The sequence below is a fragment of the Aeromicrobium terrae genome (assembly GCF_008039565.1).
GTDB lineage: Bacteria > Actinomycetota > Actinomycetes > Propionibacteriales > Nocardioidaceae > Aeromicrobium > Aeromicrobium terrae.
On record NZ_VDUX01000002.1, the window covers coordinates 280,964 to 391,897 of the forward strand.

118 protein-coding genes, 2 tRNA genes and 1 other RNA gene (1 of these 121 running past the window's edge) are annotated in these 110,934 nt (G+C 70.1%); 37 read left to right on the forward strand and 84 right to left on the reverse strand.

Annotation, left to right across the window (positions count from 1 at the left end; genetic code table 11):
• Positions 1-28: 28 nt before the first annotated feature.
• The 8 genes from ssrA to ftsE all read right to left on the reverse strand — a co-directional run bounded on the left by ssrA (position 29) and on the right by ftsE (position 7,128).
• Positions 29-399: a transfer-messenger RNA gene (ssrA, locus tag FHP06_RS04935) on the reverse strand.
• A gap of 20 nt (positions 400-419) precedes the next feature.
• Entirely contained in the window at positions 420-1,793 is a 1,374-nt protein-coding gene (locus FHP06_RS04945; RefSeq protein ID WP_147684375.1) for an MFS transporter, read from the reverse strand.
• On the reverse strand, positions 1,790-2,659 hold the full coding sequence (locus FHP06_RS04950) for an amidohydrolase family protein (protein WP_147684377.1): 870 nt from the start codon (positions 2,657-2,659) through the stop codon (positions 1,790-1,792). Before FHP06_RS04950 ends, FHP06_RS04945 begins: the two co-directional genes overlap by 4 nt.
• 10 nt (positions 2,660-2,669) lie before the next feature.
• Complete coding sequence (gene smpB / locus FHP06_RS04955; RefSeq protein WP_147684379.1) at positions 2,670-3,146, reverse strand: SsrA-binding protein SmpB; 477 nt, start codon at positions 3,144-3,146, stop codon at positions 2,670-2,672.
• A 196-nt stretch (positions 3,147-3,342) separates the two neighbouring features.
• On the reverse strand, positions 3,343-4,593 hold the full coding sequence (locus FHP06_RS04960) for a M23 family metallopeptidase (RefSeq protein WP_147684380.1): 1,251 nt from the start codon (positions 4,591-4,593) through the stop codon (positions 3,343-3,345).
• A 135-nt stretch (positions 4,594-4,728) separates the two neighbouring features.
• Positions 4,729-5,382, reverse strand: a complete 654-nt coding sequence (locus FHP06_RS04965; protein ID WP_147684382.1) for a hypothetical protein — start codon at positions 5,380-5,382, stop codon at positions 4,729-4,731.
• A 134-nt stretch (positions 5,383-5,516) separates the two neighbouring features.
• On the reverse strand, positions 5,517-6,431 hold the full coding sequence (gene ftsX, locus FHP06_RS04970; RefSeq protein WP_147684384.1) for a permease-like cell division protein FtsX: 915 nt from the start codon (positions 6,429-6,431) through the stop codon (positions 5,517-5,519).
• A 7-nt stretch (positions 6,432-6,438) separates the two neighbouring features.
• Positions 6,439-7,128: a cell division ATP-binding protein FtsE gene (gene ftsE / locus FHP06_RS04975; protein ID WP_147684386.1), complete on the reverse strand. Its 690-nt coding sequence runs from the start codon at positions 7,126-7,128 to the stop codon at positions 6,439-6,441.
• A 97-nt stretch (positions 7,129-7,225) separates the two neighbouring features.
• Between ftsE and FHP06_RS04980 the strand changes: the two genes are divergently transcribed.
• The 3 genes from FHP06_RS04980 to FHP06_RS04990 are packed head-to-tail and all read left to right on the forward strand — an operon-like array spanning position 7,226 to position 11,118.
• Complete coding sequence (locus tag FHP06_RS04980; protein ID WP_330999602.1) at positions 7,226-8,023, forward strand: ABC transporter ATP-binding protein; 798 nt, start codon at positions 7,226-7,228, stop codon at positions 8,021-8,023.
• Positions 8,024-8,025: 2 nt separating this feature from the next.
• Positions 8,026-9,012 (forward strand): ABC transporter substrate-binding protein, encoded by a 987-nt coding sequence (locus tag FHP06_RS04985; RefSeq protein ID WP_147684390.1) that lies wholly within the window; start codon positions 8,026-8,028, stop codon positions 9,010-9,012.
• A gap of 6 nt (positions 9,013-9,018) precedes the next feature.
• Positions 9,019-11,118, forward strand: a complete 2,100-nt coding sequence (locus tag FHP06_RS04990; RefSeq protein WP_147684392.1) for an iron ABC transporter permease — start codon at positions 9,019-9,021, stop codon at positions 11,116-11,118.
• Here the strand turns inward: FHP06_RS04990 and FHP06_RS04995 are convergent.
• Positions 11,096-11,659, reverse strand: coding sequence for a protein-L-isoaspartate O-methyltransferase family protein (locus FHP06_RS04995; RefSeq protein WP_147684393.1), 564 nt, complete (start codon positions 11,657-11,659; stop codon positions 11,096-11,098). The genes FHP06_RS04990 and FHP06_RS04995 overlap by 23 nt on opposite strands.
• Positions 11,660-11,722: 63 nt before the next feature.
• On the opposite strand from FHP06_RS04995, the gene FHP06_RS05000 reads away from it, so the two are divergent.
• Both FHP06_RS05000 and bfr read left to right on the forward strand, forming a co-directional pair.
• Positions 11,723-11,929, forward strand: a complete 207-nt coding sequence (locus FHP06_RS05000) for a (2Fe-2S)-binding protein (RefSeq protein WP_147684395.1) — start codon at positions 11,723-11,725, stop codon at positions 11,927-11,929.
• Entirely contained in the window at positions 11,916-12,404 is a 489-nt protein-coding gene (gene bfr, locus FHP06_RS05005; RefSeq protein ID WP_147684397.1) for a bacterioferritin, read from the forward strand. Before FHP06_RS05000 ends, bfr begins: the two co-directional genes overlap by 14 nt.
• Positions 12,405-12,408: 4 nt before the next feature.
• Here bfr and prfB read toward each other — a convergent pair whose 3' ends face one another.
• Positions 12,409-13,515, reverse strand: coding sequence for a peptide chain release factor 2 (gene prfB / locus FHP06_RS05010; RefSeq protein ID WP_147684399.1), 1,107 nt, complete (start codon positions 13,513-13,515; stop codon positions 12,409-12,411).
• Between the two features lie 36 nt (positions 13,516-13,551).
• Here prfB and FHP06_RS05015 point away from each other — a divergent pair, with 36 nt between their 5' ends.
• Positions 13,552-13,956 (forward strand): HIT family protein, encoded by a 405-nt coding sequence (locus tag FHP06_RS05015; protein WP_147685026.1) that lies wholly within the window; start codon positions 13,552-13,554, stop codon positions 13,954-13,956.
• On the opposite strand, the gene FHP06_RS05020 is transcribed toward FHP06_RS05015, so the two are convergent.
• Together FHP06_RS05020 and FHP06_RS15905 are read right to left on the reverse strand one after the other, a co-directional pair.
• Positions 13,936-14,589, reverse strand: a complete 654-nt coding sequence (locus FHP06_RS05020; RefSeq protein ID WP_147684401.1) for a hypothetical protein — start codon at positions 14,587-14,589, stop codon at positions 13,936-13,938. The genes FHP06_RS05015 and FHP06_RS05020 overlap by 21 nt on opposite strands.
• An 87-nt stretch (positions 14,590-14,676) precedes the next feature.
• On the reverse strand, positions 14,677-14,838 hold the full coding sequence (locus FHP06_RS15905) for a DUF5302 domain-containing protein (RefSeq protein ID WP_187271785.1): 162 nt from the start codon (positions 14,836-14,838) through the stop codon (positions 14,677-14,679).
• 68 nt (positions 14,839-14,906) lie between these two features.
• Here FHP06_RS15905 and FHP06_RS05025 point away from each other — a divergent pair, with 68 nt between their 5' ends.
• Positions 14,907-18,407 carry an adenylate/guanylate cyclase domain-containing protein gene (locus tag FHP06_RS05025; protein ID WP_147684402.1) on the forward strand — a complete coding sequence of 1,167 codons (3,501 nt, stop codon included), beginning with the start codon at positions 14,907-14,909 and terminating at the stop codon, positions 18,405-18,407.
• Here the strand turns inward: FHP06_RS05025 and FHP06_RS05030 are convergent.
• Genes FHP06_RS05030 through FHP06_RS05055 form a run of 7 tightly spaced genes read right to left on the reverse strand, consistent with a single transcriptional unit; the run spans position 18,388 to position 22,746 of the window.
• Positions 18,388-18,768 carry a pilus assembly protein TadG-related protein gene (locus FHP06_RS05030; protein ID WP_187271786.1) on the reverse strand — a complete coding sequence of 127 codons (381 nt, stop codon included), beginning with the start codon at positions 18,766-18,768 and terminating at the stop codon, positions 18,388-18,390. The two genes, FHP06_RS05025 and FHP06_RS05030, sit on opposite strands and share 20 nt — an antisense overlap.
• A gap of 17 nt (positions 18,769-18,785) precedes the next feature.
• Entirely contained in the window at positions 18,786-19,181 is a 396-nt protein-coding gene (locus FHP06_RS05035; protein ID WP_230973410.1) for a hypothetical protein, read from the reverse strand.
• 20 nt (positions 19,182-19,201) lie between these two features.
• Positions 19,202-19,576: a TadE/TadG family type IV pilus assembly protein gene (locus FHP06_RS05040; RefSeq protein WP_147684408.1), complete on the reverse strand. Its 375-nt coding sequence runs from the start codon at positions 19,574-19,576 to the stop codon at positions 19,202-19,204.
• Positions 19,577-19,583: 7 nt separating this feature from the next.
• On the reverse strand, positions 19,584-19,745 hold the full coding sequence (locus tag FHP06_RS15910) for a hypothetical protein (RefSeq protein ID WP_187271787.1): 162 nt from the start codon (positions 19,743-19,745) through the stop codon (positions 19,584-19,586).
• A 15-nt stretch (positions 19,746-19,760) separates the two neighbouring features.
• The gene (locus tag FHP06_RS05045; RefSeq protein ID WP_147684410.1) at positions 19,761-20,666 is read right to left on the reverse strand and encodes a type II secretion system F family protein; all 906 of its coding nucleotides are present in this window, start codon (positions 20,664-20,666) and stop codon (positions 19,761-19,763) included.
• Positions 20,663-21,517 (reverse strand): type II secretion system F family protein, encoded by an 855-nt coding sequence (locus FHP06_RS05050; protein WP_147684411.1) that lies wholly within the window; start codon positions 21,515-21,517, stop codon positions 20,663-20,665. The genes FHP06_RS05045 and FHP06_RS05050 overlap by 4 nt, the downstream gene beginning before the upstream one ends.
• Positions 21,505-22,746, reverse strand: a complete 1,242-nt coding sequence (locus FHP06_RS05055; protein WP_147684413.1) for a CpaF family protein — start codon at positions 22,744-22,746, stop codon at positions 21,505-21,507. Before FHP06_RS05055 ends, FHP06_RS05050 begins: the two co-directional genes overlap by 13 nt.
• 108 nt (positions 22,747-22,854) lie before the next feature.
• Between FHP06_RS05055 and FHP06_RS05060 the strand changes: the two genes are divergently transcribed.
• The 4 genes from FHP06_RS05060 to FHP06_RS05075 all read left to right on the forward strand — a co-directional run bounded on the left by FHP06_RS05060 (position 22,855) and on the right by FHP06_RS05075 (position 28,187).
• On the forward strand, positions 22,855-23,220 hold the full coding sequence (locus tag FHP06_RS05060; RefSeq protein WP_147684415.1) for a VOC family protein: 366 nt from the start codon (positions 22,855-22,857) through the stop codon (positions 23,218-23,220).
• 90 nt (positions 23,221-23,310) lie between these two features.
• On the forward strand, positions 23,311-26,049 hold the full coding sequence (locus FHP06_RS05065) for a penicillin acylase family protein (protein ID WP_147684417.1): 2,739 nt from the start codon (positions 23,311-23,313) through the stop codon (positions 26,047-26,049).
• 49 nt (positions 26,050-26,098) lie between these two features.
• On the forward strand, positions 26,099-27,682 hold the full coding sequence (locus FHP06_RS05070) for a TPM domain-containing protein (RefSeq protein WP_187271788.1): 1,584 nt from the start codon (positions 26,099-26,101) through the stop codon (positions 27,680-27,682).
• A gap of 22 nt (positions 27,683-27,704) precedes the next feature.
• Positions 27,705-28,187: a DUF2505 domain-containing protein gene (locus FHP06_RS05075; protein WP_147684421.1), complete on the forward strand. Its 483-nt coding sequence runs from the start codon at positions 27,705-27,707 to the stop codon at positions 28,185-28,187.
• Here FHP06_RS05075 and FHP06_RS05080 read toward each other — a convergent pair.
• The 4 genes from FHP06_RS05080 to FHP06_RS05095 are packed head-to-tail and all read right to left on the reverse strand — an operon-like array spanning position 28,180 to position 31,582.
• Positions 28,180-28,485 (reverse strand): hypothetical protein, encoded by a 306-nt coding sequence (locus FHP06_RS05080; protein ID WP_147684423.1) that lies wholly within the window; start codon positions 28,483-28,485, stop codon positions 28,180-28,182. The genes FHP06_RS05075 and FHP06_RS05080 overlap by 8 nt on opposite strands.
• Positions 28,486-28,492: 7 nt before the next feature.
• Positions 28,493-29,893 carry a wax ester/triacylglycerol synthase family O-acyltransferase gene (locus tag FHP06_RS05085; RefSeq protein ID WP_147684425.1) on the reverse strand — a complete coding sequence of 467 codons (1,401 nt, stop codon included), beginning with the start codon at positions 29,891-29,893 and terminating at the stop codon, positions 28,493-28,495.
• Between the two features lie 10 nt (positions 29,894-29,903).
• A complete protein-coding gene (locus tag FHP06_RS05090) occupies positions 29,904-31,016 on the reverse strand; it encodes an AAA family ATPase (RefSeq protein WP_147684426.1) in 1,113 nt (370 codons plus the stop codon).
• Positions 31,013-31,582, reverse strand: a complete 570-nt coding sequence (locus FHP06_RS05095) for a hypothetical protein (protein ID WP_147684428.1) — start codon at positions 31,580-31,582, stop codon at positions 31,013-31,015. Before FHP06_RS05095 ends, FHP06_RS05090 begins: the two co-directional genes overlap by 4 nt.
• A gap of 197 nt (positions 31,583-31,779) precedes the next feature.
• Here FHP06_RS05095 and FHP06_RS05100 point away from each other — a divergent pair, with 197 nt between their 5' ends.
• Positions 31,780-32,004 (forward strand): helix-turn-helix domain-containing protein, encoded by a 225-nt coding sequence (locus tag FHP06_RS05100; RefSeq protein WP_147684430.1) that lies wholly within the window; start codon positions 31,780-31,782, stop codon positions 32,002-32,004.
• Here FHP06_RS05100 and FHP06_RS05105 read toward each other — a convergent pair.
• The gene (locus FHP06_RS05105) at positions 31,991-32,497 is read right to left on the reverse strand and encodes a hypothetical protein (RefSeq protein WP_147684432.1); all 507 of its coding nucleotides are present in this window, start codon (positions 32,495-32,497) and stop codon (positions 31,991-31,993) included. The genes FHP06_RS05100 and FHP06_RS05105 overlap by 14 nt on opposite strands.
• Before the next feature lie 112 nt (positions 32,498-32,609).
• On the opposite strand from FHP06_RS05105, the gene FHP06_RS05110 reads away from it, so the two are divergent.
• On the forward strand, positions 32,610-33,176 hold the full coding sequence (locus FHP06_RS05110) for a LysM peptidoglycan-binding domain-containing protein (protein WP_147684434.1): 567 nt from the start codon (positions 32,610-32,612) through the stop codon (positions 33,174-33,176).
• Positions 33,173-33,661, forward strand: a complete 489-nt coding sequence (locus FHP06_RS05115; RefSeq protein ID WP_147684436.1) for an Rv3235 family protein — start codon at positions 33,173-33,175, stop codon at positions 33,659-33,661. The genes FHP06_RS05110 and FHP06_RS05115 overlap by 4 nt, the downstream gene beginning before the upstream one ends.
• Here the strand turns inward: FHP06_RS05115 and FHP06_RS05120 are convergent.
• From FHP06_RS05120 to glmU, 3 genes are read right to left on the reverse strand one after another with little or no spacing between them, the layout of a single operon-like run.
• A complete protein-coding gene (locus tag FHP06_RS05120; protein ID WP_147684438.1) occupies positions 33,658-34,218 on the reverse strand; it encodes a hypothetical protein in 561 nt (186 codons plus the stop codon). The two genes, FHP06_RS05115 and FHP06_RS05120, sit on opposite strands and share 4 nt — an antisense overlap.
• Positions 34,219-35,196, reverse strand: coding sequence for a ribose-phosphate diphosphokinase (locus tag FHP06_RS05125; RefSeq protein WP_330999603.1), 978 nt, complete (start codon positions 35,194-35,196; stop codon positions 34,219-34,221).
• On the reverse strand, positions 35,189-36,628 hold the full coding sequence (glmU, locus tag FHP06_RS05130; protein WP_147684440.1) for a bifunctional UDP-N-acetylglucosamine diphosphorylase/glucosamine-1-phosphate N-acetyltransferase GlmU: 1,440 nt from the start codon (positions 36,626-36,628) through the stop codon (positions 35,189-35,191). Before glmU ends, FHP06_RS05125 begins: the two co-directional genes overlap by 8 nt.
• A gap of 43 nt (positions 36,629-36,671) precedes the next feature.
• Between glmU and FHP06_RS05135 the strand changes: the two genes are divergently transcribed.
• The 5 genes from FHP06_RS05135 (at position 36,672) to FHP06_RS05155 (ending at position 41,576) form a co-directional block, all read left to right on the forward strand.
• Positions 36,672-37,055 (forward strand): nuclear transport factor 2 family protein, encoded by a 384-nt coding sequence (locus FHP06_RS05135; RefSeq protein ID WP_147684442.1) that lies wholly within the window; start codon positions 36,672-36,674, stop codon positions 37,053-37,055.
• 40 nt (positions 37,056-37,095) lie between these two features.
• Complete coding sequence (locus tag FHP06_RS05140) at positions 37,096-38,220, forward strand: phosphotransferase family protein (protein WP_147684444.1); 1,125 nt, start codon at positions 37,096-37,098, stop codon at positions 38,218-38,220.
• Positions 38,221-38,292: 72 nt separating this feature from the next.
• Positions 38,293-39,396 (forward strand): hypothetical protein, encoded by a 1,104-nt coding sequence (locus FHP06_RS05145; protein ID WP_147684446.1) that lies wholly within the window; start codon positions 38,293-38,295, stop codon positions 39,394-39,396.
• A gap of 10 nt (positions 39,397-39,406) precedes the next feature.
• The gene (locus tag FHP06_RS05150) at positions 39,407-40,861 is read left to right on the forward strand and encodes an aldehyde dehydrogenase (RefSeq protein ID WP_147684448.1); all 1,455 of its coding nucleotides are present in this window, start codon (positions 39,407-39,409) and stop codon (positions 40,859-40,861) included.
• Positions 40,862-40,865: 4 nt separating this feature from the next.
• Positions 40,866-41,576 (forward strand): EthD domain-containing protein, encoded by a 711-nt coding sequence (locus FHP06_RS05155; RefSeq protein WP_147684450.1) that lies wholly within the window; start codon positions 40,866-40,868, stop codon positions 41,574-41,576.
• On the opposite strand, the gene FHP06_RS05160 is transcribed toward FHP06_RS05155, so the two are convergent.
• Together FHP06_RS05160 and FHP06_RS05165 are read right to left on the reverse strand one after the other, a co-directional pair.
• A complete protein-coding gene (locus FHP06_RS05160) occupies positions 41,557-42,048 on the reverse strand; it encodes a metallophosphoesterase family protein (protein ID WP_147684452.1) in 492 nt (163 codons plus the stop codon). The two genes, FHP06_RS05155 and FHP06_RS05160, sit on opposite strands and share 20 nt — an antisense overlap.
• A 10-nt stretch (positions 42,049-42,058) precedes the next feature.
• Entirely contained in the window at positions 42,059-42,748 is a 690-nt protein-coding gene (locus FHP06_RS05165; RefSeq protein WP_147684454.1) for a GAF and ANTAR domain-containing protein, read from the reverse strand.
• Between the two features lie 238 nt (positions 42,749-42,986).
• Between FHP06_RS05165 and FHP06_RS16260 the strand changes: the two genes are divergently transcribed.
• Together FHP06_RS16260 and FHP06_RS05175 are read left to right on the forward strand one after the other, a co-directional pair.
• Entirely contained in the window at positions 42,987-44,189 is a 1,203-nt protein-coding gene (locus tag FHP06_RS16260) for an HNH endonuclease signature motif containing protein (protein WP_147684456.1), read from the forward strand.
• Between the two features lie 19 nt (positions 44,190-44,208).
• Positions 44,209-44,598, forward strand: coding sequence for a limonene-1,2-epoxide hydrolase family protein (locus FHP06_RS05175; protein ID WP_147684458.1), 390 nt, complete (start codon positions 44,209-44,211; stop codon positions 44,596-44,598).
• Between the two features lie 4 nt (positions 44,599-44,602).
• On the opposite strand, the gene FHP06_RS05180 is transcribed toward FHP06_RS05175, so the two are convergent.
• The 3 genes from FHP06_RS05180 to FHP06_RS05190 all read right to left on the reverse strand — a co-directional run bounded on the left by FHP06_RS05180 (position 44,603) and on the right by FHP06_RS05190 (position 46,893).
• Positions 44,603-44,684 (reverse strand) — tRNA-Gln (locus tag FHP06_RS05180).
• Positions 44,685-44,782: 98 nt separating this feature from the next.
• Complete coding sequence (locus FHP06_RS05185) at positions 44,783-45,547, reverse strand: methyltransferase domain-containing protein (RefSeq protein WP_147684460.1); 765 nt, start codon at positions 45,545-45,547, stop codon at positions 44,783-44,785.
• Entirely contained in the window at positions 45,544-46,893 is a 1,350-nt protein-coding gene (locus FHP06_RS05190; RefSeq protein WP_187271790.1) for an amidase, read from the reverse strand. The genes FHP06_RS05185 and FHP06_RS05190 overlap by 4 nt, the downstream gene beginning before the upstream one ends.
• Positions 46,894-46,967: 74 nt before the next feature.
• Between FHP06_RS05190 and FHP06_RS05195 the strand changes: the two genes are divergently transcribed.
• Complete coding sequence (locus FHP06_RS05195) at positions 46,968-47,462, forward strand: MarR family winged helix-turn-helix transcriptional regulator (protein WP_230973411.1); 495 nt, start codon at positions 46,968-46,970, stop codon at positions 47,460-47,462.
• Here FHP06_RS05195 and FHP06_RS05200 read toward each other — a convergent pair.
• The 7 genes from FHP06_RS05200 to rsmI form a co-directional block, all read right to left on the reverse strand.
• Positions 47,452-49,170: an ABC-F family ATP-binding cassette domain-containing protein gene (locus FHP06_RS05200; protein ID WP_147684464.1), complete on the reverse strand. Its 1,719-nt coding sequence runs from the start codon at positions 49,168-49,170 to the stop codon at positions 47,452-47,454. The two genes, FHP06_RS05195 and FHP06_RS05200, sit on opposite strands and share 11 nt — an antisense overlap.
• Positions 49,170-50,078, reverse strand: a complete 909-nt coding sequence (locus FHP06_RS05205) for a 4-(cytidine 5'-diphospho)-2-C-methyl-D-erythritol kinase (protein WP_147684466.1) — start codon at positions 50,076-50,078, stop codon at positions 49,170-49,172. Before FHP06_RS05205 ends, FHP06_RS05200 begins: the two co-directional genes overlap by 1 nt.
• Positions 50,075-50,917, reverse strand: a complete 843-nt coding sequence (gene rsmA / locus FHP06_RS05210) for a 16S rRNA (adenine(1518)-N(6)/adenine(1519)-N(6))-dimethyltransferase RsmA (protein ID WP_222706366.1) — start codon at positions 50,915-50,917, stop codon at positions 50,075-50,077. Before rsmA ends, FHP06_RS05205 begins: the two co-directional genes overlap by 4 nt.
• Positions 50,914-52,014: a transglycosylase family protein gene (locus tag FHP06_RS05215; protein ID WP_187271791.1), complete on the reverse strand. Its 1,101-nt coding sequence runs from the start codon at positions 52,012-52,014 to the stop codon at positions 50,914-50,916. The genes rsmA and FHP06_RS05215 overlap by 4 nt, the downstream gene beginning before the upstream one ends.
• Positions 52,015-52,079: 65 nt before the next feature.
• Positions 52,080-52,928: a TatD family hydrolase gene (locus tag FHP06_RS05220; protein WP_147684471.1), complete on the reverse strand. Its 849-nt coding sequence runs from the start codon at positions 52,926-52,928 to the stop codon at positions 52,080-52,082.
• Entirely contained in the window at positions 52,925-54,496 is a 1,572-nt protein-coding gene (metG, locus tag FHP06_RS05225) for a methionine--tRNA ligase (protein WP_222706367.1), read from the reverse strand. Before metG ends, FHP06_RS05220 begins: the two co-directional genes overlap by 4 nt.
• 10 nt (positions 54,497-54,506) lie before the next feature.
• Positions 54,507-55,316: a 16S rRNA (cytidine(1402)-2'-O)-methyltransferase gene (gene rsmI / locus FHP06_RS05230; RefSeq protein WP_230973412.1), complete on the reverse strand. Its 810-nt coding sequence runs from the start codon at positions 55,314-55,316 to the stop codon at positions 54,507-54,509.
• Between the two features lie 299 nt (positions 55,317-55,615).
• Here rsmI and FHP06_RS05235 point away from each other — a divergent pair, with 299 nt between their 5' ends.
• Positions 55,616-57,076 (forward strand): dolichyl-phosphate-mannose--protein mannosyltransferase, encoded by a 1,461-nt coding sequence (locus FHP06_RS05235; RefSeq protein WP_187271792.1) that lies wholly within the window; start codon positions 55,616-55,618, stop codon positions 57,074-57,076.
• 77 nt (positions 57,077-57,153) lie between these two features.
• Here FHP06_RS05235 and FHP06_RS05240 read toward each other — a convergent pair whose 3' ends face one another.
• The 25 genes from FHP06_RS05240 to FHP06_RS05355 all read right to left on the reverse strand — a co-directional run bounded on the left by FHP06_RS05240 (position 57,154) and on the right by FHP06_RS05355 (position 77,291).
• A complete protein-coding gene (locus FHP06_RS05240) occupies positions 57,154-57,756 on the reverse strand; it encodes a TetR family transcriptional regulator (protein WP_147684479.1) in 603 nt (200 codons plus the stop codon).
• On the reverse strand, positions 57,753-58,892 hold the full coding sequence (locus FHP06_RS05245; protein WP_147684496.1) for an NAD(P)/FAD-dependent oxidoreductase: 1,140 nt from the start codon (positions 58,890-58,892) through the stop codon (positions 57,753-57,755). The genes FHP06_RS05240 and FHP06_RS05245 overlap by 4 nt, the downstream gene beginning before the upstream one ends.
• The gene (locus FHP06_RS05250; protein WP_147684498.1) at positions 58,885-59,112 is read right to left on the reverse strand and encodes a rubredoxin; all 228 of its coding nucleotides are present in this window, start codon (positions 59,110-59,112) and stop codon (positions 58,885-58,887) included. Before FHP06_RS05250 ends, FHP06_RS05245 begins: the two co-directional genes overlap by 8 nt.
• Positions 59,109-60,302, reverse strand: a complete 1,194-nt coding sequence (locus FHP06_RS05255; protein WP_147684499.1) for an alkane 1-monooxygenase — start codon at positions 60,300-60,302, stop codon at positions 59,109-59,111. Before FHP06_RS05255 ends, FHP06_RS05250 begins: the two co-directional genes overlap by 4 nt.
• 85 nt (positions 60,303-60,387) lie before the next feature.
• Positions 60,388-61,257 carry a type II secretion system F family protein gene (locus FHP06_RS05260; protein ID WP_147684502.1) on the reverse strand — a complete coding sequence of 290 codons (870 nt, stop codon included), beginning with the start codon at positions 61,255-61,257 and terminating at the stop codon, positions 60,388-60,390.
• 9 nt (positions 61,258-61,266) lie between these two features.
• On the reverse strand, positions 61,267-62,208 hold the full coding sequence (locus FHP06_RS05265) for a type II secretion system F family protein (protein WP_187271793.1): 942 nt from the start codon (positions 62,206-62,208) through the stop codon (positions 61,267-61,269).
• 2 nt (positions 62,209-62,210) lie between these two features.
• The gene (locus FHP06_RS05270) at positions 62,211-63,596 is read right to left on the reverse strand and encodes a CpaF family protein (protein WP_147684505.1); all 1,386 of its coding nucleotides are present in this window, start codon (positions 63,594-63,596) and stop codon (positions 62,211-62,213) included.
• The gene (locus tag FHP06_RS05275) at positions 63,596-64,786 is read right to left on the reverse strand and encodes an AAA family ATPase (RefSeq protein ID WP_147684507.1); all 1,191 of its coding nucleotides are present in this window, start codon (positions 64,784-64,786) and stop codon (positions 63,596-63,598) included. Before FHP06_RS05275 ends, FHP06_RS05270 begins: the two co-directional genes overlap by 1 nt.
• On the reverse strand, positions 64,783-65,484 hold the full coding sequence (cpaB, locus tag FHP06_RS05280) for a Flp pilus assembly protein CpaB (RefSeq protein ID WP_147684509.1): 702 nt from the start codon (positions 65,482-65,484) through the stop codon (positions 64,783-64,785). Before cpaB (FHP06_RS05280) ends, FHP06_RS05275 begins: the two co-directional genes overlap by 4 nt.
• A gap of 21 nt (positions 65,485-65,505) precedes the next feature.
• Entirely contained in the window at positions 65,506-66,822 is a 1,317-nt protein-coding gene (locus tag FHP06_RS05285; protein WP_147684511.1) for a TadE/TadG family type IV pilus assembly protein, read from the reverse strand.
• Positions 66,810-67,175 (reverse strand): TadE/TadG family type IV pilus assembly protein, encoded by a 366-nt coding sequence (locus FHP06_RS05290; RefSeq protein ID WP_147684513.1) that lies wholly within the window; start codon positions 67,173-67,175, stop codon positions 66,810-66,812. The genes FHP06_RS05285 and FHP06_RS05290 overlap by 13 nt, the downstream gene beginning before the upstream one ends.
• A 77-nt stretch (positions 67,176-67,252) precedes the next feature.
• Positions 67,253-67,435: a Flp family type IVb pilin gene (locus FHP06_RS05295; protein WP_222706368.1), complete on the reverse strand. Its 183-nt coding sequence runs from the start codon at positions 67,433-67,435 to the stop codon at positions 67,253-67,255.
• A gap of 83 nt (positions 67,436-67,518) precedes the next feature.
• Entirely contained in the window at positions 67,519-68,871 is a 1,353-nt protein-coding gene (locus FHP06_RS05300) for a TadE/TadG family type IV pilus assembly protein (RefSeq protein WP_147684515.1), read from the reverse strand.
• A 94-nt stretch (positions 68,872-68,965) separates the two neighbouring features.
• A complete protein-coding gene (locus FHP06_RS05305) occupies positions 68,966-69,148 on the reverse strand; it encodes a Flp family type IVb pilin (RefSeq protein ID WP_147684517.1) in 183 nt (60 codons plus the stop codon).
• Between the two features lie 86 nt (positions 69,149-69,234).
• Complete coding sequence (locus FHP06_RS05310; protein WP_147684519.1) at positions 69,235-69,387, reverse strand: Flp family type IVb pilin; 153 nt, start codon at positions 69,385-69,387, stop codon at positions 69,235-69,237.
• A 71-nt stretch (positions 69,388-69,458) separates the two neighbouring features.
• Positions 69,459-70,355, reverse strand: a complete 897-nt coding sequence (locus FHP06_RS05315; protein ID WP_147684521.1) for a type II secretion system F family protein — start codon at positions 70,353-70,355, stop codon at positions 69,459-69,461.
• A gap of 1 nt (position 70,356) precedes the next feature.
• Positions 70,357-71,298, reverse strand: a complete 942-nt coding sequence (locus FHP06_RS05320; RefSeq protein WP_147684522.1) for a type II secretion system F family protein — start codon at positions 71,296-71,298, stop codon at positions 70,357-70,359.
• Position 71,299: 1 nt separating this feature from the next.
• Complete coding sequence (locus FHP06_RS05325; protein WP_147684524.1) at positions 71,300-72,736, reverse strand: CpaF family protein; 1,437 nt, start codon at positions 72,734-72,736, stop codon at positions 71,300-71,302.
• Positions 72,733-73,947: an AAA family ATPase gene (locus FHP06_RS05330; RefSeq protein WP_147684526.1), complete on the reverse strand. Its 1,215-nt coding sequence runs from the start codon at positions 73,945-73,947 to the stop codon at positions 72,733-72,735. The genes FHP06_RS05325 and FHP06_RS05330 overlap by 4 nt, the downstream gene beginning before the upstream one ends.
• A complete protein-coding gene (cpaB, locus tag FHP06_RS05335) occupies positions 73,944-74,654 on the reverse strand; it encodes a Flp pilus assembly protein CpaB (protein ID WP_187271794.1) in 711 nt (236 codons plus the stop codon). The genes FHP06_RS05330 and cpaB (FHP06_RS05335) overlap by 4 nt, the downstream gene beginning before the upstream one ends.
• 17 nt (positions 74,655-74,671) lie before the next feature.
• The gene (locus FHP06_RS05340) at positions 74,672-75,760 is read right to left on the reverse strand and encodes a Tad domain-containing protein (protein ID WP_187271795.1); all 1,089 of its coding nucleotides are present in this window, start codon (positions 75,758-75,760) and stop codon (positions 74,672-74,674) included.
• A 35-nt stretch (positions 75,761-75,795) separates the two neighbouring features.
• Positions 75,796-76,161, reverse strand: a complete 366-nt coding sequence (locus FHP06_RS05345; RefSeq protein WP_187271796.1) for a TadE/TadG family type IV pilus assembly protein — start codon at positions 76,159-76,161, stop codon at positions 75,796-75,798.
• Between the two features lie 82 nt (positions 76,162-76,243).
• A complete protein-coding gene (locus FHP06_RS05350) occupies positions 76,244-76,426 on the reverse strand; it encodes a Flp family type IVb pilin (RefSeq protein ID WP_222706369.1) in 183 nt (60 codons plus the stop codon).
• Positions 76,427-76,593: 167 nt separating this feature from the next.
• On the reverse strand, positions 76,594-76,758 hold the full coding sequence (locus FHP06_RS15915) for a Flp family type IVb pilin (protein WP_187271797.1): 165 nt from the start codon (positions 76,756-76,758) through the stop codon (positions 76,594-76,596).
• Positions 76,759-76,799: 41 nt separating this feature from the next.
• Positions 76,800-77,291, reverse strand: a complete 492-nt coding sequence (locus FHP06_RS05355; RefSeq protein WP_147684533.1) for a hypothetical protein — start codon at positions 77,289-77,291, stop codon at positions 76,800-76,802.
• A gap of 71 nt (positions 77,292-77,362) precedes the next feature.
• On the opposite strand from FHP06_RS05355, the gene FHP06_RS05360 reads away from it, so the two are divergent.
• Together FHP06_RS05360 and FHP06_RS05365 are read left to right on the forward strand one after the other, a co-directional pair.
• Positions 77,363-77,899, forward strand: a complete 537-nt coding sequence (locus FHP06_RS05360) for an RNA polymerase sigma factor (protein WP_147684535.1) — start codon at positions 77,363-77,365, stop codon at positions 77,897-77,899.
• Complete coding sequence (locus FHP06_RS05365) at positions 77,896-78,858, forward strand: DUF4349 domain-containing protein (RefSeq protein WP_147684537.1); 963 nt, start codon at positions 77,896-77,898, stop codon at positions 78,856-78,858. Before FHP06_RS05360 ends, FHP06_RS05365 begins: the two co-directional genes overlap by 4 nt.
• On the opposite strand, the gene FHP06_RS05370 is transcribed toward FHP06_RS05365, so the two are convergent.
• From FHP06_RS05370 to FHP06_RS05380, 3 genes are all read right to left on the reverse strand, one after another.
• A complete protein-coding gene (locus FHP06_RS05370; RefSeq protein ID WP_147684539.1) occupies positions 78,845-79,573 on the reverse strand; it encodes an MBL fold metallo-hydrolase in 729 nt (242 codons plus the stop codon). The two genes, FHP06_RS05365 and FHP06_RS05370, sit on opposite strands and share 14 nt — an antisense overlap.
• A gap of 83 nt (positions 79,574-79,656) precedes the next feature.
• The gene (locus tag FHP06_RS05375; RefSeq protein WP_147684541.1) at positions 79,657-80,307 is read right to left on the reverse strand and encodes an SDR family oxidoreductase; all 651 of its coding nucleotides are present in this window, start codon (positions 80,305-80,307) and stop codon (positions 79,657-79,659) included.
• A 19-nt stretch (positions 80,308-80,326) separates the two neighbouring features.
• A complete protein-coding gene (locus FHP06_RS05380) occupies positions 80,327-80,509 on the reverse strand; it encodes a hypothetical protein (RefSeq protein WP_147684543.1) in 183 nt (60 codons plus the stop codon).
• A gap of 181 nt (positions 80,510-80,690) precedes the next feature.
• Between FHP06_RS05380 and FHP06_RS05385 the strand changes: the two genes are divergently transcribed.
• Positions 80,691-80,897, forward strand: coding sequence for a DUF6458 family protein (locus FHP06_RS05385; protein ID WP_147684544.1), 207 nt, complete (start codon positions 80,691-80,693; stop codon positions 80,895-80,897).
• A gap of 52 nt (positions 80,898-80,949) precedes the next feature.
• Here the strand turns inward: FHP06_RS05385 and FHP06_RS05390 are convergent, their stop codons facing one another.
• Together FHP06_RS05390 and FHP06_RS05395 are read right to left on the reverse strand one after the other, a co-directional pair.
• A complete protein-coding gene (locus tag FHP06_RS05390; protein WP_230973413.1) occupies positions 80,950-81,594 on the reverse strand; it encodes a response regulator in 645 nt (214 codons plus the stop codon).
• Positions 81,572-82,567 (reverse strand): sensor histidine kinase, encoded by a 996-nt coding sequence (locus FHP06_RS05395; RefSeq protein ID WP_147684546.1) that lies wholly within the window; start codon positions 82,565-82,567, stop codon positions 81,572-81,574. The genes FHP06_RS05390 and FHP06_RS05395 overlap by 23 nt, the downstream gene beginning before the upstream one ends.
• Positions 82,568-82,652: 85 nt before the next feature.
• Here FHP06_RS05395 and FHP06_RS05400 point away from each other — a divergent pair, with 85 nt between their 5' ends.
• The 3 genes from FHP06_RS05400 to FHP06_RS05410 are packed head-to-tail and all read left to right on the forward strand — an operon-like array spanning position 82,653 to position 84,933.
• Positions 82,653-83,186, forward strand: coding sequence for an SPFH domain-containing protein (locus FHP06_RS05400; RefSeq protein WP_187271798.1), 534 nt, complete (start codon positions 82,653-82,655; stop codon positions 83,184-83,186).
• Positions 83,187-83,194: 8 nt separating this feature from the next.
• Positions 83,195-83,638: a TrkA C-terminal domain-containing protein gene (locus FHP06_RS05405; RefSeq protein WP_147684550.1), complete on the forward strand. Its 444-nt coding sequence runs from the start codon at positions 83,195-83,197 to the stop codon at positions 83,636-83,638.
• On the forward strand, positions 83,635-84,933 hold the full coding sequence (locus FHP06_RS05410) for an ArsB/NhaD family transporter (protein ID WP_330999605.1): 1,299 nt from the start codon (positions 83,635-83,637) through the stop codon (positions 84,931-84,933). The genes FHP06_RS05405 and FHP06_RS05410 overlap by 4 nt, the downstream gene beginning before the upstream one ends.
• A gap of 481 nt (positions 84,934-85,414) precedes the next feature.
• On the opposite strand, the gene FHP06_RS05415 is transcribed toward FHP06_RS05410, so the two are convergent.
• Positions 85,415-86,008: a TetR/AcrR family transcriptional regulator gene (locus FHP06_RS05415; RefSeq protein WP_147684552.1), complete on the reverse strand. Its 594-nt coding sequence runs from the start codon at positions 86,006-86,008 to the stop codon at positions 85,415-85,417.
• Between the two features lie 126 nt (positions 86,009-86,134).
• On the opposite strand from FHP06_RS05415, the gene FHP06_RS05420 reads away from it, so the two are divergent.
• The 4 genes from FHP06_RS05420 (at position 86,135) to FHP06_RS05435 (ending at position 92,313) form a co-directional block, all read left to right on the forward strand.
• Entirely contained in the window at positions 86,135-89,170 is a 3,036-nt protein-coding gene (locus FHP06_RS05420; protein WP_230973414.1) for an MMPL family transporter, read from the forward strand.
• Between the two features lie 463 nt (positions 89,171-89,633).
• On the forward strand, positions 89,634-91,034 hold the full coding sequence (locus tag FHP06_RS05425) for a replication initiator (protein ID WP_330999610.1): 1,401 nt from the start codon (positions 89,634-89,636) through the stop codon (positions 91,032-91,034).
• Between the two features lie 38 nt (positions 91,035-91,072).
• Complete coding sequence (locus tag FHP06_RS05430; RefSeq protein WP_230973431.1) at positions 91,073-91,237, forward strand: helix-turn-helix transcriptional regulator; 165 nt, start codon at positions 91,073-91,075, stop codon at positions 91,235-91,237.
• On the forward strand, positions 91,234-92,313 hold the full coding sequence (locus FHP06_RS05435; RefSeq protein ID WP_147684555.1) for a tyrosine-type recombinase/integrase: 1,080 nt from the start codon (positions 91,234-91,236) through the stop codon (positions 92,311-92,313). The genes FHP06_RS05430 and FHP06_RS05435 overlap by 4 nt, the downstream gene beginning before the upstream one ends.
• A gap of 61 nt (positions 92,314-92,374) precedes the next feature.
• Here the strand turns inward: FHP06_RS05435 and FHP06_RS05440 are convergent.
• The 7 genes from FHP06_RS05440 to FHP06_RS05470 form a co-directional block, all read right to left on the reverse strand.
• Positions 92,375-92,447: transfer RNA gene (locus FHP06_RS05440), tRNA-Ala, on the reverse strand.
• A gap of 30 nt (positions 92,448-92,477) precedes the next feature.
• Positions 92,478-93,275: a divisome protein SepX/GlpR gene (sepX, locus tag FHP06_RS05445; protein ID WP_147684557.1), complete on the reverse strand. Its 798-nt coding sequence runs from the start codon at positions 93,273-93,275 to the stop codon at positions 92,478-92,480.
• 232 nt (positions 93,276-93,507) lie between these two features.
• On the reverse strand, positions 93,508-94,050 hold the full coding sequence (locus FHP06_RS05450) for a GNAT family N-acetyltransferase (RefSeq protein WP_230973415.1): 543 nt from the start codon (positions 94,048-94,050) through the stop codon (positions 93,508-93,510).
• 35 nt (positions 94,051-94,085) lie between these two features.
• Complete coding sequence (locus FHP06_RS05455) at positions 94,086-94,574, reverse strand: MogA/MoaB family molybdenum cofactor biosynthesis protein (protein ID WP_147684560.1); 489 nt, start codon at positions 94,572-94,574, stop codon at positions 94,086-94,088.
• The gene (moaC, locus tag FHP06_RS05460; RefSeq protein WP_147684562.1) at positions 94,567-95,046 is read right to left on the reverse strand and encodes a cyclic pyranopterin monophosphate synthase MoaC; all 480 of its coding nucleotides are present in this window, start codon (positions 95,044-95,046) and stop codon (positions 94,567-94,569) included. The genes FHP06_RS05455 and moaC overlap by 8 nt, the downstream gene beginning before the upstream one ends.
• Entirely contained in the window at positions 95,046-96,305 is a 1,260-nt protein-coding gene (gene glp / locus FHP06_RS05465; RefSeq protein ID WP_147684564.1) for a molybdotransferase-like divisome protein Glp, read from the reverse strand. Before glp ends, moaC begins: the two co-directional genes overlap by 1 nt.
• Positions 96,306-96,310: 5 nt before the next feature.
• On the reverse strand, positions 96,311-97,675 hold the full coding sequence (locus FHP06_RS05470) for a UTP--glucose-1-phosphate uridylyltransferase (RefSeq protein ID WP_222706370.1): 1,365 nt from the start codon (positions 97,673-97,675) through the stop codon (positions 96,311-96,313).
• A gap of 18 nt (positions 97,676-97,693) precedes the next feature.
• On the opposite strand from FHP06_RS05470, the gene FHP06_RS05475 reads away from it, so the two are divergent.
• Positions 97,694-98,287, forward strand: coding sequence for a 5-formyltetrahydrofolate cyclo-ligase (locus FHP06_RS05475; RefSeq protein ID WP_147684568.1), 594 nt, complete (start codon positions 97,694-97,696; stop codon positions 98,285-98,287).
• Here the strand turns inward: FHP06_RS05475 and FHP06_RS05480 are convergent.
• The 5 genes from FHP06_RS05480 to FHP06_RS05500 all read right to left on the reverse strand — a co-directional run bounded on the left by FHP06_RS05480 (position 98,244) and on the right by FHP06_RS05500 (position 108,683).
• On the reverse strand, positions 98,244-99,368 hold the full coding sequence (locus FHP06_RS05480) for a C40 family peptidase (protein ID WP_147684570.1): 1,125 nt from the start codon (positions 99,366-99,368) through the stop codon (positions 98,244-98,246). The two genes, FHP06_RS05475 and FHP06_RS05480, sit on opposite strands and share 44 nt — an antisense overlap.
• 125 nt (positions 99,369-99,493) lie before the next feature.
• Positions 99,494-101,908, reverse strand: a complete 2,415-nt coding sequence (locus FHP06_RS05485; RefSeq protein WP_222706371.1) for a penicillin acylase family protein — start codon at positions 101,906-101,908, stop codon at positions 99,494-99,496.
• Between the two features lie 17 nt (positions 101,909-101,925).
• The gene (locus tag FHP06_RS05490; protein ID WP_147684572.1) at positions 101,926-106,101 is read right to left on the reverse strand and encodes a beta strand repeat-containing protein; all 4,176 of its coding nucleotides are present in this window, start codon (positions 106,099-106,101) and stop codon (positions 101,926-101,928) included.
• Positions 106,102-106,314: 213 nt separating this feature from the next.
• Positions 106,315-107,352: a hemolysin family protein gene (locus tag FHP06_RS05495; RefSeq protein WP_147684573.1), complete on the reverse strand. Its 1,038-nt coding sequence runs from the start codon at positions 107,350-107,352 to the stop codon at positions 106,315-106,317.
• Positions 107,349-108,683, reverse strand: coding sequence for a hemolysin family protein (locus FHP06_RS05500; protein WP_230973416.1), 1,335 nt, complete (start codon positions 108,681-108,683; stop codon positions 107,349-107,351). The genes FHP06_RS05495 and FHP06_RS05500 overlap by 4 nt, the downstream gene beginning before the upstream one ends.
• A 27-nt stretch (positions 108,684-108,710) precedes the next feature.
• Here FHP06_RS05500 and FHP06_RS05505 point away from each other — a divergent pair, with 27 nt between their 5' ends.
• The 3 genes from FHP06_RS05505 (at position 108,711) to mscL (ending at position 110,289) form a co-directional block, all read left to right on the forward strand.
• On the forward strand, positions 108,711-108,971 hold the full coding sequence (locus FHP06_RS05505; protein ID WP_147684575.1) for an FmdB family zinc ribbon protein: 261 nt from the start codon (positions 108,711-108,713) through the stop codon (positions 108,969-108,971).
• A 257-nt stretch (positions 108,972-109,228) separates the two neighbouring features.
• A complete protein-coding gene (locus FHP06_RS05510; protein WP_187271799.1) occupies positions 109,229-109,831 on the forward strand; it encodes an SAF domain-containing protein in 603 nt (200 codons plus the stop codon).
• A gap of 44 nt (positions 109,832-109,875) precedes the next feature.
• Entirely contained in the window at positions 109,876-110,289 is a 414-nt protein-coding gene (mscL, locus tag FHP06_RS05515; protein WP_147684579.1) for a large conductance mechanosensitive channel protein MscL, read from the forward strand.
• On the opposite strand, the gene FHP06_RS15920 is transcribed toward mscL, so the two are convergent.
• On the reverse strand, positions 110,286-110,453 hold the full coding sequence (locus FHP06_RS15920; RefSeq protein ID WP_187271800.1) for a hypothetical protein: 168 nt from the start codon (positions 110,451-110,453) through the stop codon (positions 110,286-110,288). The two genes, mscL and FHP06_RS15920, sit on opposite strands and share 4 nt — an antisense overlap.
• Positions 110,443-110,934, reverse strand: the 3' portion of a protein-coding gene (locus FHP06_RS05520; RefSeq protein ID WP_147684581.1) for an NAD-dependent epimerase/dehydratase family protein. 393 nt of this gene lie beyond the right edge of the window; only the last 492 of its 885 coding nucleotides appear in the window; its start codon lies beyond the right edge, outside the window; its stop codon occupies positions 110,443-110,445. Before FHP06_RS05520 ends, FHP06_RS15920 begins: the two co-directional genes overlap by 11 nt.

The following is a 110,934-nucleotide window of genomic DNA, read 5'->3' on the forward strand; positions in this document are numbered from 1 at the left end:
GGGGACCCCGTGGGGGTCCCCTTCGGATGCGTGGAGCTGCCGGGAATCGAACCCGGGTCCTCTGGCGCAGATTCAGGACTTCTCCGGGTGCAGTTCGTCCAACGCCTTTCTCGGCCCCGGAGCTCGGACGAACACGTCTCCGACAGGCCCAGCCGTCACAAAGTCCCGATCACGCCTGACGGCGAGACGTGATCAGCAAGTCCCCTTGATGAGACAGACGATCCGGGACGGGGACGCTCCCGGGTCTGCCCTTCACCAGTCGCTGTCAGGCAGCGAGGGCGAAGTCAGTGCGATTGGAATCGGCACTTATGGGTTCCAAGGAACGTTTGAGAGATGACCTTGGGTTCTCTACCCGCTTCTCCTGAATCGATACGACCACAGTCGAAACCGATCAGCCCCTCTGTAGTTGTGGTTCCAGTCTACTCGGAGCTGGTGACCTCTTCGAACCGCTCGGGAGTACGGACCAGCCCCGCTGCGAGGACGCCGGCGACGGCGAGCATGCCCGCGCAGATCGCCAGGCCGGTCCGGAACCCCGGGCTGAAGACCTCCGGCGACGCGAAGTTCGCGCCCGCGATGCCGGCGATCGGCGGGATGGCCGCGACGGCCAGCAGGCTCGCGGTCCGCGCAACCGCGTTGTTGATCCCCGACGCGATGCCCGTCTGCTCGGCCGGAGCCGACGCGAGCACGGCCGTGGTCAGCGGCGCGACGAGCAGGGTCAGGCCGATGCCGAAGACGACGTTGCCGCCGACGACCTCGAGCAGGACGTTCGGGTGCTCGTCGACCCGCATCAGGATCAGCATCGCGCCGGCCATGATCAGCGGACCGATCGTCATCGGCAGCCGCGGGCCGACCCGCTCGCTCCACGCCCCGGCGCGGCCGGAGAACAGCAGCATCAGGATCACCGGAGGCAGCGTGGACAGTCCCGCCTGGAGCGGCGAGAACCCGCTGACGTACTGCAGCTGGAGCACGAGCAGGAACATCGAGCCGCTCAGGGCGCCGTAGATCGCGAACGTGCAGAGGTTGGCCGCGGTGAAGACCCGGTCGGCGAACAGCGCGAGCGGGACCAGGGCGTGCGGGGTGCGCCACTGGTGCACGACGAAGCCGACGAGCAGCAGCAGGCCGATGGTGGTCGGCACCCACTGCTCCCTGACCAGTCCGTACGTCAGGAACGCCAGCGTGCCGACGGTGAGCGCCGCGCCCTCGAGGTCGAGCCGCTCCTGGGCACCCTTGGTCTCCGGAACGTGGCGCAGCGAGATGACGACGATCGCGACGGCGAGCGGGACGTTCAGCCAGAACACCGACCGCCAGCCGAGGTGGTCGACCATCCACCCGCCGACGAGCGGGCCGGCTCCGGTGGTGACGCCGGAGAAGCCCGACCAGACGCCGATGGCGCGTCCGCGGTCCGCGGGATCGATCGACGCGGAGATGATCGCCAGGCTGCCGGGCGTCAGGAGGGCGCCGCCGATCCCCTGCAGCGCGCGTGCCGCGACGAGCACCTCGATGGTGGGGGCCGCGGCGCACAGCAGCGACGCGAGCGCGAACCAGGACACGCCGATCACGAAGATGCGGCGCCGTCCGAGCCGGTCGCCCAGGGAGCCGCCGACGAGGATGAGCGATGCGAGGGTCAGCGTGTACGCGTTGACCGTCCACTGCAGGCCGGCGACCCCGCTGTCGAGGTCGCGGTCGATGTCGGGCAGCGCGAGGTTGACGATCGACCCGTCCAGGAACGCCATGCCGGACGCGAGGATCATCGCGGCGACGAGCCAACGCCCCTGGGCGCTGGCGAGTCTCATCCGGCGACCCTGAAGAGGGCGGCGCCGTTGTTCCACAGCACGTCGCGCAGCCAGTCGTCGCCGAGGTCCAGCCGCGCGAGCGCCTCGACCTGGTGCGCGTACTCGTACGGGATGTTCGGGAAGTCGGTGCCGAACAGGATGCGGTCCTGCAGGTCAGGCAGCCGAGCGAGCACGTCGGCGTCGACCGGGTGGTCCATGAAGTCCGTGAACGCCATGGTGGTGTCGAGTCGCACATTCGGGAAACCGTCGGCGAGGTCGAGGAATTCCGCGGTCTCCGGCATGCCCATGTGCGCGATGACGAGGTGCAGGTCAGGGAACCTCTCGAGCACGGCCGCGACGCTCGCCGGACCGGTGTGCTCGCCGGGCACCGGGCCCGAGCCCGCGTGCAGCACGACGGGCACCCCGGCGTCGGCCACTGCGCCCCACACCGGGTCGAGCAGCGGGTCGTCGGCGGCGAACCGGCCGACCTGCTGGTGCGCCTTCAGCACCTGGACTCCGGACTCGATCAGCGCCGGCACGTACGTGGCCGCCTCCGGCTCGGGGTAGAACGTCGCCGACCAGAGCGTGTCCGGCATGCGCTCGGCGAACTCGCGGGTCCATTCGTTCATGAACGTCGCGACGCCCGGCTTGTGCGCGTACGACAGCGAGGAGAACCGCTTGACGCCCATCGCTCGCAGCTGCTCGACGCGCTCCTCGTCGGTGCCGCGGTACCGGACCGGCCACTCGCGGCCGATCAGCGGACCCTGCGCGTCGAAGTACGCCCACACCTTGCGCAGCACGTTCGGGTGCATGAAGTGCACGTGGACGTCGAACAGCCCGGGGATGCCGAGGCCGGCGGTGAACCCGGGGAGGTCGCCATCCTTCATGACGGAGCCTTCACTCCATCCCCTTGAGGCGTCGGCCGATCTCGCGCTGCGCCTCGGCCTTCGCCTCCCGCTCGGCGATGGCATGCCGCTTGTCGAACTGCTTCTTGCCGCGGGCCAGGGCGATCTCGACCTTGGCGCGGCCGTCCTTGAAGTACAACGACAGCGGCACGATGGTCAGGCCCTTGGCCTGCACGCGCTGCTCGATCTTGTCGATCTCGTGCCGGTTGAGCAGCATCTTGCGGCGGCGACGGGTCTCGTGGTTCGTCCACGTGCCCTGCGAGTACTCCGGGATGTGCACCTGGAGCAGCCAGGCCTCGCCGCCCTCGACCTCGCCGAACCCGTCGACGAGCGACGCGCGGCCGGCGCGCAGCGACTTCACCTCCGTGCCGGTGAGGACGAGCCCGGCCTCGAAGGTGTCCTCGATGTGGAAGTCGTGTCGCGCCTTCTTGTTCTGCGCGATCATCTTCCGACCGGTCTCCTTGGGCACCGAGTCAGTATCGCAGCCGCGACAAGGCTCGATGATTCACCGGTGATCGAGTGCCTGCGAGCTCTGCGAGCAGGTGTATCGAGATCACGCCGGGGCGAGCCTCAACGGCTTCCGAGGTCTCGATACGCCGGACGCGCTCCGCGCGTGCTCACTCGACCTGGCCCGACGCTCGCTCGCGGAGCGAGCTCGGCCGGTCTCAGAGCCAGCCCATCGGGTTCACGGTGTGGCCGTTGGTGATCACCATGAAGTGCAGGTGGCAGCCGGTCGAGTAACCCGTGGTGCCCGAGTACGCGATGACCTGACCACGCTTGACGTGCGTGCCCGTGCGGTACTTGAACCGGGACAGGTGGTTGTACGTGGTGACGACGTTGACGCCGCGCTTGATGCCGTTGTTGAGGATCACGCGGTTGCCGTAGCCGCCGTTGTAGTACTGCTCGATGATCTTGCCGCTCGCGGCCGCGCGCACCGGGGTGCCGCAGGGGACGCCGAAGTCGGTGCCGTCGTGCAGCTTGTAGACGTGCGTGATGGGGTGCCAGCGCATGCCGTACGACGAGGTGATCGGCCCGTTGACGGGGCGGGAGAGCGTGCCGCCGCTGTCGCCGCCGGCGCCCTTGCCGCCGCCCTTGGCGGCCAGCGCGGCCAACCGGGCGTTCAGGCTGGCTCGCTCGTTCTCCAGCTGCTTGAGCTTCTTGAGGTCGGCCTTGCGGATCCGGTTCGCCTTGTTGCGAGCGGTGGAGCGGTCGGAGACCAGCTCGTCGACGGCGAGCTTCTGCTTCTCCGCCGCCGCCTCCAGCCGCTGCCGGACGACGAGGTTCGCCGCCGCAGCAGCGCGAGCCGCGGCGACCTGGTCGCGGAGCTTCTGCACCCGGTCGCGATTGAGACGCAGGATGACCTTCGACGCGGCCAGGCGCTGCATCGTCGCGAGCTGGGCGTCGCTGACGGAGTCGTTGAGCGCCATGCGCTCGGAGAACTGGGTCGGGCTCTCGCCGCGCAGCAGGTCGCCGAAGGCCTGCAGGCCGCGGTCGCCCTCCTGGAGCGACTCGACCGTGAACCGCTGGACCTCGAGCTCGGACTTCTTGAGCTTCGCCTCGCCGACCTTCAGCTGGGCGATGGCGGTGTCGAGCTCGGCCTCGCTCTCGTCGAGCTTGGCCTGCATCTGCCGGTCGCGCGCCTCGGCCGTGGCGAGCTCGCCGCGGGTCTTGCCCAGGGTGTTCTTCGCGCGGTCGAGCTTGGCCTGGGCGGCTCGCAGGGCGGCGACGGCGTCGGCGTACGCCTTGCTCGACTCGTCGTACTGCTTCTTGGCCGAGTCGATCTTGCCGTTGACGCCCTTCTTCTGCTGCTCGAGGTCGTGCTTCTTGTCGGCGGCGACGGGGCTCGCGAACATCGCCGTGACGAGCGCGAGCACGACGAACGCAGCCATGCCGGCCTTGCGAACGCTGGAGACCATGACCTCGACCTTGGGGAAGACCTCCCGCGGACGGGAGGGTGTCGAACGAGTGTGACAGATGTTACTCGTGTGACTCTAGGTCATCTTCCCTGTGGATCAAAGCATGTGCAGCGTTCGCAAGGCCGGCGTCGCGGGTCAGGGCTTGACGGTCCCGAACCGCGAGAGGAAGCGGTTCGCGTCGTTGTAGCCCGGCTTGCTGCCGACCACGTACACCGACGTGTGCGTGCCGATCTGGGCCGCCGTGGGCGTGTAGAAGTACCCGAACGCGACCGGGATGCCGTCGGCGAACCAGACGATGTCGAACGTCACGTCGTTCGGCTTCCAGTGCCCCGGCGTCACGGCCTGGGTGTGGCCGACCTTGTTGATGCCCTCGATGTGCATCGTCGCGGTCTTGATGTTGCCCTTGGCGACCGGCTTCGTCGGGGCCGACGTGGCGGTGATCGGTGCCTGCGGAGCCTTCTTCGCCGTCACGGCGACGGTGATCTCCTCACCGAGCTCGTCGGCGGTCAGCGCGAGCGTGGTGCCCTTGGCCTCGGGGATCGCGACGCCGTCGGCGAACCACTGGTACGTGTACTGCGTCGAGACCGGCAGCTCGTACTGGCCGCGCCAGACACCGCGGGTGGCCTTCAGCGTGTTGCCGACCTTGGCCTGCCCGGTGATCCGCGGCGGCGACGAGTTGGACAGTGCCGCGTCGGCGGGCGACGTGGAGACGACGAAGGACGCTGCCGCGAGAGCCCCGGTGGCCAGGGCCAGCGATGCGCCACGCCGGAAGGAGAGTGTTCTACTCATCGGGTGGTGCTCCATTTCAGCTGGGAGTGACCCCCGAGGGCTCCAGCCTAAGTTGAAGGATCACCTTTCCGCGGGACGAACCACCGACCCACGCGCGAATTTCTGTCCCAGCCGTCACCGGCGTCCCGGCAGCCTCAGACGTCGAGGTACTTACGGGTCATGATGAACGTCGGGACCAGCGCCAGGAGCAGCGCGAGCACCGTGGTGATGCCCATGACGACGACCGACTCCTGCCATCGCACCCAGGTGGTGATCTGGCCGAGGTTGTCGCGCAGGTAGCCGTAGACGACGAAGTACATGAACAGGCCGAGCCCGAGCGCCGACAACGCGGCGGAGATCAGCGCCGCGAGCATCGACTCCAGCACGAACGGCAGCTGGATGTGCCAGCTCGACGCACCGACGAGGCGCATGATGCCGATCTCACGCCTGCGCGCGTAGGCCGTCATGCGGATGGTGTTGGAGACCTGCAGGATCGCGGCGACGATCAGCAGCAGGGCGGTGCCGATCGCGGCGTACTGCATCTTCTCCAGGATCTCGAAGAGCGGGCCGAGCAGCTTGCGCAGCGAGTTGACGTTGCCGACGCCGTCCATGCCGGAGACCTGGCTGACCACGCCGTCGAACTTCTGCGGGTCCTTCAGCGTGACGAAGTACGACTCCGGGAACGCGCTCGGGCCGAGGGTCTCGAGCTGCTTGCGCCCGGTCTCCGTCTGGCCGAGCAGCTCGCGTGCCTGCTCGTAGTTGTCGGCCGGGGTGCGCACGTCGAACGACTTCACCTCGGGGTTGGTGTCGAGCGCCTTCTTGACCGCGGCCTTCTGCGCGTCGGTGGCCTCGCCGCCGATGCAGGTGGAGCTCGGCGAGTTCTTGGTGCACAGGTTCACCTGGAGCTGCAGGCGGTCACCGAAGTACTGCTCGGTGCGGTCGGCCTGGCTCTGGATGAGCAGGCCGAGGGCGACGAGCAGCAGTGACACGGTCATCGTGACGACCAGGGAGATCGTCATCGACTTGTTGCGCGACAAGCTCGTGCCGAGCTCGCTCAGCATGGTCCTCATCAAGTCCTCAGCTCTGGTAGCCGTAGATGCCGCGGGCCTCGTCGCGGACGATGTGCCCGTCGTCGAGCTCGATGACGCGCTTGCGCATCTGGTCGACGATCGTGGAGTCGTGCGTGGCCATCACCACGGTGGTGTCCGTGCGGTTGATGCGGTCGAGCAGCTTCATGATGCCGACACTGGTGGCCGGGTCCAGGTTTCCGGTGGGCTCGTCGGCGATGAGGATCATCGGCCGGTTCACGAAGGCGCGGGCGATGGCCACGCGCTGCTGCTCGCCGCCGGACAGCTCGTCGGGCATGCGGTGGCCCTTGCCCTGGAGGTCGACCATCTCGAGCGTCTCGGGCACGAGCTTGTCGATCTCGTGGCGTGACTTCCCGATGACCTGCAGGGCGAACGCGACGTTCTCGGTGACCGTCTTGTTGGGCAGCAGGCGGAAGTCCTGGAACACCGTGCCGACCTGCCGGCGCAGCTTCGGGACCTTCCAGCTGGAGAGCTTGTTGATCTCCTTGCCTGCGACGTAGACGCGGCCGGTGGACGGGCGGGTCTCGCGGAGCACGAGGCGGAGGAACGTCGACTTGCCCGAGCCGGAGGCGCCGACCAGGAAGACGAACTCGCCCTTCTCGATCTCCAGGTCCAGGCCCTGCAGCGCCGGGCGTTTCTGACCGGGATAGGTCTTCGTCACCTTGTCGAAGCGGATCACCCGTCGACTATAGGCAGCCGCCCCGAGGCCGCCGCGCAGGCACGCCCGGGCCGGACCCCCGGTTCCGATCCTGTTAGGTATGCCTTACCTTATCGGCATGATCACCGCCGCAGGAGTTCACGCCGGCTACGGACGCACCGAGGTCGTCACCGACGCCGACCTGATGCTGACCCCGGGCACGGTGACCGCGCTCATCGGGCCGAACGGCAGTGGCAAGTCCACGCTGCTGCGCACCCTCGCCCGCCTGCACCCGGCGACGCGCGGCCGGATCGAGCTCGCGGACGGCCGCGGCGTCGACGAGCTGCCGTCCAAGGAGCTCGCCACCCGCCTGACCCTGCTGTCGCAGACGCGCGTCGCACCGGGCGGCGTGACCGTCCGCGAGGCGGTCGAGTACGGCCGCCACCCGCACCGGGGCCGCTGGGGCGGCGGCGACCCGGACGGACCTGAGGTCGTCGAGCGCGTGCTGGCGATGACCGGTGTGAGCGACCTCGCCGGCCGGCCGGTCGACAGCCTCTCCGGCGGTCAGATGCAGCGCGTCTGGCTGGCCAGCTGCCTCGCCCAGGACACGCCCGTGCTCCTGCTCGACGAGCCGACGACCTACCTCGACCTCCGGTACCAGGTGGAGATGCTCGACATCGTCCGCGACCTCGCCGACCTGCACGGCATCGCCGTCGGCGTCGTGCTCCACGACCTCGACCAGGCCGCCTCGGTGGCCGACCAGGTCGTCCTGCTCGTCGGCGGCCGCGTCATCGCGACCGGCCGGCCGGCCGACGTCCTCACCCCCGCCCTGCTCACCCATGCCTACGGCATCGACGTCGATGTCGACGTCGACCCACAGACCGGGCTGCTCCGCACCCGGGCCCTGGCTCGACACCACCACCAGAAGGAGAACTGACCGTGCGAACCCCCCGAACGTTGATCGCGGCAGCCGTCGCCGTCGCCGCCACCGGCCTCGCCGCCTGCGGCACCACCGAGGACTCCGGCGGCTCGTCGTCCGACGAGAAGGCGATCACGATCACCGATGCCCGCGGCAAGAAGGTCACCCTCGACGGACCGGCGGAGCGCGTCGCCGGCACCGAGTGGAACGTCATCGAGTACCTCGCGAGCCTCGGCGTCCAGCCGGTCGGCGTCTCCGACATCAAGGGCTTCAACCAGTGGGACAGCGCGGTGACCCTGGACAAGGACGCCAAGGACATCGGCACCCGTGGCGAGCCGAGCCTCGACACCCTCGCGACGCTCGACCTCGACGTCCTGTTCGTCACCGACCAGCTCGTGGGCGACTCCCTCAAGCAGATCGAGAAGTCGATCCCGGTCATCGTCGTCCCCGGAGGCGACGCGAAGGACCCGACGGGCCAGATGTTCGAGAACGTCGACCTGGTCGCCAAGGCCACCGGCACCGAGGACGAGGCCGCGCAGCTGAAGAAGAAGTTCGAGGCGAAGCTCACGGAGACGAAGCAGAACGTAGCCGCGTCCGACCTCGCCGGCGCGCCCGTCGCGCTGAACGACGCGTACGCGGAGGGCTCCACCGTCTCGGTCCGCCCGTACATGCCGGGTTCGCAGCTCGGTGACCTGCTGAAGCAGGTCGGGTTCGAGAACGCCTGGTCGTCGATCACGGGGCTGAAGGGTGACCCGGTCTACGGGCTCGCGGCCACCGACGTCGAGGGCCTCACGAAGCTGCCCGACGACACGCAGTTCTGGTACACGGGCAACGAGGAGTCGTCGCCGGACATCTACACCGAGACGCTGAAGGGCAACAAGGTGTGGACGTCGCTGCCGTTCGCGGACGGTGCCGTGGCGCTCCCGCCGAAGATCTGGATGTTCGGTGGCCCGCTGTCGATGATCCAGTTCCTGGAGCAGGTCGACGCGATCGTCGCGAAGGCCTGACCTGAGATGACCCTGGTCGAGGATCGCACCACCACCACCACCGCCGTCCGTCGTGACGTGCCGACGGAGACGCCGGCGGCCACCTGGCGACTCCTGTCGCTGGTGGTGGGGCTCCTCGGCCTCGTGGTCGTGGTGGCCGCCGCCCACGTCGTGCAAGGGACGGCCGACGTGGGCGTGCGCGACCTCGTCTCGTGGCTGCTCGGCCGGTCGGACTCCGGGACGGCCGCAGTCGTGATCGACTCGCGGCTTCCACGCCTGGCGGCCGGCGCGCTCGTCGGCGTCGCGCTCGGCGTCGCCGGCTGCGTGATGCAGTCGATGAGCCGCAACCTGCTCGCGTCGCCCGACACGCTCGCGGTGAACGCGGGCGCCTTCGTCGCCCTCGCCGCCGCCGGCGGGCTCGGCCTCGGCGCGACGCTCTTCGGCGACCTGGGTCTCGCCTTCGCCGGCGGGCTGCTGGGCGCCGCCCTCGTGCTCGGCCTGGCCGGCACGGAGTACGGCACCGTGCGGCTCGTGCTGGCCGGCACCGTCGTGGCTCTCGTCCTGAGGTCCGTCGCGACGACCTTCCTCATCCTCAACCCGCTCGAGACGCGCGGGCTGCACGCGTGGGAAGCAGGCTCGCTGAGCCAGAACAGCTTCGACACCGTGACGGCGATGCTGCCGGTGGTGCTCGTGGCGATCGCCGCGCTGACCCTCATGGTCCGCCGGCTCGACGTCCTGTCCCTCGGCGACGACGAGGCGCGGGCGCTCGGCGTCCCCGTCCGGCAGACGCAGCTGATCGTCCTGATGCTCGCCGTCCTGCTGTCCGCCGCGGCCGTGACCGTCGCCGGCCCGATCGCGTTCGTCGGGCTCGTCGCGCCGGGCCTCACCCGCCTGGTCGTCGGGCGCGTGCCGGGGCTGCACCGGCACCGCGTGCTGCTGCCCGTCACCGCCCTCGTCGGCATCACCATCACGCTCGCGGCCGACGTCGTCGTGCGCGCGATGATCGGCTCCCAACGAGCCGTGATGGTGCCCACCGGGATCATGACATCGCTGCTCGGCGGGTTGCTGATGATCGGCTTCGCGTTCCGGCTCCGGGCCCAGCGGCTGGGCACCCGCAGCGACGACCTCGACGTCCGGGGTCGCGGCACCACCCATCCGTACCTCCTGATCGCCGGCCTCACCCTCGTGCTGGCCGCCCTGATCGCCACCGCTCTGCTCGTCGGTGACGCCACCTTCCTGCTGGGCGACCTGGTGCAGTGGCTGACCGGCCGGTCCGACGGACTGGTCGCCGCCGTCCTCGACGCCCGGGCACCACGGGTCGTCGCGGCGGTGCTCGCCGGTGTCGCCCTGGCCGTCGCGGGCACGATGACGCAGGCCGTCACCCGCAACGCCCTGGCGGACCCGGCCATCATCGGGGTCTCCGGCGGCGCGGCGGTCGGCGCGGTGGTCGTCGTGACGGCCGTGCCGACCGCGTCCTTCTGGGTCCTCGCGGGAGCCGCCGGTGCCGGCGCGCTGCTCGCGGCGGCGCTGGTGTTCGGGCTCGCTGCCCGCGGCGGGTTCGCGACCGACCGGCTCGTGCTCGTCGGCGTCGGCGTCGCGTTCCTCGCCACCGCCCTCGTGACGCTGATGATCGTCACCACCGACCCGTACAACGCGTCGAAGGCGCTGACCTGGCTGTCCGGCTCCACCTACGGGCGCTCGTTCGAGCACCTCGTGCCGCTGGCCGTCGCCTGCGCCGCGCTGATCCCGGCGGCCGTGCTCGGGTACCGCCACCTCGACCTCGTCTCGATCGACGACGACACCCCACGCGTCCTGGGCGTCCGGCTGCCGCTCGCACGGCTCGGGCTGCTCGCGTGCGCCGTCCTGCTCACCGCGACGTCCGTCGCCGCGATCGGCCTGGTGACGTTCGTCGGACTCGTCACCCCGCACGCCGCGCGCACGCTGGTCGGCCGGCGGCACGCCCTGGTGATCCCGGTGGCCGCGCTGCTCGGCGCGTCCCTGATGGTGGTGGCCGACCTGGTCGGGCGCACCGTGATGGCGCCGGCGCAGCTCCCGGTCAGCCTGCTGACCGCCCTGATCGGCGGTCCGTACTTCTTCTACCTGCTCAGACGAGCGGCACGAAGCTGAACGCCCCGTGGGTGCTGACCTCGACGTCGCTCGCCGTGGGCCCGGTTCGCCGCACGCGCGTCATCGTCGCGCCGACGGGGACGAGGAGGATGCCGTCGTCGGTGAGCTGGTCGACGAGCTCCATTGGCAGGCTGCGCGGGGAGGCCGACACCAGGATCCGGTCGAACGACGCCTCGTCGGGCGCGCCGAGCCGGTCCGGGTCGGCGGCCCGGATCGACGCCCACGGCACGTCGTAGCGGGCCAGGTTCTCCGCGCCGAACGTGACGAGGTCCTCCACGCGCTCGAGCCCCAGCACCGATCCCTCCGGACCGACGAGATGGGCGAGCAGCGCGGTGGTCCAGCCCGAGCCGCTGCCGACGTCGAGCACGCGGTGACCGGGCCGGACGTCGAGCAGCACGAGCATCGCCCGCACGGTGCGCGGCTGGGAGTTGGTCTGGCCGTGGCCGATCGGGATCGGGCCGTCGTAGCCGGCGTTGCCGCGGTCGGCCGGGCGCAGGAAGTCACCCCGGTCGACGGTGCGGAACGCGGCGGCTACGTCCATCGATCCATGATGCGCCTCACACACAGTTGCCCGATCTAGTGAGGGCAGGCTAACCTTCACGGCGTGATCGTGTGCCACTGCGGAGTCGTCACCTCCGGCGACATCGCCGAGGCGATGATCGGTGGCGCGCGCACGGTCGGCGAGGTCTGCCGGCGCACCGGGGCCGCCCAGAGCTGCGGCACCTGCTACTTCTCGGTCCGACAGGTCGTGTGCCAGCATGAGCAGCACGCCCAGCCCGTCGCCGAGGAGGCCGTCCGTGCAGCCAGTTGATCCCCGTGTCGTCGCCCTGCTGAACGATGCGCTGACGTTCGAGCTGACCGTCACCAACACGTACTTCCTGCACGCCCGCATGCTCGACAACTGGGGCCTGTCCAAGCTCGGCTCGATCTTCTACGACCTGTCGATCGACGAGATGAAGGACGCCGACGACCTCATCAACCGCATCCTGATGTTCGACGGCCACCCGAACGTGCAGAAGCTCGGCGCCATCCAGATCGGCGAGGACGCCGAGGAGATGCTGAACCTGGCGTTCGCCAGCGAGAAGGCGGCCGTCGCGCAGTTCAACGCGTCGGCCCAGGAGTGCCACGACCTCGGCGACCACGGCACCGCAGCGGTGTTCGAGGAGATGGTGCGCGACGAGGAGAAGCACGCCGACTGGTTCGAGAGCCAGCTCGACGCCATTGCGCGCGTCGGTCTGCAGCAGTACCTGGCTCAGCACGTCGACACGTCCGGGCCCGGCGAGTAGCTGACTAGTTCTCCTGGCCGCGCCGCCAGCGGATGCCGGCCTCGATGAAGTCGTCGATCTCGCCGTCGAGCACGGCCTGGGTGTTGCCGGTCTCGTGATCGGTGCGCAAGTCCTTGACCATCTGGTACGGGTTCAGCACGTAGTTGCGCATCTGGTCGCCCCAGGACGCCTGGACGTCGCCGCGCAGCTCGTCGAGCTGGGCCCGCTCCTCCGCCTTCTTCAGGGCGAGCAGCTTGGCCTTGAGGATGACCATCGCGCTGGCCTTGTTCTGCAGCTGGCTCTTCTCGTTCTGGCAGCTGACCACGACACCGGTCGGGATGTGGGTCAGGCGGACGGCCGAGTCGGTGGTGTTGACGCTCTGCCCGCCGGGCCCGGACGAGCGGTAGACGTCGACGCGGATCTCCTCGTCCGGGATGTCGATCTCGTCGGTCTCCTCCAGCACCGGGACGACCTCGACCGCGGCGAACGACGTCTGCCGGCGGCCCTGGTTGTCGAACGGTGAGATGCGGACGAGTCGGTGCGTGCCGGCCTCGACGGAGAGCGTGCCGTACGCGTAGGGCGCCTTGACCGCGAAGGTCGTGGACTTGATGCCTGCTTCTTCCGCGTAGGAGGTGTCGTAGACCTCGACCGCGTAGTTGTGGCGCTCGGCCCAGCGGGTGTACATCCGCTGCAGCATCTCGGCGAAGTCGGCCGCGTCGACGCCGCCGGCGCCGGAGCGGATGGACACCAGGGCGTCGCGCTCGTCGTACTCGCCGGACAGCAGCGTGCGGACCTCGAGCGACTCGATGGCCGTGGCCAGCTTCGCGATCTCGGCCTCGGCCTCAGCCAGCGAGTCGGCGTCGCCCTCGTCCTGGCCGAGCTCGACGAGGACCTCGACGTCGTCCAGCCGCTGGCGCAGACCAGAGACGCGCTCGAGGTCGGCCTGCAGGGCGGAGAGCCGGCCGGTGACGCGCTGCGCGTTGGCCTGGTCGTCCCACAGGTCGGGGGCCCCGACCTGCTCCTGGAGCTCCGCGATCTCGGCGCGCATGGCGTCGAGGTCGAGGACCTTCTCGATGGAGGTCAGGGTGACTCCGAGCTCCTTGAGCCGCTCGGGAAAATCGGTCGTCGCCACCCGACGAGACTACCCAGCGTGTGGTGGGATGCCGACATGTGCCTGTTCTGCGACATCGTGGCCGGGACCGCCGACGCCGAGGTGGTGCTCGACGAGCCTGACGTCGTCGGGTTCCTCGACGTGCGGCCGGTGTTCAAGGGGCACACCCTGCTGGTGCCGCGCGAGCACGTCGACACGCTCCTCGACCTCCCGGAGCCGCTCGTCGTGCCCCTGTTCACCACCGCCCAGCGCGTCGCCGCGGCGATGACGTCGGCGCTCGGCGCCCAGGGGACGTTCGTGGCGATGAACAACGTGGTCTCGCAGAGCGTCCCGCACCTGCACGTCCACGTCGTCCCGCGCACCAAGGGCGACGGCCTCCGCGGGTTCTTCTGGCCGCGCACGAAGTACGACGACGGCGAGGCCGCCCAGTACGGCGAGAAGCTACGCGCCGCTCTGGCCTGAGCGACGCTCCTCGCGGAGCCGGTCCTGCGTGCGGCGGCGGCGGATCTCGGCTGTTGCGATGGCGATCGCGATGAGGAGCGGCCAGGCGTAGCTCAGGGCGTTGGCGGTGGACGTCAGCCAGTCCGGGGCGTGCCAGTCGGGCAGCGGGATCGACGGCAGGTCGAGGTCGGGCGTGGGGATCGAGACGTCCGGCCAGGGAAGCTTGACCGCGAAGCGCGCCACGACGGCGGCGATGAGCAGCGGCACGGCGATCCTGAGCACGCCACCGCCTCCTTGCTGGAGCGCGTACAGCCGCGGGTGCGCCCGGACGCGGTCCTCGAAACGGGCCGCCGGCGAGCCCGGCTCGGGGTCGAGGTCGATGCCGCCCACCCCGATCAGCTCCTTCGGCCCGGCGCCGTCGGGGTACCAGGTGGCTCGCCGTGGCTTCCCGAGACCGGAGAACCGGACGCCCAGGTCGCCGAGATCCGTGCCCGACGGGACGCGCAGCGAGTCTTCCGAGGACGTCTTCGTCGCCACGAGCTCGCCGTCCACGAACCACCTGACCGTGCGGCGGAACGCGCCGACGACCACCTCGACGTGGTGCGTCGTGCCGTCGACCTCGAGGTCGAACCGCTGCGGCGTCTTCTCGGCCATGCTCCGACGCTAGGCGCGGAGCACCCCGGAATCATCGGCCGATCGGCCACCGATCGGTGCGACTTCGGTCGGGTCGCGCGATCGACCTCAGACGCTCTTGCGCCGGAACTCCTTGACCTCGATCGGCTTGTCGGCGCCGTGCGACTTCTCGCTGCCGTCGTGGTCGGCGCCCTCGGCGCTGGCGTGGTGGCGCTGCTGCTTCTTCTCCAGCGCCTCGCGAAACTTGGCCTTCTGGTCGTCTGTGGTCATCAGCCCTCCTGAGCGCCACAGTAGTCAATCGCGGGACGGGTGAGATCCCGCTACGTCATCCTGAGCAGGTGAACTGCGCGGAGTGCGGTGCCGCGGGCCAGCCCGAGGGCGCCAAGTTCTGCTCCGAGTGCGGAGCGAGCCTGGCCGCTCCGGCGTGCGCGACGTGCGGCGCGACCCTCACGCCGAACGCGAAGTTCTGCTCCGAGTGTGGTGCTGCCCAGGGCGGGGTGCCGGCCCGGGGCGCGCCGCCACCCGCCGCCGCGTCGCGACGGATCACGAGCGTGCTGTTCGGCGATCTCGTCAGCTTCACCAGCCTGTCCGAGGCCCGCGACCAGGAGGACGTGCGTGAGCTCCTGACCCGCTACTTCGACGAGTGCCGCCAGATCATCGACCGCTACGGCGGCACCGTGGAGAAGTTCATCGGCGACGCCGTGATGGCGGTCTGGGGCGTCCCGACCGCGCACGAGGACGACGCCGAACGCTCGGTGCGCGCCGGGCTGGAGCTGGTCAACCGGATCGAGGCGATGGGCGTCGACCTCGGCATCCCGGACCTCGCGATGCGCGTGGGGATCGTCACGGGAGAGGTCGCGGTGACCGTCGGCGCCGAGGCGCAGGGCATGGTCGCCGGCGACGCCGTCAACACCGCGGCGCGGGTCCAGTCGGCCGCAGCGCCCGGCCAGATCTGGGTGGACGAGACCACGCGTCTGCTCACGTCGTCGGCGATCTCGTACGTCGACGTCGGCAGCCACCAGCTGAAGGGCAAGGCCGACCCGGTGCCGTTGTGGGCGGTCCGCGCCGTCGTCGCCGGCGTCGGCGGAGCCCAGCGCGCCGACGGACTCGAGGCGCCCCTGATCGGACGCGAGCGCGAGCTGCGGCTGGTCAAGGAGGTCTTCCACGGGGCCGAGGACAGCCGCCGTCCCGCGCTGCTCGTCGTCGACGGCGAGGCGGGCTCGGGCAAGACCCGCCTGGCGTGGGAGTTCGAGAAGTACGTCGACGGGCTCACCTACGTCGCCCGCTGGCACAACGGCCGCTGCCTGGCCTACGGCGAGGGCGTCGCCTACTACGCGCTGGCCGAGGCGATCCGCGCCCGGTTGCAGTCGCTGCGCCCGGACGACGACCCCGACGACGACCCGGGCACACTGCTCGACCTCGGTCTCGACCGCTACGTGCCGGACGCCGAGGAGCGGCAGTGGATCCGGCCACGGCTCGAGGCGCTGCTCGGCATCAGCGCTGTCGGCAGCTTCGCACGCGAGGACCTGTTCTCGGCGTGGACGACGTTCCTGCAGCGCGTCGGCGAGGACGAGCACACCGTCGTGCTGGTCATCGACGACGCTCAGCACGCCGACGACAGCCTGCTGCAGTTCTTGGAGTACCTGCTGGCCGTCGGGACGTTCCCGTGCCTCGTCCTGATGCTGACCCGCCCGGGCCTGCTCGAGCAGAGCCCTGCGCTCGCGACCAACCGCCGCGCCACGGTTCTGCACCTCGAGGCGCTGCCCGACGCCGACATGGAGCGGCTGCTCGACGGTCTCGTCGCCGGCCTGCCCGACGACGCCCGCTCGTCACTCGTGGCCCGCAGCGAGGGCGTTCCGCTGTTCGCGGTCGAGACGGTCCGGTCGTTGATCGACCGCGATGTCGTCGTGCCGCGCGCCGGCCAGTACGTGCTCGCCGATCCCGACAGCCTCGACCTGGAGTCCCTCGGCGCCCCCGCCTCGCTGCAGGCGCTCATCGCCGCGCGCCTCGACACCCTGGAGCCCGAGCAGCGCCGCGTGGTCGACCGTGCCAGCGTCTTCGGCGGCGCGTTCACCCGCGACGAGATCGCGGGTCTCTCCCCCGACGTCGGCGACGTCGACGCCGTGCTCGACGCGTTGATCCGGCTGGAGATCCTGCGGCAGGAGTCGAGCCGGTTCAGCACCGACCTCGGCCGGTACCAGTTCGTGCAGGGCGCGGTGCGGCAGGTCGCGTACGGCACCCTGTCGCGGCACGACCGCAAAGCCGGTCACCTGGCCCTCGTCGACGTGCTGCAGGCGGAGGAGAACGCCGCCGTCGAGCATGCCGCCGTCGTCGCCAGCCACTTGCTCGAGGCCATCGACGCAGTTCCTGACGCCCCGGACGTCCCGGCCTTGACGGGCCGAGCCATCGAGACCCTCCAGGAGGCGGCGGCCAGGGCCAGTGCGCTGGGCGCGCCGTCGGAAGCGGCCTCGCACCTCGACGCCGCTCTGTCCCGCTGCACGGACGAGGTCCTGGGTGCGGTGATCGAGAAGGAGCTCGCCCGCCAGCTCGACCGCTCGGGCGACGAGGAACGCGCACTCCACCACGCGGCGCACGCGACCGAGACGTTCGACCGGCTCGGCGACGTCGCCTCGGCCGGGTCCGCGGCCGCGGTCTGGGCGACCGCACTCGTGGCCAAGGGCGACTTCGACGAGGCGAGCACCCTGGCGACCGCGCGCTACGACGTCGTCCGTGCTCTCGACGACGCACCCGAGGCGGAGATGGAGCTGTTGCGGGCCCTGACCAACGGGTTCGTCCGCAACGGCGGCAGCGAGCTGCTCCACTACGCCATCGAGTACGCCCGGCTCGCGGAGTACCTCGACGACGGACCGGCCATGGTCGACAGCTACAACGCGTTGTCCGTGCACTTCGTGCGCATCGGGCTCCACGGGGTGAGCCACCAGCTGCTGGGCGCTGCCGTCGACGTCGCGCGCGAGATCCACGAGAACCGGGCACTGGGCCGCGCTCTGCTGAATCTCAACGCCGACCTCAACCCGTCCGACGTCGCGCGCGCCCAGGCCTATGGGCGCGAAGCCACGCGGGTGTCCGCAGCGGTGGGCGACCGCACGTGGGTCAGCAGCGCCACCATCAACGCCCTGCAGGCGGACGTGTTCCGGGGCGACTGGGACGCCGCGCTGGACATGATCGACGACGACCTCGTCCAGCCCCTGGAGGCGCCGTTCCAGGAGCTGGTGCGAGCGCTGATCCTCCGTGCCCGTGGACTGAGGTGGGACGCCGACACGACACCGCCGGAGACCATCGAGCAGGACCCGGCCGTCCGGGCGGTCCACACCCTCGTCACGGGTCTCGCCCAGGCCGAGTCCGACCCTGCAGCCGGTGCGGATCTCGCGGTCTCCGGTGCGGAGCAGATGTACGCGTTCAGCGGGGTGTTCGACGACTTCTGCCTGGTGTTCGCGGTGGCCACCGAGCTGCTCAAGGAGCTCGGCGACCACGACCGCCTCAGGGCGGTCCTCGACATGATCGACCCGACCCGCCGCGAGCGGCCGCCGCACGGCGTGCTGTCGCAACAACTGCGGATGCAGGCCTGGCTGGACGCCCACGACGGCAAGGGCGAGACCGTCGAGGCCACCTTGCGCGAGGCACTCAACCGCGCCGAGGCGTGGGGCTCGGAGCCCTGGGCCGCCCAAGCCCAGGCCGACCTGGCGACCTGGCTGACCCGCCAGGGCCGCGCCGACGACGCCGCTCCCTACGCCGAGAAGGCCCGCGCGACGTTCAGCCGGCTGGGCGCCGACGCCTGGTCACGATCGTTCGAGTCGACCCTCACGGGCTCGCAGGTCTGAGTCGCGCCGTCGCCTCGGAGACGATCGTGGCACTCTCCTCCCAGCCCGGCGGCGTGATGGCGAGATCGAGATCGCGCTCGAGACGGACGCTGACGGAGTCCGCGTCCGCTCGGACCGCGACGAGACGGACGGCCTCACCGGAGAGGTAGTCGCCCACGAGGCGGCGGGCGTCGGACGGGTCCAACCGGATCCGGTGATCGGCGTAGTAGCCGTCCTCGTCGAGCGCATCGGCAGCCGCGAGCGCCGCGCCGTCGGCGAGGTTGTGCAGCTTCTGTCGCTCGAGGAACGCGTCCGACGCGTCGACGACCACGACGGTGAGCAGCCCGACCAGCACCAGGAAGCCGACGGTCATCACCGTCACGGTGCCCCGCTCCCTCATCAACGCGCCGCCCGGTACGAGCCGAAGGGCTCGGTGTGGGTGCTGTCGACGGCGATGCCGCCGATCTGGTCGCCGAGGGCCGACGGCGTGAGCGGCAGTGGCTGCACCGTGTGCACCACCACCCGCACCGACGATCCCGGCTCGAGGCACGACGACGGACTGGGCAGGCACGTGATGTCGACGTCGGCCTCGACGTCCTGGTCGGCGAGCGCGACGCGCGCGGCCACCCGGGCGTGCGCTGCCGCGACAGCCGGGTCGGGTGCCTGCACGTATGCACGAGCGGCCGAACGGCTGGCCGCGGCGACGGCGTACGACGCCCGCTGGGTGTCGAACACGGCCAGCAGGACGTAGACGAACGGGACCAGAAGGAGCAGCGCCATCCAGACGAACTCCACGGTCGCCGTTCCTCGCTCTCTCACGGGGCGACCTCTCGCACGGCGTGCCCGGTGACCGTGAGCCCGACCGACGGGCCGAACAGTCCGAGCGCGGGCACCTTGGCGTGCACGACGACCTCGCTGGCCGGCACGCCGTCGACCGTCGTGAACACGCCGCGCACGTCCGCGGCGTACCGATCGGCGAGCGACTCGCGGATCTCCTGCCGGGTCCGTTCCGTTCCCGCAGCGGGGTCGGCGTCGATCGGCGCAGCGGCACGAGCGCCCTCGGTCGCGGCAGCGGTCAGCGTGTTGCGGACGTGCAGCACCAGTCCGAGCTGCACCATGCCGAGCACCAGCGGGACGAGCACGAGCATGACGAGGACGAAGTCGACGACCGCCGAGCCTCGCTCCTTCATGGGTCGCTCAGCCGCCGACGGCGGACAGCGCGTTCGTGAGCATCGTGCGCAGCTGCGGTGCTGCGGCGGCCGTGAGGATGGCGACCAGTCCGGCCGACATCACGGTGATCATCACCCAGCCGGGCACGTCGCCCCGCTCGTCACGCCGCTTGTGCAGATACGTCCTCATCCTTGTCTCCCTCTCTCATGACGCCAGGTGCAGTCCGATGTAGCCCGGAAAGAACGCGAAGACGACGGTGACCGGGAGGATCAGGAAGACGACGGGCACCATCATCGCGATCTCCTTCCGGCCACCGGTCTCGATCAGGTCGCGGCGGCCGGCCTCCCGGACGTCGGCCGCCTGTGCGTGCAGGACGTCGACGAGCGGGGTGCCGCGGTCGACCGCGACGGCGACGCCCTCGGCGAACCGGGCGATGCTCGGCACCCCGGTGCGCGCGGCGAGCGCGTCGAACGCCGTGGACACCTGCGTGCCGGTGCGGATGTCGGCGAGCAGCCGGGCGAGCTCCTCACTGAGGCTCCCGTGGATCACCCGCAGGATGCGCTCGATGCCGGCGACCGGGCCCTCCCCTGCCGCGACGGCGAGCGCGAGCAGGTCGGCGACGACCGGGAACTCCTCGCGCATCCGGTCCTCCCGGGCCCGGACGGCGGCGGACAAACGGTTGTCGCACCCGAGCACGCCGAGGAGGAAGCCCACCACGCACACGACGAGCAGGGCCGGGACGTTGCCGCCACGGAACGACCAGACGACCGTCGACAGGACGGCAGCGGCCGTGAACCCGGCGCAGCCCCAGACGAGCTGACGGACCCGGAACTCCTCGAGCGTCGTGGTGCCGCCGAGACGGACGAGGCGACGCTGCACGCTCGCGCTGCCACCGACGAGGTTGCCGACCGACCGCGCGGCCGTGGAGAACATCGGTCCGACGAGGGCACCGAGCGCGCCGCGCCGGCGGACGGGGTCGGCCGACGGATGGATGTCGCGCAGGTACGGCACCACGCGGAGGTCGAGCGCCGGGTGACGCGCGCGGTGCCACCCCGACGCGATCAGGACGAGTCCGCTGCCGAGGGCGAGACCGAGGACGGCTCCGATCATGCGAGCACTCTTCGCTCGGTGGGGAGGCGACCGATCCAGAGCATCAGGCGGTAGGCGACGACGCAGGTGACCGCGCCGACGGACAGGACCACGGCTCCGGTCGGCGTGGCGTACCGCTCCACGACGTCGCGCTGGAAGCTCATCGCGAGCAGCACGAGCCACGGTGCGCCGACAGCGAGGCGCGCCCCGTTGACCGTCCAGGACTGGCGCGACTCGAGCTCGTTGCGGGTGCGGAGGTCGTCACGCAGGAAGCCGGAGAGCGACCGGAGCATGCGGCCGAGGTCGCCACCGCCGACGTCGCGAGCGATGCGCAGTGCCTCGACGACCCGGTCACCGACCGGATCGGCGAGGCGGACCTTGAGCAGGTCGAGCGACTCCTCGAACCGCCCCGTGGCCTGGTAGTCGCGACCGAAGCGGATGAACGGCTCCCGCAGGCCGACCGGCCCACGCTCACCGAGCTGCGCCAGCGCCTCTGGCAGCGAGAGGCCGGCCCGGACGGCGGAGGCGAGGTTGTCGACGGCGTCCGGCCAAAGCTCGGCGTACTCGCGCAGCCGACGCGCCGCCCGGCCGCGGAGGATGGCGATCGGCAGCAGGGCCGCCAAGGCTCCGAACACCAGACCGATCGCGGCCACCCCGGAGATGCCGAGCATCACGAACGAGCCGACCACGAACGCGCCGAGGCACAGGCCGAGCAGGCTGCGCGGTGCGACCTCCGTGAGCCCGGCCCGCGCCAGCAGCGCGGCCGGACCGCCGACCCGGCGTCGCGGGGCCGGCTCCCACTCGGGGTCGCCGAACGCCCACACCACCAGCACGAGACCCACGCCCATGACCAGACCGATCAGGGCGCCCACAGGACCTCCTCCAGGTCGATGCCGACCGTCTCGAAGGGCTCGCGGCGGGCGGGGGTGCCGTGGCCGCGCTGCAGGCTGCCGTCGCGCCGGAGGAAGACCGGCTCGGTCTCGATGATCCCGTTCTCGACGCGCCCGGTGACGGCCATGATCTCGCGGACCCGGCGCTTTCCGCCGGGCTCGAGTGCGGTGTGCACCACGAGGTCGACGGACGACGCGACCGTGGGCACGACGAAGTCGGCGCCAATGTTCTGCCCGGCCAGCAGCGGCAGCGTGCACAGCTTCACCAGCGCCTGGCGGGCCGAGCTGGCGTGGATGCTGGCCATGCCCGGCAGCCCGGCGTTGAGGGCGAGCAGCAGGTCGAGTGCCTCGGCCGACCGCACCTCGCCGATGACGAGGCGGCTCGGCCGCATGCGGAGGGCTTCCTTGACCAGCGCGCGCAGGTCGATCTGCCCGGTGCCCTCCAGCCCGGGCTGCCGGGTCTGCAGGGCCACCCAGTCGGGGTGGTGGAAGGTCAGCTCGAAGACCTCCTCCACCGAGACGATGCGCTGCCCGCCCGGGATCGCGCCGGCGAGGCAGTTCAGCAACGTGGTCTTGCCGGCCTGCGTGCCGCCGGAGACGACGACGTTCAGCCCGGCCAGCACGCTCGCGGCGAGGAACGTGGCGGAGTGGTCGTCGAGCGTGCCCAGGTCGACGAGGTCCTCGATGCCGTTCGCCTTGGCGATGAACTTGCGGATGTTCACGGCGGCGAAGTCGCGGCTGATGCCCTCGAGCACGACGTGCAGGCGGTGGCCGCCGGGCAGCATCGCGTCGACGAACGGCTGGCTGATGTCGAGCCGCCGCCCGGAGCTGGAGAGCATCCGCTCGACGAGCTCGCGCACCTGCCCCGTGGTGAGCATCGTGGACGTGAGCTCGTGCTTGCCGTCGCGCGCGACGAACACGCGCTCGGGCTGGTTGATCCAGATCTCCTCGACCGTGGGGTCGTCGAGGTAGGTCTGCAGCGGCCCGAAGCCGGAGAGGTCGGCGACGATCTGGCCGACCACGAGGTCGGGCTCCTCGATGGAGCGGACCGCGCCGGTGAGGCTGCGGCGCTCGTGCTCGGCGACGACGTCGAGCGCGATGCTGCGCACGGCGTCGGCCTCGTGGCGTGGGTCGATGCGGCGTTCCCGCACCAGCGCGCGGACGCGCTCGGACAGGTCGAGCGCGTCAGCGCTCAGAGCAGCTGATTCCATCCCCCGATGGCCTTCCCCGATGTGGCTGTGCGTGATCCTGCCGTATTCGCGGGCTCTGGGGAAGAGTGAGGCCGCCCTTCTGTGGACGCGGCGATGCAGACTGACCCCATGACGACGTCCTTGGTCGGTGTGACGATCGACTGCCGCGACCCCGACGCACTGGCCGAGTTCTGGAGCCGGCTCCTGGACCGGCCGATCACCGACCAGATGGACGGTCCCGGCTGGGCCACGGTCGGGTCGCGTGACGATCTGCTCCCCCGGCTCACGTTCCAGCAGGTCCCGGAGCCGAAGGTCGGCAAGACGCGGCTGCACCTCGACGTCCGGGTCGACGACATCGACGACGGCATCGCCACCGTGGAGCGACTCGGCGGCCGCTGGACCGGCGCCCGGTACGACTACGACGAGGGCGTGGTGGTGACGATGACCGATCCCGAGGACCACGAGTTCTGTCTCGTCCAGTACTTCCAGGAGTAACGTTCGGCGCGGTCGCATCGTTGGACGATGCAACATCGGAGCAAGGAGTCGTCCGTGCGTCGTGCCGCAGCAGTCAGTCTGATCGGGGTCGTGGCACTGGGAGTCTCCGCACTCCCTGCTCAAGGGGCGGACACGGTGCCGGACCCGGCCACCGCCGACTCCTACGGCAGCGTCCGCAACGTCGTGCCCGCCGGCCAGGCCGGCTCCATCAACGCGCTCGAGCTCGTGCGCGTGCTGCTCGGCGACCCGCTCGGCCGCGTCGCCGTGGACGGCAAGAACGCGCCCAAGAACTTCGCCGACCAGCTCGAGATGTACGACGACCTCGCCAAGCACCGGCCGGCCGACATCACCGACGCGGTCATCGACAAGGACTACAAGAAGGCCGGCTTCGTGCCGGAGAAGGTCGTCAGCACGACGCGGCCCAAGGCCGGCGTCACGATCCAGCGCGACCAGTTCGGCGTCCCGTACATCACCGGCAAGACCTACGAGGACACGATGTTCGGTGCCGGGTTCGCCGGCACGCAGGACCGGATGTTCCTCATGGACGCCCTGCGCCACCTCGGCGCGGGCCGCGGCGCCGAGTTCGTCGGCGGCACCGAGGGCAACATCGCGATGGACCGCGAGCAGCTCCGCACGTCGTACTACACGCCGAAGGAGGCGGAGGACCAGCTGCAGGTCATCGCCGACGAGAACGGCGCCGAGGGCCAGCGCCTCCTGCGCGGTGCCGACGCCTACATCGCCGGCATCAACGCCGCCCAGAAGCGGATGTGCCCGCTGCTGCTCCCGGTCGGCGCGGACTGCCCGGCCGAGTACCTGGCGCTGCAGAAGAAGCCGACCCCGTGGACGCGCGCCGACCTCACCTACGTCGCGTCGCTCGTCGGCGGCATCTTCGGCAAGGGCGGCGGCCACGAGTTCGCGAACGGCATCTACTACGACAAGCTCGTCAAGAAGTTCGGCGCCACCAAGGCTCGCGAGATCTTCACCAGCCTCACGCAGAAGGACGACGCCGAGGCACCCACCACCGCGTCCACGTCGTTCCCGTACGACACCGACGCCTTCGACCCGACTAAGCCCGGCGTCGCGATCCCTGACCTCGACGGCCCCACGGCGAGCGGCACCGGCGACGACGCGGGCAGCACCACGTCGCTGGAGACGCTGCTCGACGCCCTGCGTCTCGGGCTCACCGGCATCCCGGCCCCGCCCAAGGAGACCAAGCCGCCGGGCAGCGCCATCGACCTGACGTCGCTCTTCCGGACGAACGGCATGAGCAACGCGCTGCTGGTCGGCGCGTCAAAGACGTCCACCGGCCACCCGCTCGCGGTGTTCGGCCCGCAGACCGGCTACTACAACCCGCAGCTGCTGAACGAGCAGGTGCTGATGGGCCCCGGTGTCATGGCGCGCGGCGTCTCGTTCGCCGGCACGAACCTCGTGGTCGAGCTCGGTCACGGCCTCGACTACGCGTGGTCGGCCACCAGCGCGGGCAGCGACAACGTCGACACCGTCGCCGAGCGGCTCTGCAACGCCGACGGCAGCAAGGCCACGGTGAAGTCGACGTCGTACCTGAAGGACGGCGAGTGCGTCCCGATGACGTACAACCTGCACAAGGAGACGGTGATCCCCAACATCACCGCCCCCACCGCCCCGAAGACCCTGAAGTTCCAGGTCTGGCGCACCCACCACGGCATCGTCCAGACCCGCACCACCGTGGGCGGCGTGCCCGTGGCGATCGTGCTGGAGCGCAGCACCTACGGGCGCGAGGCCGCGTCGATCCTCGGCTTCTCGCGGTTCAACGACCCCGGCTTCACGAAGGACGCGGCGTCGTTCCAGAAGGCCGCCGACGGCATCGACTACACGTTCAACTGGTTCTACGCCGACGACCAGGACATCGCGTACTACTCCTCCGGCCGCCTGCCGGTGCGGTCCGACGAGACCGACACCGACCTCCCCCGCTGGGGCGACGCGAAGTACGACCCGTCCGGCTGGCTGCCGTTCAGCGGGCACGTGAAGCAGATCAACCCGCCGAGCGGGTACCTCGCCAGCTGGAACAACAAGCCCGCCCACGGGTTCGCAGCCGCTGACGACAACTGGTCGGACGGACCGGTGCACCGCTCGCTGGCCCTGAGCCGGCGCGTGGAGACGGCCATCGCGAGCGGCGACGTCTCGCGGGCCGGGCTCGCCGGCATCGTCGAGGACGCGGCCACCGAGGACCTCCGGGCCAAGGAGCTCCTGCCGGAGCTGCTCGACGTCATCGGAGACGACCCGGCCACCGCGGAGGCCCGTGGGCTGCTGCAGGACTGGTACGACGACGGCGCCCACCGCGTCGACTACGACCGCACCGGCTCCTACGCCCACCAGGCGGCCATCCGGATCTTCGACACCTGGTGGCAGGACGGCGACAACGCGCTGGCGTACGACTTCGCGGCCGGCGGCCTCGGTGCCGACCTCGCGAAGGCGCTGCCGCAGTCCCTCGACGACCACCCGCGAGCAGGCCAGGGCTCGTCGTGGCTCGGCTCGCCCTGGTACAGCTACATCGACAAGGACCTGCGCACGCTGCTCGGGAAGCCGGTCGCGTCGCCGTACTCGTTCGGCCTCTGTGGCGACGGCTCCCTCGCGGCCTGCCGCGCGGACCTGCGGGCCTCGCTCGCGGCCGCGGTCGACCGGGCGGAGCAGGCGCAGGGCGTCACCAGCCCGTCGGCTCTGACCTACGACAAGTCGATCGACTACATCCGGCCCACCGTGGGCGGCGTCGTGGGTGTGCGGCCGATCGACTGGCAGAACCGGCCGACGTTCCAGCAGGTCGTCGACTACCGGACGCACCGTACGCGCTGATCCAGCGCGGCGGTTTGTCTGGGTTTGCCGCATCGGTCAGGATCAAGGCGTGAAGATCACGTCCCTGATCGCGATCCTCCTCCTGGTTCCGGGCCTGTCCCTGGCACCGGTCCAGGCCGACGACCCCGTCGACGTCTCCACGTCGCTCACCGACCAGGCCGGTGCCCTCGACAAGAGCGAGGCCGCCGAGGTGCGCCAGGCCGCGTCGGACTTCTACTCCGACACCGGCCAGCGGCTCTACGTCGTCTACGTCCCCACCTTCGGTGACCTGAGCCCGAAGAAGTGGGCGGCCGAGACGGCGCGGGTGTCCGGGCTCGGCAGCGCCGACCTCCTGCTGGCGATCGCCACCGACGACGGCACCGCGGCCAGCCACAGCAAGGCGTTCTCCGACGACGACCTCGACGCCATCGACCGCGACACGGTCGAGCCCGCGCTGGACGAGGGTGACCCCACGAAGGCTGCGGTGAACGCCGCTGCCGCATACACCGACCTGGCCGACGACCACGGCCTGCCGTGGGGCTGGATCGTCCTCGGCATCGTGGTCCTGCTCGCGGCCGGCGCCTTCGTCACCATGCGGCTGCGCCGGCGGTTCGAGCACACCCACCACGTGCTCGACGAGCACGGCAAGCCGGTCGACCCGGCGAAGATCCTGAGTCTCGACGAGCTGCACACGGTGGCCGCCCGCTCCCTCGTCGCCGTCGACGATGCCCTCCACACGTCACGCGCCGAGCTCGCCGACGCCGAGGCCCAGTACGGCCCGCAGGCCGTCACCCGGTTCCAGGCCACGCTCGACCGTGCCCAGGGCACGATGCGCGAGGCGTTCATGCTGCACCGCCGCCTCGGGACGCTCGCGCCCACCGCCGAGGCCGAGCGCCGGCGCACCGCTGCCCGCATCATCGCGATCTGCGAGGAGGTCGACCTCGCCCTCGACGCCCACGTGGAGGCGTTCGACCGGCTGCGCGACCTCGAGGACCGTGTCCCGTCCCTGCTCGACGCCCTCGCCGAGCGGGCCGACGCGCTGCCCACGAACGGCGACGACGACCAGGCCGACCGCCTGCTCACGACGGCGCGGTCGCAGATCGAGCGGTCCCGGTCCGCGTTCGACGACGAGGACGTCCGCGCGGCAGTCTCCCGGCTGCGCGCCGCCGAGGACTCCATCGCCCAGATCGAGATGCTGCTCGACCCGGCCCCGGTGTCCGACCTCGCCGCCACCGCGCGGTTCGTCGAGACGCGTCGCGGCGCGATCGGCGCCGCCGCCCGGACCTGCATCTGGGAGGCGGCCCGGCTGGACGAGCTCGGGTCGGCTCAGGAGGCCGCGGCGCTGGTCGAAGAGGCCCGCAAGCACGCCGAGGCCGACGTCGCCGCGTGGCGCGGTCGCCGCGAGCAGAAGGAGGACCGCGGCTCCTCCGGCTTCGAGGCCATGGTGCTCGGCGGCATCCTCGTCGACCGTCGCCGCCGCGGCGGCATCGGCAACGTCATCGCCCGCGTGCTCGGCGGCTCGTCGCACGGCGGCGGCTCCGGCGAGCGGTTCCCGGGCAGCGACGAGCCGGGCGACAACGACAAGCTGCGCGCTCCCGGCAGCTACGGCGGCACCCGCACCCGCGGGCGCCGTGGCGGCGCGGGCAGGTTCTAGCCACCCCTGCAAGGATGGCGCCATGAAGCTGAAGGAGACGTTCACCTACCCCGGCGCCGACGTCGAGGCCGTCTACGCGGTCACCACCGACCCGGAGTTCCGCCGCGAGGCCGCCGAGGCCGTGGGCAGCAAGGACATCGAGGTCACCATCGAGCCCGACGGCGACGGCCACCTCGTCACGATCGTCCGCTCCCAGCCGGCCGACCTGCCGGACTCGATCAAGAAGTTCACCGGCGACGCGGTCAAGGTGAAGCAGACCGAGCGCTGGAGCGCGCCGGACGCCTCCGGAAACCGGAAGGCCGACCTCAAGGTCACCATGATCGGTCAGCCTGCTGAGGTGGTCGGAACGCTCACCATCACCGGGCCCGAGGCGACGCTGACGATCTCCGGCGACGCCAAGGTGAACGTCCCGTTCTTCGGCAAGAAGATCGAGCCGGTCATCGTGAAGGCCGTCGTCGGCGCGCTCCGCAGCGAGGTCGAGCTCGGCCGCCAGAAGGTCAGCTGAGGATCCGCAGGACCTCGTCGAGCTCCTGCGTGGCGTACCAGGCGAGGTCGCCGCTGCCGTCGACGTCGAGGTGGATGGCGTCGACCTGCTCGAGCGTGACCTCCTGCTCGTCGCCCTCGGCCACGTCGTCGACCTCGACCGCGAGGGCGACCGGGCCGCTCTCCGCGGCCGCCGCGAGGGCGTCGGCCTCGTCCTGCTCGTCCTCGCCGGCAGCCTGGTAGGCGACGAGCGAGACGGCGGCACCGTCGCGCAGTGCCTCGAGCGCTGTGGCGTCCGCCGAGAGGTAGAGCCGGGTCATCCCCGCGTCACCTCTGCGGCCGCTGGCGGCCACGCGGGGCGCGGGAGCCCTTGGCACTGACGGACTCGACGAGCTCGGCGAGGGCGTCGCGGATGCACTGCGCCAGGACGGCGACGTCCGGCACGGCGTCCCGGTCGGCGACGAGACCGAAGAACACCTTGCCGCGGTACGAGGTGACGCCGATGGAGATGGCTCGGTTCCCGCTGAGCGGGATGCACGGGTAGACCTCGGCCACCGCCTCCCCGGCCATGTAGACCGGGTCCTGCGGGCCGGGCACGTTGGTGATGACGATCTGGTGCCCGCGGCCCGACTCCGCGGCGGCCACGCGAGCTCCGACGGCGTGGAACGTCGAGGTGGCGAAGCCCGGCAGGTTGGCGAGCTTGTTGGCCGCGACCGCCGAGCCGGTCTCGCGGTGGTCCTTGAGCGCGTAGGACACCTGGTGCAGCCGGACGACCGGGTTGGACTCCCCCACCGGCAGCGACAGAAGGTGGCCGCGCACCTTGGAGCCGAGCGACGTGGGCAGGCCGTCGTCGGAGACCACTGACATCGGCACCATGGCGCGGAAGCTGGTCTTGGCGCTCACCTGCTCGGCGCGGGTGAGCATCCAGCCGCGGATGCCGCCGGCGATCGTGGCGAGGATGACGTCGTTGACGGTGCCGCCGTGCTCCTCGCGGACGCGCCGGAACTCCTCGAGATCGGTGGCGATGGACGCGAACCGGCGGTGCCGGGACAGCTCGGCGGACAGGATGCCGCGCGGCGGGGCGGACGGGCCGCGGAGGAACGGCAGCGCCCGGGCGACGCGACCGAGGTTGTGCTCGGTGATGCGGAGCGCCTCGCCGGGATGCCGGAGGTTGCGGTCGAGCGTGGCGGCCACGAGGTTGACGCCGTGCAGCCCGGTGCGAGGGCTCCAGTCGGCGTGCGGGATGTCGCGCTCGTGCGCGGTCTCCTCCAGCAGCACCTGGGCCAGGTCGATGGTCTCCGAGCCGTCCACCAGCGCCTGGTGCGCCTTGAACAGCAGCGCGACGGCGCCGTTCTCCAGGCCCTCGATCAGGTACAGCTCCCACAACGGCCGGTCGAGGTCGAGCCGGCGTGCGATCAGCCGGCCGACGAGCTCGTGCAGGGCATCGCGGGTGCCGGGCTTGGGCAAGGCGGAGCGACGGACGTGGTGGGAGATGTCGAAGGCGTCGTCGTCGACCCAGACCGGCGTGCTCAGCCCGCCGGGCACCTTGCGCGGCACCTGGCGGTAGCGCGGGACGATGTCCAGCCGCTCGCTGATGACCTGGATGAGCCGGTCGTGGTCGAGCGGGCGGTCGTCGGGCTCGAGGATCGCCAACGACGCGATCTGACGCGGTGCGGACGCGCTGTCCTGGCTCAGGAACATCGCGTCCAGGGGACTCAACCGCTCCACCGGGCCTCCTCTAGTGCGACACCGCAGAACGTACCAGGGGAATGTCCGCGACCAGACGGTCGATGGCCTGGACGAACGGCGAGCCGGGGTCGACGTCGCGTGGCGCCTCCCCGCGCATCACGGCGAGGTCGAGCGTCGCCACGTCGCTCGGGACGAACTGCGCCGGTTCCCGGCCGGTGAGCCGGGCGATCGTGTCGGCGACGTCGCGCTCCTTCCAGCCGAGCGTCGGGCGCATCTGGTTGACGACCACGATGGGTTCGAGCGTGGTGGTATCTCGCAGGGCGTGCAGCGCGCGGACGAGGCGGGTGAGGCCGACCGGGTCGGCGCGTCCGACCACGACGAGGACGTCGGCCTGTCCCAGGACGAGCTCGGCGACCGGGTCGAGCGTGGCACCGAGGTCGACGACGACCAGGTCCGCGGCGGTCCGCAGGTGCCGCAGCACCAGGTCGAGGGCGCCGGCCCTGATCTGCGTGGCCATGTCGGCGCGCGGGATGCCGCTGAGCAGCCGGAGGCAAGGCTCGACGTCCAGCAGCTGTTCGGCCGTCTCGGCGACGCGGCCCTGGTTCGCCGCCCGGCAGGCGGCCACGAGACCGCTGACCTCGTCGAGCACGGACAGCATCTGGGCGATCGAACCGCCGGTGGTGTCCGCGTCGACGAGGACACAGTCCTGGCCCGCGTGGGCCTGGGCCGCGGCGAGCGAGACCGCGACCGTGCTGCGGCCGGGCGCCCCGGTCGGTCCCCAGACCGCGACGGTGCGGCCGCGCTGCTCCGGCTCCGGCTCGGCGCGCTCGACCGGCGTGCCCATACGGGCGATGGCGCCCGGGATGTCGGTGGGGTCCGCCCGCACGGCGATACCCAGCGCCTGGCAGCGGTCGCCGTCCCCGACGCCGACGACCCGGACGCCGGAGCGCTCGAGCCGGAACACGGCGTCGGCGTCCAGGCCGGGCAGGCCGGCGGCCACGACCGCGGCGTGGGCTCCCGACGACGGGGTGACGGCCAGCAGCTCGGCGACGTCGACGCAGCGCCGGACGAGGCGCAGGTCGGGCGCGGCCTCGATCTCCCGGATCCCGGCGGACTCCCAGGCGGCGCCGCCGGCGGCGACGAGGACCAGCGTGTCGGTCACGAGACGCGCACCATCGTGACGTGCGCGGACGCGATGGTGCTGACGACGTCGCCGTCGAGCTCCACCCCGGACACGTCGACGAGCACGGTGCGCGCCGCCGAGCCCTCGAGCGACGAGGTGCGGCCGCCCGTGGAGACGACTCGCACGTTCCGCAGGACCCGGGCGGACTCGATGCCTGTGTCGTCGCCCGGACCCGGGCCGACCCAGACGTCGACGCGGTCGCCGCGCTGCAGGTCGGCCGGCGCGGCACCGGCGGAGACGCTCAGCGGCAGCTCGGCGACGTGGGCCGTGGCCTCGGACGCCAGGGCGGCCTGGTCGACGAGCGCGCCGCCGCGGAGGTCACGCGCCCACACCAGCGAGCCGAGGCGCTCAGGCAGTGGCTCGTCGACCGCCATGAGCTGGTCGGCGGCCGCTCCGCTGACGTGGGCGTCGGCCCGCACCAGGTCGGCCCGCTCCACGGGATCGCCCTGCTTCACGTCGTCGCGCACCGCCCAGTACCCGGTGGTGGAGCCGCTGGCCGCGACGACGGTGGCGCCGAGCACCGTCGATCCGAGCACCAGCAGCACGCCGAGAATCAGGCGTGGATCACTCCACGTGGGTCGGGTGAGTCGTGTCGTCCGTCCTGACTTCGCAGGCCCCCGCCAGATCGTCATCCCTCGTTTCTACTGGTCATGAGCGGGCGCGTCGAGGGCAGGGTCCGCTTGTCCACAACGAGGCCCGACACGAATGGGCCATGACACTGATACATGGAAAACTGGGGGCCATGCCCGCTTCCCCACGCTTCCTGACGTTGACCGACGTCGCCGAGGTGCTGAACGTGAGCGACAGGCAGGCGTACGCCCTCGTGCGGTCCGGAGACCTCCGTGGCATCCAGGTCGGCGGTCGCGGCCAGTGGCGGGTCGAGGCGGTCGAGCTCGAGGACTACATCAAGCGCCAGTACGAGCGCACCGAGCAGATCGTCGCCGAGGAGCAGCTCAGCGACCGCTGAGCGTCACCGCCGCCACCGCGGCGAACGGCACCATCCGCGTGCGACCGCCGTCGCTGGCGACCCGGACGAAGTCGTGGCCGACCACGTCGACGCGCCCGTCGACGGCCGTCCCGTCCGCCCGGGTGATGCGCAGGGTGGAGTCCTCGGCGCGCGCCGCCCGGAAGACGTGACCCCACCCCAGGCGTGAGGTCACCACCGACTCGTCGAGAGCACGGTGCTCGGACGAGACGATGCTGAGCACGGCCGACGCGGCCACCACGTGCTCGACGGTGCCGGAGTCCAGGTGCACGACGTGGTCGTTGACCAGCTGCACATCGCCCTCGACGCGGCCGAGGCCGATCACCTCCAGCACGGTCCGACCACCGACGAGCTCACGCCAGGAGGTCTCGGCCCACGTGCCGTCGCGCAGCTCGTCGACGAGCACGTCGCGCTCGGCCAGCTCGAGGTCGTCGGCCTGCCCCTCGAGGTCCGCGAACAGTCGGTCCCACCGCACGTCGGCAGGCTAACCGACGCTGTGGAGGGCGCGTTGACATCCGTCCCCATTCGGTCTTGAGTGTCATCAAACGTTGTCAAACGTCATCAAATGATCTCGGGGGAGCTTGCCGATGAGGCCTGTCGTCGTCGTTGCGCTCGCAGCGGGCGCACTGATCGTCACCGCACCGGACGTCGGGACCGACGCCGCCGCACTCGTCGGGCCGGACTTCCCGGCCGCGATGCTCGCGCTGCTGTCGTTGCTGCTGCTCGGTGCGGCCGTGTGGGCGCTGCTGGTCAGCGCGCTCGCGAGCGTGCCGTCGCTGCGCGGCGTCGCGGTCGTCCTCACGCCGCGCCTGCTGCGCGGAGCGCTGTTCGCGGGGGTCACCGCCACGGTCGTCGTCACGCCGGCCCATGCCGACGGTGCCGACCACGTCCTCGACGGGCTGCGCCTCCCGGACCGGCCGGTCGTCTCCGCGGCTCCCGTCGCACGCCCGCTCACCTCGAGCGTCGTGGTCGTCCTCCCCGGCGACACGCTGTGGGGCATCGCCGCGGAGCACCTGGGCGCCCGTGCCGACGCCGCCACGATCGCCGGCGCCACGCGGCGTTGGTACGCCACCAACCGCCACGTCATCGGGCCCGACCCGGACCTCATCCGCCCCGGCCAGCACCTCGTCCCACCGCAGGAGGACCACTCATGAGAACCGCGACCGCCCTGAACGTCATGCCCGTGACGCCGTCGTTCGACGAGGTGATCGACCCGTCGCCAGGGCAGATCCCGCTGCCGTTCCCCGGGATGCGTCCGGTGCTGCCGGTTCCCGTCGAGCGCGACCCGAGCGGCGACCATCCGCTGCGCCGTCGCGCCTCGCACTTCATGCAGGCCCTGGTCGAGGTGCTGTCCGGCGAACGCGCCGCCCGGCAGATGGCGCCGTGGATGGCACCCGACGTCTACGAGCAGCTGCACGCCCGCCTGTCAGCACGGGCCCGAGCCCCGCGACGCTCAGGGACGGGCAGCGCTCCGCGGATCGTGTCGGTGCACGTGGCGATGGTGAACGACGAGACGGCCGAGATCGCCGGACGCATGGTCCACCGCGGGCGCTCCCGCGCCGTCGCCGTGCGCCTCGAGCTCCAGACCTCGCACCGTGGCGACCGCGCCTGGCGCTGCACCGCCCTGGTGTGGGCCTAGTCGACGACGACGGAGCCGATGACGTCGAGCCCGGACAGGATGCCGACCGCGGTCAGCCCCGCGCAGGCCACCGCGGCTGTGACGAGCCACGGCCGACGGCGGGACTCCCGAGTGCTGCCGAGTCCGAGCGCGATCCAAAGCAGGCCCTCGACGAGGAACCACGGCTCGTTCAGGAACAGGTCCTGCAGGTCGGCGGTCCGGCGGTCGAACGAGGCCCAGAAGCTGGCCGGCAGCTCGGTGGGGTGCACGCCGGCCAGGCTCAGGACCCGGAGCGTCGCGTCGACCAAGGCGTGCATCGTGCAGCCCACGCCCGCGACCCAGCCCAGGACGGACGCCACCGAACGCAGTCGCTCCACCGCCACGAGGACCAGCGGGACCAGGGCGCCGAGCAGCACGATGCCGGCGCCGATGGCGTTCACCCGCTGGAACTCGCTGTCCGATCTCGGGACGCCGATCATCCCGGCCTCGCCGCCGAGGGCGTAGTAGCCGCGGTACACCGCGTATCCGAGCGCCCAGACGAACAGGGCGCCGGCGAGGAGCGCTCGCCGTCCGGTCACCTAGTTCTTGAACAGGCTGGTGACGGAGCCGTCCTCGAACACCGCGGCCGTGGCCTGGGCGAGCAGCGGGGCGATCGACAGGACGGTGAGCTTGTCGAACCGCTTCTCGTCGCCGATCGGCAGCGTGTTGGTGACGATGACCTCGCAGGCCGTGGAGTTCTTCAGCCGGTCGATCGCCGGACCGGAGAAGACCGCGTGCGTGGCGACGATGACGACGTCCTCGGCACCGTCGGCCATCAGCGCCTCCGCGGCCTGGACGATCGTGCCGCCGGTGTCGATGAGGTCGTCGACGAGGATGCAGGTGCGGCCCTCGACCTCACCGACGACGCGGTTGGCCTTGGACTCGTTGGGCTTGCGGGGGTCGCGCGTCTTGTGGATGAACGCCAGCGGCGCGTTGGCCAGCGAGTTGGCCCACGACTCGGCCACCTTGATGCGGCCCGCGTCGGGCGAGACGACGGTGAGGTCGCGCTTGCCGTACTTCTTCTTCACGTGCCGCGTGAGGATCGGCATCGCCAGCAGGTGGTCGACCGGGCCGTCGAAGAAGCCCTGGATCTGCGCGGTGTGCAGGTCGACGGTCATCAGGCGGTCGGCGCCGGCGGTGAGGAACAGGTCGGCCATCAGGCGGGCCGAGATGGGCTCGCGGCCCAGGTGCTTCTTGTCCTGCCGGGCGTAGCCGTAGAACGGCAGGATCACGGTGATGCGCTTGGCCGACGCCCGCTTGAGCGCGTCGATCATGATCAGCTGCTCCATGATCGCGTCGTTGATCGGCTCGTTGTGGCTCTGGATGACGAAGGCGTCGCAGCCGCGCACGGACTCGTCGAAGCGGATGTAGATCTCGCCGTTGGCGAAGTCGTACGCCGTGGTGGGGACGATCTCCACCTCGAGGAGGTTCGCGACCTCCTCGGCGAGCGTCGGGTGGGCCCGGCCGGAGAAGAGCATGATCTTCTTCGTCGGGGTCTGCTTGAGCAGGCTACTCACCGTCGTTGCCGTCCTTTGCTGCGTCGCGCGCCGCCTCTGCCGCCGGGGTGTCCGGCCGCTTGGCCTCCACCCACCCCTCCATGGTCCTCTGCGGACCTGAGCTCGTGGCGAGCGCCCCCGGCGGGACGTCCTCGCGGACCACGGTGCCGCCACCCGTGTACGCGCCGTCGCCGATCTCGACCGGCGCGACGAAGACGTTGTTCGACCCGGTGCGGGCCTGCTTGCCGACCTTCGTGCGGTGCTTCTTGACGCCGTCGTAGTTGGCGACGATCGTGCCGGCGCCGATGTTGCTGCCCTCGCCGATCTCGGCGTCGCCGACGTACGACAGGTGCGGCACCTTGGCGCCCGGCCCGATCTGCGCGTTCTTGGTCTCGACGAAGGTGCCGATCTTGCCGTCGGCACCGAGCTCGGTGCCCGGCCGCAGGTAGGAGAACGGTCCGACCATGGCGCCGGCCCCGACGACCGCGTCGGAACCGTGGGTGCGGATGACCGTCGCGCCCTCCCCCACCTCGACGTTGCGGAGCGTGGTGTCGGGGCCGATGGTCGCGCCCGACGCGACGGCCGTGGCGCCGAGCAGCTGCGTGCCGGGCTGCAGGGTGACGTCGGGGGCCAGCGTCACGGCCGAGTCGATCCAGGTGGTGTCCGGATCGATGATCGTGACGCCCTCGCGCATCCAGTGCTCCGTGGTGCGGCGGTTCAGCTCGCGGCCGAGGCGGGCGAGCTGCGCGCGGTCGTTGACGCCCTCGGTCTGCCAGACGTCCTCGAGCACGTGCGCGCCGACCGGACGTCCGTCGGCGACGGCGTGGGCGACGATGTCGGTGAGGTACAGCTCGCCCTGGGCGTTGTCGGTGGTCAGGCGGCCGACGGCGTCGACGAGGAAGTCGGCGTCGACGGCGAGGATGCCGCTGTTGACCTCGCGGATCTCGCGCTCGGTCTCGCCGGCGTCCTTGTCCTCGCGGATGGCGACGACGGCGGACGTCGCGTCGCGGACGATGCGCCCGTAGCCGCTGGGGTCCTCGAGCTCGGCGGACAGGATCGTGACCGCACGGCCCGCGGAGCGGTGGTCGTCGAGGAGCGCGCTCAGGGTGGATGCGGTGAGCAGCGGGACGTCGCCGTACGTGACGAGCACGGTACCGGCGGGCTTGTCGTCCAGCGCCTCGAGCGCGACCTGGACGGCGTGCCCGGTGCCGCGCTGCTCCTCCTGCACGGCCTGGACGACGGAGTCGTCGAGCTCGGCGATGGCCGCGGACACCTGCTCGCGATCGTGGCCGACGACCGCGACGGTGGTGGCGGCGCCGACGTCGCGCACCGCGAGCAGCGCGTGGGCGATCATGCTCCGCCCGCCCAGCTCGTGCAGCACCTTGGCGCGTGCCGACTTCATCCGCGTGCCCGCCCCTGCGGCCAGCACGATGGCCGTGACCTGAGTGTCCACGGATCCAGCGTAGACGGCGCGGGTCAGGTCTAGAGTCCGGCGCATGAGCGACGAAGCGGCCAACCGCCGGATCTTGGAAGCCATGTTCGGGGTCGACGGGACGCTGCTGCTCTCGCCGGAGCAGGAGTACGAGGCGCGGTCGCCGGACTACGTGATGGAGATGCCGCAGTCGGGCGAGCGCATCGTCGGTCGCGACGCCATGCGCGCGATGCAGGAGGCCTTCCCGAACCCTCCCGCCGCGACCGTTCGCCGGATCGTCGGCAGCGGTGACGTGTTCGTCATGGAGGCCACGTCCGAGTACCCGGGCGCCGGCACCTTCCACGTCGCGGACATCGTGGAGTTCGCCGACGGGAAGATCGTCCGCGAGACCCGCTACTACGCCGAGCCGTTCGACCCGCCGGAGTGGCGAGCCGAGTGGGTCGAGTGAGTGCTTGACACTAGAACACGTTCTAAATGATGCTGCTCGGATGACGCAGGCGCCGTCGGCCGACTTCTCGATGCAGCGTTCCAGTCGCGACGCGGCGGACGTCCCCAGCGCGCTGGCCGATTGGCTGGCCACGCAGCTGCCGGACGGGGCCGACCCGTCCGTCACCATGCACTCCGGCATCGACGCCAACGGCATGTCGTCGGAGACGCTCGTGCTCGACGCCGCCTGGACCCAGGACGGTGAGTCGCGAACGGCCGAGCTCGTCGCCCGCGTGGCCCCCTCGCTCAAGGACATGCCGGTCTTCCCGTCGTACCGGCTCCAGGACCAGTTCGACGCCATGCGGCTGGCCGGCGAGCTCAGCGACGTCCCGGTGCCGACCGTGCGCTGGATGGAGCCCACCGGCTCGGTGCTCGGCACCCCGTTCTTCCTGATGGACCGCGTCGACGGCGTCGTGCCGCCGGACGTGCTCCCCTACAACTTCGGCGACAACTGGCTCTTCGACGCGACGCCGGAGCAGCAGCGCCGCCTGCAGGACGCGACCGTCGAGGCGATCGCCGGCCTGCACGGCATCCCCGACGCGGCGACGACGTTCGGCTTCCTCGAGGCCGACACCGACGGCGAGACGTCCCTGCAACGGAACCTCGCCCGCACCCAGGACTGGTACGACTTCGCGGTCATCGACAGCGGGTCGTCACCGCTGGTCGACCGCGGACTCGCCTGGCTGCGCGCCAACGTGCCGACCGGCACCGACACCGTGCTCTGCTGGGGCGACGCGCGCATCGGCAACGTCCTGTACCAGGACTTCGAGCCGGTCGCCGTCCTCGACTGGGAGATGGCGGCCGTCGGACCGCGCGAGATGGACCTCGCCTGGCTGGTGTTCGCCCACCGCGTGTTCGAGACCATCACCGGCGTGATGGAGCTGCCGGGCATGCCCGACTTCCTCCGCGAGGACGACGTCCGGCAGAAGTACGCCGAGCTGACGGGCGTCGAGGTCGGCGACTTCCGGTGGTACCACGTCTACGACGCCGTGCAGTGGGGCATCGTCTTCATGCGCACCGGCGCGCGGCAGGTGCACTTCGGCGAGATCGAGCAGCCCGACGACGTCGAGTCGCTGATGCACCACCGGCCGCTGTTCGAGCAGCTCCTCGACGAGGTCGGCGCCTGAGATGCACACCCCACGCCGTTCTTCGCCTCCCCCGCTTCGCTCCTCCGTCGAACAACGCCGCGGGGACCCCGAATGAGCGTCGGGCCGCTCGACGAGTACCCGATCCACCAGCTGCCGCTGCCGGTCACCTGGGCCGGGCTCAGCGACCGGAACTTCTACGACCGCTGCTACCTCAACGCGCACGACCGCACCGGCGACATCTTCGTCATCAGCGGCCTCGGCTACTACCCCAACCTCGGCGTGAAGGACGCGTTCTTCCTGGTCAGGCGCGGTGACGAGCAGACCGCCGTGCACCTCTCCGACGCCATCGACGACGACCGGCTCCAGCAGCACGTCGGCGGGTACCGGGTCGAGGTCGTCGAGCCGCTGCGGAAGCTCCGCCTCGTGCTCGAGGAGACCGAGGGCATCGCCTGCGACCTGACCTGGGAGGGCTCGTTCGACGTCCTGCAGGAGCAGCCGCACGTCATGCGGGCCGGCAGCCGGGTCACGCTCGACGCGCAGCGGTTCGCCCAGGTCGGCACCTGGAGCGGGTCCATCGCGATCGACGGCGAGGAGATCGCGGTCAGTCCGGACACCTGGGTCGGCACACGCGACCGCTCGTGGGGCATCCGCCCGTCCGGCGAGCCGGCGCCACCGGGCGCCCCAGCGGACCCCGAGTTCGAGGGCATGTGGTGGCTCTACGTGCCGATGCGGTTCGACGACTTCGCCGTCGTGCTGATCGTCCAGGAGGAACCGGACGGGTTCCGCACCCTGAACGACTGCACGCGGATCTGGGCCGACGGACGCGTGGAACAGCTCGGCTGGCCGCGCGTCGAGATCGCGTACACGTCGGGCACGCGCATCCCGACCGGCGCGACGATCCACTGCACCACGCCGGAGGGCAAAGCTCTCGTGCTCGAGGTGGAGTCCAGGCTGGCTGTGCCGCTGCACGTCGGCGGCGGCTACGGCGGCGACTCCGACTGGGGCCACGGGGTCTGGAAGGGCCCGGGCTTCACAGAGCGGGTCACCTACGACATGACCAGCCCCGACGTCGCCGGCCGCGTGATGTTCGGCGTCATCGACCACGTGGGCCGTGCGGTGTGCGACGGTGCGGAGGGATGGGGCCTGTTCGAGCACGGCGCCATCGGCCGGCACGACCCGAGCGGCTTCGCCGACTTCTTCGACCTCGCTCCCTGAGGAGGGAACCATGACTCTCGACCGCGACGCCTTCTTCATCGGCGGCGAGTGGGCCGCGCCCGCGTCGGACCAGCTGCTCCAGGTGGTGTCCCCCCACAGCGAGGAGGTGGTGGCGCGGGTCCCGGAGGGCACGGCCGCCGACATCGACGCCGCCGTCGCCGCCGCCCGGACCGCGTTCGACGAGGGGCCATGGCCGCGGATGACGCCGGCCGAGCGCATCGCCGTCGTCGAGGCGTTCTCCGGCCTGTACGCCGCGAACCTCGAGCAGATGGCCGGCCTGATCACGACCGAGATGGGCTCGCCGACGTCGTTCTCGAACCTCGCCCAGTCGCCCGCCCCGTGGATGCAGATCGAGGCGTTCCTCGCCGTGGCGCGCGAGTTCCCGTGGGAGGAGGCGCGGACCGGAGCGCTCGGCTCCGACGTGATCGTCCGGCACGAGCCGGTCGGCGTCGTGGCCGCGATCCCACCGTGGAACGTCCCGCAGTTCACGATCATGTCCAAGCTCGTGCCGGCGCTGCTGGCGGGCTGCACGGTCGTGGTGAAGCCGGCGCCGGAGTCGCCGCTCGACCCGTACCTGATGGCCGAGCTGCTGCAGGAGGCCGGCGTGCCGCCGGGCGTCGTGAACATCGTCGCGGCCGGGCGCGAGGCCGGTGCCCACCTCGTGGCGCACCCCGGCGTCGACAAGGTCGCGTTCACCGGCTCGACCGCCGCGGGGCGTGCGATCGGCGCGGTCTGCGGGGAGCAGCTGAAGCGGGTCAGCCTCGAGCTGGGCGGCAAGTCCGCCGCCATCGTGCTCGACGACGCGGACCTCGGCCCGACGATGGAGGGCCTGAAGTTCGTCGCGCTGATGAACTCCGGCCAGGCCTGCGTCGCGCAGACGCGGATCCTGGCCAGCCGGAGCAACTACGACGCCGTCGTCGACGCGCTCGCCGAGACGGTGTCCGCGATGACCGTGGGCGACCCGGCCGACCCGGCGACGGAGATCGGACCGATGGTCGCGCAGCGCCAGCAGGAGCGGGTGGAGAAGTACATCGCGCTCGGCCAGGAGGAGGGCGCCCGCGTCGTCACCGGCGGTCTCGGCATGCCGGACGGCCTGGACCGCGGCTGGTACGTGCGGCCCACGGTCTTCGCCGACGTCGACAACGGCATGCGCATCGCGCAGGAGGAGATCTTCGGGCCCGTGCTGTCGGTGATCCCCTACGACGACGTGGACGACGCCGTCCGCATCGCCAACGACTCCGACTACGGCCTGGCCGGCACGGTCTGGACGTCGGACGCCGAGGCCGGGCTCGACGTCGCCCGCCGCGTCCGCACCGGCACCTACGGCGTGAACACCTACACGATGGACTTCGCCGCCCCGTTCGGCGGCTTCAAGGCGTCGGGCGTCGGGCGCGAGTTCGGTCCCGAGGGGCTGGCGCAGTACACCGAGGTGAAGTCGATCTACACGCCGCTGCCGGAGGGCTGAGCGCGTGGAGAAGGTCATCGTCCTGCTGCGGCGGGCGGATGCCGACGACGCGTGGTGCGAGCGCCTGCGCGGACCGGTGGCGGACGAGCTGCTGGAGCTCGGGTTCCCGGGCGTCACCGTCAACGTGCGCGACGCGGAGGTGCGCGACCCCGTCATCACCCTGACGGTGCTGGACCCGCCGGTGATGGCGCTGGTGAACCTCTGGACGCAGCAGTCGTACGGCGAGGACGTGCAGGCGGCCCTCGCGCTGCTGGCCAAGGAGTGCGACGACGTCGCCGCGTACCTGGTGACCGAGTCCGCTCCCCTGCCGCCGCCCCGGACCGAGCCGGGCGAGCGGGCGGACGCGCTGGCCAACGTCGCCCTGCTGCGCCGGCCGGCCGAGCTGGACGAGCAGACCTGGCTGGACCGCTGGCACCTCGACCACACCCCCGTCGCGATCGAGACGCAGTCGACGTTCGGCTACGTGCAGAACGCCGTCGTGCGGGCACTCACGCCGGACGCGCCGGTGGTCGCGGCGGTCGTCGAGGAGCTGTTCCCGATGGCGGCGGTCGGTGACCTCGCGGCGTTCTTCGGCGCGGCCGACGACGCCGACCTGCAGTCCCGGATGGAGCGGATGATGGCGAGTATCGCCCGGTTCGGTGCGGACCGGGACGTCGACACCATCCCGACCAGCCGCTACGTGCTGCGCAGCCCGTTCACAGACGGTGCAGCGTGACGTCGACGAGCTCGCCGCCGGCGATCTCGGCCGTCATGTACGTGCAGTAGGGCTCCCGGCGCCGGTCGGTGGGCGACCCGGGGTTGAGCAGGCGCATGCCGTTCTCGGCCGTCGTGTCCCACGGGATGTGGCTGTGGCCGAAGACGAGGACGTCCAGGTCCGGGTAGGCGGCCGCCATCCGACGTTCTCGGTTCGCCTTCTGGCCGGTCTCGTGCACCACGCCGATTCGGACGCCGTCGAGCGTCACCGTGGCGACCTCGGGCAGCACGGCGCGCAGGTCGTCGCCGTCGTTGTTGCCCCAGCAGGCGACCAGCCGCTTCGACCGTGCGTCGAGCGCCTCGAACAGCGCGAGCGTCATCCAGTCGCCGGCGTGGATCACGACGTCCGCGGCGTCGACCTCGTCCCAGAGCCTCGCGGGCAGGTCACGGGCGCGGGTCGGCACGTGCGTGTCCGACATCAGGAGCAGCCTCACCGGACCACTGTCACAGAGCCGGCTCGTGCCGTCCGAGCTGGTCGGTGTTCTCGATGATCTCCGCCGCGATCTTCACGAGCTTGGTGTTGGTGTCCTGCGACAGCCGCTTCAGGTAGGCGAAGGCCTGGTCGGCGTCGATGCCGAACGAGCTCATCAGCAGGCCCTCGGCCTGCCCGATGACGGTGCGGTGGGACAGCGCCGTCCGCAGACCCTCGCGCTCCGTGACGTTCGCGATGGCGACGGACGCGTGCGTGGCGAGCCAGGAGATGACGGCGGCATCGTCGTCGTCGAAGGCGTCGACCCCGCGGGCGTAGACGTTGAGCGACCCGATGCGACGCGTGCTGGTCTCCAGGGTCGAGCTGATGACGCTGTGGAACCCGATGTCCGCCGCCGCCCGTCCCCACCGCGGCCATCGCTCGTCGGCCCGGGTGTCGCGCACGAGGTAGGTGGCGTCGCCGCCTTCCAGAGCGGCCAGGCACGGCCCCTCTCCGAGCTCGGCCTGGAGCTGGTGGGCCGCCTCGATGTCGTCGCTGGTGTCGGCGATGGTCTCGACCGCGCCGCCGCGGACCACCATCAGACCGGCTCCGTCGGCCGCCACCGACAGCCGCGCATAGCTCGCGATCGTGTCGGCCGTCTCGGCCGGCGTCTCGGCGTCGTGCAGCTCCATCGCCATCGAGGCGATCAGGTCGTTCAGCGTCATGCGGTCGTGCGCTTTCGTCCATGCCGTTCGCGGGGCGCGACGGGACACCAGAATCCCATCTGATCATTCTTCGGTGTCAGCGATTCTGTGGATTGCCGCCGGCGACGACGCCGAGACCGACCGCCCGTCGTCCTTCGAGCCGCCCGCGTAGTGCCGTTCTTCAGCACGCGCTGACCCGCGCGTGGACAACGTGCGGTCGTCGAATCGGGTTGTCGGTGGGGGTGCCTAGGTTGGAGGTATGACCAGGTCAGAGCACGTCTCGGCGGATCGGCTGACCGATCTTGCGCGTGCTCGCGCGGCCGCGGAGGCGACTGAGTGGTCAGGCATGCTGCAGTACGCCGATCAGGCCGAGGCCGCGATCCAGGCGTCGCAGTGGTCGCCGATGGTCAAGCAGATGAACGTCGCGGCGATCGCGTTGGAGATCGGCACCGCGATGGGGCTGTCGGAAGGTCAGGTGCATCGCCGTCTCTCGGTGGCTCGTCGGGTCCGTGACAGCGCGCCGTTGACCTGGCTGGCGTTCCGCGACGGGCGAGTGGACGCGGTCCGGCTGATGATCATCTCCGACGGGATCGACAAGCTGAAGCGCGACGCGTCGATCGTGCGGCTCGATCAGCGGGTCGTGACGTACGCCGAGACCCACACCACCGCCCAGCTGCGGCAGTGGGTGCGCCGCTTCATCGCCCGCGTCGAGCCCGACGAGCACGAGAAGCGCGCCGAGGACGAACGGAAGACGCGCCGGGTCGACGCCCTCCACGGCGAGGACGGCATGGGGTTCCTCGACGCCAAGCTGCCGTCCTACCTGCTGGCCGCGATCGACAAGCGGTTGATCAAGGAAGCCAAGGCCCTCGGCGCCGACGACCCCCGGACCCTCCAGCAACGCCGCGCCGACCTCCTCGCCGCCTGGCTCACCACCAACAAAGCCGGCGAGCCCGCGATCCACGCCGACATCGCCGTCACCATCCCCGCCGCGTCGTTGGCCGGCGTGAACGACGACCCGATCGTCTCCGCCGACGGAGACTGGGTCATCCCGGCCGCCTGGATCTCAGACCTAGTCGCCAACGGCAACACGCTCTGGCACCGGATCATCACCGATGGCGCCGGCCACACCCTCGACCACACCTACCTCGGACGCTTCGCCCCCGAGACCGTCAAGAAGGCCATCGCCTACCGCGACGCCACCTGCCAAGCCCCCGGCTGCACCAGACCCGCCGACCAGTGCGACACCGACCACCGCATCCCGCACCCCACCGGACCGACCTCCGGCACGAACCTCTGGGCGCTGTGCCGACGACATCACCAGCAGAAGGGCCACCAAGTCATCCGCTGGCTCCTGCCCTCCGGACGCGAAGCACCCGCCGAGACCGCAGCCCACTCACCACCCATCGAGGACCTCTCCTGGATGGAGCACCAGCTCGCCGACTTCCTCGTCGACCCGAGCTAGCGTTCAGTAGATTCCCCGTATGACCGAACCGACCAAGCCAGAAGGCAACGCCGCCGTGGTCACCGAGTTCCTGGACGCTCTGGCCGCCCCTGACACGGACCGCGCTCTCTCCTTGCTCGCGCCCGACATCGAGTGGCGCAACACCGGGTTGCCCACCTTCCGGGGTGGACGCGTCTTCGCGATGTTGCGGGACATGGAGAAGCGCGGCGTCGGCTTCGCCGTGGACGTGCACGCCATCGCCGAGCAGGGCGACGTCGTGCTGACCGACCGCACGGACTACCTCTGGAAGGGCCGACTCAAGACCGGGTTCTGGGTTCGGGGCACGTTCACCGTCCGCGACGGGCTCATCACCGTGTGGGACGACGCCTTCAGCCTCGGGAACCTTCTGAAGGGGTTCGTGAAGCACTGACCTGTGGCTCCCCGGGTAGGAGTCGAACCTACGTCGCTAGTCCTGATTCAAAGTCAGGCGGGCCCTGCCGGCAGACCAACCGGGGATCGATATGAAGTTTGGGCCCGCCAGGCGGGGCAGCACCCACATTGGCCGGCAGACCAACCGGGGAATGGTCGCTTCGACATGCTCAACGACCGTGTTCTCAGGCTACCGGTGACGCGACGGCGAACGTGCGAGCGAACGGCAGCACGGTGCCCCAGGGTCGTTGCGGGTAGGCGAGGCGCAGGGCGGCCTTGTAGTCGGCGACGAACTCCTCGCGGAGGCCGTCCGGGAGGGCCTGGAGGATCGGTCGGGCGCCGGTGCCGGAGATCCAGGAGAACACCGGGTCGTCGCCCTCGAGGACGTGCAGGTAGGTGGTCTCCCAGGCGTCGACGGACCAGCCCTTCTCGGTGAACAGCTCCAGGTAGTCGTGCGGGCCGCGGCCGCGGCGGTCGTGCAGGCCCTCGGTGTGCTCGGCGTACGGCGGGCGCGACGAGACCTCGTGCAGCAGCCGGTGGCTCGGGGCGTCGCCGTTGTTGGGCACCTGGACCGCGAAGGCACCGCCCCGCGAGACGTGGTCGGCGAGACGCGAGACGACGCGCAGGTCGTCCGGGACCCACTGGAACAGCGCGTTGGAGATGATCAGGTCCACCGGTCCGTCGGGCGACCACTCCGCGACGTCGGCCAGGACATACTCGGCGTCGCCACGTGCCTGGGCGTCGGCGATCATCTCCGGTGACGAGTCCACGCCGACGATCGAGGCGTCGGGCCAGCGGTCGCGCAGCACGGCGGTCAGGTGGCCGGGTCCGCACCCGAGGTCGACGATCGTGCGCGGCTCGAGCCGGATCCGGGCGAGCAGGTCGAAGTACGGGCGCGACCGGTCGTCCTCGTGGCGGAGGTAGAGAGTGGGATCCCAGGTCGCGGTCACGTGAGACTCCTCTCGAGCTGACCCGCCAGGGAGATCAGCCGGACGTCGTCGCCACGGCGGGCGATCAGCTGGACGGCGAGCGGGAGACCGTCGGGCGTGCGGCCGACCGGCATGGAGACCGCGGGCGTGCCGGCGTGGTTCCACTGGGCCGTGTACGGGTAGAAGGAGTTCATCGCGAGCACGAGGCGGAGGCCGCCCTTGCCGTCGAAGTGCCCGACGGGCAGCGCCGGGCCGCTCATCACCGGCGTGAGCAGCACGTCGACGCCGAGGTCGTCGTGCACGGTGGACCCCCAGCGCTCGCCGGCGCGGATCGCGCGGGTGACGGCGCGCGGACCGAAGACGCGGGCCAACCGCGCCACCTGGCGGGTCCGCCGCTCGAGCTTCTCGGGGTCGTCGACGGTCAGGGTGCTGTCGCGGATGCCGGCGAGGTAGCGGACGGTCAGCTGCTTGGCGTCCAGGCCGTACGGAATGGTCACGTCGGTGACGTCGTGCCCGGCGTCGGAGAGCTTGGCGGCCGCGTGGTCCATCGCCTGCTTGACCGCGGGGTCGAGGGGCAGCGCGCGGGTGGCGGCCGACGCGCTGGTGGAGACGCCGATCCGCAGCGGCTCCGGATCGCGCGCGGCCGCGTCGACGAGCGGCCCGTCGAAGTGCCCGAACGTGTCGAGGAACAGGGCCGAGTCGGCCACCCGCGCCGCGAGGCCGCCCTGGGTGGAGAGCCCGTGCCAGCCGCCGGAGCTCGGCATCGTGCCGTGCGTCGGCTTGAAGCCCACCAGCCCACAGCAGGCGGCAGGGATCCGGATCGAGCCCGCCCCGTCAGACGCCGTGGCGATGCTGACGGCGCCCGACGCGACCAGAGCCGCGGAACCGCCGGACGAGCCGCCGGGCGTGTGGTCGAGGTGGTGCGGGTTGCGGGTGATGCCGAACGCGTCGGACTCGGTGAACCCGTAGATCGCGAGCTCCGGCAGCGTCGTCGTCGCGACGGGCACCATGCCGGCCGCCCTGATCGCCGCGACGAGCTCGGTGTCCGCGCTCGCGACGGTGCTGATCGACCGACTCCCCCGCGCGGTGACGTGCCCCTCGACGTCGAGGTCGTTCTTGATCGCGATGGGCACGCCGAGCAGCGGCCCGTCCTCGCCCTCCGCGCGGCGCCGATCGGCCTCGGCGGCGGCGTCGAAGGCCTCGTCCGCGAGCAGCTCGACGACCGCGTTGAGGCGGGCGTTCTCGCGCTCGACGGCCGCGAGCGTCGCGACGGTCAGGTCGCGGGAGCTGAGCTCCTTCGCCCGGAGCAGCGCCGCCTGCTGGGTGGGGCCGGCGGCGAGGATCTCGCTCATCGAGTCGGCTTCCATGACCGGAACGCTACGCCGGTCGCCGCCGCCAAACAATCTCGACATCAAGATTCTTGACGAACTACCATGAACGGGTGAGCACGCCCGACGAGGTCGATGAGGTCGTCGCCGCCTGGCAGCGGGAACGGCCGGACGTCGACGTCTCCGCGATGCACGTGCTCAGCCGCATCTCCCGCCTCGCCCGACACCTCGACCGCGCCCGCAAGCAGGCGTTCGCCACGCACGGACTCGAGACCTGGGAGTTCGACGTGCTGTCGGCCCTGCGCCGCGCCGGCAAGCCGTACCAGCTCTCCCCGGGCCGACTCGTCGCCGAGACCATGGTGACCAGCGGCACGATGACCAACCGCGTGGACCGGCTCGTCGAGCGCGGGTTCGTGGAGCGCCGGGCCGACCCCGACGACCGTCGCGGCGTGCGCGTCTGCCTCACCGCCTCCGGTCGCCGCACGGTCGACGCCGCGCTCGTCGAGCTGCTCGAGCACGAGCGCGAGATCCTCTCCGCCCTCGACCCAACGCGCGCGGCTCAGGTCGCCGACGCGCTCCGCACGCTCACCCGCTCCGTCAGGTCGTGAGCGACAGCCACTCGTCCTCGGCCGCCTCCCGCTGCCGCGCCACCTTCTGGTGCTCCGCGTGCAGGGCGACCAGGGTGTCGGGCTCCGTCGCGGACTCGACCATCCGCTTCTCCAGCTCCGCCTCCTGCGCGGTCAGCTTCTCGATCTGACGCTCCAGGCGCGCGACAGCCTTCTTGGTCTCTCGCTCGGTCTTCGCGTCGGAGGTCGTTTCGACAAGCTCAACGACCGGTCCTTGAGCTTGTCGAAAGGACTCCCTTCTCAATCGCAGGTACTCGTCGACCCCGCCGGGGAGGTGGCGGAAGCGGCCGTCGAGGACGGCGTACTGATGGTCGGTGACGCGCTCGAGCAGGTAGCGGTCGTGGGAGACGACGAGGAGGGTGCCGGGCCAGGTGTCGAGGAGGTCCTCGATGGCGGCGAGCATGTCGGTGTCGAGGTCGTTGGTGGGCTCGTCGAGCACGAGCACGTTGGGCTCCTCGAGCAGGACGAGCAGCAGCTGCAGACGACGCTTCTGCCCGCCGGACAGGTCGCGGACGCGGGTGCCGAGGTGACTGCTGCCGAAGCCGAGGCGTTCCAGCAGGTCACCCGGGTCCTCGACGACGTCGGCCACGCGGTCGTCCATGACCTTCTCCAGCTCGGTCATCGACTGGGTCAGGACACCGACCTGCACGGTCTTGCCCCGCTTCACCCGGCCAGTCGTGGGACGGACGGTCCCGGTCACCAGGCCGAGCAGCGTGCTCTTGCCGGCGCCGTTGACGCCGAGGATGCCGGTGCGCTCCCCCGGCCCGATGCGCCAGGTGACGTCCTGCAGGACCGGCCGGTCGTAGGAGACCGAGACGTCGAGCAGGTCGACGACGTCCTTGCCGAGCCGGGCGGTGGCCAGCTGGACCAGCTCGACCTGGTCGCGGACCGGTGGCTCACGCTCGATCAGCGCGTTGGCCGCGTCGATGCGGAACTTCGGCTTGGACGTCCGCGCCGGCGCGCCGCGGCGCAGCCAGGCCAGCTCCTTGCGCATCAGGTTCCGGCGTCGCGACTCCGCCGCCGCGGCCTGCCGGTCGCGCTCCACCCGCTGCAGGACGTACGCGGCGTAGCCGCCCTCGAACGGGTCGACGACGCCGTCGTGCACCTCCCACGTGTGCGTGCAGACCTCGTCGAGGAACCAGCGGTCGTGGGTGACGACGGCGAGGCCACCGGTGCCGGCCGGCCAACGACTGCGCACGTGCTCGGCCAACCAGGTGACGCCCTCGAGGTCGAGGTGGTTGGTGGGCTCGTCGAGGAAGACGACGTCGTGCTCCCCCGCCAGCACCTGCGCGAGGGCGACGCGACGACGCTGCCCGCCGCTGAGCGTGCCGACGACCGCCTCGCCGTCGAGGTCGCCGAGCAGGCCGTCGATGACCGCGCGGATCCGCGGCTCCCGCGCCCAGAGGTGCTCGGGCCCGTCACCGACCACCGTGCGGCGCACCGTGAGCCCGGGGTCCAGCACGTCGGCCTGGTCCAGGAAGCCGACGCGCAGGTCGCGACGCCAGGTGACGCGTCCGTCGTCCGGCTCCTGCCGACGGGCCAGGACGCGCATCAGCGTGGACTTGCCGTCGCCGTTGCGGCCGACGACGCCGATGCGCTCGCCGTCGGCCAGGCCGAGGCTGACGCCGTCGAGGATCTGGCGGTCCGGATAGGAGACCTGCAGCGCCTCGCCGCCGAGCAGCGGCGGCATCAGACGAGCCGGGCGCCGGCCACCGGGCCGCGAGCCTGGATCACGTCGGCGCAGACGCCCGCGCCCGCCAGCGCCATCGCGATGTCGAGGCTGTGGTTCTCGTCGGCGGCCAGGAAGACGCAGGTAGGGCCGGAGCCGGAGATCACGGCGCCGAGCGCCTCCGCCTCCAGGCCGATGTCGAGCGTGCCGGCGAGCTCGGGCCGGAGCGAGAGCGCCGCGAGCGTGAGGTCGTTGGAGAGCGAGCGGCCGAGCGCCTCGGCGTCACCAGCGCGCAGGGCGGCCAGGAGGTCGTCGGGCACCTCGGGCTGTGCGACGTTCGAGCCCTCGTTCAGGCGGTCGAACTCGGCGTAGACGGCCTTCGTGGACAACCCGGTGGCCGCGACGGCCGCGACCCAGTAGTACGAGCCGCGCGCCAGCACGGGGCTGACGGTCTCGCCGCGACCGCCGCCCATGGCGTTGCCGCCGTGCAGGAGGAACGGGACGTCGCTGCCCAGCTGGGCGGCGAGCCGCTCGAGCTCGGGCCGGCCGAGCCCGGTGCCCCAGGCCTCGTTGCAGGCGACCAGGGCCGCAGCCGCGTCGGCCGAGCCGCCCGCCATGCCCCCGGCGACCGGGATGACCTTGCGGATGGCCAGCTGGACGCCCGCCTCCGTGCCGGTGGTGTCGCGCAGGAGGTGGGCCGCCTTGACCGCGATGTTGTCACCGTCGGTGGGGACCTCGGCGGACTCGTCGGCCTCCAGGTGGACGGTGACGCTGATCTCGTCGTCCTCAGTGGCGGTGGCCTTGACCTCGTCGTGCACGTCGACGGCCTGGTACACGGTGGCGAGCGGGTGATAGCCGTCGTCGCGGACCGGACCGACGCCGAGGCACAGGTTGATCTTGGCCGGCACCCGCACGGTCGCTGTCGTCACGCGTCAAACCTAGCGGCGACCCGGGCGAAGTCGTCCACGGTGAGCTGCTCACCGCGGGACTGCGGATCGACGCCGGCGGCGCGCAGCACCTCCTCGGCCCTGGCCGGAGATCCGGCGAGGTTCGCGAGGGCGGCGCGCAGGGTCTTCCGGCGCTGGGCGAACGCGGCGTCGACGACGGCGAACGTCGCCTGTCGGAGCGCCTCGTCGCCCGGTTCCTCGTGCCGCCGGAACGCGACGAGCGCCGAGTCGACGTTCGGCGCCGGCCAGAACACCGTGCGGCCGATCGTGCCAGCGAGCTCGAGGTCCGCGTACCAGGCCGCCTTGACGCTCGGCACGCCGTAGACCCGGGACCCGGGTCCGGCAGCGAGCCGGTGCGCCACTTCGGACTGCACCATCACGAGGCCCGACCGGATGGATGGGAACGTCTGCAGGAGGTGCAGGAGGACCGGCACCGAGACGTTGTACGGCAGGTTGGCGACGAGAGCTGTCGGCTCCAGTGGCAGCGACTCGACGCGCATCGCGTCGGCCTCGACGAGATGCAGCTCGCGGCCGGGAGCGAGCTCGGCGACCGTCGCGGGGAGCTGCGCGGCGAGCACGGGGTCGATCTCCACCGCCACGACGTCCTGGGCGATCTCGAGCAGGGCGAGGGTCAGGGAGCCCAGGCCCGGACCGACCTCGACGACGACGTCGCCGGCGCCCACACCGGACGTCCGCACGATGCGGCGCACGGTGTTGGCGTCGACGACGAAGTTCTGCCCACGCTGCTTGGTGGGACGCAGTCCGATCTGCTCGGCGATCCGGCGGACGTCGGTGGCGCCGAGCAGACGGACGTCACTCAATTGTGGCGCGCTCCTGCGCAGCCCCACTGGCCCCAGCCGGAGCGGGCCTGCAGGATCTTCGCGCGCTTGATCTGCTCCTCGCGGCTGGCGTCGGACGGGAGGCCGGTGCCACCCACGCTCTGCCACGTGGCCAGGGTGAACTGCAGGCCGCCGTAGTAGCCGTTGCCGGTGTTGATGGACCAGTTACCGCCGGACTCGCACTGGGCGATCTTGTCCCAGACGCTGTTGCCGGCGACGGCGGGCGCCTCCTGCGTGCCGCGGGCGACGACGCGGACCTTGGGCTTGGTGATGGTCTGCGAGGTGAGCACCTGGCGGTCCTTCACCTTGCCCTTGGCGACGCTGAGCACGACGTGCTCGCGCGCCTTGCCGGCCTTGCCCGGCTCGAGCACCTTGGTGGAGCCCTTCGACATCGAGTCGTCGTCGCGGTACTCGACCGGCGGGGCGAGGTCGACGATCTCGGTGGTGTCGACGGCCTTCGCGCGGATGACCTTGATGGTCTGACCGGGCTTGACGAAGGTGTCGCGGGCGGGCGAGACGACGTCGTCGGAGTCGAACTGCACGTGGCCGGCCTTGAGGACGTCGGCGACGCGAGGCGCGGCGGTCTCCACCTTCTTGGTGGTGCCGTTGTCCTTGACCGTGAGCTTCTTCGGGTGGCTGACGACGATCTCCATGCCGTCGCGCGGCACGCGGGCCGAGCGCTTGGCCGAGAGCTTCGCGTCGTCGCCCGGGCTGACCTTCATGCGGTCGAGCACCTGGCCGACCGTGTTGTCGTGCACGGTGGCGCGACGCACGGTGCCGTCGACGGCGACGGTGACCGGCTTCGCGTAGTCGACGGCGATCTTGTCGCCGTCGGAGATCGGGGCGGACGAGGGCCGGTTCACCTCGTCACCGGGGCGCAGCGAGACCTTCTTGTCGGCGAGGACGTCGCCGACCGAGGAGCTGAACGTCCGGATGGTGTCGGTCTTCCCGTCGATCGCGACGGTGACGGTCTTGCTGAGTGCTCCGTAGGCGACGGTGCCGCCGGCGAGAACGATGAGGACTGCGAGGTTGATGGCGATGAGGGCACGCTTCTTGGTGATGCGATGCGACTGATGCACAGGTAAAGCCTTGTGTTTCGGGGGCAGGGCAACCTGTCCACCATGAGAAACGCGTCGCATCAGAGTCAAATCCGCCGTTCCCAGGAACCGCCGAACGCACGATCCGTGTTTGCGTCGATGGCCTGACACAGTTCATCCACGGAAATGCCTGCAATTCCAGCCATGAAGCGCACCGTCAACGGCACCAGGAAGGACGCGTTGGGGCGTCCCCGGTGAGGCGTGGGTGTGAGAAAGGGCGCATCGGTCTCGACGAGGATACGGTCTCGAGGGGTCACACGGAGCGCTTCTCGGAGGTTTTCGGCGTTCTTGAACGTCACCGTGCCCGCGAAGGACAGGTAGGCGCCGCGGTCGAGACACTCCTGGGCAAACGTGGCGTCGCCGGAGAAGCAGTGCATCACGGTGCGTGGCGGGACGCCCTCGTCGTCGAGAACCCGGAGGACGTCGTCGTGCGCGTCGCGGTCGTGGATGACCAGCGTGCGGTCGTGCCGGTGCGCCATCCTGATGTGCTCGCGGAACGAGCGGTGCTGGGCGTCGCGGCCGTCCTCGCCGGTGCGGAAGTAGTCGAGCCCGGTCTCCCCGACGGCGCGGACCTGCGGGTCCTGGGCGAGCTCCTCGATCTCGGCGAGCGCGGCGGCGAGCGTGCCGTCGGTGTCGAGGCGCGCTGCCTCGTTGGGGTGGATGGCGACGGCGGCGACGATCGCCGGCTGGGTGCGCGCGGTCTCCACGGCCCACCGGGCGCCCTCGAGGTCGCAGCCGACCTGCACGATGCGTGAGACGCCGACCGCCGCGGCCCGGTCGAGGGCCTCGTCGACGTCGAGCCGGTGGCCGCCCTGGATCCGGTGGTCCAGGTGGCAGTGGTTGTCGACGACCGGGAACGGCAGCGGCTCCGGCGCCTCGGGCCAGAGCTCCGTCACGTCTCGATCCGCGGGAACAAGCTGGGCACCTTGGTGATGGTGGTGCCCTCGGGCAGCTGGCCCCAGCGGGCGACGTCGGCGATGCGCTGGTCGGCGAGGTTTCCGAGCGCGGGCTCCGCGCCGAGCGACTCCCACAACGACGCGCAGGCCTTGGGCATCACCGGGTTGAGGAGCACGGCGAGGGCGCGGAGGCCCTCGGCGGCGGTGACGAGGATGGTGGCCAACCGTTCGCGCTGTCCTTCTTCCTTGGCGACCTTCCACGGCGCCTGCTCGGTGAGGTAGCCGTTCAGCTCGTCGACGACGCGCCAGATCGCGGCGAGCGCGTCCTGCGGCGCGACGGCCTCGATGGCCGCGTCGGCGTCGGCGACGGCCGACTCGATGGTGCCGACCACCCTCTGCTCGGCGTCGGTGAGCTCGCCGGCCGCGGGCAGCGACCCGTCGAAGTACGAGCCGATCATCGACGCGACGCGCGACGCGAGGTTGCCGAAGCCGTTGGCGAGCTCGGCGTGGTAGCGCGCGTGGATGTCCTCCCACGAGATGGAGCCGTCGCTGCCGAACGTGATGGCGCGGGCGAAGTAGTAGCGGTAGGCGTCGGAGCCGAACGTGCCGACGATCTCGTCGGGCCGGATGCCGTTGGCCTTGCTCTTGGACATCTTCTGCCCGCCGACGAGCAGCCAGCCGTGCGCGAACACCTGGTGCGGCACCGGCTGGCCGGCGGCCATCAGCATGGCCGGCCAGATGACGGCGTGGAAGCGGGCGATGTCCTTGCCGACGAGGTGGATCGACGCGGGCCAACGCTTCTCGAAGGCGTCCTGGTCCGTGCCGTAGCCGATCGCCGTCACGTAGTTGAGCAGGGCCTCGATCCACACGTACATCACGTGCTTCTCGTCCCACGGCACCTGGATGCCCCAGTCGAAGGTGGACCTGCTCATGGAGAGGTCCTTCAGACCGCGCTGCACGAACGAGATGACCTCGTTGCGGGCCGACGCGGGCTGGATGAAGTCGGGGTTCTGCTCGTAGAGGTCGAGCAGGGCCTGCTGGTACTCGGACAGCTTGAAGAAGTAGTTCTCCTCGGTGACGTGCTCCAGACGGCTGCCGTCGAGTGCCGAGACCTTGAAGCCCTCGTCCTCGCCCTCGCCGTCGAGGACGTCGTCGTCGCCCACGAACTCCTCGGCGCCGACGCTGTACCAGCCGGAGAACTCGCCCTTGTAGACGGCGCCGCGGTCGTAGAGGTCCTGCCAGAACGCCTTGGACCCGACGAGGTGTCGCTCCTCGGTGGTGCGGATGAAGTCGTCGTTGGCGACGTCGATGGTCTCCAGGAGCGGCATCCACTCGGTCTCGATGAGCCGGTCGGCCCACTCCTGCGGGGTCATGCCGTTCTGCTCGGCCTTGCGGAGCACCTTGAGCCCGTGCTCGTCGGTGCCGGTGAGGTACCAGACGTCCTCGCCGCGCTGCCGGTGCCAGCGGGTGATGATGTCGCCCATCACCGTCGTGTAGCCGTGCCCGATGTGCGGGGCGTCGTTGACGTAGTAGATCGGCGTCGTGACGTAGAAGGTCTGGTCGGGCACGGGCTTCATCCTAGTGAGCGGCCGAATACACCTCGGACCGCCTGACCCCGGTGCGGCGCGCGACCTCGGCCACGGCGTCCTTGCGGCTGAGCCCGGTGGCCTCGGCGTCGGCGACGAGGGCGCGGAGGTCGTCGGTGGAGTACGACGCCTGCACCGCTGGGGCGCCCTCCACGACGAGCGTCACCTCGCCCCGCACCTCGTCCGCCGCCCAGGCGGCGAGCTCGGCGAGCGTGCCGCGGACCACCTCCTCATACGTCTTGGTGAGCTCGCGGCAGACGGCGGCGCGACGGTCGGCGCCGAACGCATCGGCCATGGCGGTGAGGGTCGCGTGCGTGCGATGCGGTGACTCGAAGAACACCATGGTGCGCGGCTCGTCGGCGAGGGCGGCGAGCACGCGCGTGCGCTCGCCGGCCTTCCGAGGCGGGAAGCCCTCGAAGCAGAACCGGTCGACCGGCAGGCCGGAGACCGCGAGTGCGGTGAGCACGGCGGACGGGCCGGGGACGGCGGTGACGTCGACACCGGCCTCGATGCACGCGGCGACGAGCCGGTACCCAGGGTCGGAGACGCTCGGCATCCCGGCGTCGGTGACGAGCACGACGGTGCCGTCCGTGGCCGCCTCGACCAGCTCGGGCGTCCGCTCGCGCTCGTTGCCCTCGAAGTAGGAGACGACGCGGCCGGTCTCGACGCCGAGGTCGGAGGCCAGCCGCCGGAACCGCCGGGTGTCCTCGGCCGCGACGACGTCTGCCGATGCCAGCGCTTCCCGCAGCCGCGGCGACGCGTCGTCAGGACGCCCGATCGGCGTGGCGGCGAGGATCAGCACACCTCCATGGTGCCCGCACCCCTCGGGGGCGGCGAGGCTGCTCTGCGCTGGTCGGCGAGGTTTACCAGGTTCAGTGGGCAAATCCGCACTGCTCATGGCAAATCTGCCTAGAGGAGTGTCCATTTGCCATGGAGAGTCGTAGAGCCGACGTCAGCCACCTCGCCGGCGCACGTGAGGCCGACTTCACCAGGCAAGCTGACACATCTCAGGGCAGATCTGCCATGAGATGTGTTGATCTCCCTACTGCACCTGGTAAACCTTCAGCCGGCGCGCGAGGTCAACGGCCTACGATCGGCGGGGTGAGGGTGAGCGAGCGCGCGTGGGGATGGCTCGCGCCGGTCGGGGTGACCCTGTTCGCCTTCGGACTGCGGCTGTACCACCTCGGGCGGCCGGACACGCTGGCGTTCGACGAGACGTACTACGCCAAGCACGCCTGGTCGATGCTGCAGAACGGCTACGTCCAGGACTACGTCGACAACGCGAACGAGCGGATCATCGACGGGCACACGACGCACCTGATGATCGCCGGGCAGCCGACGGAGATCGTGCACCCGGAGGCGGGCAAGTGGTTCATCGCGCTCGGCGAGTGGGCGTTCGGGCTCGACCCGGTCGGGTGGCGCATCGCGTCGGCCGTAGCGGGCGCCCTCATGGTGCTGGTGCTGGCACGGATGGTCCGCCGGCTGACCGGCTCCACCTGGATCGGCTGCCTCGCCGGCTTCCTGCTGGCGATGGACGGAGCGCAGTTCGTCCTCAGCCGCCTCGCGCTGCTCGACATCTTCGTGGCGTTCTGGCTGGTCTGCGCGGTCGCCTGCCTGGTGGCCGACCACGACTGGATCCTCGAGCGCCTCGACCGCTATCGCGTGATCCGGCCCTGGCAGGTCGGCGCCGGGATCTGCTTCGGTCTGGCCTGCGGCACCAAGTGGAGCGGCGTCTACACGCTCGCGGCGTTCGGCCTCCTCGTCGTGCTGTGGGAGGTCGTGGCGCGGCGCCGGGCCGGCCGGCCGGCACTCACCTGGCAGACGCTCGCCGTCGGTGTCCCGGCGTTCGTCACGCTGGTCGGCATCGCGTTCCTCGTCTACCTCGCCACCTGGACCGGTTGGCTGATGCACCACGGCCCGTACGACACCCGGTTCAGCCTCGGCCACGGCTCCGGCTTCTGGGACTCGCTGCGCTCGCTGTGGCGGTACCACGAGCGGATGTACGACTTCCACACCGGCGAGTACCTCAAGTCGCAGCACCACCCCTACGCGTCGCAGGCGTGGGGCTGGCTGGTGCTCGACCGCCCGGTGAGCGTCGACGTCACCAACAACGTCGCGGCCGCGAAGTGCGGCGCCCCCAAGGGCTCCGGCTGCATCCGCGAGGTGCTCATCCTCGGCAACCCGGCTGTGTGGTGGCCGGCCGCGGCGGCCTCCCTCGCCGCCGTCGTCGCCTGGGTCAAGACCCGCGACGGGCGCTGGGCCGTCCCCGTGCTCGGCGTCCTGACGGCCTGGGCCCCGTGGCTGCTGTTCGGCGACCGGCCGATCTTCTCCTACTACGCGATCGCCGCGCTGCCGTTCATGATCGTCGCGCTGTGCCTGGTCATCGACCTGATCCGGCGCCACGTCACGACGCCACGCGGCGTCTACGGCGTCTGGCTCGGCTGCGGCATGCTCGTCACCGCCGTCGTCGCGGCCTTCTGGTACTTCCACCCGATCCTGGTCGGCGACCTCATCACGTACGACGCCTGGCGCGACCGGATGTGGTTCGACCGCTGGATCTGACGGAGCTCTGATGCTGTCAGTCGCTTCGGTCGCAGAGCTCCCTCCCGCGGCTCCGCCGCTAGCGACCGAGGTGGTGGTCAGCTTCGCGCGCCGCGGAGGGCGAGCTCGAGGATCCAGGCGATGTCGTCGGCGGCCTGGGCCGGCGGCTTGGACGGGCGGGTGATGGCCGACAGGACGAGGCGGACGACGGCCTCGACGGCGACGGCGAGCTCGGCCTCGGTGAACGGCAGGTCCGGGTACAGCTCGACGAGGCTCTCGCGCAGGACGAGCGACGCGGTCTCGACGATCTCGCCGGACTCGGTGGTGAGGATGGTCAGGAGGTCGGCGTCCTGCTCCGACGGCACCGACGTGACGATCGTGCGCACCACCAGGCTGGACTCCCCCATCTCCAGCGCGCCGAGGCAGGCCGACCGGACGCTCTCGACGACGTCGGTCTCGGCGGCGAGCCGCTCACGGACGACGTCGAGGAAGCGGCCGAGCTCGCGCAGCGCGAGCGCCTGGGCCAGGCCATGACGGGTGCCGACCTCGGTGTGGATGGTCTGGCGGCTGACGCCGACGGCGGCGGCGAGCTTGGTCATGGTGACCGACGACCAGCCGGACTCCTCGATCAGCTGGGTGGCTGCGTCGAGCACGCGGTCGCGGAGCATCCCCTGCACCTCGGTGCGGAAGCTGACGGTCATGCCACCTCCTCGAAGCGGGCACGCTCGGCGACCCAGATGCGGGCGGCGCGGATCTCGCGCGGGCGCCCGATGCCGACGGCGCCGCGGACGACGCCGTCCTGCAGGAAGTAGGCGGTGAAGTCGTGGTCGTCGAGCGACCCGCGGATCTCCACGTCGTGCTCGGCCGACGGCCAGCCGGTGAGCTGGAGCATGTGGCCGTACTGGTCGGACCAGGCCCACGGCACCTCGTCGAACGGCTCCCCCGCGCCAGCCATCGCCTTGCCCACGGCGGTGCCGTGATTCTGCGCGTGCTGCCAGTGCTCGGGCCGGTGCCGGCCGCCGACCAGCGTGTTCGGCATCGACGCGACGTCGCCGGCGGCGAAGACACCCTCGCGCGACGTGCGGCCGAGCTCGTCGACGACGATCCCACCGGCCGGGTCGAGCTCGAGACCCGCGGCCTCGGCGAGCGTGGTGTCGGGCGCCATGCCGACGGCGAGCACCACCAGCGGCGCGGACCACGACTGGCCGTTGTCGCCGCGCACGACGGTCAGTCCGTCGGACTCCTCGATGCCGGTGACGGCGACGCCGGTGTGCAGCTCCACTCCCGCGGCCTTGTGCAGGTCGACGTACATCTGGCCGAGCTGCGGCGGCAGCACGCGCGCCAGCGGCAGCGGCGCCGTCTCGAGCAACGTGACGTCGCAGCCGAGCTCGCGAGCGCTCGCGGCGATCTCCGAGCCGATCAGCCCGGCCCCGACCACCACGAGGTCGGCACCTGAGGCGATGCCGGCCCGGACGTCGTCGACGTCGGCGAGGGCGCGCAGCGTTCGGACACCGGGCGGCAGCTCGCCGAACGTGCGGGCCCGGCCGCCGGTGGCCAGCAGGACCTGGTCGGCGTCGAGGTCGTCAATGGACTCGACGCGCTCCCCGATCCGGAGCGTCACGTCCTGCTTCTCGTACCAGTCGGCCGACTTGATGCGGACCTCGTCGGGCGTCTTGGCGCCGCGCACGATCTCCTTGGAGACGGTGGTGCGGCGGTAGGGCAGCTCGGGCTCGTCGCCGACCAGCTCGATGACGCCCTCGTAGCCGGCGGCCCGCATGGCCGCGGCGGCCGAGACCCCCGCGATGCCGGTGCCGACGATGACGGTCTTGTCAGTCATCGCGCTGGCGGGTCTCCGCCGAGATGACGTTCCCGTCCTGGTCGTTGTGCTCGAACTCCTCGATGGGGAGGAAGTCGACCTGCTCGCGCACGCCACAGTCCGGGCACGTCCAGTCGGGGTCGATGTCCGCGAACGCGGTGCCGGGCGGCCACCCCTCGTGGGGGTCGCCCTTCTCCTCGTCGTAGACGTACTCGCAGTTCGGGCAGATGAACTGGCTCATGCCGCGGCTCCCTCCAGGGACGCTCCGTACTTGTGCGCCGTCCGCGGGTGGACGTTGGCCAGTGAGACGTCGCCGTCGTAGTGGTCGAGCACCTTCTTGTCCATGACCTTGCGCCACACCTGCGGGATCCAGGTGAGCACCATCATCCCCGCGTACCCGGTGGGCAGCACCGGCGCCTCCTTGAAGTCGCGGAGGGCCTGGTAGCGACGCGTCGGGTTGGCGTGGTGGTCGCTGTGGCGCTGCAGGTGGTACAGCAGGACGTTGGTGCCGATGTTGTTGCTGTTCCAGCTGTGCGCGGGGCTGACCCGCTCGTACCGGCCGGACTCCAGGCGCTGGCGCTTCATGCCGTAGTGCTCGAGGTAGTTGACCGACTCCAGCAGGAAGATGCCGAGCACCGCCTGGATGACCAGGTACGGCAGGATCTCCCAGCCGAAGGCGATCATCAGGCCGCCCCAGAGGACGACGGAGAAGGACCAGGCGTTGAACAGGTCGTTCTTCAGCGTGACCGGGCCCTTGCCGAGCCGGTTGAGGCGCTTCTTCTCCAGGCCCCAGGCGCTCTTGAAGCTGCCGCTGACGGTGCGGGGCAGGAACTCCCAGAGCGTCTCGCCGAGGCGGGAGCTGGCCGGGTCCTCCGGCGTGGCGACGCGCACGTGGTGGCCGCGGTTGTGCTCGATGTAGAAGTGGCCGTAGAAGGTCTGGGCCAGGGCGACGCGGGCGAACCAGCGCTCCATGTGCTCCTTCTTGTGGCCGAGCTCGTGGGCGGTGTTGATGCCGATGCCGGCGACCATGCCCAGGCCGGTGGCGAGACCGATCTTCTGCACGACGGTGAGCGGGTCCTCGATGCCGGGCAGCGTGCCGCCGCCGAGCAGGTAGGCGCCCCAGATCAGGCCGACGAGCTGCAGCGGGAGGAACGCGTACGTGACCCAGCGGTAGTAGCGGTCCTCCTCGATGGCCTCGATGAGCTCCTCGGGCGGGTTGTTCGGGTCGAGCCCCGCCAGCAGGTCGAACGTCGGGATGAGGACGTAGACGAAGAACGGGCCGAAGTACCACGAGAGCGTGGACCCGGTGAGCGCGTACAACCCCCACATCGCCATGGGGATGAGCGGGATGATCGCGCCCATCAGCCACAGGTACCGCTTGCTGTCACGCCACTGGACGAGCTGTCCGTCGATCGTCGCTGAGATGGTCATGCCGTCTACCTCCTGAAGTCCTTGACACGAAGGTAGCAAGTGTCAAGTCGCTTGACAAGAGGTAGCGATGTGTCAAGTCGCCCTTTCAGAACATTCCGAAGGCATTGATGATGCCTGGGGCGAGCACGACGATGAACAGCACGGGAAAGATGCACGCCATTAACGGTCCGAGCAGCTGCACGGACACGCGACCGGCTTTCGCCTCCGCGCGGAGCTTGCGCTTCAGTCGCATCTCCTTGGACTGGATCCGCACCATCTGCGACATCGACGAGCCGTGCTCCTCGGCCTGGATCACGCCGCGGAGGAACTGCGTGATGTCCTCTGAGCTGGTCCGCCGCTGCAAGGCTTCGTACGCCTCGCGGCGCGACATGCCCAGGCGGATGTCCTGGACGGTGCGCACGAGCTCGTCGGCGAGCGGGCCCTCCCCCGCCTCGGCCGTACGGGCCAGCGCAGACTCAAAGCCGAGACCAGCCTCGATCGAGATGATGATCTTGTCGAGCACGTCTGGCAGTGACCGCTGCATCTCGTCCTGGCGCTCGGCGGCGCGACTGTGCACCAGCAGGTCGGGCACGAAATAGCTGACGATGATCGCGACGGCGCCCGCGATCATTAGCACGGGATTGCCGGCGAACAGGAAGAACTTCGACGCGAACATGACCATCGCGACCGGAAGCAGCGCCTTGGCGACCAGGATGTTGCGCATCGACCAACCGGCCGGGTGACCCGCCAGGACGAGGTTCTGTCGCAGGCGAGACAGCATGCCCGTGGATACCACGTAGCGCGCCGGTCCCTCGGGCGCGTCGATCTGCTTCATGCGGCGGCCGGTGGGCGCCTCCTCGACCGGCTCCGGCAGCATACGGGAGCGCGTGGCCGCGTCCGGAAGCGCCACCAAGCCGAGTGAGACGGTCAACGCGGCGAGCGCCGCACCAATGAGCAGAACTGCGAGCAGCACCATGACGATCTCCTAGACCTTGAAGTTGACGATGGCGCGCATCCACACGTACGCAACCCCGTAGAGGACGGCCGAGGCGGCAAGCAGGAGCTGCCCGACCCCGGTCTGCAGCAGGGGGTCCATGTAGCCCGGACGCATGATCGAGTACAGGACGCCGAGGCCCACCGGCAGGAGCATGAGGACCCAGGCCGAGGCCTTGCCCTCCGACGCATTGGCCCGGATCTTCTCCCGGATCTCCGCGCGGTCGCGGATGGTCTCGGCGACGGTGTCGATGACGTCATTGAGGTTGCCGCCGGTGTCGCGCTGCACCTCAACAGCCTCGGCGAACCAGCGGAAGTCCTCGCTCTTCATCCGCTGAGCGGACTCGAGCATGGCTTCGACCAGGTCGCGACCGACGCGGGCCTCGTTCGAGATGCGCTTGAGCTCGTCGGAGATCGGCGGCTCGGCGTCCTGTGCCACTGACGCGATGGCGATGGGCAGGCTCTGCCCGGCGCGCAGAGCCGACGCGACGATCCGCAGGGTGGGGTCGAGCTGCGAGGCGAACGCCTTGCGCCGCTTCGCGACCTTCGTGCGCAGCACCAGCTTGAACCCGATCCACGCTCCGACCGCCAGCACGAGACCCATGAAGGGGTTTCGGAACGCGATGGTGCCGAGGCCGAACGCGCCGGCCGCGCCGATGGCGAGCCAGGCCACCACGACGTTGAGCGGCGTGCGCACGTCAGCGAGCTCGAGCTCACTGGCCCGGACTGGCGCCCATGTGCGGCCGCGGAGACCAGCGTCGACGACCTTGACGACGCTCCCGAAGACCACGCGGTACAGCGGAACGGTGGGCGCGGAGGTCGCCTGACGACGTGAGCGGGCGATGCGCGGCACCGGGTCCGCGAGCAGTGCGTACGCGAGAGCACCGACAGCGCCCATGACGATCAGGACACCTGTCACCAGCATCGGGTTCATGATCATCGCCTCCAGGCCGCGTCGAAGGTGCCCATCTCGAACTGGATGCCCAGCTCTTCGAACCGGTCGGAGAAGCGTGGCCGCACGCCGGTGGGCTCCTGAACCCCTCGGAACCGGCCGTGCTCATCGATACCCGCGGCGAAGTTGAACACGAAGGCGTCCTGCAGGACGACGACCTCGCCCTCCATGCCGATCACCTCGGTCACGTGGGTAATGCGGCGGGTGCCGTCACGCAGGCGCTGGATCTGCACGATGAGGTCGATGGCCGACGCCACTTGCTCGCGGATGGCTCGGAGCGGCAGGTCCATGCCCGCCATGAGGACAAGCGTCTCCAGGCGGGCAATCGCGTCCCGCGGCGAGTTCGCGTGCAACGTGCTCAGTGATCCGTCGTGGCCCGTGTTCATCGCCTGGAGCATGTCGAGGGCCTCTCCGCTGCGGCACTCACCGACGACGATGCGGTCGGGCCGCATGCGGAGCGAGTTGCGGACCAGGTCGCGGATGGTGACCTCGCCCGAGCCCTCGATGTTGCGAGGGCGCGCCTCCATCGGCACGACGTGCTCCTGCTGGAGCTTCAGCTCCATCGCGTCCTCGATCGTGACAATGCGCTCGTCCGACGGGATGAAGCTGGACAGCACGTTGAGCATCGTTGTCTTGCCGGTGCCGGTGCCGCCGCTGACCAGGATGTTGAGTCGTGCTTCGACGGCAGCGCGGAGCAGCTCGGCGATCTGCGGCGTCATCGTGCCGAAGTCGATGAGGTTGTCGACGGTGAGCGGGGTGGCCGCGAACTTGCGAATCGTGAGCGACGACCCCTTGACCACCAACGGAGGCACGACGGCGTTGACGCGCGATCCGTCCGAGAGGCGGGCATCGACCATCGGCGACGACTCATCGATGCGGCGACCGACCCGGCTGACGATGCGCTCGATCGCACGACGCAGGTGGTGCTCCGAAGTGAACTTCAGACCGCTGAGCGTGATCTTGCCGTCGCGCTCGACGTAGATCTGGTCGTGGCAGTTCACCATGATCTCCGTGACGGTCGGGTCATCGAGCACCCGCTGCAGGGGGCCGAGGCCCAGGGCGTCGTCCTCGATGTCCTGAATCAGGCGGGCGCGCTCCTCAGTAGTCAGCAGGAGTTGCTCGTTCTCGATGATGTCGGCCAGCTCCTCGCGAACGAGGTCGTGCAGCTGCTCCTCGGTCACCGTCGAATCGTTGATGCGGGTGCCGATGCGGCTGAACAGCTCCTCGATCGCCCGCGCCTTCACGCCGGACAGCGCGTCGGTGACGGCCAACGACTCCGGCGGCGCCATCGCGCGGGCCGCGGACATCGCCGACGCGGCCTCCAGCTCCTGACGGCTCCGCACGGTCGCCAGTCGATCGCCGAGACTCATCACGCCACCTCCAGTCGCTTGTGCTTGGAGTCGGTCAGCTCGCCCTGCCGGTGCAGCCGGTCGACGAGTGCGCCGATGGCCCGGACGAACGGGCCGCCGCGCTTCTTGCGCAGCATGAGCGGCTGACCGTGGTTGGCGGCGAGCTGCACGTCGAGCGAGCGCGGGATGACGACGTCGACAGGCAGCCCGATGACCGCCTCGACATCCTTGACCTTCATGCCGGTCTGGCGGTCCGCCATGTTCAGCGCCAAGGTGCGCGACGCGGGCAGGAGGCCGATCTCGTTGAGCAGGTCCACCTCCTTGCGGACGCCGCGGACGCAGGACACATCCATCGTCGACACCACGACGACGTCGTCGGTGGCCTCGAGCGCGGCGAGCGTCGACTCGTCGAGTCCGGCAGCGGTGTCGACGATCACGACGGCGAACTGCATCGACAGCTGGTGCAGCAGCCGCTTGATCTGCGGCGCCGCCACCTTCTCGTTCGCGGCAGGCGAGTCCGCGCCGCACAGCACGAAGAACCCGGACGGGTGCACCGTGAGCATCGTCTTGAGGACCAGGTTGTCAGCCGCCGCGTCGGGCTGGAGAGCGTGCTCCATGGTGCTGGTCGGTGTGAGGTCGAGCGTCGACGCGACGTCGCCGAACTGCAGGTCGAGATCCACCAGCACGACACTCGACGGGTGCACCTCGGCCATGCCGATGGCGAGGTTGGTCGAGATGCTCGTCTTTCCGACCCCGCCCTTCGGCGAGATCACGGTGATGACGCGCGACTCCTCCGGGGGCACGGTGATCGGGGTCGGCGCTCCCGCCACTCCGAGGTCCACCGCACGGTTGCCCGCCCGACGCATGACATCCTCGAGGTGATTGTCGGTGGCGTCCGTGCTGATGATGTCGCGGAAGCCCGACCGCATCGCCACGAGCACCGTCTCGGCCGGCAGGTCGCCCACCAGGACGAGGTCCACCAGCGGATACGCCTCGTCGATGGCGGCGGCCAGCTCCAGTGAGAGCTCGATCGGCACCTCCTCGCAGAAGAACACGACGTCCGGCAGCGCCTGAGGGTCCAGACTGCGGAGCAGGTCGAACTGCGGCGACTGGATACGCTCCGCCGACAGTGAGATGACCTGGGTTCCCGGCATCACGTTGATACGCCCGACGAGGTGGCCGTCGTCGCCGAGCACGAGGACGCGGCTCATTCGACGACGTCCTTGGCGGTGATGACCTTCGCGCCGGACCGATCGGTCGCGGAGTTCTGGAGCGTCAGGTACGCCTTGCCCCACTGGACGGTGTGCACGATCCGCTCGGCGTCGAGCGTCTTCACCGCGAGCGTCACCATCGAGCTGGTGACGTTCTCCGAGTCACCGATCCCGGCCTGGACCTTGGTGACCAGCACGTACTGGAGGGCGTAGTCCGTGAACTGCGGCTTGTCGCCATCCTTCGGCTCGAAGGTGGCGATCACGCCGACACGGTCACCGGCCTTGATGGCACCGCCGACGCCGTGCTGGGTGTCCACCTGCACGGCGATCTCCTGGTACCCGGCCGGCACGTCCGAACCGCCGCCCTTGCCCTTGACGCCAGGGGCGGAGAAGCGCGCCTTCAGCAGGACCTCGCCCGGCTGCAGGCTCGTCGTGGTCGCGAGCCCGGCGAGCTTCGACAGATCCGTCACCGCCCCCTTCGGGATGGCGTCTACGGGCAGCTTGGTCTTCTCCACCGAGCCGGTGAGGTCGGCCGCGCTGGTGCCCGACCCGATGGTCTCGGTGACCCGCAGGACGGTCTTGCGCTCCGCGCCGGCGTAGGCGCGGTCCTGGGCTCCATTGGCCCAGACGACCAGGACGAGCACGCCCAGCAGGGCGAGCGCGCCGGCCGCCACTGCGGCGATGACTCTCTTGTTCATGTCGGTTCCCTTCGGGAGTGGTTAGTCGACGAGCGACGCGTAGGTCACGCCGAAGTCCTCGCCGCCGGATTCGTAGGTCGTTCTGGGGTCCTTGACGAGCTGCTTGGTGAAGTAGCCCTGGAGGCCGTTGCAGCTGATGGTCGCGGTGAGATTGCCCGGCACGACGGCGCCCAAGAGGGCGTTCACCAGCAGTTCCGCCACGTTGAGCACATTGGCGATCAGGCTCTTGAGGTTGAGCTTCAAGGGGATCTCGGCGCAGCCGACGGTCCCGTCGACGTTGCTGGGGTTGCCCGGGTACTTCCAGCCCGTCACGGTGAAGGCGGCGAAGCCGACGATCTCGACGCCGATCTTGGGCGGCACCTCGACACAGGTCTTGCTCGAGCTGAACAACCCGACGCAGGCGCGGAGCTTGAGGTCCAGGCGGTCCTGCAGCTGTGAGTGCGGCTTGAAGACAGGCAAGAGGATGGTCTTGCCCTTGTTGACCGGCTTGCCGTTCCCGAACTGCTGCGGGCAGCCCTGCGGCATGAAGGCGTTGTTCTCGAGACCACCGATGAACACCTCGAGGTCGCTGTCGACGTCGAGCTCGCACTTCGACGCGTCCCAGCCGAACAGACCCTTCACGATGCTGGTCACGACGGTCTCGCCCGTCAGCCACGTGGCACCGGTGAGGGTCAAGACCTCATGCCCGTCCTCGTCTGCGCAGTGCTCGACGGCGTCGGTGCCGAGGGCGTCGGTGAGACCACGGGTCTCGACCGTGTTGAGCAGACCCGAGCTGATCGGGTCGAGCAGCTTGATGACTCCCTGCAGGGCGTCAGTGCGCAAGTTGATGCGGTGGCTGGACTCCTCCGGCCCGCCGGCATGGGCACTGTTGTTCTTCCAGGTGCAGTAGTTCACGCCGAGCGGCAGGACGTCGTACACCTCGGTCGGGTGCATCACACCGACCTTCGCGGTGGCGGTGGCGCGCACCAGCTTGTTGGGGATGCCGATGAGGGCGAGAAGGTTCGTGTCGACCGCCTTGGACACCGTCGTCGTGACGGAGTCCCCGCTCCTGGACGCGGTGACCGTGCCGCCGTCGAAGGAGTCGGCGGCGATGGTCGCGGCCGACGACTGGAGCGACGCACATCCCGAGCCGCCGGGTCGTTTCGCGCACTCGTAGGCCAGCTTCCTGGCGGCGGAGTCGGCCGCGTGCTGGGCGCGGGTGCGCTCGTACGCGACGTTGCCGACGTCGACGCTGAGGCCGAGCGCGCCGACGAGGACCGTGAGGGCGAGGCCGAAGAACACGGCGCTCACGCCGCGCTCGTCACGGGGGTGGTTCAGGATGCGCGTCAGTTCTCGCATCGGGCCACGCCCTTGCCCTTGACGGTGTAGCTGCCGAACATGCCGGACGGCGACGTGTGCGATGCGCTGACCGTCACGGTGACGGCCGTCGTGCCGGCGGTCGTGCAGTTGCCTGTGGCGGTGACGGTGTAGCTGGTCGAGTCAGAGCCCTTGAGGGCGTTCACCAGCGTGGTGGCGTTCTTGGTGGGGTCGATGGAGAGGTCCCGCGCCACGAGGAACGCCCAGTGGTTGACCTCGCTCTGCTGCGTGTACCGCGTCCCCCCTTCGATGATCCCGAAGAGGAACAGGACGAGCAGCGGAACGACCAGGGCGAACTCGACGGCGACGGCACCCCGCTCGCGCGAGATCTTCATGCTGGGTCTCCGTCTCGGTCCGGACCTGCCACGGGGTGAGCAAGGGGGGTGCTCACCCCGTGGAGTCCGGGGTCCGATCAGCTGAAGCTGACGCCGTTGACGAAGGTCTCGATCTTCGGACCGAAGAGCGCGACGGCGGCGACGACGACCAGCGACACCAGGCCGATGACGAGCGCGTACTCGACAGCGGTGGCGCCTTCCTCGTCGCGCTTCGGCGCGGCGAGCACGGACATGACGTACGCAATGGCGTGGTTGAACATGGTTACTCCCTCTTGTTTCTACTTATCGCCACCGAGGCCGGTGGCGCTCCCGATGCAGAACATAGGTCACGACGGGGTCACCCTCAGTGGGTCAACGTCGCGTAGGTCGCGCCGAGGTCCGCACCACCGGTCCCGTACTCGGTGTTCGGGTCCTTCGTGAACGACTTGGTGAAGTAGCCCTGCAGCCCGTTGCACGCGATCGAGAACGTCAGCGGCCCGACACCCAGGAGCGCGTTGAGCAGACCGGTCACGACGTTCAACAGCTTCTCGAGGATCGTGAACGTCCCATTGACCAGCGTGTACAACCCGAACGAACCGTTGAGCGCCGAGCACCCAGCGGTCGAGTCTGTGTACCCGGACGGCGTGCTCGGGAACGTCCAGCCGGTGACCTTGAACGGCGCGAAGCCGACGATCTTCACGCCGATCTTCGGCGGTACCTCCAGGCACGTGGCCGGCTTGGCGCTCGCCACGGAGCCGAGCCCGACGCAGGCGCTCAGCAGCTTGAAGCCCATCTTGTTCTGCGCGGTGCTGTTTGGCTTGTACACCGGCAGCAGGATCGTCTTGCCCACGTCGACCTTCTTGCCCGGTCCGAAGCGTGAGGCGCATGCACTCGGGAAGAAGGCGGCCCCCTCGACGCCCCCGAGAAACGTCGAGAGGTCCTGAGCGACCTTGAGCTCGCAACTCGGGCCGTCCCAGCTGAAGAGGCTCGACAGCACGGTGCCGACGACGTTCTCGCCGGTGAGCCACGTGGCGCCCTTGAACGTCAACAGCTGCGTGCCGTCGACGTCGGTGCACGAGTCGGTGGCGGAGGTGCCGAGCGCGTTCAACAGCCAGTCGGTGCCGACGATCGTCGACAACGTCCCGGTGAGCGGCGACAGCAGGGTGCGGACGGACTGGAGCGTGTCCGTGCGCAGGTTGATGCGGTACGCCGCATTGGTCTCGCTCGAGGTGCCGGCGCCGCCACTGTAGTTCTTCCACGTGCAGTAGCCGACGCCCAGCGGCAGGACCGGATAGCTCTCGGTCGGGTGCAGCAGGCCGATGTTGGCCGTGGCCGTCGCGGCGACGTCCTTGCTGGGGACGCCGACGAGGGCGAGCAGGTTCGTGGCGATCGTCTTGGCGACGCTCACCGTGACGGCCGAACCGCTCTTGGTCGCGGTGACGGTGCCGCCGTCGAACGACTCCGAGGCGATGGAGGCTGCACTCGACTGCAGGGCGGCACACGTCGTGCCGGTCGGCCGCTTCGCGCACTCGAAGGCCAGCTGCCGGGCCGCGGTGTCCGCCGCGTGCTGCGCGCGGGTGCGCTCGTACGCGACGTTTCCCACGTCGACGCTCAGGCCGAGAGCACCGACGAGGACCGACAGGGCAAGGCCGAAGAAGACGGCGCTCACCCCGCGCTCGTCACGCGGGTGGTTCAGGATGCGGATCAGCTCGCGCATGGATGACGGGCTCCGTTCACGTCCGTGCCGGAACGAGAACGGGGTGGGACCGAGGAACCCCCGATCCCACCCCGCGCCGTGTCCGGCGTCTAGATCAGCTGAAGCTGACGCCGTTGACGAAGGTCTCGATCTTCGGCCCGAAGAGCGCGACGGCCGCCACGACGACCAGCGACACCAGGCCGACGACGAGCGCGTACTCGACGGCGGTGGCGCCCTCCTCGTCGCGCTTCGGCGCGGCGAGCACGGACAGGACGTACGCAAGTGCGTGACTGAACATGGTTACTCCCTCTGTGATGTGACTTTCGCCGCCACCGAAGCGGCGTCTCCCTGCGCGTGAACCTAGCGGGTGGAGAGGGTCACCCGTCAGGAGAGCAGGTCACCGATGAGGTCGACGAGGTCGTTCGCCCACGTGACGAACCCGCCCCCGAGGCTGACCGCCGCGGCGATGACGACCAGGCTGACAAACCCGATGACGAGCGAGTACTCGACGGCGGTGACGCCTCTTTCGTCCTTCATGATGGAGCTCCCTTCCCTTGCGCGAGCGTAGGTCTCCAGGGGTTCATCCCCCGTGGGTCGGGCAAGCGGATCTAGGCGAGGGATTCGGCGAGGCTCATAATCGCCGGGGTCAGGATCACGGCGAAGAGCACCGGCAGGATGCACACCAGCAGGGGGAAGACGATCTTCACGGGCACCTTGAGGGCCTCGGCCTCCGCTCGCTTCTTGCGAGAGAACCGGATCTCCTCAGCCTGCGTACGGACCACCTTGGCGATCGACACGCCATATTGCTCGGCTTGGACGATGCTGCGGACGAACTGGTTGAGGTCCGGGACGTCGGTCCGATCTGCCATGGCCTGATACGCGTCCTTGCGGCTCATTCCGAGACGCATGTCCTGCACCGCACGGACCACTTCCTCGGCAAGAGGGCCGGTACGCCGATCACCGATATGCGAAAAGGCCGCTTCGAACCCGAGGCCGGACTCGATCGCGATCGTGACCTGGTCGAGCACGTCCGGCAGCTCGCGTTGGATCACCTTCTGGCGTGCCTCTGCCCTATTGGCGACAATCGCGTCCGGAGCGAGATAGCCGAAGAGGATGGCTCCGAATCCAGTCAGGAAGTTGACGAGGGTGGGCTTCGACGACACGAGGCTGAGGAGCAGAAGTCCTCCGATCCCCACACCGACGACCTTGTACGTCACGAACTTCGCGACCGTCCACCCCTCGGGTCGGCCGGCGAGCATGATGTTGCGCTCGAGCTTGACCAGTGATCCGGGCGGCGTGATGTAGCGACCGATACCGGTGGCGCGCTCCTCAATATGGACGACCGGCTTCGCCGCAACCGCGGCGCTGGCCGAGGTGGTGCGGTTCTTGACCCGTCGCCGAACGTCACGGTCGTGCACCCCGATGATCCCAAGCCCGTAGCTCAACGCCAGCAGGGCCCCGATCAGGGCGAGACCGCCCAAGGCGAATGACGTCGATCCACTCATCTCAGTACTCCAGGTCCACGAGCTTCTTGATCCAGAACCCGCCGATGACGTACATGACGAGCGAGCAGGCGATGACGATCTTTCCCGTCGTTGTCGTCACCAGTGGGTCCATGTATCCGGGATTGAGGAGCACGAAGGCTCCGGCACCGATCGGCGGAAGCAGCATGAGGACGATCGCCGAGAATCGACCCTCGGCCGACAGTGCGTACACCTGCTCACGAACCTGGCGCCGTTCCCGCATAGTCGCACCGACGCGATCGATGATCTCGTTCAGGTTTCCGCCTGTCTCGCGGTGCACCGCCACTGCCTCGGCCACCCATCGGAAGTCCTCGCTGTTCATCCGGTCGGCTGTCTGGGTCAGGGCGACGATGAGGTCACGACCGATCCGGTGCTCGTTGATGACGCGGGTGAACTCCTCCGAGGTGGGCGGCTCTGCAGCCTGCGCGACAGCGTCGACCGCGGCCTGGAAGCTGTGTCCGGCCCGGAGCGACGAGGCGATGATCTGCAGCGTCTCGTCGAGCTGGTCGGTGAAGGCCTTCTGCCGACGGTCGATGGCGAGCACCAAGGCGATCTTGGCACCGGCAGGAACCAACAGCGCTAGCAGGACCGCCAGGAACACGGACGCGGTGAACACGTACGTGAGGATGAGCAAAGCCGCGCTGACGGCAACCACGCTGACGACGACTGCACCTGGAGTCATGGCGAGGCCAGCGAGCTCCAGGTCATGTGCACTGACGGGCGCCCAGGACGCCTCCCTGAGAAGACGGTCGGTACGAGCCACCAGGTAGTTGGAGGTCGACGTCAGGACGGTGGTGCCGTCGTCGTGGTTCTCCTTGCTCATCGGTCGACGGCGTTCGACCGCCACCTTCGGCGGGGCGAAGGTCATGAAGAGGAGCACCGCCGCGAGGACGGTGGCGCCGATCCCACCCAACAGGAGCGCCATCTCAGATGCTCGCCACGGCCGGACCGAGACCGTCCAGGTCGTAGGGGATGCCGAGCTCCTCGAACCGCTCGGTGAATCGAGGACGGATGCCGGTCGGGATCTGCGACCCACGGAACCGTCCATGCTGGTCGATACCGGCGGCGTAGTCGAAACTGAACGCGTCCTGCAGCACCACCGTGTCGTTCTCCATGCCCAGGACCTCGGTGATCGCCGTGATGCGCCGCGTTCCGTCTCGCAGGCGAGCGATCTGGATGATGACATCCAAGGCCGACGCAACCTGCTCGCGGATGGCGCGCATCGGGAGGTCCATCCCGGCCATGAGCGACATCGTCTCCAGGCGGGAGATCGCGTCGCGCGGCGAGTTGGCGTGGAGCGTGGACAGCGATCCCTCGTGGCCGGTGTTCATGGCCTGCAGCATGTCGAGCGCCTCGGCGCCTCGGACCTCACCCACGATGATCCGGTCGGGCCGCATGCGGAGCGCATTGCGCACAAGGTCGCGGATCGTCACCTGACCCTCGCCCTCGATGTTCGGCGGTCGGCTCTCGAGCGTCACGACGTGGCGCTGGCGCAACTTCAGCTCGATGGCGTCCTCGATCGTGACGATGCGCTGATTGCTCGGCACGAAGGACGAAAGGACGTTGAGCATCGTCGTCTTGCCGGTACCGGTACCGCCTGACACGAGCACGTTGAGCCGCGCCTCGACGCACGCCCGGAGCAGGTCGGCGACCGCCGGAGTCATGGTGCCGAAACCGATCAGGTCGTCGACCTCGAACGGCGTCTCAGAGAACTTGCGGATGTTCAACGACGACCCGTGCACGGCGAGCGGTGGGATCACGGCATTGACGCGGGAACCGTCGAGCAGGCGGGCGTCCACGAGTGGCGAGCGTTCGTCGATCCGGCGACCGACACGACCAACGATCCGCTCGATCACGCGGCGCAGGTGCTCCTCGTCGCGGAATGCGAGCGGGGTCAGAGAAATCTGGCCGTCCCGCTCGATGTAGATCGCGTCGTGGGTGTTCACCATGATCTCGGTGATGTCCGGGTTGTCGAGCAGACGTTGGAGCGGCCCGAGGCCGAGGGCGTCGTCGACGATGTCGTCGATCAGGCGCTTTCGCTCGGCACTGGTCAGGGTCAACTGTTCTTCGGCGACGATCCGCGTGAGCTCCTCACGGACGAAGCCGTTCAGCTGGTCTTCCGTGAGCCCGGAGTCGTTGATGCGACTTCCGATGCGGTCGAAGAGAGTCTCGACGGCTCGGGACTTGAAGGCTGCGAGCGGGTCGACGACGCGGAGCTCTGCGCCGAACGACTCAGGCGGCCCCTGCTCCGGAACCGGCGGGGCTACGGGTGCCGCGCGATGTGCCGGCGCCTCGGGCGGTGGCTGCGCGCCAGCCTCGGCGTTGCGACGTGCCCTTTCCATCCGGTCACTGAGATCACTCATGCGCGGCCTCCCCCACGAGTCTTCTTCAATCGGGCCTGCTTGCGCCGGCCGGAAGTCGGAGCGGCACCGACGGGGATGAGGCGCCCGGCAAGTGCGATCAATGCCTTGGCCATGGGCCCAGGCTTCTTGTGCAGGACGAGCGGCTGGCCCTGATTGGCGGCCAGCAGCGCCTCCTCGGTCTGGAGCAAAGTCGTCGACACCGACATCCCGACCGATGCCTCAACGTCGCGCGTGCTGAGGCCAGACTTTCGCCCGGTCAGGTTGAGCACCAGATGCCGCGACGACTTGGCCAGACCGAGCTGGTCGAGCACCTCGATCTCCTTGGCGACCGCGCGCAGGCTGGTCACCTCCATGGTGGTCACGAGGACGAGCTCATCGGCCGCTTCGAGAGCTCCGAGAGTCGCGCCAGCCATACCAGCGGCAGTGTCGACCACCACCACCGGGAACAGGGTCGAAAGGAGGCGGATGAGGTCACGGGCGTCGTCCGCTCTGATGCGATCTCCGTCGGCAGGGCTCGGAGCGCCGGCCAGGATGAGCAGGCCCGAAGAGTGCGGAGTCAGGAACGTCTTGAGGAGAACGGAGTCCGAAGCTGCGATCGAGTCGATCGCGTCGGAGACCGAGTTCGACGGCTCGAGGTCGAGCAAGGTGGCGACGTCCCCGAACTGCGCGTCCAGGTCCACGAGAACGACGTCCATGGGCCGTTGCTGCGCCAGGCTGACGGCGAGGTTCGTCGCGATGGTGCTCTTGCCGACCCCACCCTTCGGCGAGCCGACGACGATCACATGGCCGTCGTGCGCCATGGCCGCTGAGGCCTCGGCTGCCGCAGCAGGAGCAACGGTCTGGCTGGCACGGTAGAGCACCGCCGCGAGCTCGTCGTCGCCAACTGACGGCTCGATGATCTCGCGAACTCCTGCCCGCATCGCACGAAGCGCGACATCGGTGTCCGGATGGGCCACGAGAACGAGACCGGTTCCAGGCATGGTGCGGTCGATGGTCTGGGCGACGTTCAGCGCGAAGTCCAGCGCCAGCTCGTCGCCAAGTACGACGAGGTCGGCGCGACCGTCGTCATGACCTAGGACGCGATCGAGGACTTCGGCCGCCCCTTCGACCTCCACTGCATCCGCGGTGATTGACTTGACGTCATGGCCCGGCACAGCGGCCATGCGATCGGCGAGCTTGGCGTTGGCACCGAGCACCGAGAGCCGCGTCATTTCTGGCCCAGCTCGATCTTGGAGGTGAAGCCACCGTTGCCACGCTCGGTGTCGGCGTTCTGCTTCATCAGCCAGACTTTTCCGTACTCTGCCGTGTTGATGATCCGGCCGGCTTCGGAGACCTTGACAGCGAGGGTGACCAGTAGTGCCTTGCCCTGCCCGTCGCCGGCCGTCTGATCCACCCCGGCGGCGACGATTCTGGTCACGAGGACCTGGTTCTTGACCAGTCGTGTGATGGCATCACCGTTGGCAGTCTGCACGCTCGAGACGACACCGACGTGATCCCCAGGTCGAAGCACACCGCCGACCGCTCGAGCCGCGCTCAGGGGCAGCGTGAGCTCCTGATAGCCCTTGGGAATCGTTGCGTCGACGGACCCCGCCACCGCTCCGTTCTGGGCGAAGCGTGACGGGATCAGCTGCTCGCCGGGCTCAAGCTCCGTCGTGGTGCTGAGTCCAGAGAGGTCATCCAGGTCGGACACAGCGCTGGGGACCACGGCAGCCTTGGGCAGCTCGACCGTCTCCACGCTGTCGCCTATCTCTGAGACCTTCGTGCCGGCCTCGATCCGGTCCTTCACTTGCAGCACCTTGACGAGCTTCGCATTGTCGTACGCGCGGTCATTGGCGTCGTTGGCATAGTTCACCAACAGCACGACCGCGACGGCGCCGAGTGCGCCGGCGACCAGCACCGCGATGAGTCTCTTGCTCACGTTGTTCCCCTGGATCTCTAATCGATGAGCTCGACCTTGATGGCCCCGAACTCCGCCCCTTCATTGCCGTACTCGGCATCCGGGAATTCCTTGGCGCTGTCGATGAACGCTCCGAGCAGGCCGATGCGACCGCCCGTGGAGTCCCCACCGCACGCGGCAGGCTTTCCGAGGCACCATCCGGCCACCTTGAAGGGCGCGAAGCCCACGATCTGGGTGGCGAACTTGGTCGGGTTGTCGTCAGGCGTTCCGTTGCCGGTTCCTACTGCACCCTTCGTCTTCGCTCCGCCGTAGCGGTAATTCTGGGTAGGGGCATGGATCGCGAGCAGAAGAATTGTCCCCTTCGGCGCGACGTCGTCAGCCCACTTCTTCGTGCAGGTCTCGTTCGCGCCCTGCACGTCGTCGACCTTTTCGAACACTTCGGGGTCGGTCTTCCCGTTGCAGATGTTGTTGCCATGTACCGAGAACCAGAATCCACCCCGAACGGTGTGCACGGCCCCCGGCAAGCTACCTCCGACGCCCGAGGGCGCGGAACACGACTTCAGCATGTCGTTGTCGTCCAGCCACGACTCCTTGTCGCCGTTGCCGAAGTCCTTCAGGTTGTCGTTCTCGTCGCTGCTCACGAAGGTCGTGGTGTTCAAGCCGGCGGCCCGAGCCTCCACGTACTCACACAAGGAGACGGCGAACGGGATGACGGTCGCCTTCACGACGTGCTTGGACCAGCGAGCCGTGGCGTTGGCCGTCACCGTGCTGGTGGCCCACTCGGGGAAGACGCTGATGAAGCTGTTGTCGACCGTTCGCGCCACGCGGATGGTGACCTGGGTCGAGTCCAGCGAGACGCCACTCGGGACGGAAGTCGCGAGCCCGGAGACCGCGCCGCCGTCGATGCGGAGGTTCGGGATTGCGAGGCTGGTGGCGGTCGCCGTGCCGCCCGCGACAGAGCACTTCGCGGCGTCGCCGGCGATGCAGTCGTATGCCACGGCGAACGCTGCGGCATCAGCTCCGTGCTGCGCACGGGATCGCTGCATCGTGAGGTTCGCGGTGTCGACCCCGAGGCCGGTAGCACCGATGAGCACCACGCCGATGAGCGCAAAGAGGAGTGCGCTCACGCCTCGCTCGGAACGAGGGCGGCGGAACCAGTCAGTCACCCGTCGCATCGCGCCACGCCCTTCGCGTTGATGGTGAACGTGTTGCCGCCGAAGAGACCTGTGGGGGAGCTGAAGGTCCCGGCAATGGTGATGACGGCGTTGGTGCCGGGTGTCCCCGTCGACGGACAGCCTTGGACCACGACTGGTCCACCTGCCCCGGAAGGAAGCTGGCCAGAGACCGCTGCACTGGGACTCTTGTGCACCGCCTCTGCTCGCGCCGCGATGAAGGCGAGGTTGTTCAGCTCAGCACGCTTCGAGTATTGAACGCCGTACTCGATGATGCCCATCACCAGGAGCACGAGGACTGGCGCGATGAGAGCGAACTCCAGCATCGCGGCACCGTGCTCGGATCGACGGCGCATGCCACCTCCTTCGCTCACTGCAACCCTCATTGGAGCTGCAGCCCGCCGGGGCGGGCCGCAGCTCCAGGTCCGGTCTGAAGGATCAGGGAATGATCGAGCCGAACTTGGCCGAGATCCGGCCGCCGAGAGCAGCAGCAGCGACGCCGACGACAACGGCGATGCCGACCACGAGCAGGGCGTACTCGACCATGGCCGCGCCCTTCTCGTTCTTGGCGCGCTCGGGAAGCATGAACAGGTGCAGATAGATGCGCGTGAAGATGGCCATGACGATGGTCCTTCTGTGGGAGTCTCCGGTCCACCCAGCGCGGAACCGGTGGTCAGAAGGTAGAGCCGCGGCAGCGGGCCGCGTGAGGCAAATGCAGAAGAACGTCGTGGTCAGGGCGACAAGATGACCCGCACAGACCAGCCCGACTAGTCCGTCAGGACTATCGCCTACGGCATGAAGCCGTTGTACATGTCAACCAACCGCAATCCGAAGGCATTCGACGCCACGACGACGACCATTGCGATGCCCGTCGCGAGCAGGGCATACTCCGCGAACGCGGCGCCGGTCTCGGCCTTCGAGGCCATCCGGTTCCACCACTGCTTCAGGATCATGGCGCGAGGTTATAAAAAACTTCGGCGCGACGGACGCGAATTCAGAACTTCTCCAGCCCCACCAGCACGAGCTTGGTCTTCGTGACGCAGGTCTGGAGGACGACGTCGGTGCGGGGCATGTCCTTGACCATCGCCTTGCGCCGCAGACCGTAGCGGATCTCCGTAACCTCGTAGACGCCTGCGCGGACGCCGTCGCCGGACAGCTTGACGCCGTCGCCGTTCTTGAGCTTGGGGATCCAGCCCGATCCGCCGCAGTAGTCGTGCTCGGCCACGAGGACGGAGTTGCGCGGGCCCAGGCGGACCGAGATCGGGCCCTGGCACGCGTCGAGCATCACCGGGACGCCGTCGAGCGTGGTGTTCGCGTAGATGTGCCGGGTGAACTTCACGTCGGGCGGCGGGCCCTTCGGGATCGGCAGCAGTGCCAGGCGCACGGACTCGAAGCTCGTGACGTCCGTCTGCGCGGACTGCGCGGGGGCAGCACCGACCAGCACCGCTGCCACCAGCAGCGTCGCCAGTCCGATTCCCCGTCGCACGCCTTCCATCGTACGAGCGAAAAGGGGCCCATGGGCGTGAGACGGTTTCTCCGGAACGGACATGGAGGGGTATGAGCGACGTCGACCTGCTCGCCCGAGCCGCAGCCGGAGACCGCCTGGCCTTCGGTGAGCTCTACGACCGGCACGTGCGGCCGGTCTACTGGCAGGCGTACTCGGTCGTGCACGACGGCGCGGAGGCCGAGGACGTCACGCAGGACGTCTTCGTCATCGCGTGGCGCCGGATCCGGGCGATCACCGTCGTCGACGACTCGGTGCTGCCGTGGCTGCTCGTCACGGCCCGGTACACGGCGCTCAACGCGCAGCGCCGGGCTGCCCGACGTCGGGCCGACGAGCTGGTGGAGACACCCGGCGGCGTCGACGTCGAGCGCGAGGTGGAAGCCGCGCACGTGCGCGCTGAGATCGAGAAGGCCGTCGCGCTGCTGTCGCCCACCGACCGCCGGCTCTACGAGCTGTGCGTCGACGGCGACCGAACCTACGAGCAGGCCGCGGCCGACCTCGGTGTCACGCACGCCGTCGTCCGCAACCGCCTGCACCGGCTCCGCACCCGGCTGCGAGCCGACCTCCGTTCCATGAGGGAGACGTCATGACCACACCCCAGCTCGAGGAGCGCCGCATCGACGCGATGCGCGACTCCGTCATGGCCGCCGTCGACGCCGACGTCGCACGTCGTGGCCGCCGCACGCGTCGTGTGCTGGCCGGAACCGTGGCCGCCTGCGCGGTCGCGGTCATCGGCGGCCTCGGGGTCACGGCGCTGCAGTCGCCGGACACCCGCGCCGAGCACGCCACCGCTGCCGACTCCGCCGCCCGGGACACCGCGGCCCCGAGCGAGGCCGGCGGCGACACGTCGTCGTTCGACGCGCCGCAGAGCTCGAAGGCCGCCCCCGACGCGGACGCGGACCGCGAGGTCATCACCACCGGCACCGTGAACGTGACGGTGAAGGACCCCACCGGCTCCGCGCAGAAGTTCGCGACGTGGGTGGAGGGTCACCGCGGCCGGGTCGACCAGCGCACGCAGAACAGCGACGACGGCGGCACGTCCGCGTTCCTCACCGTCCGGGTGCCGAGCACGCAGGTGTCCCGTGCCGTCGAGCAGCTGCGCGGCTATGGGAAGGTCGGCTCCGTCGAGCTGCAGCACCAGGACGTCACGACCCAGGGCCGCGACCTCGACGCCCGCATCAAGGCGCTGAGGATCTCGATCGACCGACTCGAGCGGATCCTCGCCGACGCGAGGTCCACCGGCCAGGTGATCAGTGCCGAGAACGCGCTGACCCAGCGGCAGGAGCAGCTCGAGAGCCTCGTCGCGCAGCGCTCGGCACTGACCGGCCAGGTCGAGCTCGCCACGCTGTCCGTCGACTTCCTCCAGAAGGAGTCGACGTCCTCGGTCGACCCGGGCGGGTTCCGCGGCGGTCTCGAGGACGGCTGGAACGCCCTCGTCGACGTGGTCAACGGCGTCGTCGAGCTGGCCGGCGTGCTGCTCCCCTGGCTCGGTGTCCTGCTCGTCGCCGTCCTGGGGTGGCTCGGGCTCCGCCGGTTCAGGCGGACCTGAGCTCGGCGACCGCCTCGGCCGGTGACCCGCGGTAGACCGGCCCGTGACCAGGCACGATGACGTCCGCGTCCACCGCCGCGATCGCGTCGTGCGCGCGCTCGACGTTCGCCGGGTCGTGGTCGAAGAACCCGGGCAGGCGCTGCGGGCCGGTGCGCCGGAGCAGCGGGTGGCCGTTGACCAGCGCGTCGCCGGTGACCAGCACGCGCGCGTCCGGGAGCAGGTAGGCGGTGTGCCCCGTGGTGTGGCCGGCCGTGTCGACCGGCACCGGCCGGCCGGGCAGGTCGAGCGGCGGCTCGAAGGCGGTGGCGCTCGGCACCGACACGTCCTTCATCGCGCCGAGACGCATCAGCTTCATCGACCACCGCACCGCGCCGGGGCGCCACAGGTTCTTGGTGACGTCGAGCGGCGTGGCCTGCTCGAGGTGCTCGCGCCGCACGTGCGCCGCCTCGCGCTCCGACGTGAGCACGGGCACCGGGTGCTCGGCGAGCAGCTGCGGGAGCGAGCCGATGTGATCGACGTGGGCATGGGTGATCAGCACCGCCTGCAGGTCCGACGGCTGGTGCCCGATCTGCCGGATCGAGGCGATGACGTTGTCGTGGTCGCCCGGATATCCGGCGTCGATCAGTGTCAGCGCCTCCCCGTCCTCGACGAGCGTCCAGTTGACCGCGTCGCTCTCGACGGCGTGGACGCCCGGCGCGACCTCCGTGATCCTCACGTGTCCCCTTCTTCGCCAAATGTGACGCCCACAGCGTCATTCAGTCTCTATGACGCTCCGGGCGTCACATATTGCGTTCGAGGTCAGCCGTCGTACATGACGTGAGGGGTCCAGTCGTCGTCGGACCGGGTGACGGCGTCGAACATCGCCTCGGCGATCAGGTCCGGCGTGAAGGCGCCCTCGCGCGAGAGGACGCCGTTGACCTGCACCGCGACCGCGCGGATCCCGTCGGGTGCGAGCGTCTTGTCGATGCTGGTCACGAGGTTGCGAAGGGCCGCCTTCTGCATGCCGAGCGACGGCGCCTCGTTCCACGGCTTGTCGGCCGCGGCGCTGCCCGTGACCAGGAGCCGAGCGCCGGTGGGCATCTTCGGCCGGGCTCCCTGGAGTGCCGGGAGCACCGGCGCGACGCCGACGCGCAGGTCGGCGAACAGCTCGTCGACGGTGAGGTGGAGCGGGTCCTTCTGCCGGAACGCGCTCGGGTTGAAGTGCAGGACGTCGATGCGCTCGAGCTCGCCCATCGCGCGGCGGACGGCCTCCTCGTCGGTGAGGTCGAGCACCAGCGTGCTGACGTCGATGCCGTCGGCCCGCAGGCTGTCGGCGACCTCCTCGAGCTGCGGCGGCTCGTTGGAGACGAGGACGACACGATAGCCGTCGCGGGTGAACCGGCGGGCGACCGAGGCACCGAGACCGGGCCCGGCACCGAGCACCACGAGAACAGGGCTGTCAGCACTCACGGTCCGACCCTACGGTCTCCTAGCCGCGGAGGGCAGCGGCGATGGCCGACCACCGGGCACCGGCGGCCTGGGCGAGCTCGATGGCGCGGACGACCTGCTCGTCGACGAGGTCGTGCTGGGGATCGCGGGCGCTGACCAGCGCGCACAGCTGCGCGACGGGGCCGGCGTCGAGGAAGTCGATCTCGACCGTGCTGGGGATCATCGTCGCCACCTCTCCCCCGGGCTCGCGCGGCGCCGGTGAGGCGAACCTAGAGCCAAATCCCTACGAGCGCACCCCGGGGGTCGTGTGGCCATCACCACCCTGCGATCGCCGGGTTCTCGACATGCGGCCGTCCTGCACCCGCCCTACGGTCGGGGGTGCTTCCCGACGAAAGGAAAGTGTCATGCGAATCGGTTCCTCGCTCTTCCTGATGGCCCTGGGCGCGATCCTCGCGTTCGCCGTCACGGACCGCATCAACGACGTCGACCTCACGCAGGTCGGCTACATCCTGCTGGGCGTGGGCGCCCTCGGGCTGGTCGTCTCCCTGATCATGTCCTCGCAGGCCCGCGACGACCGTCCGGTGCGTGACGACCGGCCGGCACGCTACTAGCCCGACCAACGACGAGACCCCGCTTCCCGAGAGGGAGGCGGGGTCTTCTCGTTCAGGGCTCGATCAGCCCGGCCCGGATGGCGTAGCGGGTGAGCTCGGTGCGGTCACGCATGCCGAGCTTGGCCAGCACGTTGGCTCGGTGCCGCTCGACCGTCTTGTGGCTGATGACCAGGATCTTCGCGATCTCCCGCGACGAGTAACCCTCGGCGATGAGCTTGACCACCTCGTCCTCGCGCGGCGTGAGCACGGAGCTGGGGGTGCGCTCACCGCGCTTCATCCGGTCGAGGAAGTCGCGAACCAGCGTGCTGGCCACGCCGGCGTAGAGGAACGAGTCGCCCCGCACCGCGGCTCGGCACGCGGAGACGAGGTCCTCGTCGGCCACCGACTTCAGCACATAGCCGGCTGCACCGGCCTTCAGCGCGGTGAAGAAGTACTGCTCGTTGTCGTGCATCGAGAGCATCAGCGCCTGGGTGGACGGCGAGCGCCGCTTGATCTCCTGGACGGCCTGCAGCCCGGTCATGCGCGGCATCGAGATGTCGAGGACGGCGAGATCCGGCCGGTGCTCGCGGGCGAGCTCGATGGCCTCGGCGCCGTTCGACGCCTCGGCGACGACCTCCATGTCCGGCTCGGCGTCGAGGATCCTCCTGACCCCCGCACGCACCAGGGCGTGGTCGTCAGCCAGCAGGATCCGGATCACCGTTCTCCCCCTTCGGATCGATCGGGACCTCCAGGAGCACCTCGGTGCCGCCGCCCTCGCGGTCCCGCAGCTCGAGACGTCCGCCCACCATCTGGGCGCGCTCCTGCATGCCCTGGATCCCGGCGCCGGGAGTCGCTCCGCGGCGGCCGAGCCCGTCGTCGACGACGCGCAGCACGACCATCCCGCCGCGACGGGTCAGCCCGAGGTGCACCTCCCGCGCCTCGGCGTGGCGAGCGACGTTGGTCAGCGCTTCCTGTGCGACGCGGTAGACCACCAGCTCGCACTCGGCCGTCAGGTTCGGCAGGCCAGGCAGGAACCCGCGGACCACCCGCAGGTCGGTCCGCGCGGTGAGCTCGCTCGCCAGGCTGGACAACGAGTCGAGCAGCCCGAGCTCGGCCAGGACGCCGGGCCGGAGGCGCTGGGAGATCCGGCGCACCTCCTCGAGCGAGCCCCGAGCGGTCTCGCGGACCTCCTCGAGCCCCTCGAGCATCTCCGGCGGGGCCTGGCCGACGGCCTGCTTCAGTCCGAGCAGCACGGCGGTGAGACTCTGACCCACCTCGTCATGGAGCTCTTGGGCGATCCGCTGGCGCTCGGCCTCCTGCGCGTGCAGCGCCACCGCCGCGCTGGCGCTGCGCTCGGCCTCCAGGCGCTCGAGCATCGCGTTGAAGCCCTGCACCAGCGGCCGGGCCGGGCTCGAGCCCTCCTCGTCCAGCCGGAGCCCAGGGCTGCGCAGGTCGATCGACGCCATCAGCCCCGTCAGCCGGTCGAGCGGGCGCAGCACGGACCGCAGCAGGAGGCCGTTGAGCACGACGATCACGAGGAGTCCGATCGACACCGCGACGACCTCCGACCACAGCGGCTGGGCCGAGATCGTGGCCGGCGACAGCACCAGGACTAGCGTGCCCAGCACGAACACCGCGCCGTTGAGCAGGCACACCCGCCAGAACAGCGAGACGGAGACGTTGCGGGCCATGCCTCCAGCGTCGCAGATCCGGAGAGGGGCGAAATGGGGTCCGGACCCCATGGTCCGGCCTCTCCTGGCGGGAGACGGTGGAGACATGGAGTCCCCAGTGCTCGTCGTCGTCGTGGTCCTCGCGGTCATCGTCGCCTGCGGGTACGCGTCGGTGCGCATGGTGCCGGCGGGCTCCGTCGGGGTGGTGCTCCGAGCTGGTCGCGTGACACGCCGGCGACGACCTGGCCCGGTGGTCGTCGTCCCGGGGCTGGAGCGGATCGAGATGGTCTCCCTCCGCCCGGCGCCGATCGAGCCGCTCGGAGTCACCGCCTTGACCCGTGACGCCGTGGAGGTCGACCTCGCGATCAGCGTCCTGTGGCGCGTGACCGACCCCGTCCTGGCGATCACTGCTGAGCCGTGCGCACGGGCCGTCACGGCAGCGGCGGTCGAGCGAGGTGTCCGGCACCTCGTCGCGACCGTCGACCTGGCCGACCTCCTGCGTGACCGGGCCGACCTCCTGGCTCCGTTGCCGACCGTCACCTGGCCGCTCGTGGAGCCGTTCGGCGTCGACGTCGTCGACGTCGACCTCCTCGACACCGAGGTCCGCGTCGGACCGGAGCTCCTCCACCTGCTCGCCTGAAGAAACGGATGCCTTTGACCATGTTCGAGCTCGCGATCTCCGTCGGCATGCTGTCCGCAGCAGTGGGATTCACCGTGGGCCTGGTCGTCGGCCAGGGCCGCCCGCCCCGCTGGGTCGAGAAGGGCAGCTTCGTCCACAAGGTGTCCATCGGGTTCGCGACGCTCGACCGGCTGGACGCCGTGCTGCTCCGGTTCGAGGTGGAGCCCGGGTCCCGGCTGGCCGGGGTCGACGTGGGTGAGCTGCGCCTGCCCGACGGGTCGTCCGTCGCGATCGTCACGCGCGGGAAGAAGGTCATCGTCCCCGACGAGGACACCGTCCTGCGCGAGGGCGACCAGGTGCTGGTCGTCGCGGCCATGGGTGAGGTGAGCCAGGTCGAGGAGCGACTGCGCTCGGTGAGCCGCGACGGCCGCCTGGCCGGCTGGCTCGTGGAGGCGGGGAGCACCGCCGCGTGATCCTCACGTCGGCCGTCCTGTCCATCTTCATCGTCAGCTATGCGCTGATCGCCACGGAACGAGTGCACCGGGTCGCGGCCGCGCTCGGTGGTGTGGCCGCGATGGTCGTGGTGGGCGTGGTGGACGCGGAGACCGCGTTCTTCAACTACGAGTCCGGCATCGACTGGAACGTCATCTTCCTGCTGTTCGGGATGATGGTGATCGTCGGCGTCCTCAAGCAGACCGGGATCTTCGAGTTCCTCGCGCTCTGGGCGGCCCGCACCTCCAAAGGGCGTCCGTACCGGCTGCTGGTGCTCCTCGTGCTGGTCAGCGCGACCGTCGCGCCGATCCTCGACAACGTCACGTGCGTCCTGCTCGTCGCGCCAGTGACGCTGTCGGTCTGCCGCCAGCTCGGCCTCGACCCCGCCCCGTACCTCATCTCGATGATCCTGGCGTCGAACATCGGCGGCACCGCGACGCTCATCGGCGACCCGCCGAACATCATCGTCGGCAGCCGCGCCGGGCTGAGCTTCGTCGACTTCCTGGTGCACTCACTGCCGCTGACCGTCGTGCTGCTGGTCGGGTTCACCGTGATGGCCCGCTGGCTGTTCCGCAGCTACCTGTCGTCCACGGTCGACGTGAGCGACCGCATCGCCGACATCCACCCGCGCGACGCCATCACCAACATGCGGCTACTCGTCCGGTGCCTGGTCGTGCTGGGGCTCGTCATGGTCGCGTTCAGCCTGCACACCGTGCTGCACCTCGACGCGTCGATCGTCGCGATGATGGGCGCCGGCCTGACCGTCCTGGTCTCACGCACCGAGCCCGAGGAGTTCCTCGAGGAGGTGGAGTGGGGCACGCTCGCCTTCTTCATGGCGCTGTTCGTGCTCGTCGGCTCGCTGGTGAGTGTCGGCATCATCGGCGACCTCGGCGAGGCCGCCGTCCGGGCGATGGGCGACGACGAGCTGCTGGGCGCGACGGCGCTGCTGTTCGGGTCGGGCGTGTTCGGCGCGTTCGTCGACAACATCCCCTACACGACGGCGATGGTGCCGATCGTCGACGACATGGTCGCGTCCACCGCGACGTCGGGCGCCGACAGCCCGTTGTGGTGGGCGTTCGTGTTCGGCGCGGACCTCGGCGGAAGCGCCACGGCCGTCGCTGCCGGCGCCAACGTGGTGGTGCTCGGCATCGCCGCGAAGGCCGGCGAGCCGATCAGCTTCTGGAAGTTCACGCGCTACGGCCTCGTGGTGACCGTGGCGACGCTCGCCGTGGCGTGGTCGTACGTGTACCTGCGGTACTTCGTGTGGTGGAGCTAGGGGGATTCGAACCCCCGACCTTCTCATTGCGAAGGCATTTCGGGGGTCTGAACCCCTGTGATGGCAGCGTGCATGATGTGAACTTCCCTCCGGCCCTACGGTCCGGGGGTGCGTCGGGGGTGCGCGATTTCGAAACTGACCACGGGAGGGTCGCCGGGCCGACCATCAGCCCTCTTGTGCGTCGGTGCCCGGGGTCAGGGGTGGCCGGAGGCCATCGCGGAGCGACGCGCAGCGCCCTTGACGTCGGGCGGCGGCGTGCAAACCCTTTGGGATCGGGCCGGTGACTCGGTCGCAGGTGAATGCGGTGCGCGAGGACGGCGCGCCAGCGCCGCCCGCAGCGCGCCACGCGCCGGAGGCGCGTCTTGAGACAGAGAGGAAAGTCGTAACCGGTCCGTCGATGCGCGGGCGTCATTCGTCACGACGTGCGGCGAGCGCCTGGATCTGAATCGGCTGCTGAGCGATGCGTTTGGTCGTGCGTACATCACTCGCGCGGACGGAGACCTTCAAGGAGTAGGTCGCAGACAGCCTGGACCGTTTCCTGCGCGTAGGAAGCTGCGTGTTCGGGTTGCGCGACCGTACCTGTGAGACCAGCGATGGTGATGGTGCCGAAGACGCTCAGCGCGGCCTTTCCGGGGTCCTGGACGGCTCTCAGCGTTCCGTCTTCGACTCCTTCGCGGAGCAGCTGCTCCAACGGCTGGTGGAACGCCGACTCGAGAGCGGTAGCCAGCTCAGGGAGCCGAGTTGCTCGGCCCAAGTCACCGACGAGCGCACGGCATGCCGCGGGATTTTCCAGCATCACGCGCATCTGGGCTTCGACCGCCCACTTGAGGCGATCGATGGCGGTTCCAGGCTTGCTCATCGCCGCGCCGACCTCGCCGGCTATGGACTCGAGAAGGTCGCCCAAGAGGAACGCGAGGATCTCCTCTTTGCCGCGAAAGTAGTAGTAGAGAGTTGCAATGGGAACGCCAGAGGCGTCCGCAATCTCCTCGATCTTGGCGTCGGCGATTCCTTTGTCCGCGATGAGATCAGCCGCTCCGTAGAGCTTGGCCGCGAGCTTGGCAGGGACGTTCCTCATCGGAGGGGGATGTCCGGCGACTGATCTACGAGCTGTGAATTGACGCGAAACACCTTCATGGCGCAACCTTACTTTGTAATTTGATTACAAAGTAGAGATTCAGAACTGCGATACGAATCATGAAGGGTGTCAACGGTGCTGGACGGGATTCGAAGAGGCTTTTCGGCTGCCGGCCGTCGACTCGGCGGGCTGGTGGAGTCGATGGTCTCCGTCGGCCACCGGTACCCCCGGCGGATCATCGCGGGATGGTTGATTCTCGCTGCGGCCTTGACCGTGTTCGTGACGCCATTGAGCGCCGTCGTGGAGCGCAGTGCGACCGCGTTTCTTCCTGACGATGCGCCCACCCTGAAGGGCTTGCGTGCGATGGACTCGGCCTTCGGCACAGGTCGGACGTCGTCATACGTGATCGTGGTGGTTGTCGCCCGGGACAAGCTCGATGACGATGACCAGGCGCTCTATGAACGACTGGTGTCCACGTTGCGCTCTGAACCGGAGCGGGTCTCGGAGGTGCAGAGCTACGTCGGGGACGAGCAGGCTCGCAAGGCTCTGACGAGCAAGGACGGAAAGGCGACGTACATCTCGGTCGGGCTGCCCGCTGCTGTGGGCTCGCCACAGGCCGACGAGGATGTTGATTGGCTGCGACGGACGATCGCGGACCTGGATCCACCGGCCGGGACCAAGCTCTACGTCACGGGCGATCCGGCGATGATCAGCGACCTGACGACCGCGGTCAACGAAGCCTCCAACAAGGTGACCGGGGTGACGGTCGCGCTGCTGCTGGTGATCCTGTGGCTGGTCTATCGCAGGTGGGCGGCCGTGCTCGTTCCGTTGGCGACCATCGGCGTGGCACTTGTCTGTGCCAGAGGAATCCTCGCGTTGGCAGGCGAGCACGGTGTTTCCTTGTCGAGCTACACAGATGCCTTCGTCATCGCGATCACGCTTGGCGCTGGCACCGACTACTGCGTCTTCCTGATCAGCAGGTTCCGCGAAGAGTTTGCGGTCGGTCGGGCACCGAGCGATGCGGTGGCTGTCGCCTGTCGTCGCGTCGGACCGGCGCTGGTGGCCTCTGCGGCCACGGTGATTCTTGGCGCGATCTCACTGTCCTTCGCCGATCTTGCGATCTTCTCGACCACCGGGCCGGCCATGGCCATCAGCGTTGCCGTCACGGTCGCCATCAGCCTGACGTTGGCGCCTGCCCTGCTGTCGCTGTTCGGCCACTTCGTCGGTCCTGGCGCCGCAGAGCCTGGGCGTCGCTGGGCATGGGTCGGTGGTGTGATCGAGCGTCGACCTGCCCGCGTGTTGCTGGCATCGACATCGGGGCTCTTGCTCCTGGCCGCCTTCGCTCCGACCATGACTCTGACCTTCGACGAGCGCAGCGCTCAACCTGCAGACACGCCGAGCAACCTGGGCCTCGCTGCCTTGGCAGACCACTTTCCGCGCAACGAGGCGCTGCCGGACTATCTCCTCATCACGTCCGACCACGACATGCGCACGAGTCGAGACCTCGCGGTGCTCAACGCCGTGAGCGTAGCGGTCTCGAAGGTGCCATCAGTCGACCTCGTGCGAAGCATCACCCAGCCAGCCGGAACGCCCCTGAAGTCGGCAGTCATCGCAGATCAGCTGGGCGACATCGCCTCCGGATTGCAGAAGGCAGACGACAAGCTGAAGGCGGGGCGGCCCGACCTCGAACGCCTGGCATCAGGAACGAATGACCTCGATTCAGCCCTGGCGCAGATCACCGAAGGCGCAGAACGTGCCGCTGACGGCTCGGGAAAGCTCAGTTCTGGCACTGGAAAGCTGGCATCCGGCTTGTCGAAAGCGGCAGACGGCACCTCCAAGTCGGCGGACGGAGCGCAAGAACTCCGATCGGGCGCTGCTCGACTGGCCGGGGGGCTGGAGCAGAGTCATGCAAAGGTCACGGCTGTCGTCGACGGCATGGACGTGATGGTCCGAGCGCTCAACCGCGACCTGATCTGCACGGCCGACCCGGTGTGCGCTCGCGTCCGCAAGGGGTTGCGTCAGATTGCCGACGGACAGCGACGCGAGCTCCTGCCGGGGCTCGCTGAAGCCGCCCAGGGAGCCCGAAAGCTGGAGGGTGGCTCGAGCGATCTCGCCGGCGGCCTCTCACAGATCGCCGACGGACTCCAGCAGGCCGACGACGCGAGCCGCAAGATCGCCGCCGGCCAGGAAGAGCTCGCCGAGAAGCTGGGCCAGCTTGCGGCTGGCAGTGGGAAGATCTCGACCGGTACCGCCGACCTCGCGCGGGGCGTCAACAAGCTGGTGGACCAGACCGGGCAGCTCCAGCGCGGGGTGGGAAAGTCAGCGGACTATCTCGACAAGGTCAACAAGAACGCCAACACGCCTACGGCGGGAGGCTTCTACCTGCCGGCCGAAGCGCTCGACAATGCCGACTTCGCGCGCGCCCGAGGCATCTACCTCTCCGAGAGCGGTCGAGTCGCGCGCATACAGATCATCGGCACCAGCGATCCGCTCACACGACAGGGCCAAGAGCGTTACGAAGCTGTCCGCACCTCCGCCGACCAGGCGATTCGGCACACTGCACTCGAGACGTCCAGCGTCGAGGCGACGGGAGCAGGCGGCCTCGGCGCCGACCTCAAGCAATACCTGTTCACGGACGCGAAGATGGTGGTTGGTCTAGTCCTCCTCGTGGTGCTCCTCGTTCTCATCCTCTCGTTGCGGGCCCTGGTGGCGCCTCTGTATCTGCTCGTCTCGGTGGTGCTGTCGACCGCCGCCGCCCTCGGCCTGACCACTCTGGTGTTTCAACACCTCGGCGGCACCGAGATCGGCTTCACCGTTCCCGTCATGGTGTTCGTCCTCCTGGTTGCGGTTGGTGCCGACTACAACATCCTGCTGATGAGCCGCATGCGTGAGAACGGCCTCAGGCTGACTCGTGGGGATGTGGCACGGGCCGTGATCCACACCGGGCCGGTGATCACCGCCGCAGGCGTCATCTTCGCTGCGACATTCGTTGCGCTGCTGTTCTCGCCACTGACCAACCTCGCCCAGATCGGGTTCGCTGTCGCATCAGGGCTTCTGCTCGACACATTCGTCGTCCGCAGTCTCGTCGTGCCAGCGTGCGCGGCGCTCCTGGAGGATCGCAACTGGTGGCCGAGCGTCGGCACGGAAAAGCAAAGCGAGTGATCCCGCGTCGCGTGTCGTCGCGAAACTGTCGGCGCTCGGTGGCATGGTCGTGGGTGCGGAAAACTTCATATGACATGACCTGAAATTGATGGGGTAGTTATCCCCGGGGGTCGGCTCCCCTTTCGGCTTGAATGCCGCACACACGGATCGCCGCAGACACGAACAGACATCGCTCTCTTCCGCAATCTTCTTGTTTGTCGTCTCGGCGCTGCACGACCCGAACGCTGAGGCTTGATTGCTCGCTTTGGTGATCGTGGTTCTCCGAGTCCGGGTGTGCCGCGTGGTCGGGTCGTAGTAGCCGCGCGGCACACCCTGCGGGGCGGTGGAGCCGGTGAGCAGCAGGTCCCGTCGTGTCGTGCACGAGACCATCCCGGCCCTTTTCCCGGACACGTTCGGTCCTGAGCACGCGATCGAGGGTGTGCCGGTCCTGTCGGAGACGGCGGGCGAGCAGGTCAAGAGCTTCATGGCCTCACCAGGGTTCGACTCGTGGACCGAGGCGCTGGCTCGGGTTGGGAACTGTGCGCATCCGATCCGGCTACGTGGTCGTTCGGAGACCGTCGACACGGCGACGGGTGAGATCGTCTCGGCCTACTCCAGTGAGGACGAGCCTCTCGGTGTCACCCATGTGCGGTGTGGGAACCGACGAGCGTCGGTGTGCCCGTCCTGCTCCCGGCTCTACGCGGGCGACATGTTCCACCTGATCCGCGCCGGCATCAGTGGCGGCAAGACCGTGCCCGAGCAGGTGGCGGAGAACCCGCTGGTGTTCGCCACCGTCACCGCGCCGTCGTTCGGGACCGTGCACACCCGCCGGAATGGACGCCGCTGTCACCCCACCAGCAGAGGTCGATGTGAGCATGGTGAGCCCCGTTCCTGCCACGCCATGCATGCGGAGGACGATCCGCAGCTGGGTCAACCGCTGTGTGGTGACTGCTACGACTACGCCTCCCACGTGGTCTGGCAGTGGTGGGCACCGGACCTGTGGCGCAGATTCACCATCGCCCTGCGTCGTCTGTTCGCCCATGCCCTCGGGGTTCCGGCGACAAGGTTGGGTGAGGTGGCGACGGTGCAGTACGCGAAGGTCGCCGAGTACCAGCTACGAGGTGCGATCCACTTCCACGCCCTCGTCCGTCTCGACGGACCGAAGACCGCCGGCGGCTTCGAACCCGCACCCGACGGGCTCGACGCCGACCAGCTCGCACTGCTGATTCGCGAGGCCGCCGCATCAGTGCGGCTGACCGTGCCCGGCGTCGACGTTGATGACCCGGCCCGGGTGCTGGCGTTCGGCCGCCAGCTCGACGCCCGCGCTGTGCGCACCGATCGCCGCACCGACGACCCGGATCGGACCCTGTCGCCGGAGCAGGTCGCCGCTTACCTGGCGAAATACGCCACCAAGTCCGCCGACGACACCGGAGCCACCGACACCGCCCACCACGCCCGAATCCGCGCCACCGTCCGCGCCCTCGACGACCGCGCCAAGCGTGCCGGCCACGATGGCTATGAGCTGCTGAGCAAGTGGTCCCACATGCTCGGCTTCCGTGGCCACTTCGCCACGAAGTCCCGCCGCTACTCAATCACCCTCGGAACGATCCGTCGCTCACGCCGCCGAGCCCAAGCACTCCTCGCCCAGGCCAAGGAAGACGGCACGCCTGTGGATCTCGCAGCCCTCGAAGCCGACCTTCTGGCCGACGATGACGACGAGACCACCCTCGTCCTCGGCCGCTGGGAGTTCGTCGGTGCCGGCTGGCACACCGACGGCGAACGGACCCTCGCCCTCGCAGCCGCCGCCCGAGCCCGCGAGTACGCCCGAGAGAAGGCACAGCAGAACAAGGCGAAGACACAGCACAACTCGGGAGGAAGATCATGAAGCAACACGACGCGGAGCCCATGGAGCGGCTCCCAAAGATGCTCAGCACGACGCAGGTCGCAAAGGCCCTGAATGTCAACCCGTCGACCATCAGCCGATGGCGCTCCTTGGGCACTGGCCCACGCGTCTACTGGCTCGGACCGTCCTGCCCTCGCTACCGCGAGGAGGACGTCCTGGAGTGGCTCGAACGGAACGCAGCATGACTGTCCGCAAGACGCCCGGTGGCCGCTGGCGTGGCGTCGTCAAGTCCGGTCGTCAGCAGGTGGCCAGCAAGACGTTCGACACTCGCAAGCAGGCGATCGGCTGGGTGGCTCGGGAGCGAGCAGCGATGGCCGGGGGCGTCGATCCCCGAGCCGGCCGACGAACCGTTCGGACTCTGTTGCCCGAGTGGCTGGAAGAGCGGCAGCACGCCGTCTCTCGCAAGACCTTTGTCTCGGACTCGTCGCTTCCCCGCCTCGTGCCGCCGGCACTCGCTGCGCTGCAGATCGGCGTCGTCACGGACCGTGAGGTCACCCGGGCCTTGATCGCGCTGAATCAGTCCGGTCTGGCCGAGTCGTCGGTCAGGCGCTTCCGCGCTTCACTGTCCTCGTTCTTCGCCTGGGCCGTGCGCGAGCGCATGATCGCCTCGAACCCCGTCATGACGACGCGAGTGCCGAAGGGTCGAGGCACACGAACGGAGATCCGTCCGTTCGCTGAGGACGAGCTCGAGTCGTTCTACATGGCGGTCTCGGCTCGCGATCAGCGCTTGGCCGACATCCTGCTGATCGCGTCATGGACCGGCTTGCGGTGGTCGGAGCTTCGCGAGCTGCGGGTCCGTGATTTCGTCCAGATTCCGATGCCTGTGCTGCTCGTCAGCCGGGCGGCGCCGGAGGGCGTCAATGCCAAGCTCACCAAGTCGGGCAAGAGCCGGCGCGTACCGGTCGCCGATCGCGTCCTTCCGCTCGTGCTGTCATGCGCCGCCGACAAGGGCGCTGACGACCTCCTCCTGACGACGAGGTCGGGTCACCGGCTCCATGCGTCGTCGGTCAAGCGTGCAGTCGTGTGGTCGAACGTCGCTCCCGGCCGTCGGATCCACGATCTGCGACACACCGCGGCATGCCTGTGGTTGGCCCGAGGCGTCGATCCGGTGACCGTCCAGGCGTGGCTCGGGCACGCGTCGATCGCGACGACGAACATCTACCTGCACCACCTCGGATCATCGGCCGACCGCACCGGGTTGGACCGCTTGAACCGGTCGGGGGGCGCCGGGGGTGCGCATCAGGCCGGTCTCGGCGAATGACGCAGACGAAACCCCGCCTCCGCTGCGGTGAATCTGCAGGTGAGACGGGGTATCCGATCGGTGGAGCTAGGGGGATTCGAACCCCCGACCTTCTCATTGCGAACGAGACGCGCTACCAACTGCGCCATAGCCCCAGGGACGACGTCGAGGATATCAGCCCAGGATCACTCGCCGGCGGCGCGGCGGGGAGCTTGCTCGTCGTTCGCGGAGGCGCCCGGCAGCTCGACGTCCTCGCCCTCGACGTGGCCCGAGGTCCAGGCACCCGGCTGGGCGAAGTCGATGGTGCGGACGGTCCGGCCGGCGCGCGGCTTGGTGACGTAGGTGGGCAGCGTGACCGGGAGCGGGTCCCAGACGGCTTCGCCCGTGGTGGCCACCGACGGGACCGCGATGACGAGCTGCTCGTCGAGCGCGTCGGCCTCGAGCTCGACTTCCAGCATGACGTTCTTGCGGCCCGGGTCGACGTCCTCGATCTGGCCGGAGACGATGACCGTCTCCTCGTCGGCGAAGTCGACCTTGCGCTCCTTCTCGGCCTGCGTCGGACGCTCCGAGCGCACCTGGACGCGGCAGGCGACCAGCCACGCGACGACCAGTCCGACCGGGGCGGCGACGGAGTACACCGGCACCACCTTCGCGAAGGCCAGCGCGCCGACGACGGCGGTGAGGAACAGCAGGGTCAGCAGCGTCCGGCGACGGCGCTGCGCGGCGATCCGGGCGGATCGGGTCTGGGGGCGCTTCTCGACCGCAGGCTCAGTCGTTTCGACAGGCTCAACGACCGTGGACTTCGGCTCACCGATCTCGGCCTCGGGCTCCTCGGTCGTGCGGCGGTGGATGACGCGGCTGAGCGGGCTGAGGTGCTCCAGGGACGACGTCTTGGTGACCTCGTCGTAGCGGCGCAGCACGAGCGGGACGAAGTACGCCGCCCACACGGCGACGACGAACGCGACGATCAGCCCGGTACCCACGTGCAAAACCGTAGGCCCCCGCGCGGGCGATTCCCGGCACCCGACACCGTGTGTCGGATGAAACCTGTGGTGCTGGTGTGATTGATCGACGCTTCCACGGAGAAGTGGGCACGCGGTCGCTAGGGCGGAGCCCGGGAGCGAAGCGAAGCGACCTACGCACGTGTCTACCGTGACGTCGCTTCGGTCGCAGAGCTCCCTCCCGCGTCTCCGCCGCTAGCGACCGTGGCCTGTACTAGAGCCGGTTGACGACGCCGTGGCGGGCGTCCTCGGCGAGGAGCTGGAAGATGCGGTGGTCGCGCCAGTCGCCGGCGATGTGCAGGAACTTCGGGGCGAGGCCGATCTCGGTGAAGCCGAGCTTCTGCGGGACGCGGAGGCTGGCGACGTTCTCCGGGCGGATCGCGATCTCGATGCGGTGCAGCTGCACGACGCTGAACAGGTGGTCGCAGATCAGCGCCACCCCGGTGGGCGTGATGCCCTTGCCGGCGTGCTTCTCGGCCACCCAGTAGCCGAGGCTGGCCCACCGCGCGCTCCCCCAGGTGATGCCGTTGACGGTGAGCTGGCCGACCATCTCGTCGTCCCAGGTGAGCGCGAACGGCATCGACTGGCCGGCGCGGGCGCGGCGGCGCATCGACCCGATCATCGCCCGGTACGTCATCGTCGGCCGGCCCGCCTCGGGCGGCAGCGTGGCCTCCCACGGGCTCAGCCAGGCGGAGTTCTGGCGACGCAGCCGCTCCCACGTGCGCGCGTCCCGGCGACGCAGGGGCCGGACGCCCACGTCGCCGCGCTGCAACGTGACCGGCCACCCGCGGGTCAGGGCTCGGTCCTCTCGTGGTCGCCGCCGCGCAGCTGGTCGACGGCGTGCGGCACGACGTCGGCGAGCACCTCGATGGCGTCCTTCACCCCGCCGCGCGAGCCGGGCAGGTTCAGGACGATCGCGCGGCCGGAGACGCCCGCGAGCCCGCGCGACAGCATCGCCGTCGGGACGCCCTTGGCGACGCCGGCGGCCCGCAGCGCCTCGGCGACGCCGGGCAGCTCGCGGTCGAGCAGCGGCCGGGTGACCTCCGGCGTACGGTCGGTGGGGTTGATGCCGGTGCCCCCCGTGGTCAGGACGACGTCGGCACCGGCGTCGAGCGCCGCGCGGATCGCATCGCCGACGGGCTCACCGTCCGGCACGACGACGGGGTCGGCGGTCTCGAAGCCCCAGCGCGTGAGCGCCTCGACGAGCAACGGACCGGTGGTGTCCTCGTAGACGCCGGACGACGCGCGACCGGACGCGACGACGACGGCCCCCTTACCCATCCCGGCTCCAGTCGCCGCTTCGCCCCCCGGACTTGGCGACCACCTCGACGTCGGTGATCCGGGCGTGCTTGTCCACCGCCTTGACCATGTCGACGAGCGCGAGCGCGGCGACGGTGACCGAGGTCAGCGCCTCCATCTCGACGCCGGTGCGGTCGGTGGTGCGGACGGTCGCGGAGATCTCGACGGCGTCGTCCCCCAGCTCGAGGTCGACCTCGACGCCGCTGATCGCCAGCGGGTGGCACAGAGGAATGAGGTCGGGCGTGCGCTTGGCCGCCATGATCCCGGCGATGCGCGCGACCCCGAGGGCGTCGCCCTTCGGCACTCCCTCGCCGCGCAGCAGCTTCAGCACCCGGTCCGACACCTCGACCCGGCCCCTGGCCGTGGCCTCGCGGGCGGTGACGTCCTTGCCCGACACGTCGACCATGCGGGCCGCGCCGGTCTCGTCGACGTGGGTCAGGCGCTCGTCACCCATCAGAACGGCCTGTCGAGCACCAGGGTGCGGACGGTGTCGCCGAGGTTCAGCGCCGTCTCGTCCTCCCCCACCACGATCAGCGCGTTGGCCTTGGAGAGGGCACCGACGAGGTGCGAGCCGTCGCCGGAGATGGGCGTGACCTTGGCGCCTCGGTGCGTCACCTCGAACACCGCGCGGACGTACTGACGCACGCCCGAGCGGGACTCGAGGTCGGACGCGAGCACGGCGTGCACCATCGGACGGCGGTACGGCGTGCGGCCCATCATCCGGCGGATGGCCGGCAGCACGAACACCTCGAACGAGACGTACGCGGAGACCGGGTTGCCGGGCAACGTGATGATCGGCGTCTGCTCGTCGAGCACCTTGCCGAAGCCTTGCGGCTTGCCCGGCTGCATCGCGACCTTGTCGAAGCTGACGGTGCCCAGCGCGGAGAGCGTCTCCTTGACGACGTCGCGCTCGCCCATGCTGACGCCGCCGCTGGTGACCACGAGGTCGGCGCGCACCAGCTGCTCGGACAGCACCTGCCGGAACGCCCGCGGGGTGTCCTCGACCGCGCCGACGCGGTAGGCGATGGCACCGGCGGCTCGGACCGCGGCGGCCAGCATGTAGCTGTTGCCGTCGAAGATGGAGTCGTAGTCGAGCTGCGAACCGGGGTCGCGGAGCTCGCTGCCCGTGGAGATGATCACGACGCGGGGGCGCGGGCGCGCCTTGACCCGGCCGGCACCCAGCGACGCCAGCAGCCCGATCTCGCGGGCGCCCAGCACGGTGCCCGCCTCGAGCACCACCTCGCCCTCCCGCACGTCGGCGCCCTGCGGCCGGACGTGGGCGCCCTCGGCCGGACCGTGGTGGATGGCCACCCGAGAGTTGCCGTGGTCGGTGCGCTCGAACGGGACGACGGTGTCGGCACCCTTGGGGATCGGCGCACCGGTCATGATCTTGACCGCCGTGCCGGCGCTGATGGCGAACGGCTTGGCCGAGCCGGCGTGGATCTCGCCCACCACCGGCAGCACGACCGGGTCGCTCTCGCTGGCGCCCTTCACGTCCTCGGCGCGCAGCGCGTACCCGTCCATCGCCGAGTTGGCGAACCGCGGGAGGTCGATGGGCGCCGTGTAGTCCTCGTGCAGCGGCAGGCCCAGCGACTCGACGATCGGCTGGTCGTACGGCTCGAGGGGTCCGACGCCTCGGAGGATCCGTTCCAGGTGGTCCTCGACGGTGATCAGATCGTCGGGGATGCTCGCCGGACGGGGGCGGTCGGACATGCGCCTCACCCTAACCGGGTGTTCGCTGCAATGGCGCGCGCAGTGCCGTCATCCTCCAGCTCGACGTCGCCCCGCACCACGACGGCCCGGCCGAACCTCCAGTCGCCGCGCACGGTGAGCGACCTGGCGTCGACCAGCGACGGCGGGTCCGGGATGCGGGCGTCGAAGTCGCCGATGGTCGTGTAGAACCGCCGGTCGAGGTCGACGAGCGGCGGATCGACCTGTGCTCGGACCCGGAAGTCGGGGCCGACGCCGTACACGTCGGAGCGGAGCAGGAGCAGGTCGTTGGTGGTCTTGACCGGCAGGAACCGGGACCGGTCGACCTCGATGGCCGTGGCGCCGTCGAACACCTCGACGCCGGCGCCCATCGCCGACTCGATCTGCACGACCTTCGGCGATGACGGGTCCGTGGGGTCGACGGTCTTCTCGTTGCGGATGAGCGGCAGGCCGAGCACGCCCTCGCGCTCCGCCAGCGTGCGGGCCACCTGCTCGAGGTCGAACCACAGGTTGTTGGTGTGGAAGTAGCGGTGCCGCGTCATGTCCGCCGCCGCCTCGGCGTCCTCGTCGGCGGTCTGCGCGGTCTCGCGGAGGACGAGCCGACCATCGCTGCGACGGACCACCAGGTGGCCGCCCTTCACGTCGGCCGGCGTGCGGCGGCAGACCTCTGCGGCGTACGGGGCGCCGGACGCGGCGAACCAGCCCATCATCGCCGGGTCGGGGGCGGCGCCGAGGTTGTCGGCGTTGGAGACCGTGGCGTACCTGAACCCGGCGTCGAGCAGGGTGGCGAGCACGCCGGACGTCTCGAGCGCGGTGTAGAGGTCGCCGTGGCCCGGTGGGCACCACTCCAGCGACGGGTCGGCCGGCCACTCCACCGGGGTGAGGTCGTCGGCGCGCAGCTTGGGCTCCCGGTTCTGCAGGAAGTCCTGGGGCAGCTCGCCGTTCAGGTCGTCGGGGAGGGCGGCCAGCGTGTCGTCGCGGGTGCGGAAGCTGTTCATGAACAGCAGCGGCAGACGGACGCCGTTCTCCTCGCGCACGTGCTTCACCTGGCCGACGATGACGTCGAGGAACGTGAGGTCGGCGCGCACCGGGAGCAGCGTCTTGGCGCGATCCATGCCCATGGACGTGCCAAGGCCGCCGTTGAGCTTGATGACCGCGGTGACGGCCGCGGCCTCACGGGCCGTCGCGTCGTCGACGCGCAGGTCGGCTGCGTGCGCGACGTCGGTGAGCGGCTCGACGTCGTCCTCGCGGATCATCCCGCGGCTGCCCTGCTCCAGCTCGCGGTAGAACGCGCTGAAGACGTCGATGGCCCGGGAGGGCACTCCCGCGTCGGCCATCTTGCGTCGTGCCATCTCCAACCCGCTCATCGCCACCTAGGCTAGCGTCGGGCCGTGACCAAGGACGCACTGCGGGAACAGGTGCTCCGTGACCGTGCGGCGAGGTCGCCGCAGCTCCGGGCCGTGGTCGCCGACGCTCTCGCGTCGCACCTGCTCGCCAGCGCCGTCAGCCGCGCCGACCGCGTGGCCTGCTACCTCTCCATGGGCACCGAGCCGGGCACCGGACCCCTGATCACCGGGCTGCTCCAGCGCGGCGCCGAGATCATCGTCCCGGTCGGCGCGCCGGGGAACCTGCTCGACTGGGTGCGCTTCGAGCCGACGTCCGTCCTGCGTCGCTCCCCCATCGGCATCCCCGAGCCGGACGGCCCGCGGCTCGGCACCGACGCCCTCTCCACCGTCGGGCTCGTGATCATCCCGGCCCTGGCCGTCGACCACGCGGGCTACCGCATCGGCCGCGGCGCCGGGTACTACGACCGCGCGCTCGTCGGCGTCACGGCTCCGGTGTGCGCCGTCGTGCACGCGGCCGAGCTGATGGAGTCCGTCCCGCACGAGGACCACGACGTGCCGGTGCAGCTCGCCGTCACCGAGGCGGGTCTGTTCCGCGTCAGCCCGGACGCGACGCGAGGTCCGGCTGGATCCAGTAGCTGAGCGGCACGACCTCGACGTCCCGCCCGGTCCGCGGGGCCTGGATCATCTTGCCGCCGCCCAGGTAGATCGCCACGTGGTAGATCGAGCCGGGTCCGCCGTTGCTCCAGTAGATGAGGTCGCCACGACGGATCTTCGAGACGGACACGTGCTTGGTCTGCGCGTACTGCGCGCCGGCGTAGTGCGGCAGGTTGACCCCGGCCGCCTGCCAAGCCCGCATCACCAGGCCGGAGCAGTCCCACGAGCTCGGGCCGGCACCGCCGTACTTGTAGGGCTCGCCGAGCTGGGCCATCGCAAACGCGATCGCCGTCTCGATCTTGCTGCTCGACGCCGGCGGCGGGTCCGCGGGCGGCGGAGTGGTCGGCTTGGGCTTCGTCGGCGTCGGACTCGGCTTCGGGTCGGGCTTCGGGTCCGTGGCCGGCGGGGGCGGCTCGCCCGGCCCGGAGGCGTCGAGCCGCTCGTCGATCCGGTCCTGCTTCTCGGTGACCTGCTCGACCGGGACGTGCTGGACGCGGGCGAGCTGGCCGAGCAGCCGCTTCCGCTCCTTCTCCTGCGTGGCGACGGCGGACTCCGCGGCCTTGATGGCGCGGTCGATCTCCGCCGCGGCGGCCTGCCGACGACGCGTCGCCTCCCGCTGCGCCGCGAGCGCCTTCTCGGCGCGGTCGACGGCGGAGTCGTGCACGACGCGGCCGGCGTCCAGGGCGTCGACGCGGGCGTTCATCGCCTCGTTGGTGCTGGCGTAGGCGCCGGCGCGCTCGAGCAGCTGCTCGGGCCCGTCGCTGTCGAACAGCGCGGACAGCCGGGCGGGGCCGGAGTCGGTCTGCAGCTGCTGCACCGTGAGCGCCGCGACCGCCTTGCGCTGCTCGGCGAGCAGCTTCTTCGAGCGCTGCACCGCCAGCCGCTGGCGACGCACGTCGGCCTTCGCCTGCTCCAGCTCGTACGTGGCGCCGTTCAGGCGCTCCGACGCGGCCGCGGCCCGTGCGTAGAGGTCGTTCAGGTGCATGCGGGACTCGACGAGCTGCACCTGGATGGCCCCCGCGGACGGGTCGTCGGCCCGCGCGAACGGCGTGCTCGCGATCGTCACCGTTGCCGCCACGGCGGCAGCACGGATTGCGAGAGGGAAGACACGCACCGACCCATAGCATCACGCGCATGCACATCTGTGCACTGAAATCACTCAGAAATCATCCGTCACACGCGTGTCGCAGCTCAGCCGGACGCCGATCGTAGGGTAAGGACGTCCTCCGTGCCGCGGTCGACGGCCTTCGCGCCGAACGCCCAGGGCAGGGTCCGCCCGTCCGCCCACAACGGCAGCTGGTCGTCATAGTGCTCGTGGTACGCGTGCCCGGACGCGCCGGTCAGGTTGATCCAGCGCGACCGGTCGAACCGTCCGACGTCGACGACCATCCGCATCGACGGCACGGCCGTGACCGCGTACGGGTCGGTCGTGTCGGACGCGTCCCAGGCGGTGGCGTCGACGAGGCCACCGCCACCGCCCACCTCGACGGGGCCGCGGTTGAAGATCCGGTTCACCAGCCCGACGCCGGAGTCGCCGAGCGTCGGGTTCACGAGGGTGAGCCGGTGCAGGCGACCCCAGGACCAGGCGTCCGTGTCGCGCGACATCCGACGGGTCAGCTCGTCGCGAGCCTGCACCAGCGCCTCGGTGAGGATGTCGTCGCGGGTCTCGACGACGGCCGGCGTCGCCAGGTTGTCCCACCAGTGGCTGTTCGGCCGGTCGAGGATCGAGCGGACGACGTCGAACCAGCGCTCACCGCCACCCGGCCACTGGTCCTTCGGGAGCTCGTCGTGGAAGGTCAGCTCGAGCAGGTTGCGCCACACCGCGTTGAAGTACGCGGCCGCGGCCGAGCCCGGCCGCTGCTGGTAGTCCCAGCCGCGGAGGATGTCGCGGCCCTCCCGGGCGAACCGGTCCCCGAGCGGGATCCGCAGCAGCCGCGGCACGAGGAGGGCGGCGTTCGCGCTGTAGGCGTCCATCTGGATGCGGGTCATGTCCGCGACCGAGAGCTGCTTCTTCTCCTTCAGCAGCTGCCGGATGCGGGTGGAGCGGTAGCCGGGCGCGAAGTCGGCGCCGATCAGGTACGGGTACTCGTCGTCGACGACCTCGTTGTTCGCGGTGACGACGAAGCCCTCGTCGGGGTTGAGCTCGTGCGGCAGCTCGTCGAACGGGATGTACCCGGTCCACTCGTGCTTGCCGTCCCACCCCGCGACCGGCCACCGCCCGTCGCCCCGGCTGCGGATCGGGATCGCGCCCGGCGCCTGGTACCCGATGTTGCCGTCGACGTCGGCGTAGACGAGGTTCTGCGACGGGACCGTGAACAGCTTCGCCGCCGCGCGGAAGTCGTCCCAGTCGCGGGCGCGGTCGAGCGCGAAGACGGCCGAGATCGTCGGGCGTGGGGTCAGCGCGGTCCAGCGCAGGGACACCTCGTAGCGCTGTCCGACGTCCTCGATGTCGTCGTCGACGTCGGAGAGGATCGGACCGTGCCGGGTGGACCGCACCGTGATGGTGCGCGTCTCGCCCCCGGAGACCTTGATCTTCTCCTTGCGGGTGACCAGCGGCAGCCGCTTGCCCTTGTACCGGTACGTGCCGCCCTCGACGTCCTCGAGGTAGAGGTCGGCGGCGTCGGCGTACATCGTGGTGACGCCCCAGGCGACGCGGCCGTTGTGCCCCACCACGACGCCCGGCATCCCGGAGAACGAGAAGCCGCTGACGTCGTACGGGCAGCCCTTGCTCACGCGCCGGCAGTGCAGGCCCACCTGGTACCAGATGCCCGGCATCGACGGCGCGAGGTGCGGGTCGTTGGCCAGGATCGGGCGGCCGGTGGTGGAGTGCCGGCCGTCGACGACCCACGAGTTCGAGCCGATGCCGTCCTCGATGCCGAGCAGGGTCGGGATCTCCTCGGCGGCTTGGCTCGCCTTCTTCAGGGCGTCGGTGCCGACGATCGGCCGGTGCAGGCGGGGCGCGTCCGGGTAGAGCTGCTCGACCATCGCCCGCGGCATGTGCTGGGCCATCAGGCTGCGGTCGATCTCGTCGGACATGTTGCTGCGCAGGTCCCACGCCATCGCCTTGACCCAGGCCACGGAGTCGACGGGGCTCCACGGCTCCGGCCGGTACTCCGAGCCCTTGAGCGAGAGGATCGCGTACTCCAGCGACAGCTCCGAGCCGGACTTGCCCTCGATGTAGCTGTTCACACCACGCGAGTACGCCTGGAGCAGCGAGCGCGTGTTCGCGTCGAGCTGCTCGTACTCCTGCTGGGCGACGCGGCGCCACCCGAGGGTGCGGACGAACTCGTCGGTGTCGACCGCATCCTCCCCGACCAGCTCGGCGAGCCGGCCGGCGGTGACGTGCCGGCGGAAGTCCATCTCGTAGAACCGGTCCTGGGCGTGCACGTACCCCTGGGCGAAGAACAGGTCACGCTCGTCGGCGGCGTAGACCTGCGGGACGCCCCAGGCGTCGCGCTTGATGACGACGTCGCCGTGCAGGCCGGTGATCCGCACCTCGCCCGTCGTGTCCGGGAACGACTTGCGCACCGTGACGAACGAGAACACCGAGCCGCCCACCAGGACCGCTGCGACCACCAGGGCGATGGTCAGCAGGGTCCGGCGCACGCCGTCATCGTGTCATGTCAGAGCAGTCGCGCCGATCCGGTGGTCGAGGCCCAGACCGTGTTGCCGGCATAGGTGCCGACGACCAGTCCGCGCGCGATCGCCTTGAGCGTGTTGAACGCCGACATCTTGCAGTGGATCCGGCCCTGGCTGTCCGACCTGCCGATGCAGACGATCTGGGTGTTCGCCCTGAAGACGACCGTCGCGTTCGCGATCGGCTCACGCGGCGCGCCGCCCGTCAGCACGGCGTCGATCGTGCCGACCTTCAGCCCGAGGCTGAACAGGCCCGGCTGGGCCTTGACCGCCACGGCGATCGGCTCGACGTCCAGGTTCGTCGCACCCTTGGTCGTCGTGATCGACAGCTGCTTGACCTTCGAGTGCGACGGGTCCGCCGCGTCGGTGACCTTGACCGTGAACACCTTGGTGGTCGGGTTCGACGTCGGCGTGCCGGTGATCGTGCCGTCGGAGTGCAGCGTCAGACCGGCCGGCAGCGAGCCGCCCACCAGCGTGAACGTGTACGGCGGGAAGCCGCCGACCGCGTTGATCGTCGCGCTGTAGGCCGTGTGGTACGCGCCGTTGGGCAGCGACGTGCTCGAGATGCCGAGCTCAGGCGCGATCTCGAGATCCAGGTGGATGATCGAGTCCGGGTCCACACCGTTGCTCGCCTTGATCGTGATGGCGTAGTGGCCCTCGGCCGAGGCGCCCGGCGTGCCGCTCAGCTGCGCCGTCCCGTTGCCGTTGTCGTGGAACGTCACGCCGGACGGCAACGTGCCCGACGCGGACAAGCTGGCCTGCGGATAGCCGTCCGCCGAGTAGGCGACGGTCCCGTTCGTGCCCACGACCAGGCGTGCGATCGACGGACCGACGAGCTCGGGAGCCTCGTTGACCCTGATGTGCGTGCTCGTGGTGGCCGCCGAGCCGATGCCGTTGTCGGCCTTCACCGTGGCGTCGTACTCGCCGCCCGTGCCGTCCGCCGGCGTGCCCGTGATCTTGGCCGTTCCGGTGCCGCTCAGCGTCAGGCCGTCCGGCAGACCGGTGGCCGACAGGGTCGGCGGCGGGTAGCCGGAGCCGACGAAGCTCGCGGAGCTGCCGGCCGTGCCGACCTTGAACGTCGACGACGCGGGTCCGGAGATGCCGGCGGTCTCGTTGACCGTGAGCGTGAACGGCCAGGTCGCCACCGGCGGAGTGCCGTTGTCGCCCTTGATCGTGATCGCGTAGACGCCGCCGGTGCCGGCGTCCGGCGTGCCGGCGATCTCACCCTTGCCGTCCGGCTTCGGGGTGAAGTTCACGCCGCCGGGCAGCGTGCTCGTCGTCGACAGCAACGCGGCCGGGAAGCCACCCGTCTGCTCGAAGAGGTCGGGGCCGCCGGCCTGGCCCACCGTGTAGGTGGACGCGGACGGCCCGCTCAGCGTCGGCGCCTGGTGCAGCACCAGGTCGAAGCTCTTGGTGCCCGTGCCGGCCTCGTTCGTCGCCTTCACGGTGATCGTGTAGACACCGCCAGGGCCTGCCGTCGGAGTGCCCGACAGCGTCGCCGTGCCATCGCCGTTGTCGACGAACGTGACGCCGGCCGGGAGAGTGCCGGTGTAGTTCAGCGTCGGCTGCGGGGTGCCCGTCGTGGTGAACGTCACCGGGGCGCCGGCGCTGTTCAGCGTGTAGTCGGCGCTGGCCGGACCGTTGACGGTCGGGGTCTCCTGGGAGACCTCCACGGCGCCGATGTCGCACTTGGCGCCCTGCGGGCGAGCGACGGTGCGCTGGTCGGTGCCGTTGCACAGGGTGACCGCGCTGCCGGTGACGGCGTCGCTCAGACCCGTCGCGGTGGCGGCCGGGATCTTGTCCAGCGCGGGGCTGGCCGGGCCAGGCTTGCGCGTGAAGGTCGGGCCGCCGTTGTCGACGAGGTTGCCGAGCTGCGGTGCCGCGGCGATGTCGTTCTTCGCGCCGCTGAAGCCACAGCTGGCGTCGCCGGGGTCGCTGAGGTTGCGGCCGCCGTCGCTGACGGCGCCGCCCGTGCACTCCAGACCGGTGTTGCCGGACAGGATCGTGCCCGCGACGCCCACGTGCGACGCGTCGAACAAGTACAGACCGCCGCCCGCGCCGCTGCCGGCCGCGGTGTTGTTGGTGATCGTGCTGTTCGTGATCGTCATCGGGTGGAACTGCTGGATCGCGCCCACCGGGCTCGAGCTGGTGTTGTTCGTGATCGTGCTGTTGTCGATCGACGCCTTGTTGGTGGCGCCCGTGCCGGTCGAGGCCGTGAGGATCGCCGAGGCCGCGTACGCCTCGTTGCCGGAGATCGTGCTCTTCTTCACGGTCAGGACGGTGTTGGCGTTGTCGGTGTCGGAGCCGCTGTAGATCGCGGCGCCCAGACCGGTCGTGCCCGTGGTGTGGACGGCCTGGTTGTCGCGCATCGTGGCACGAGAGATCGACGTCGTGCCCGAGCTCAGGACCGCGCCGCCACCGAGGTTCGAGGCCACGTTGCCGATGAAGTCGGTGTCGTCGAACGTGGCCGGAGCCTTGTCGCCGACGAGCACGCCGCCGCCGCCGAGGCCGTCGTTTCCGTTGACGTGACCGCCGCTGCCGGTCAGCGTCGCGTGCTCGATCGTGACGATGCCGCCGCCGCCGAACGCCGCGCTGTTGTCGTCGATGGTGCTGTCGACGAGGTTCGCGCTCGGGGTGTCGGTGGACTCGGTGGAGCCGTTGAAGAGGCCGCCGCCCTGGTAGGAGGCGTCGTTGTCGGAGACGTCGGAGCCGCGCACCGTGAGGGCGCCGCTGTTGAAGATGCCGCCGCCGACGACCGCCTCGTTGCCACTGACCTCCGTGCCACCCTTGAGCTCGCTGGTGACGCCGAAACCGAGGCTGAGGCCGCCACCGAACGCGGCGGAGGTGTTGTCCTTGACCGTCGTGCCGTCCAGCGTGAGGGTGCCGGTGGTCGTGGCGCTCGGTCGCGCGGCCCAGATGCCGCCGCCGTAGCCGGCGCTGGCGTTGGTCGTGTCGTTCCCGGAGATGACGCCACCGGTCAGCGTGGACGACGGAGCGTTGGTGACGATGCCGCCACCGAAGTCCGCGACGTTGTCGGTGACGGACAGGTTCGTGGCCGTGAACGCGGACGCCGCGACCATGGCGCCGCCGACGACGGCGTTGCTCGTGGCGCCGCCACCCTTGATCGAGGAGTTCTTGATGTCGAGCGTCGGGACCGCAGGAGCCGGTCCGCCGTAGTAGATCGCGCCGCCGTACGCGGCGACGGTGCCCGTGCCGGTGGCGCGGTTGCCCGAGAAGGACGCGTTGTCGACCGTCAGCGTGCCGGTGCTGAACAGACCGCCGCCGAGTCCGGCGAACGCCTGCGCGCTGCCGGCGGCGACGTTGTCGTCGATGTCGACGTTCTTGAGCGAGGCGATCGCCGCAGGGGCCGTCGCGGTCTTGCCGCCGACGTAGACGCCGCCGCCCCAGCCGGTGGCGGTGGTGTTGGCGGTCGCGGTGTTGCGGCTGATCGAGCCGCCGTCGACCGTCAGGTTGGCCGCGGCCGCCGGGCTCGCGTTGCTGGCGACCGCGACGCCGGCGCCGGAGACGGCGGTGTTGTCCGTGACGTCAACGTCGGTGAGCTTGGTCGTGCCGGCGCTGAGGATGCCGCCGCCGCTCGTGGCGTTGGTGTTGTGGTCGACGGAGCCGCCGGTCATGGTGAGGCTACCGCCGGCGTAGACGACCGCGCCCGCGCCGAGCGTCGACTTGTTCGCGGTGATCCGCACGTCGGTCGTGGTGACCGAGGCGCCGGCCACGCCGACGCGGATGCCGCCGCCGAACGCGGAGTTGTTCAGGCCGTTGCGGATCGTCAGGCCGGTCAGCTTGACGGCGACGGCGCCGGTGACGGCGATCGTCGAGCCGGCCGCGTTGCCGTCAAGGATGACGCCAGTGCCCGTCGCCACGACGTTCGCGCCCTTGGCCGCGAACGTCGTGATGCCGGTGTAGGTGCCGGGAGCCACGTTGATCGTGTCCCCACTGACGAACCCGCCCTTGTTGACCGCGCCCTGGATCGTCGCGCAGGGAGTACCTGAGCTCAGGCAGTTGGCGGCGTTGCTGCCGTTGGTCGCGACGAACCACGGACCGGCGGCGTGCGCGGGAGCTGCGAACGCGAGGGTGCCGGCGATCGTGCCGAGAATGGCGGTGGCGGCGACGAGGGGTCGGCGCAGGGAGTGACGAGCGGACATGGCGTCTCCTGGTGCCCGAGAACTCAGAGGTCTCGGCTGTCGGGGACATTAGGGCCGCGCGAACAGGCCCCGGCGGAAAACGCTGGAAAACCGTCCGAAAGGACTAGAACGTGTTCTTGGTTGGCCCCGACAACCACCTGTCGCTTCGGTCGCAGAGCTCCCTCCCGGGCCTTCGGCCCGACCGACCGAATGGCGAGGTCACGGCCGATGCGCCTAGGAGGCTCCGGCCTCGCGGATCTCGCCGACGAGCTCCTCGAGGACGTCCTCGAGCATGATCACGCCGAGCACCTCGCCGTCCTCGGTGGCGACGCGCGCCATGTGCGACCCGCGCACCTGCATCGTGCGCAGCGCCTCGTACAGCCCCGACCCCGGCGCGACGGTCGCGAGCGGGCGCACCCACTTGTCGGCGATCGGCTGGGCCCGGCTGTCCTCGTCGGTCTCGAGCACGTCCTTGATGTGCAGGTAGCCGGTCAGGTCACCGACGGCGTCGACGACCGGGAACCGCGAGAAGCCCGTGGTGGCGCAGGCGCGCTCGACGTCGACGGGCGTGGCGCTCGGCCGGATCGTGACGAGGCCGTCGCGCGGCAGCAGCACCTGGTCGACCCGGCCCTCGTGGAAGTCGAGGGCGCCCGAGACGAGGCCGTACTCGTCCTCGTCGAGCAGCCCCTCGCGTCGGGACTCCTCGACGAGACTGGCCACCTCGTCGTGGGTGAACGTGGAGCCGACCTCGCCCTTCGGCTCGATGCGGAGCAGCCGGATGATCCCCGTGGCGGCGAGGTTGAGCACGAAGACCAGCGGCCGCAGCGCCGCGACGACGCCGAGCATGAACGGACCGAGGAAGAGGACTGCCCGGTCCGGGCCGGCCAACGTCAGGTTCTTGGGCACCATCTCGCCCAGCACGACGTGCGCCATGCCGACGATCGACAGGGCGATCACGAACGAGAACGGGTGCACCAGGCTCTCCGGCAGCGAGACTGCCTCGAACACCGGCTCCAGCAGGTGGGCGATGGCCGGCTCGCCGACGGCACCGAGGCCGAGGGAGCAGATGGTGATGCCGAGCTGGATCGCGGCGATGGCCGGGGTCAGGTCCTCGATGGCGCGCAGGGCCAGTCGCGCCATGGGCGACCCGGCCTGGGCGGCCGGCTCGAGCTGGGTCCGGCGCGCCGAGATGAGCGCGAACTCCGCCGCCACGAACAGCGCGTTGAACAGCAGCAGCGCCACCGTCAGGGCGAGGCCCCACCAGCCGCTCATGACTCCTCCGCCGGTGGCTCGTCGACGGTCATGACGACGCGGTCGATGCGCCGGCCCTCCATGCGCTCGACGCGCAGGTGGACGACCAGCGGCGGCGGCTCCTCGTCGTCATCGTCGTCGCGCGGCCGAGCGAGCTCGATCGTGGCGACGTCGCCGCGCTCCGCCAGCCGGCCGAGCTCGGCGTTGATGAGGCCGGCGATGGTCTCGTAGTCCTCGCTCTCGGGGAGCGCGATGCCGGTCTGCTCCTCGACCTCGTCGGGCCGGAGCAGCCCGGACAACGACCAGGTGCCGTCGCGGCGGTGACGGCTGCGGGAGGAGAGCCGGTCGTGCTCGTCGGCGATGTCGCCGACGATCTCCTCGACCAGGTCCTCGAGCGTGACCACGCCGTCGGTGCCGCCGTACTCGTCGACCACGACGGCCATCTGCATGCCCTGGTCCCGCAGGATCGTGAGGAGCGGGTCGAGCTCGAGGCTGTCGGGCACGGTGGTGGCGGCGTCGGCGATCTCGGTCAGCCGCACGGAGCGCCGGCGATCCGGCTCGACGCTGACCGCCTGCTTCACGTGGACGATGCCGAGGACGTCGTCGGGGGTCCGGCCGATGACCGGGAAGCGCGAGTGCCCGGTCTGCCGGGCCGCCTCGATGACGTCGGCGGCGGTGTCGCGGCCCTCGAGGAAGTGGACGTGGACGCGGGGCGTGCGGACGTCGGCGGCGGTCCGGTCGCCGAACGCGATGCTGCGCGCCACGAGCTCGGCGGTCTCGTCGTCGATGGCGCCCTTCTCGGCGGAGCGCAGCACGAGCGAGCGCAGCTCGACCGGCGAACGTGCCGAGCGCAGCTCCTCCTGCGGCTCGACGCCGAGCGAGCGGACGATGGCGTTGGCCGCCGCGTTGAGCCCCCGGATCGGCCACGCCATGGCTCGGGTGAACGCCCGCTGCGGGAGCTGGGTGGCCGAGGCGGTGGCCTGCGGCAGCGCGAGCGCGATGTTCTTGGGCACCAGCTCGCCGATGAGCATCGTGACCGTGGTGCTGATGGCCAGGGCTAGCGCGTACGACAGCGCCCTGGGGCCCGGGATGATCGTGCCCAGCGCCGGCTCGGCCAGGAACCCGATGATCAGGTTGGTGATGGTGATGCCGAGCTGCGCGCCGCTGAGCTGCGTCGACAGCGTCCGCAGCGCGATGCGCGTGCCGATCGCTCCGCGGTCACCCGCCTCCGCGTCGCGGTCGATGGTGGCGCGGTCGACGGTGACGAAGGCGTACTCGGCGGCGACGAACACCCCGCACGCCAGCATCAGGAGCACCGAGAGGACGAGCAGGAGCCATGGGGTGGGGTCCACGATGGTCGCAACTGTACCCTTGAGGCCGTGCCCACCTACCAGTACCAGTGCGCCGACTGCGGCGCCGCGCTCGAGGTCGTCCAGTCCTTCACTGACGACGCCTTGACCGTCTGCCCGGAGTGCGACGGTCGCCTCCGCAAGGTGTTCAACGCGGTGGGCGTCGTGTTCAAGGGCTCCGGGTTCTACCGCACCGACAGCCGCGCCTCGTCCTCGTCGAGCGACGCCGCGAAGTCGGAGACGGCGAAGCCCGAGAAGAAGTCCGAGAAGACGACCTCCGACGTCGCCTGACGCTTCAGGTGATCTCGATACGACCATCGAGAAGCGAGCTTCGGTGGTCGAGTGCCTCCGCGAGCGCCAGCGAGCTGGAGGTGTATCGAGACCACGTCGGCCGAGAGCGAGCCTGACTTCTCACCAGGTCTCGTCACCCTGACGCCTTCGGCGTGACGCGCTCGACCTCCTCCGGCGCCCGCTCGCCAGGGCTCGCGCCGCCTGCGGATGTGGACGACGTTCTGCGTCGTTCCGTCACCTCGGCTTAGCCTGCGCTGGTGCATCGGATCGCCCGCCTGACACTGCGTCACCGCCGACTCCTCGCCGCCCTCTGCGCGGGGCTCTCCGTGCTCCTCGCCGCCGGCGCCGTCACGCGCGATCCGGACCCGGGCCGACACGTGCTCGTCGCGGCACACGACCTCGCCAGCGGCACCGTGCTGACCGACGACGACGTCCGACTTGCCGCCCTGCCACCAGACGCCGTCCCCGCGCACAGCACCGCCTCGCGTGATGCCGTGGTGGGGCGCACGGTCGCCGGGCCGATGCGGCGTGGCGAGGTGCTCACCGACGCCCGGGTGCTGCACGCCGGCCGGATGACCGGCTACCCGCGCGGCACCGTGCTGGCCACCGTCCGGCTGGCCGACGCCGATGCCCTGACCACGGTCCGCGTGGGCGAGAGCGTCGACGTCGTGGCCGTCGACCCGGAGGGCAGCGAGGGCCCGCGGGTGATCGCCCGGGACGTCGAGATCGTCTCGATCCCGTCGGGATCGGACGACTCCCCCGGAGCCCCGATTCGGGTCGCGACCAGCGAGAAGACGGCCCTCACCCTGGCCCGCGCGGCGCTGGAGTCCCGCCTGTCCGTGCTGGTCTCGGGTGGCTAGTTCTCGCTACGGTGCGAAGGACATCACCTAGGCAAGGGGGCAGCATGATCAAGGGATTCAAGGACTTCCTGATGCGGGGGAACGTGGTCGACCTGGCCGTCGGCATCGCCATCGGCGTCGCGTTCACCACGCTGGTCGGGGCGTTCGGCACCTACTTCGTCAACCCGATCGTCGCGCTGGTCGGCGGCGGGAACTCGAACGGCTTCGCCTGGCAGATCCTCGACGACAACCCGAAGACCGTGATCGACTTCGGCGCGCTGATCAACGCCCTGATCGTGTTCGTGGTGACCATGGCGGTCATCTACTTCGCGATCGTCGTCCCGATGCAGAAGCTGCAGAGCCTGCGCAAGGGCGAGCCGGGCGAGCCCGAGGCCCCGCCGGAGGAGGTCGCGCTGCTGCGCGAGATCCGCGACGCGCTCAACCGTCAGGGTGGCTCCACGCCGGGCTCGACGCTCTAGGAGTGGTGCGGGGGCACGTTGCGCCGCAGCTCGTCGTCGCGCGACGGCTCCCGCTCACCCCAACCCTCGTCGGTGTCGTCCACCGTGGCGTCCGGGACGAGGTCGCCCAGCAGCCGCGCCGCGCGCAGGCGGCGGGCACGTTCTCGTTCAGCGTCAGAGGACACCGTCGAACCAGTCCGGTGTGAGCTTGGGGTACTGCGGTGCCCAGCCCGTGCGGTCGCCGAACCGCTGTGAGCTGACGCGCTGCGAGCGCGTGATCATCTCCAGGCGCTGGCCGCCCAGCCGGGTGGCAGCGCTGGAGTAGAAGCGCCCCTGCGGTCGCTCGGCGACGAGGGCGTAGGTGTCGACGACGTCCTGGCGCTTCACCGGCTCGGCGCCGACGTTGTAGATGCCGGGCTCGACGTTCAGCGCCGCCGCCGCCGCGGTGCCGACGTCGTCGATGTGGACCAGGTGCGTCCAGCTGTCCGGGGCCCCGAAGCCGATGGGCCGGTTGGCCCGGGCGCGACGCAGCAGCCAGACCGACGACGTGTGCGGGCCGGCGAGGAGGCCGAGGCGGAGCACGACCCCCTGGCCGCCGGCGCGGGTGAACGCGTCGACGTGGGTCTCGGCGACCACGACGTGCTCGAGGGCGCGGGTGAGGTCGAC

Excerpts from the sequence above, each read along its gene's own strand:
- FHP06_RS04945 (WP_147684375.1), bottom strand. The coding sequence starts at position 1,793 with ATGAGACTCGCCAGCGCCCAGGGGCGTTGGCTCGTCGCCGCGATGATC.
- FHP06_RS04950 (WP_147684377.1), bottom strand. The coding sequence starts at position 2,659 with ATGAAGGATGGCGACCTCCCCGGGTTCACCGCCGGCCTCGGCATCCCC.
- FHP06_RS04960 (WP_147684380.1), bottom strand. The coding sequence starts at position 4,593 with ATGGTCTCCAGCGTTCGCAAGGCCGGCATGGCTGCGTTCGTCGTGCTC.
- FHP06_RS04965 (WP_147684382.1), bottom strand. The coding sequence starts at position 5,382 with ATGAGTAGAACACTCTCCTTCCGGCGTGGCGCATCGCTGGCCCTGGCC.
- ftsX (WP_147684384.1), bottom strand. The coding sequence starts at position 6,431 with ATGAGGACCATGCTGAGCGAGCTCGGCACGAGCTTGTCGCGCAACAAG.
- FHP06_RS04980 (WP_330999602.1), top strand. The coding sequence starts at position 7,226 with ATGATCACCGCCGCAGGAGTTCACGCCGGCTACGGACGCACCGAGGTC.
- FHP06_RS04990 (WP_147684392.1), top strand. The coding sequence starts at position 9,019 with ATGACCCTGGTCGAGGATCGCACCACCACCACCACCGCCGTCCGTCGT.
- FHP06_RS04995 (WP_147684393.1), bottom strand. The coding sequence starts at position 11,659 with ATGGACGTAGCCGCCGCGTTCCGCACCGTCGACCGGGGTGACTTCCTG.
- FHP06_RS05015 (WP_147685026.1), top strand. The coding sequence starts at position 13,552 with ATGTGCCTGTTCTGCGACATCGTGGCCGGGACCGCCGACGCCGAGGTG.
- FHP06_RS05020 (WP_147684401.1), bottom strand. The coding sequence starts at position 14,589 with ATGGCCGAGAAGACGCCGCAGCGGTTCGACCTCGAGGTCGACGGCACG.
- FHP06_RS15905 (WP_187271785.1), bottom strand. The coding sequence starts at position 14,838 with ATGACCACAGACGACCAGAAGGCCAAGTTTCGCGAGGCGCTGGAGAAG.
- FHP06_RS05040 (WP_147684408.1), bottom strand. The coding sequence starts at position 19,576 with ATGAAGGAGCGAGGCTCGGCGGTCGTCGACTTCGTCCTCGTCATGCTC.
- FHP06_RS15910 (WP_187271787.1), bottom strand. The coding sequence starts at position 19,745 with ATGAGGACGTATCTGCACAAGCGGCGTGACGAGCGGGGCGACGTGCCC.
- FHP06_RS05045 (WP_147684410.1), bottom strand. The coding sequence starts at position 20,666 with ATGATCGGAGCCGTCCTCGGTCTCGCCCTCGGCAGCGGACTCGTCCTG.
- FHP06_RS05055 (WP_147684413.1), bottom strand. The coding sequence starts at position 22,746 with ATGGAATCAGCTGCTCTGAGCGCTGACGCGCTCGACCTGTCCGAGCGC.
- FHP06_RS05060 (WP_147684415.1), top strand. The coding sequence starts at position 22,855 with ATGACGACGTCCTTGGTCGGTGTGACGATCGACTGCCGCGACCCCGAC.
- FHP06_RS05075 (WP_147684421.1), top strand. The coding sequence starts at position 27,705 with ATGAAGCTGAAGGAGACGTTCACCTACCCCGGCGCCGACGTCGAGGCC.
- FHP06_RS05080 (WP_147684423.1), bottom strand. The coding sequence starts at position 28,485 with ATGACCCGGCTCTACCTCTCGGCGGACGCCACAGCGCTCGAGGCACTG.
- FHP06_RS05100 (WP_147684430.1), top strand. The coding sequence starts at position 31,780 with ATGCCCGCTTCCCCACGCTTCCTGACGTTGACCGACGTCGCCGAGGTG.
- FHP06_RS05110 (WP_147684434.1), top strand. The coding sequence starts at position 32,610 with ATGAGGCCTGTCGTCGTCGTTGCGCTCGCAGCGGGCGCACTGATCGTC.
- FHP06_RS05115 (WP_147684436.1), top strand. The coding sequence starts at position 33,173 with ATGAGAACCGCGACCGCCCTGAACGTCATGCCCGTGACGCCGTCGTTC.
- FHP06_RS05135 (WP_147684442.1), top strand. The coding sequence starts at position 36,672 with ATGAGCGACGAAGCGGCCAACCGCCGGATCTTGGAAGCCATGTTCGGG.
- FHP06_RS05140 (WP_147684444.1), top strand. The coding sequence starts at position 37,096 with ATGACGCAGGCGCCGTCGGCCGACTTCTCGATGCAGCGTTCCAGTCGC.
- FHP06_RS05145 (WP_147684446.1), top strand. The coding sequence starts at position 38,293 with ATGAGCGTCGGGCCGCTCGACGAGTACCCGATCCACCAGCTGCCGCTG.
- FHP06_RS05150 (WP_147684448.1), top strand. The coding sequence starts at position 39,407 with ATGACTCTCGACCGCGACGCCTTCTTCATCGGCGGCGAGTGGGCCGCG.
- FHP06_RS05165 (WP_147684454.1), bottom strand. The coding sequence starts at position 42,748 with ATGACGCTGAACGACCTGATCGCCTCGATGGCGATGGAGCTGCACGAC.
- FHP06_RS16260 (WP_147684456.1), top strand. The coding sequence starts at position 42,987 with ATGACCAGGTCAGAGCACGTCTCGGCGGATCGGCTGACCGATCTTGCG.
- FHP06_RS05175 (WP_147684458.1), top strand. The coding sequence starts at position 44,209 with ATGACCGAACCGACCAAGCCAGAAGGCAACGCCGCCGTGGTCACCGAG.
- FHP06_RS05190 (WP_187271790.1), bottom strand. The coding sequence starts at position 46,893 with ATGGAAGCCGACTCGATGAGCGAGATCCTCGCCGCCGGCCCCACCCAG.
- FHP06_RS05200 (WP_147684464.1), bottom strand. The coding sequence starts at position 49,170 with ATGCCGCCGCTGCTCGGCGGCGAGGCGCTGCAGGTCTCCTATCCGGAC.
- FHP06_RS05240 (WP_147684479.1), bottom strand. The coding sequence starts at position 57,756 with ATGACCGTCAGCTTCCGCACCGAGGTGCAGGGGATGCTCCGCGACCGC.
- FHP06_RS05245 (WP_147684496.1), bottom strand. The coding sequence starts at position 58,892 with ATGACTGACAAGACCGTCATCGTCGGCACCGGCATCGCGGGGGTCTCG.
- FHP06_RS05250 (WP_147684498.1), bottom strand. The coding sequence starts at position 59,112 with ATGAGCCAGTTCATCTGCCCGAACTGCGAGTACGTCTACGACGAGGAG.
- FHP06_RS05255 (WP_147684499.1), bottom strand. The coding sequence starts at position 60,302 with ATGACCATCTCAGCGACGATCGACGGACAGCTCGTCCAGTGGCGTGAC.
- FHP06_RS05260 (WP_147684502.1), bottom strand. The coding sequence starts at position 61,257 with ATGGTGCTGCTCGCAGTTCTGCTCATTGGTGCGGCGCTCGCCGCGTTG.
- FHP06_RS05265 (WP_187271793.1), bottom strand. The coding sequence starts at position 62,208 with ATGAACCCGATGCTGGTGACAGGTGTCCTGATCGTCATGGGCGCTGTC.
- FHP06_RS05270 (WP_147684505.1), bottom strand. The coding sequence starts at position 63,596 with ATGAGTCTCGGCGATCGACTGGCGACCGTGCGGAGCCGTCAGGAGCTG.
- FHP06_RS05275 (WP_147684507.1), bottom strand. The coding sequence starts at position 64,786 with ATGAGCCGCGTCCTCGTGCTCGGCGACGACGGCCACCTCGTCGGGCGT.
- cpaB (WP_147684509.1), bottom strand. The coding sequence starts at position 65,484 with ATGAACAAGAGAGTCATCGCCGCAGTGGCGGCCGGCGCGCTCGCCCTG.
- FHP06_RS05285 (WP_147684511.1), bottom strand. The coding sequence starts at position 66,822 with ATGCGAGAACTGACGCGCATCCTGAACCACCCCCGTGACGAGCGCGGC.
- FHP06_RS05290 (WP_147684513.1), bottom strand. The coding sequence starts at position 67,175 with ATGAAGATCTCGCGCGAGCGGGGTGCCGTCGCCGTCGAGTTCGCCCTG.
- FHP06_RS05295 (WP_222706368.1), bottom strand. The coding sequence starts at position 67,435 with ATGTTCAACCACGCCATTGCGTACGTCATGTCCGTGCTCGCCGCGCCG.
- FHP06_RS05300 (WP_147684515.1), bottom strand. The coding sequence starts at position 68,871 with ATGCGCGAGCTGATCCGCATCCTGAACCACCCGCGTGACGAGCGCGGG.
- FHP06_RS05305 (WP_147684517.1), bottom strand. The coding sequence starts at position 69,148 with ATGTTCAGTCACGCACTTGCGTACGTCCTGTCCGTGCTCGCCGCGCCG.
- FHP06_RS05310 (WP_147684519.1), bottom strand. The coding sequence starts at position 69,387 with ATGAAGGACGAAAGAGGCGTCACCGCCGTCGAGTACTCGCTCGTCATC.
- FHP06_RS05315 (WP_147684521.1), bottom strand. The coding sequence starts at position 70,355 with ATGAGTGGATCGACGTCATTCGCCTTGGGCGGTCTCGCCCTGATCGGG.
- FHP06_RS05320 (WP_147684522.1), bottom strand. The coding sequence starts at position 71,298 with ATGGCGCTCCTGTTGGGTGGGATCGGCGCCACCGTCCTCGCGGCGGTG.
- FHP06_RS05325 (WP_147684524.1), bottom strand. The coding sequence starts at position 72,736 with ATGAGTGATCTCAGTGACCGGATGGAAAGGGCACGTCGCAACGCCGAG.
- FHP06_RS05330 (WP_147684526.1), bottom strand. The coding sequence starts at position 73,947 with ATGACGCGGCTCTCGGTGCTCGGTGCCAACGCCAAGCTCGCCGATCGC.
- FHP06_RS05345 (WP_187271796.1), bottom strand. The coding sequence starts at position 76,161 with ATGCGCCGTCGATCCGAGCACGGTGCCGCGATGCTGGAGTTCGCTCTC.
- FHP06_RS05350 (WP_222706369.1), bottom strand. The coding sequence starts at position 76,426 with ATGGCCATCTTCACGCGCATCTATCTGCACCTGTTCATGCTTCCCGAG.
- FHP06_RS15915 (WP_187271797.1), bottom strand. The coding sequence starts at position 76,758 with ATGATCCTGAAGCAGTGGTGGAACCGGATGGCCTCGAAGGCCGAGACC.
- FHP06_RS05360 (WP_147684535.1), top strand. The coding sequence starts at position 77,363 with ATGAGCGACGTCGACCTGCTCGCCCGAGCCGCAGCCGGAGACCGCCTG.
- FHP06_RS05365 (WP_147684537.1), top strand. The coding sequence starts at position 77,896 with ATGACCACACCCCAGCTCGAGGAGCGCCGCATCGACGCGATGCGCGAC.
- FHP06_RS05380 (WP_147684543.1), bottom strand. The coding sequence starts at position 80,509 with ATGATCCCCAGCACGGTCGAGATCGACTTCCTCGACGCCGGCCCCGTC.
- FHP06_RS05385 (WP_147684544.1), top strand. The coding sequence starts at position 80,691 with ATGCGAATCGGTTCCTCGCTCTTCCTGATGGCCCTGGGCGCGATCCTC.
- FHP06_RS05395 (WP_147684546.1), bottom strand. The coding sequence starts at position 82,567 with ATGGCCCGCAACGTCTCCGTCTCGCTGTTCTGGCGGGTGTGCCTGCTC.
- FHP06_RS05400 (WP_187271798.1), top strand. The coding sequence starts at position 82,653 with ATGGAGTCCCCAGTGCTCGTCGTCGTCGTGGTCCTCGCGGTCATCGTC.
- FHP06_RS05405 (WP_147684550.1), top strand. The coding sequence starts at position 83,195 with ATGCCTTTGACCATGTTCGAGCTCGCGATCTCCGTCGGCATGCTGTCC.
- FHP06_RS05415 (WP_147684552.1), bottom strand. The coding sequence starts at position 86,008 with ATGAGGAACGTCCCTGCCAAGCTCGCGGCCAAGCTCTACGGAGCGGCT.
- FHP06_RS05425 (WP_330999610.1), top strand. The coding sequence starts at position 89,634 with ATGGCCTCACCAGGGTTCGACTCGTGGACCGAGGCGCTGGCTCGGGTT.
- FHP06_RS05430 (WP_230973431.1), top strand. The coding sequence starts at position 91,073 with ATGCTCAGCACGACGCAGGTCGCAAAGGCCCTGAATGTCAACCCGTCG.
- FHP06_RS05435 (WP_147684555.1), top strand. The coding sequence starts at position 91,234 with ATGACTGTCCGCAAGACGCCCGGTGGCCGCTGGCGTGGCGTCGTCAAG.
- FHP06_RS05455 (WP_147684560.1), bottom strand. The coding sequence starts at position 94,574 with ATGGGTAAGGGGGCCGTCGTCGTCGCGTCCGGTCGCGCGTCGTCCGGC.
- moaC (WP_147684562.1), bottom strand. The coding sequence starts at position 95,046 with ATGGGTGACGAGCGCCTGACCCACGTCGACGAGACCGGCGCGGCCCGC.
- glp (WP_147684564.1), bottom strand. The coding sequence starts at position 96,305 with ATGTCCGACCGCCCCCGTCCGGCGAGCATCCCCGACGATCTGATCACC.
- FHP06_RS05490 (WP_147684572.1), bottom strand. The coding sequence starts at position 106,101 with ATGTCCGCTCGTCACTCCCTGCGCCGACCCCTCGTCGCCGCCACCGCC.
- FHP06_RS05495 (WP_147684573.1), bottom strand. The coding sequence starts at position 107,352 with ATGAGCGGCTGGTGGGGCCTCGCCCTGACGGTGGCGCTGCTGCTGTTC.
- mscL (WP_147684579.1), top strand. The coding sequence starts at position 109,876 with ATGATCAAGGGATTCAAGGACTTCCTGATGCGGGGGAACGTGGTCGAC.